Annotated in this window: 103 protein-coding genes and 1 tRNA gene (2 of these 104 cut by a window edge); 43 read left to right on the top strand and 61 right to left on the bottom strand. The window is 59.4% G+C overall.

The genetic code is table 11. The features are described 5' to 3' along the window. From ACR0MO_RS04790 to ACR0MO_RS04770, 5 genes are all read right to left on the bottom strand, one after another. Positions 1–2,320, bottom strand: partial view of a formate dehydrogenase subunit alpha gene (locus tag ACR0MO_RS04790; RefSeq protein ID WP_480889940.1) — the 5' portion only. The gene continues 575 nt to the left of window position 1, outside the view; only the first 2,320 of its 2,895 coding nucleotides appear in the window; it begins with the start codon at positions 2,318–2,320; its stop codon lies off the left edge, out of view. 132 nt (positions 2,321–2,452) lie between these two features. Beyond that, positions 2,453–2,641 (bottom strand): twin-arginine translocation signal domain-containing protein, encoded by a 189-nt coding sequence (locus tag ACR0MO_RS04785; RefSeq protein WP_480889938.1) that lies wholly within the window; start codon positions 2,639–2,641, stop codon positions 2,453–2,455. Between the two features lie 61 nt (positions 2,642–2,702). Further along, entirely contained in the window at positions 2,703–3,314 is a 612-nt protein-coding gene (locus ACR0MO_RS04780) for a TorD/DmsD family molecular chaperone (protein ID WP_480889935.1), read from the bottom strand. 3 nt (positions 3,315–3,317) lie between these two features. Continuing rightward, positions 3,318–3,887, bottom strand: a complete 570-nt coding sequence (locus ACR0MO_RS04775) for a DUF3306 domain-containing protein (RefSeq protein WP_170518063.1) — start codon at positions 3,885–3,887, stop codon at positions 3,318–3,320. Continuing rightward, on the bottom strand, positions 3,884–4,438 hold the full coding sequence (locus ACR0MO_RS04770) for a DUF3305 domain-containing protein (RefSeq protein ID WP_170451312.1): 555 nt from the start codon (positions 4,436–4,438) through the stop codon (positions 3,884–3,886). Before ACR0MO_RS04770 ends, ACR0MO_RS04775 begins: the two co-directional genes overlap by 4 nt. Before the next feature lie 263 nt (positions 4,439–4,701). Here ACR0MO_RS04770 and ACR0MO_RS04765 point away from each other — a divergent pair, with 263 nt between their 5' ends. Then, entirely contained in the window at positions 4,702–6,657 is a 1,956-nt protein-coding gene (locus ACR0MO_RS04765) for a 4Fe-4S binding protein (protein WP_170518065.1), read from the top strand. Here ACR0MO_RS04765 and ACR0MO_RS04760 read toward each other — a convergent pair. Continuing rightward, entirely contained in the window at positions 6,651–7,379 is a 729-nt protein-coding gene (locus ACR0MO_RS04760; protein WP_480889932.1) for a c-type cytochrome, read from the bottom strand. The two genes, ACR0MO_RS04765 and ACR0MO_RS04760, sit on opposite strands and share 7 nt — an antisense overlap. Positions 7,380–7,484: 105 nt before the next feature. Here ACR0MO_RS04760 and ACR0MO_RS04755 point away from each other — a divergent pair, with 105 nt between their 5' ends. From ACR0MO_RS04755 to ACR0MO_RS04745, 3 genes are read left to right on the top strand one after another with little or no spacing between them, the layout of a single operon-like run. Then, positions 7,485–8,546 (top strand): Mrp/NBP35 family ATP-binding protein, encoded by a 1,062-nt coding sequence (locus tag ACR0MO_RS04755; protein WP_170451309.1) that lies wholly within the window; start codon positions 7,485–7,487, stop codon positions 8,544–8,546. After that, positions 8,543–9,238 carry a biotin/lipoate--protein ligase family protein gene (locus tag ACR0MO_RS04750; RefSeq protein WP_170451307.1) on the top strand — a complete coding sequence of 232 codons (696 nt, stop codon included), beginning with the start codon at positions 8,543–8,545 and terminating at the stop codon, positions 9,236–9,238. The genes ACR0MO_RS04755 and ACR0MO_RS04750 overlap by 4 nt, the downstream gene beginning before the upstream one ends. After that, positions 9,238–9,717: a DUF6505 family protein gene (locus tag ACR0MO_RS04745; RefSeq protein ID WP_170451305.1), complete on the top strand. Its 480-nt coding sequence runs from the start codon at positions 9,238–9,240 to the stop codon at positions 9,715–9,717. Before ACR0MO_RS04750 ends, ACR0MO_RS04745 begins: the two co-directional genes overlap by 1 nt. On the opposite strand, the gene ACR0MO_RS04740 is transcribed toward ACR0MO_RS04745, so the two are convergent. The 8 genes from ACR0MO_RS04740 to acs all read right to left on the bottom strand — a co-directional run bounded on the left by ACR0MO_RS04740 (position 9,714) and on the right by acs (position 19,184). After that, entirely contained in the window at positions 9,714–10,214 is a 501-nt protein-coding gene (locus ACR0MO_RS04740) for a flavin reductase family protein (protein WP_170518068.1), read from the bottom strand. The two genes, ACR0MO_RS04745 and ACR0MO_RS04740, sit on opposite strands and share 4 nt — an antisense overlap. A gap of 88 nt (positions 10,215–10,302) precedes the next feature. Next, positions 10,303–11,715, bottom strand: a complete 1,413-nt coding sequence (locus tag ACR0MO_RS04735; protein WP_480889929.1) for a 3'-5' exonuclease — start codon at positions 11,713–11,715, stop codon at positions 10,303–10,305. Between the two features lie 2 nt (positions 11,716–11,717). Beyond that, entirely contained in the window at positions 11,718–12,236 is a 519-nt protein-coding gene (locus tag ACR0MO_RS04730) for a hypothetical protein (RefSeq protein ID WP_170451300.1), read from the bottom strand. A gap of 93 nt (positions 12,237–12,329) precedes the next feature. Then, positions 12,330–14,153 carry a putative nucleotidyltransferase substrate binding domain-containing protein gene (locus tag ACR0MO_RS04725; RefSeq protein ID WP_480889927.1) on the bottom strand — a complete coding sequence of 608 codons (1,824 nt, stop codon included), beginning with the start codon at positions 14,151–14,153 and terminating at the stop codon, positions 12,330–12,332. A 109-nt stretch (positions 14,154–14,262) separates the two neighbouring features. Next, the gene (locus ACR0MO_RS04720; RefSeq protein WP_170451296.1) at positions 14,263–16,047 is read right to left on the bottom strand and encodes a sodium:solute symporter family protein; all 1,785 of its coding nucleotides are present in this window, start codon (positions 16,045–16,047) and stop codon (positions 14,263–14,265) included. A gap of 15 nt (positions 16,048–16,062) precedes the next feature. After that, positions 16,063–16,347, bottom strand: a complete 285-nt coding sequence (locus ACR0MO_RS04715) for a DUF4212 domain-containing protein (protein ID WP_170451294.1) — start codon at positions 16,345–16,347, stop codon at positions 16,063–16,065. Between the two features lie 181 nt (positions 16,348–16,528). Further along, complete coding sequence (locus ACR0MO_RS04710) at positions 16,529–17,212, bottom strand: adenylate kinase (RefSeq protein ID WP_170451292.1); 684 nt, start codon at positions 17,210–17,212, stop codon at positions 16,529–16,531. A 7-nt stretch (positions 17,213–17,219) separates the two neighbouring features. Further along, positions 17,220–19,184, bottom strand: coding sequence for an acetate--CoA ligase (gene acs / locus ACR0MO_RS04705; RefSeq protein ID WP_170451290.1), 1,965 nt, complete (start codon positions 19,182–19,184; stop codon positions 17,220–17,222). 428 nt (positions 19,185–19,612) lie between these two features. Between acs and ACR0MO_RS04700 the strand changes: the two genes are divergently transcribed. Genes ACR0MO_RS04700 through ACR0MO_RS04690 form a run of 3 tightly spaced genes read left to right on the top strand, consistent with a single transcriptional unit; the run spans position 19,613 to position 22,726 of the window. Beyond that, complete coding sequence (locus tag ACR0MO_RS04700; RefSeq protein ID WP_480881218.1) at positions 19,613–20,629, top strand: C4-dicarboxylate TRAP transporter substrate-binding protein; 1,017 nt, start codon at positions 19,613–19,615, stop codon at positions 20,627–20,629. Between the two features lie 60 nt (positions 20,630–20,689). Continuing rightward, positions 20,690–21,319, top strand: coding sequence for a TRAP transporter small permease (locus ACR0MO_RS04695; RefSeq protein WP_170451284.1), 630 nt, complete (start codon positions 20,690–20,692; stop codon positions 21,317–21,319). Positions 21,320–21,322: 3 nt separating this feature from the next. After that, positions 21,323–22,726: a TRAP transporter large permease gene (locus ACR0MO_RS04690; protein WP_170451282.1), complete on the top strand. Its 1,404-nt coding sequence runs from the start codon at positions 21,323–21,325 to the stop codon at positions 22,724–22,726. Between the two features lie 261 nt (positions 22,727–22,987). Here the strand turns inward: ACR0MO_RS04690 and ACR0MO_RS04685 are convergent, their stop codons facing one another. Together ACR0MO_RS04685 and rocF are read right to left on the bottom strand one after the other, a co-directional pair. Next, positions 22,988–24,031 carry an ornithine cyclodeaminase gene (locus tag ACR0MO_RS04685; RefSeq protein WP_480625916.1) on the bottom strand — a complete coding sequence of 348 codons (1,044 nt, stop codon included), beginning with the start codon at positions 24,029–24,031 and terminating at the stop codon, positions 22,988–22,990. Then, positions 24,031–24,951: an arginase gene (rocF, locus tag ACR0MO_RS04680; RefSeq protein WP_170451277.1), complete on the bottom strand. Its 921-nt coding sequence runs from the start codon at positions 24,949–24,951 to the stop codon at positions 24,031–24,033. The genes ACR0MO_RS04685 and rocF overlap by 1 nt, the downstream gene beginning before the upstream one ends. An 86-nt stretch (positions 24,952–25,037) precedes the next feature. Here rocF and ACR0MO_RS04675 point away from each other — a divergent pair, with 86 nt between their 5' ends. Both ACR0MO_RS04675 and mprF read left to right on the top strand, forming a co-directional pair. Then, positions 25,038–25,466, top strand: coding sequence for an Lrp/AsnC family transcriptional regulator (locus tag ACR0MO_RS04675; protein WP_170451276.1), 429 nt, complete (start codon positions 25,038–25,040; stop codon positions 25,464–25,466). Between the two features lie 126 nt (positions 25,467–25,592). Beyond that, positions 25,593–28,202, top strand: a complete 2,610-nt coding sequence (gene mprF / locus ACR0MO_RS04670) for a bifunctional lysylphosphatidylglycerol flippase/synthetase MprF (protein WP_170451275.1) — start codon at positions 25,593–25,595, stop codon at positions 28,200–28,202. A 3-nt stretch (positions 28,203–28,205) separates the two neighbouring features. On the opposite strand, the gene ACR0MO_RS04665 is transcribed toward mprF, so the two are convergent. The 4 genes from ACR0MO_RS04665 to ACR0MO_RS04650 all read right to left on the bottom strand — a co-directional run bounded on the left by ACR0MO_RS04665 (position 28,206) and on the right by ACR0MO_RS04650 (position 32,158). Then, complete coding sequence (locus ACR0MO_RS04665) at positions 28,206–29,768, bottom strand: efflux transporter outer membrane subunit (RefSeq protein WP_170518096.1); 1,563 nt, start codon at positions 29,766–29,768, stop codon at positions 28,206–28,208. 11 nt (positions 29,769–29,779) lie between these two features. Then, entirely contained in the window at positions 29,780–30,925 is a 1,146-nt protein-coding gene (locus ACR0MO_RS04660; RefSeq protein WP_170451271.1) for an HlyD family secretion protein, read from the bottom strand. A gap of 21 nt (positions 30,926–30,946) precedes the next feature. Next, a complete protein-coding gene (locus ACR0MO_RS04655) occupies positions 30,947–31,303 on the bottom strand; it encodes a DUF3302 domain-containing protein (RefSeq protein ID WP_170518099.1) in 357 nt (118 codons plus the stop codon). Positions 31,304–31,396: 93 nt separating this feature from the next. Beyond that, positions 31,397–32,158 (bottom strand): DeoR/GlpR family DNA-binding transcription regulator, encoded by a 762-nt coding sequence (locus ACR0MO_RS04650; RefSeq protein ID WP_170518102.1) that lies wholly within the window; start codon positions 32,156–32,158, stop codon positions 31,397–31,399. Between the two features lie 178 nt (positions 32,159–32,336). On the opposite strand from ACR0MO_RS04650, the gene glpD reads away from it, so the two are divergent. Both glpD and ACR0MO_RS04640 read left to right on the top strand, forming a co-directional pair. Continuing rightward, positions 32,337–33,923 carry a glycerol-3-phosphate dehydrogenase gene (glpD, locus tag ACR0MO_RS04645; RefSeq protein ID WP_170621680.1) on the top strand — a complete coding sequence of 529 codons (1,587 nt, stop codon included), beginning with the start codon at positions 32,337–32,339 and terminating at the stop codon, positions 33,921–33,923. Between the two features lie 186 nt (positions 33,924–34,109). Next, positions 34,110–34,661 carry a DUF2087 domain-containing protein gene (locus ACR0MO_RS04640; protein WP_170451263.1) on the top strand — a complete coding sequence of 184 codons (552 nt, stop codon included), beginning with the start codon at positions 34,110–34,112 and terminating at the stop codon, positions 34,659–34,661. Positions 34,662–34,721: 60 nt separating this feature from the next. Here ACR0MO_RS04640 and ACR0MO_RS04635 read toward each other — a convergent pair whose 3' ends face one another. The 11 genes from ACR0MO_RS04635 to ACR0MO_RS04585 form a co-directional block, all read right to left on the bottom strand. Next, positions 34,722–37,859: an efflux RND transporter permease subunit gene (locus ACR0MO_RS04635; protein ID WP_480889922.1), complete on the bottom strand. Its 3,138-nt coding sequence runs from the start codon at positions 37,857–37,859 to the stop codon at positions 34,722–34,724. A 3-nt stretch (positions 37,860–37,862) separates the two neighbouring features. Then, entirely contained in the window at positions 37,863–39,041 is a 1,179-nt protein-coding gene (locus tag ACR0MO_RS04630) for an efflux RND transporter periplasmic adaptor subunit (RefSeq protein ID WP_170451259.1), read from the bottom strand. Between the two features lie 282 nt (positions 39,042–39,323). After that, entirely contained in the window at positions 39,324–41,042 is a 1,719-nt protein-coding gene (gene metG / locus ACR0MO_RS04625) for a methionine--tRNA ligase (protein ID WP_480889919.1), read from the bottom strand. A gap of 124 nt (positions 41,043–41,166) precedes the next feature. Beyond that, entirely contained in the window at positions 41,167–41,856 is a 690-nt protein-coding gene (locus ACR0MO_RS04620; RefSeq protein WP_480889916.1) for a sterol desaturase family protein, read from the bottom strand. Between the two features lie 226 nt (positions 41,857–42,082). Beyond that, positions 42,083–43,303: an MFS transporter gene (locus ACR0MO_RS04615; RefSeq protein ID WP_170451252.1), complete on the bottom strand. Its 1,221-nt coding sequence runs from the start codon at positions 43,301–43,303 to the stop codon at positions 42,083–42,085. 83 nt (positions 43,304–43,386) lie between these two features. Further along, on the bottom strand, positions 43,387–43,980 hold the full coding sequence (locus ACR0MO_RS04610; RefSeq protein ID WP_170621683.1) for a YceI family protein: 594 nt from the start codon (positions 43,978–43,980) through the stop codon (positions 43,387–43,389). Next, positions 43,977–45,191 carry an MFS transporter gene (locus tag ACR0MO_RS04605; RefSeq protein ID WP_170518127.1) on the bottom strand — a complete coding sequence of 405 codons (1,215 nt, stop codon included), beginning with the start codon at positions 45,189–45,191 and terminating at the stop codon, positions 43,977–43,979. The genes ACR0MO_RS04610 and ACR0MO_RS04605 overlap by 4 nt, the downstream gene beginning before the upstream one ends. Positions 45,192–45,253: 62 nt before the next feature. Further along, the gene (locus tag ACR0MO_RS04600; RefSeq protein WP_170621684.1) at positions 45,254–45,874 is read right to left on the bottom strand and encodes a hypothetical protein; all 621 of its coding nucleotides are present in this window, start codon (positions 45,872–45,874) and stop codon (positions 45,254–45,256) included. A 46-nt stretch (positions 45,875–45,920) separates the two neighbouring features. Then, positions 45,921–46,502 (bottom strand): TIGR02281 family clan AA aspartic protease, encoded by a 582-nt coding sequence (locus ACR0MO_RS04595; protein WP_170451244.1) that lies wholly within the window; start codon positions 46,500–46,502, stop codon positions 45,921–45,923. 42 nt (positions 46,503–46,544) lie between these two features. Further along, positions 46,545–47,165, bottom strand: coding sequence for a MarC family protein (locus ACR0MO_RS04590; protein WP_170451242.1), 621 nt, complete (start codon positions 47,163–47,165; stop codon positions 46,545–46,547). Further along, complete coding sequence (locus tag ACR0MO_RS04585; RefSeq protein WP_170451240.1) at positions 47,162–49,015, bottom strand: ABC-F family ATP-binding cassette domain-containing protein; 1,854 nt, start codon at positions 49,013–49,015, stop codon at positions 47,162–47,164. The genes ACR0MO_RS04590 and ACR0MO_RS04585 overlap by 4 nt, the downstream gene beginning before the upstream one ends. Positions 49,016–49,116: 101 nt before the next feature. Here ACR0MO_RS04585 and ACR0MO_RS04580 point away from each other — a divergent pair, with 101 nt between their 5' ends. Beyond that, positions 49,117–50,319 carry a multidrug effflux MFS transporter gene (locus ACR0MO_RS04580; protein WP_170621687.1) on the top strand — a complete coding sequence of 401 codons (1,203 nt, stop codon included), beginning with the start codon at positions 49,117–49,119 and terminating at the stop codon, positions 50,317–50,319. Positions 50,320–50,422: 103 nt separating this feature from the next. After that, entirely contained in the window at positions 50,423–50,845 is a 423-nt protein-coding gene (gene ndk / locus ACR0MO_RS04575; protein WP_170352964.1) for a nucleoside-diphosphate kinase, read from the top strand. A gap of 55 nt (positions 50,846–50,900) precedes the next feature. On the opposite strand, the gene ACR0MO_RS04570 is transcribed toward ndk, so the two are convergent. After that, a complete protein-coding gene (locus ACR0MO_RS04570) occupies positions 50,901–51,248 on the bottom strand; it encodes a TfoX/Sxy family protein (protein WP_170451236.1) in 348 nt (115 codons plus the stop codon). Positions 51,249–51,550: 302 nt separating this feature from the next. Here ACR0MO_RS04570 and ACR0MO_RS04565 point away from each other — a divergent pair, with 302 nt between their 5' ends. From ACR0MO_RS04565 to ACR0MO_RS04555, 3 genes are read left to right on the top strand one after another with little or no spacing between them, the layout of a single operon-like run. Next, positions 51,551–53,071, top strand: a complete 1,521-nt coding sequence (locus tag ACR0MO_RS04565) for a CHAD domain-containing protein (protein ID WP_480889912.1) — start codon at positions 51,551–51,553, stop codon at positions 53,069–53,071. A 3-nt stretch (positions 53,072–53,074) separates the two neighbouring features. Then, complete coding sequence (locus ACR0MO_RS04560; protein WP_480889909.1) at positions 53,075–53,830, top strand: ParA family protein; 756 nt, start codon at positions 53,075–53,077, stop codon at positions 53,828–53,830. Continuing rightward, entirely contained in the window at positions 53,827–54,294 is a 468-nt protein-coding gene (locus ACR0MO_RS04555; RefSeq protein WP_480889906.1) for a CYTH domain-containing protein, read from the top strand. The genes ACR0MO_RS04560 and ACR0MO_RS04555 overlap by 4 nt, the downstream gene beginning before the upstream one ends. On the opposite strand, the gene ACR0MO_RS04550 is transcribed toward ACR0MO_RS04555, so the two are convergent. The 5 genes from ACR0MO_RS04550 to ACR0MO_RS04530 all read right to left on the bottom strand — a co-directional run bounded on the left by ACR0MO_RS04550 (position 54,291) and on the right by ACR0MO_RS04530 (position 61,755). Continuing rightward, positions 54,291–55,661: an ATP-binding protein gene (locus ACR0MO_RS04550; RefSeq protein ID WP_480625927.1), complete on the bottom strand. Its 1,371-nt coding sequence runs from the start codon at positions 55,659–55,661 to the stop codon at positions 54,291–54,293. The genes ACR0MO_RS04555 and ACR0MO_RS04550 overlap by 4 nt on opposite strands. Then, entirely contained in the window at positions 55,654–56,334 is a 681-nt protein-coding gene (locus ACR0MO_RS04545) for a response regulator transcription factor (RefSeq protein WP_170451226.1), read from the bottom strand. Before ACR0MO_RS04545 ends, ACR0MO_RS04550 begins: the two co-directional genes overlap by 8 nt. Positions 56,335–56,529: 195 nt before the next feature. Beyond that, positions 56,530–57,966 carry a Do family serine endopeptidase gene (locus ACR0MO_RS04540; protein WP_480871614.1) on the bottom strand — a complete coding sequence of 479 codons (1,437 nt, stop codon included), beginning with the start codon at positions 57,964–57,966 and terminating at the stop codon, positions 56,530–56,532. A gap of 737 nt (positions 57,967–58,703) precedes the next feature. Further along, complete coding sequence (locus ACR0MO_RS04535; RefSeq protein ID WP_480889904.1) at positions 58,704–59,306, bottom strand: nucleotidyltransferase family protein; 603 nt, start codon at positions 59,304–59,306, stop codon at positions 58,704–58,706. A gap of 31 nt (positions 59,307–59,337) precedes the next feature. Continuing rightward, complete coding sequence (locus tag ACR0MO_RS04530) at positions 59,338–61,755, bottom strand: GcvT family protein (protein ID WP_480889902.1); 2,418 nt, start codon at positions 61,753–61,755, stop codon at positions 59,338–59,340. Between the two features lie 198 nt (positions 61,756–61,953). Between ACR0MO_RS04530 and ACR0MO_RS04525 the strand changes: the two genes are divergently transcribed. After that, positions 61,954–63,522, top strand: a complete 1,569-nt coding sequence (locus ACR0MO_RS04525) for an ABC transporter substrate-binding protein (RefSeq protein ID WP_480889900.1) — start codon at positions 61,954–61,956, stop codon at positions 63,520–63,522. 55 nt (positions 63,523–63,577) lie between these two features. Here ACR0MO_RS04525 and ACR0MO_RS04520 read toward each other — a convergent pair whose 3' ends face one another. The 4 genes from ACR0MO_RS04520 to ACR0MO_RS04505 form a co-directional block, all read right to left on the bottom strand. Further along, complete coding sequence (locus tag ACR0MO_RS04520; protein WP_170451217.1) at positions 63,578–64,885, bottom strand: HlyC/CorC family transporter; 1,308 nt, start codon at positions 64,883–64,885, stop codon at positions 63,578–63,580. Between the two features lie 63 nt (positions 64,886–64,948). Continuing rightward, positions 64,949–65,902 carry a site-specific tyrosine recombinase XerD gene (locus ACR0MO_RS04515; protein WP_170451215.1) on the bottom strand — a complete coding sequence of 318 codons (954 nt, stop codon included), beginning with the start codon at positions 65,900–65,902 and terminating at the stop codon, positions 64,949–64,951. 5 nt (positions 65,903–65,907) lie between these two features. Continuing rightward, positions 65,908–67,425: a hypothetical protein gene (locus ACR0MO_RS04510; protein WP_170451213.1), complete on the bottom strand. Its 1,518-nt coding sequence runs from the start codon at positions 67,423–67,425 to the stop codon at positions 65,908–65,910. Beyond that, complete coding sequence (locus ACR0MO_RS04505) at positions 67,415–67,564, bottom strand: hypothetical protein (RefSeq protein ID WP_170451211.1); 150 nt, start codon at positions 67,562–67,564, stop codon at positions 67,415–67,417. The genes ACR0MO_RS04510 and ACR0MO_RS04505 overlap by 11 nt, the downstream gene beginning before the upstream one ends. 79 nt (positions 67,565–67,643) lie before the next feature. Here ACR0MO_RS04505 and ACR0MO_RS04500 point away from each other — a divergent pair, with 79 nt between their 5' ends. After that, on the top strand, positions 67,644–68,231 hold the full coding sequence (locus tag ACR0MO_RS04500) for a shikimate kinase (protein ID WP_170451209.1): 588 nt from the start codon (positions 67,644–67,646) through the stop codon (positions 68,229–68,231). Beyond that, complete coding sequence (aroB, locus tag ACR0MO_RS04495; RefSeq protein WP_480889898.1) at positions 68,232–69,344, top strand: 3-dehydroquinate synthase; 1,113 nt, start codon at positions 68,232–68,234, stop codon at positions 69,342–69,344. Between the two features lie 106 nt (positions 69,345–69,450). Here the strand turns inward: aroB and ACR0MO_RS04490 are convergent, their stop codons facing one another. Next, a complete protein-coding gene (locus ACR0MO_RS04490; RefSeq protein WP_170630170.1) occupies positions 69,451–70,521 on the bottom strand; it encodes a site-2 protease family protein in 1,071 nt (356 codons plus the stop codon). Between the two features lie 18 nt (positions 70,522–70,539). After that, a complete protein-coding gene (ssb, locus tag ACR0MO_RS04485; protein WP_170734614.1) occupies positions 70,540–71,049 on the bottom strand; it encodes a single-stranded DNA-binding protein in 510 nt (169 codons plus the stop codon). A gap of 205 nt (positions 71,050–71,254) precedes the next feature. Here ssb and ACR0MO_RS04480 point away from each other — a divergent pair, with 205 nt between their 5' ends. From ACR0MO_RS04480 to ACR0MO_RS04470, 3 genes are all read left to right on the top strand, one after another. Further along, positions 71,255–71,833 (top strand): lytic transglycosylase domain-containing protein, encoded by a 579-nt coding sequence (locus tag ACR0MO_RS04480; RefSeq protein WP_170518173.1) that lies wholly within the window; start codon positions 71,255–71,257, stop codon positions 71,831–71,833. A 97-nt stretch (positions 71,834–71,930) separates the two neighbouring features. After that, the gene (locus tag ACR0MO_RS04475; protein ID WP_480889893.1) at positions 71,931–72,893 is read left to right on the top strand and encodes a helix-turn-helix transcriptional regulator; all 963 of its coding nucleotides are present in this window, start codon (positions 71,931–71,933) and stop codon (positions 72,891–72,893) included. A 126-nt stretch (positions 72,894–73,019) separates the two neighbouring features. Next, the gene (locus tag ACR0MO_RS04470) at positions 73,020–74,000 is read left to right on the top strand and encodes an MBL fold metallo-hydrolase (RefSeq protein ID WP_170451197.1); all 981 of its coding nucleotides are present in this window, start codon (positions 73,020–73,022) and stop codon (positions 73,998–74,000) included. A 125-nt stretch (positions 74,001–74,125) separates the two neighbouring features. On the opposite strand, the gene ACR0MO_RS04465 is transcribed toward ACR0MO_RS04470, so the two are convergent. The 5 genes from ACR0MO_RS04465 to miaA all read right to left on the bottom strand — a co-directional run bounded on the left by ACR0MO_RS04465 (position 74,126) and on the right by miaA (position 81,872). After that, positions 74,126–76,213, bottom strand: a complete 2,088-nt coding sequence (locus ACR0MO_RS04465) for an ABC transporter ATP-binding protein (RefSeq protein WP_170451195.1) — start codon at positions 76,211–76,213, stop codon at positions 74,126–74,128. Positions 76,214–76,304: 91 nt separating this feature from the next. After that, positions 76,305–77,768 (bottom strand): ABC transporter permease, encoded by a 1,464-nt coding sequence (locus ACR0MO_RS04460; RefSeq protein ID WP_480889891.1) that lies wholly within the window; start codon positions 77,766–77,768, stop codon positions 76,305–76,307. Positions 77,769–77,781: 13 nt separating this feature from the next. Beyond that, a complete protein-coding gene (locus ACR0MO_RS04455) occupies positions 77,782–78,828 on the bottom strand; it encodes an ABC transporter permease (protein ID WP_170451191.1) in 1,047 nt (348 codons plus the stop codon). A gap of 121 nt (positions 78,829–78,949) precedes the next feature. Continuing rightward, complete coding sequence (locus ACR0MO_RS04450) at positions 78,950–80,620, bottom strand: ABC transporter substrate-binding protein (protein ID WP_170451189.1); 1,671 nt, start codon at positions 80,618–80,620, stop codon at positions 78,950–78,952. 358 nt (positions 80,621–80,978) lie between these two features. Beyond that, complete coding sequence (gene miaA / locus ACR0MO_RS04445; RefSeq protein WP_170451187.1) at positions 80,979–81,872, bottom strand: tRNA (adenosine(37)-N6)-dimethylallyltransferase MiaA; 894 nt, start codon at positions 81,870–81,872, stop codon at positions 80,979–80,981. A 101-nt stretch (positions 81,873–81,973) separates the two neighbouring features. On the opposite strand from miaA, the gene pyrH reads away from it, so the two are divergent. From pyrH to ACR0MO_RS04380, 13 genes are all read left to right on the top strand, one after another. Beyond that, positions 81,974–82,711 (top strand): UMP kinase, encoded by a 738-nt coding sequence (pyrH, locus tag ACR0MO_RS04440; protein WP_480582223.1) that lies wholly within the window; start codon positions 81,974–81,976, stop codon positions 82,709–82,711. Between the two features lie 39 nt (positions 82,712–82,750). Beyond that, the gene (locus ACR0MO_RS04435; protein WP_480625935.1) at positions 82,751–83,977 is read left to right on the top strand and encodes an aminotransferase class V-fold PLP-dependent enzyme; all 1,227 of its coding nucleotides are present in this window, start codon (positions 82,751–82,753) and stop codon (positions 83,975–83,977) included. A 48-nt stretch (positions 83,978–84,025) separates the two neighbouring features. Beyond that, entirely contained in the window at positions 84,026–85,450 is a 1,425-nt protein-coding gene (locus ACR0MO_RS04430; RefSeq protein WP_480889888.1) for a cryptochrome/photolyase family protein, read from the top strand. A gap of 69 nt (positions 85,451–85,519) precedes the next feature. After that, positions 85,520–86,728 carry an SAM-dependent methyltransferase gene (locus ACR0MO_RS04425; RefSeq protein WP_170451178.1) on the top strand — a complete coding sequence of 403 codons (1,209 nt, stop codon included), beginning with the start codon at positions 85,520–85,522 and terminating at the stop codon, positions 86,726–86,728. A 16-nt stretch (positions 86,729–86,744) separates the two neighbouring features. After that, positions 86,745–87,185 carry a TrgA family protein gene (locus ACR0MO_RS04420; RefSeq protein ID WP_170451176.1) on the top strand — a complete coding sequence of 147 codons (441 nt, stop codon included), beginning with the start codon at positions 86,745–86,747 and terminating at the stop codon, positions 87,183–87,185. Between the two features lie 32 nt (positions 87,186–87,217). Further along, positions 87,218–88,333: an NUDIX domain-containing protein gene (locus tag ACR0MO_RS04415; protein WP_480625937.1), complete on the top strand. Its 1,116-nt coding sequence runs from the start codon at positions 87,218–87,220 to the stop codon at positions 88,331–88,333. A 68-nt stretch (positions 88,334–88,401) separates the two neighbouring features. Further along, on the top strand, positions 88,402–89,436 hold the full coding sequence (locus tag ACR0MO_RS04410; protein ID WP_480625938.1) for a cysteine synthase A: 1,035 nt from the start codon (positions 88,402–88,404) through the stop codon (positions 89,434–89,436). After that, positions 89,436–91,871 carry a DUF3772 domain-containing protein gene (locus tag ACR0MO_RS04405; protein ID WP_480780513.1) on the top strand — a complete coding sequence of 812 codons (2,436 nt, stop codon included), beginning with the start codon at positions 89,436–89,438 and terminating at the stop codon, positions 91,869–91,871. Before ACR0MO_RS04410 ends, ACR0MO_RS04405 begins: the two co-directional genes overlap by 1 nt. A 113-nt stretch (positions 91,872–91,984) precedes the next feature. Next, positions 91,985–92,074, top strand: a tRNA-Ser gene (locus ACR0MO_RS04400). 253 nt (positions 92,075–92,327) lie between these two features. Next, positions 92,328–92,918, top strand: coding sequence for a YrbL family protein (locus tag ACR0MO_RS04395; RefSeq protein ID WP_170621712.1), 591 nt, complete (start codon positions 92,328–92,330; stop codon positions 92,916–92,918). 114 nt (positions 92,919–93,032) lie between these two features. Further along, on the top strand, positions 93,033–93,899 hold the full coding sequence (locus ACR0MO_RS04390) for an urea carboxylase-associated family protein (RefSeq protein WP_480889885.1): 867 nt from the start codon (positions 93,033–93,035) through the stop codon (positions 93,897–93,899). Positions 93,900–94,044: 145 nt separating this feature from the next. Then, positions 94,045–94,413 (top strand): group I truncated hemoglobin, encoded by a 369-nt coding sequence (locus ACR0MO_RS04385; protein ID WP_170451166.1) that lies wholly within the window; start codon positions 94,045–94,047, stop codon positions 94,411–94,413. After that, positions 94,410–95,468 (top strand): adenylate/guanylate cyclase domain-containing protein, encoded by a 1,059-nt coding sequence (locus ACR0MO_RS04380; protein ID WP_480889882.1) that lies wholly within the window; start codon positions 94,410–94,412, stop codon positions 95,466–95,468. The genes ACR0MO_RS04385 and ACR0MO_RS04380 overlap by 4 nt, the downstream gene beginning before the upstream one ends. A 6-nt stretch (positions 95,469–95,474) precedes the next feature. Here the strand turns inward: ACR0MO_RS04380 and ACR0MO_RS04375 are convergent, their stop codons facing one another. The 9 genes from ACR0MO_RS04375 to guaA all read right to left on the bottom strand — a co-directional run bounded on the left by ACR0MO_RS04375 (position 95,475) and on the right by guaA (position 104,863). After that, a complete protein-coding gene (locus tag ACR0MO_RS04375; RefSeq protein WP_170451162.1) occupies positions 95,475–96,089 on the bottom strand; it encodes a TetR/AcrR family transcriptional regulator in 615 nt (204 codons plus the stop codon). Between the two features lie 85 nt (positions 96,090–96,174). After that, entirely contained in the window at positions 96,175–97,044 is an 870-nt protein-coding gene (gene ppk2 / locus ACR0MO_RS04370; protein ID WP_480889880.1) for a polyphosphate kinase 2, read from the bottom strand. A 49-nt stretch (positions 97,045–97,093) separates the two neighbouring features. Further along, positions 97,094–98,047 carry an alpha/beta fold hydrolase gene (locus ACR0MO_RS04365; RefSeq protein ID WP_480625942.1) on the bottom strand — a complete coding sequence of 318 codons (954 nt, stop codon included), beginning with the start codon at positions 98,045–98,047 and terminating at the stop codon, positions 97,094–97,096. Next, a complete protein-coding gene (gene metA, locus ACR0MO_RS04360) occupies positions 98,037–98,954 on the bottom strand; it encodes a homoserine O-acetyltransferase MetA (RefSeq protein WP_480889877.1) in 918 nt (305 codons plus the stop codon). Before metA ends, ACR0MO_RS04365 begins: the two co-directional genes overlap by 11 nt. Positions 98,955–98,992: 38 nt before the next feature. Beyond that, positions 98,993–99,865 (bottom strand): ATPase, encoded by an 873-nt coding sequence (locus ACR0MO_RS04355; RefSeq protein ID WP_480889875.1) that lies wholly within the window; start codon positions 99,863–99,865, stop codon positions 98,993–98,995. Positions 99,866–99,915: 50 nt separating this feature from the next. Beyond that, positions 99,916–100,812, bottom strand: coding sequence for a DMT family transporter (locus ACR0MO_RS04350; protein WP_480889872.1), 897 nt, complete (start codon positions 100,810–100,812; stop codon positions 99,916–99,918). 102 nt (positions 100,813–100,914) lie between these two features. Further along, positions 100,915–102,045, bottom strand: coding sequence for an OmpP1/FadL family transporter (locus tag ACR0MO_RS04345; protein WP_480581426.1), 1,131 nt, complete (start codon positions 102,043–102,045; stop codon positions 100,915–100,917). 133 nt (positions 102,046–102,178) lie between these two features. Next, complete coding sequence (locus ACR0MO_RS04340; protein WP_170519742.1) at positions 102,179–103,039, bottom strand: DMT family transporter; 861 nt, start codon at positions 103,037–103,039, stop codon at positions 102,179–102,181. A gap of 264 nt (positions 103,040–103,303) precedes the next feature. Then, positions 103,304–104,863, bottom strand: coding sequence for a glutamine-hydrolyzing GMP synthase (gene guaA, locus ACR0MO_RS04335; protein ID WP_480581423.1), 1,560 nt, complete (start codon positions 104,861–104,863; stop codon positions 103,304–103,306). Between the two features lie 157 nt (positions 104,864–105,020). Here guaA and ACR0MO_RS04330 point away from each other — a divergent pair, with 157 nt between their 5' ends. Both ACR0MO_RS04330 and ACR0MO_RS04325 read left to right on the top strand, forming a co-directional pair. Further along, the gene (locus ACR0MO_RS04330; RefSeq protein WP_170518227.1) at positions 105,021–105,716 is read left to right on the top strand and encodes an MgtC/SapB family protein; all 696 of its coding nucleotides are present in this window, start codon (positions 105,021–105,023) and stop codon (positions 105,714–105,716) included. Positions 105,717–105,849: 133 nt separating this feature from the next. Beyond that, positions 105,850–107,394, top strand: coding sequence for a trimethylamine methyltransferase family protein (locus tag ACR0MO_RS04325; protein ID WP_480889869.1), 1,545 nt, complete (start codon positions 105,850–105,852; stop codon positions 107,392–107,394). Here the strand turns inward: ACR0MO_RS04325 and ACR0MO_RS04320 are convergent, their stop codons facing one another. Continuing rightward, the gene (locus ACR0MO_RS04320; protein ID WP_170518233.1) at positions 107,395–107,694 is read right to left on the bottom strand and encodes a DUF6477 family protein; all 300 of its coding nucleotides are present in this window, start codon (positions 107,692–107,694) and stop codon (positions 107,395–107,397) included. A gap of 240 nt (positions 107,695–107,934) precedes the next feature. Between ACR0MO_RS04320 and ACR0MO_RS04315 the strand changes: the two genes are divergently transcribed. Further along, positions 107,935–109,005, top strand: coding sequence for a DUF6456 domain-containing protein (locus ACR0MO_RS04315; RefSeq protein WP_480890879.1), 1,071 nt, complete (start codon positions 107,935–107,937; stop codon positions 109,003–109,005). Between the two features lie 50 nt (positions 109,006–109,055). Beyond that, positions 109,056–109,979: a LysR substrate-binding domain-containing protein gene (locus ACR0MO_RS04310; protein WP_480871596.1), complete on the top strand. Its 924-nt coding sequence runs from the start codon at positions 109,056–109,058 to the stop codon at positions 109,977–109,979. 48 nt (positions 109,980–110,027) lie between these two features. Here the strand turns inward: ACR0MO_RS04310 and ACR0MO_RS04305 are convergent, their stop codons facing one another. Next, a complete protein-coding gene (locus ACR0MO_RS04305) occupies positions 110,028–110,576 on the bottom strand; it encodes a redoxin family protein (RefSeq protein WP_480581420.1) in 549 nt (182 codons plus the stop codon). A gap of 261 nt (positions 110,577–110,837) precedes the next feature. Between ACR0MO_RS04305 and lipA the strand changes: the two genes are divergently transcribed. Both lipA and ACR0MO_RS04295 read left to right on the top strand, forming a co-directional pair. Continuing rightward, positions 110,838–111,788: a lipoyl synthase gene (gene lipA / locus ACR0MO_RS04300; protein WP_170518239.1), complete on the top strand. Its 951-nt coding sequence runs from the start codon at positions 110,838–110,840 to the stop codon at positions 111,786–111,788. Further along, entirely contained in the window at positions 111,785–112,927 is a 1,143-nt protein-coding gene (locus ACR0MO_RS04295; protein WP_480889866.1) for an amidohydrolase, read from the top strand. Before lipA ends, ACR0MO_RS04295 begins: the two co-directional genes overlap by 4 nt. A 9-nt stretch (positions 112,928–112,936) precedes the next feature. Here ACR0MO_RS04295 and hpt read toward each other — a convergent pair whose 3' ends face one another. Continuing rightward, a complete protein-coding gene (hpt, locus tag ACR0MO_RS04290) occupies positions 112,937–113,482 on the bottom strand; it encodes a hypoxanthine phosphoribosyltransferase (RefSeq protein WP_170451130.1) in 546 nt (181 codons plus the stop codon). Between the two features lie 73 nt (positions 113,483–113,555). Between hpt and ACR0MO_RS04285 the strand changes: the two genes are divergently transcribed. Continuing rightward, positions 113,556–114,002: a type II toxin-antitoxin system RatA family toxin gene (locus tag ACR0MO_RS04285; RefSeq protein WP_170451128.1), complete on the top strand. Its 447-nt coding sequence runs from the start codon at positions 113,556–113,558 to the stop codon at positions 114,000–114,002. A gap of 38 nt (positions 114,003–114,040) precedes the next feature. After that, entirely contained in the window at positions 114,041–115,336 is a 1,296-nt protein-coding gene (locus ACR0MO_RS04280; protein ID WP_170451126.1) for an MmgE/PrpD family protein, read from the top strand. Here ACR0MO_RS04280 and pyrC read toward each other — a convergent pair. Then, positions 115,333–115,343 carry the 3' end of a dihydroorotase gene (gene pyrC / locus ACR0MO_RS04275; RefSeq protein WP_170451124.1) on the bottom strand. Its footprint extends 1,027 nt past the window's final position, so 11 of the gene's 1,038 nt are visible here — the last part of the coding sequence; its start codon lies beyond the right edge, outside the window; the stop codon is at positions 115,333–115,335. The genes ACR0MO_RS04280 and pyrC overlap by 4 nt on opposite strands.

The raw sequence follows: 115,343 nt of genomic DNA, 5'->3' as shown, positions 1-115,343 counted from the left end.
CGCGGGCTTTGGCGTTCCCGAAGGGCGCACAGCCATGCTCGATCGCAACCCGCTGGATGCCGCCGGACAGGTCGGTTTTCCAGTTGGTCTCTGGTCCCGCAACGGCGTCGATGGCTGCGCGTTCCTCAGCCGTCAGATCGCCGTCCCAGCCGAGGTCCATCAGCATCTGCATCGTGAATTCGGGATAACCATCCTGAATTTCCGATCCAACGCTATAGACCCCTTCGGCCAGCAGGTTGTCACCATCGCGTTCCACCCCGAAACGAGCGCGGAAAGTCAGGCCACCTTCGGCCACCGGCTTGGACATATCATAGAGGTTCGGTGTCCCCGTATGACCCATCTCGGCCGTGCCCCAGCAGGGCCATGGCAGTCCGTAATACTCGCCGTCGTTTGGTCCACCAATGGCTTGCAGCGTGGTTCTGTCGAACGTGTGCTGGTTGGCCATGTGGCTTTTCAGACGTTCCGGCGACTGACCAGTATAGCCGATGGTCCAGAGGCCCGCGTTGAACTCACGCGTGATGCTTTCAACGTTGGGGGTCTCGGCATCCTCCATCTCGATATTGCGGAACAGACGATCCGCCCAGCCGAACTTGTTGGCGAACTTGGCCATGATGACCTCGTCCGGCAGGCTTTCGAACAGCGGATCCACCACCTTGTCGCGCCACTGAAGCGAGCGGTTCGACGCGGTGACAGAACCACGGGTTTCGAACTGCGTACAGGCGGGCAGCAGGTAAACGCCATCGGTGCGGTCATGCAGCACGGCGGAAACGGTGGGATACGGGTCGATCACGACCAGCATGTCCAGCTTCTCCATCGCCGTTTTCATTTCCGTCATCCGGGTCTGCGAGTTGGGCGCGTGGCCCCAAAGAACCATGGCGCGGACGTTGTTGTCCTGATCCATGTTGGCCGGGTCTTCCAGAACACCGTCGATCCAACGAGAGACCGGGATGCCGCGCTCATTCATCAGCGGCTTGTCCTTGCCTTCCTTGTCCTTGATCGTGGCGAACTGACCTTTAAGCCAATCCAGATCCTCACCCCAGACGCGGCTCCAATGGCCCCATGCCCCTGCGGACAGGCCGTAATAGCCGGGCAGAGTGTGGGACAGAACACCAAGGTCCGTTGCGCCCTGCACGTTGTCATGGCCGCGGAAGATGTTGGTGCCACCACCCGAGGTGCCCATGTTGCCAAGCGCAAGCTGCAGCACGCAATAGGCGCGGGTGTTGTTGTTGCCGTTGGTGTGCTGGGTTCCACCCATACACCAGATCACGGTGCCGGGGCGGTTGTTAACCATGGTCCGGGCAACGCGTTTCAGCTGCGAGCCGGGAACGCCGGTCACACGCTCGGTCTCTTCCGGGTTCCAGTTGGCAACTTCGGTGCGGATCTGGTCCATACCCCAGACACGGGTACGGATGAACTCTTTGTCCTCCCAACCGTTATCGAAGATGTGCCACAGGATACCCCAGATCAGCGCAACGTCTGTGCCGGGACGGAACCGGACATATTCATCCGCATGCGCTGCCGTGCGCGTGAATCGCGGGTCGCAGACGATCAGCGGAGCGTTGTTCTGCTCTTTCGCGCGTAGAACGTGCAGCAGCGAGACGGGGTGCGCCTCGGCCGGGTTGCCGCCGATGATGAAGATGGCCCGGGAATTGTGGATGTCGTTATACGAATTGGTCATGGCGCCGTAGCCCCATGTGTTCGCAACACCCGCAACGGTGGTTGAGTGGCAGATACGGGCCTGATGGTCCACGTTGTTCGTGCCCCAATAGGCGGCGAACTTGCGGAACAGATAGGCCTGTTCGTTATTGTGCTTGGCCGAGCCCAGCCAGTACACGCTGTCCGGCCCGGATTCCTGACGGATGTTCATCATGCCGTCGCCGATCTCGTCGATCGCCTGTTCCCAGCTGATGCGCTTCCACTCGCCGCCTTCCTTTTTCATCGGATATTTCAGGCGGCGTTCGCCATGGGCGTGCTCGCGGACCGAGGCCCCCTTGGCGCAGTGTGCACCCAGATTGAACGGGCTGTCCCAGCCGGGTTCCTGACCGACCCAGACACCGTTCTGTACTTCGGCAACGACCGTACAGCCGACCGAACAGTGGGTGCATACGGATTTGATGTTTTCAACGGCTGTGTTGGCCGCTGTCTGGGCGCTGGCTGGCGTCACGGTTCCACCCGTGGCGCTGATCGCGGCAAGGCCGCCGATCGTCAGGCCCGAGCCACGCAGAAATGCGCGGCGATCGACGGTTTTCTCGCCGACCTGGGACAGGATACTTGTCCGCTGGGGGCGTCTCGCAACCCCGTTGGTCTTTTTCCTTAACATTGGTTTCCTCCCTTGCTGGCCATGTAAGCCATGGCTGGCTTGGTGCTGGTGATGCCGACGTCAGGGCCAATCGCAACCGTCAGTCGGATGGTGAAAACGTCCGATCCTAGAACCGGGTGCTTTCATCGTCGCTCAAAAGCGCGTGCTTTCGAAGTATGCGCGGGTGTGCGCGGTGTCCTGCATGCGGGTCTCGTCCGTTGGCAGCTCGGCTGCTTCGGCCTGACCGCTCAGGCTGGCGGCGGCGACGGCAGCGGGTGCTGCGGTTCCGGCCAGTTTGAGGAAGTTCCGGCGCGTGGTGCCTTCTTCCTTGATCTTGCTCATGGGCTCCTCCTGTCCCAGTTGCGATCTAGCGCCAAACGGGGCGCTGGCGAGTGACAGCGCATCACGCTGTCGTCATTCGGAAGGCCTCGCGTTCGATCTCCATGAACAACCGACCGGCTGTGCCGACCGAGGCATAGAGAACCGACGCTTCGGCGGCTTCCAAATCCGAATAGAAATGTGCGGCCCAGGGGCCGATATGTTTGTTCCAGAACGCTTTTTGGTCTTCCAGCGTGGCAGGCGCGCCAAAGCGGCCTACGATCATGCCCGCCATCATCTCCATCAGTGAGGCGATGTTGTCCTCGGGCTCGAACACATTCTGCGCCCGTGTGATCCCACGCGCGGCCATGTCGTTGCGAAGCTGCGCGAGGGGTTTTTCGTTCAGGAACCCGGTCAGGTAGAAACTTGCGTAAGGCAGCAATTCTCCACGACCCAGCCCAATGAACAGCGCGTTGAACTCACGCTCGGCGGCAGCGGGTTTGGTGACTTTTGCCACCCGCGCCATCGCCTGAATGGCCTGACCCAGATCGGTGTCGTCGCCGCTTAGGCCCGCCATCTGATCCAAAAGCAACTGATCGGGCGGGCCAGCCAGCAGCAGACCCAGAAAGTTGTAGAAATCCGCGCGAAGCCGATCTTCGGCTGAGATGTCTATGGTCTGCGCGTTATCTGCGGTCATGCGTTATCCTTCGAATTCAAATCTCATACGGCGCGGGGAAGGGGGCAGTTCAGCCTCTTCCGGCTCGTGGGCTGCGGCTACCGAAACGGGTTCAGGAGGGGCTTGATCCAAAGCCGGTTCCTGTTCGATCTCAGGTGGCTCAGCCAGGTCTTGGGGCGTTTCTTCCTCTGCCTCAGCAGCTAGTGCTTCAACATGCGCCAGCATGCCTTTGCCAACCTGATACGCTGTCTGGAGGTTCTCGATCACGCAGGCGGCGTCCGTGTAATCCTCGCCGTAATCGACCAGCCCATCCACATTGGCCAGCACCGGGTTCAGCCGCCACAACCGACGTAGCGCCCGACGACGCAGCCGGTCCGGCACCGCCTTGGCCATGAAGCCCGAGACATCGTCGCCCGCCTGCAACTGATCCGGGTCGGGCAGGTTGAACTCGGCCAAAATTTCTGCGTCGGCCTTTTCTTCCAGTTCGGTGTGCTGTGCTGCGATAGCCTGTTCTTCCGCCGCAATCACTTCGGCCTTGGCTTCGGCCTGAACGGCAGCTTTGCGGCGGGACCAGAAATCGCGGGCTTGGGTCATTGCACAACCCTCCGCGGGGCGCGGTAGACGTCCGAGTCCTGCCGGATCCGCGCATCGCCCTTGCCGTCCTCAATCAGATCGGTCCGTTTCTTGTCGCGACGGCGTTTGACGAAAACCTCATCGCGGTGGTGCTCAAGGGTAAAGTCCCGCATCCAGGCAATCAGGCCATCGGTCATCGGGATTTTTTCGACGATCTCTTCGCCGGTATCGGCGTAATCCTGACCTTCGAAGGGCGAGGCGGTGATCAGCACCGCATCCATCGGGCGTTTCCCGTCCAAAGCATCGCGCAGAACCAGATAGATCGAAGGCTGACCGTCAGACAGGTTGACCATGTAAGCCTCGGTCTCATCTGCCCACAAGGTCAGGGGCAGGGTGGCGGCGTGATATTCGACCGCTTCGCCTTCGCGCCGCAACTCCAGCCAATCGGCCGGGCCCGCTCCGGGCAGCGCCGCAACAGCGCGCCAGTTCCACTTGGCCCAGCGGGTCACACCAGGTGTTTTGCGCACAACGACGCCAACAGGCATTTCGATACGGCTTGCGGCCTTGGCCACTGGCTCCTCCCCGTAAGGCTCTCCCCTGCCTTACCTAGCGTCTACTATGGTACACATAGCGCTATCATGCCAAGTCTCAATCATGTGAAAACGGGCGTGATCACCTAGAATTTAACATGTGAAATTCCGACCGATTCAGTCGGAAAACAAGGGGATTTCCGATTTATCCAACAACTTGCCGCTGCTTGGGCGCGGGGGCTGGATTGCCAGCGGCAGGATACCATCTAATGTAGACAAGTAAGGAAGCTGTCCGGGGGAGGGACATGGCCACCAAACTCATCCTATGTGACTGCGAAGGGTCACAGCCCGTTGACGCCGACCGGATAGGCTCAGCCTGCGAAGTCGAGTGTTCCAGAACCCACACAGCCCTGTGCACCCGCGAGCTTGGCGTGGTGGCCGAGTTCATGAAAGGCGATAATCCGGTTCTGATCGCCTGCGGGCAAGAGCAGGAGGTGTTCCGCGATCTGGCCGAGGACCTCGACGTCGATTTGCCCGCCTTCGTCGATTTGAGGGACCGCGCCGGTTGGTCGGATCAGGCCCGGGACGCTGCGCCCAAGATGGCCGCGTTGGCCGCCGAGGCGTTGGTGCCCTTGCCAATCACACCCAGCGTGGATGTGATCAGCGAAGGGACGTGCTGCATCATTGGCCCCGCCGAGGCTGCGTTTGAATTGGCGGAACGTCTGTCCGGTACCTTGGCGGTCACGGTTATGACGTCCGGGGACAGTGTTCCCTTCAGCCGCGCTTTTGATGTGGTGCGCGGGCAGGTGCGTTCGGTAACAGGTGCCTTGGGGGGATTCTCGCTGCAGATCGATCAGGTTCAGCAGGTCGAACCGGGTGGGCGCGGGGCCTTCACATGGTCAACTCCCCGCGATGGTGCGAAATCCGCATGCGATATCCTGATTGACCTGACCGGCGGCACGGCCTTGGTTCAGGCCCCGACCAAGCGCGAAGGGTATCTGCGCGCTGACCCGCGCGATCCGGTGGCGGTTGCCCGTCTGGCCTTTGACGCCGCGCAGTTGGTGGGGACCTTCGAAAAGCCGCTATATGTCCGGTTGGAGGAAACTCTGTGTGCTCATTCCCGCGCCGAACAGGTTGCGTGCACCAATTGCCTCGACATCTGCCCGACTGGCGCAATCACCCCGGCGGGTGAGCATGTTGCGATTGACCCGATGATCTGCGCGGGTTGCGGGGCTTGCGCCGCCCTGTGCCCCTCGACCGCGATTACCTATGAGGACCCGCCCGTGTCGGCGATCCTGTCCCGGATGCATGTTCTGGCCCGCACTTACCGCCGGGCCGGAGGTGCAGCGCCGCGCCTGCTGGTGCATGATATCCACGGGGCCGAGATGATCCGTATGGCCGCGCGCTTTGGCCGGGGTCTGCCCGCTAACGTGATCCCGATGGAGTTGAGCGTGATTTCAGGCTTTGGCCATGCAGAAATGCTGGCCGCCCTGGCCCATGGCTTTGCGCGGGTCGATATACTGCTTGCCCCCACAACCGAGCGGGACGCGCTGGACCAAGAGCTTGAACTGGCGAAAGCCATAGCCGGAGATGGCGCATTGGGACTAATTGATGAGGCTGACCCGGACACCGTGTCGGATCAGCTTTACGCGCAAGAGGTTCCGACACCGCTGGCCGATCCGGTTCTGCCCTTGGGCAACCGTCGGCAAATCACCCGGTTGGCTGCGCAGGCCCTGAACCCAGAAGCCGACGCGCCTTTGTCACTGCCGGAAGGTGCGCCATATGGGGCAGTTGCGGTGAACACCGACGCCTGCACCTTGTGTCTTAGCTGTGTGTCGCTTTGCCCATCGGGGGCATTGATCGACAACCCGGACAAACCGCAACTGAACTTCCAGCAGGACGCCTGCCTGCAATGCGGCCTTTGCCGGAATATCTGCCCGGAAGATGCAATTGCTTTGGTGCCGCAGCTTGACCTGAGCGATGCGGCCCTGTCCCAGCAGGTGTTGAACGAAGAAGAGCCGTTTGCCTGCGTGGAATGCGGCGCGTTGTTCGGGGTGAAATCAACGGTCGAGCGCATCATGGAGAAACTTTCAGGCACGCATCCGATGTTTGCCTCGTCCGAGCAGGCGCGGATGATCCAGATGTGTGACAATTGCCGGGTGAATGCGCAGTTCAAGATCCAGGACAATCCGTTCCAGTCCAATCCGAAACCTCGGGTGGTCACTACGGACGACTATTTCTCAAAACGGAAGGATCATTGATGCTGCAGCGGCGCGCCCAGATCCGCCGCATCGATGACCGAGACAAAGGCAAGGATGGCCTCAAGATCGTCCAGCGTCATTTCAACCGGATGAATGGGCGAGGGGCGCGACGGATCGAACGGCGGCGTCAATCCATCGATCTGCGTGAAAGCCGGGTGCGGGTTCAGCGCAAAGAAGGCCTGAAACCGTTCGGACCAGTCGGGCAGGGTGCGCAACACCGCAAAAGACGGGGTCGAGCCCAGACCGTTCATCCGGTTCTGAGGGCCGATCACATGGCACCTGCCGCAATGGGTCATCGACAGTTCCTCGCCCAATGCCGTGTCACCATCGGTGGTCGGGGTGTCGTCGGTAGTGACGACTTCGAAACTGGCGCTGAACGGCGCGCCTTGATCCGGTGCAAAACTCTCGACCGTGCGCTTGCCAATGTCCGACAGCAGCCAGTCACGGAACCGGGACTGGCGCGGGTCGTCCTGAATGCCCAGATGATAGATCACCGTATCGCGGGCAAAGACAGGATCGCCGCTGGGTTCAGCCGACAGCGTCATAACACCGTCTTCTGCGGCAATAACGCGTATCCCGGTCTTGAGTGAAAAGCGCGGAAGAATATGTTGCAAAAGGCCCGTGTCTGAAACCTCGGGCGGGGCGGCAAGGCCGATGGCCTCTTGCGACCCGGAAGGGGTGGCGGTGAGCGTCAGGCTGAGGCACAACAGGACAAAGCGCATGGCCAAACCTAACGGCCAATTGGCAAATGCGTCAAATGAACGAAGAAAGACGGAGACACATGCAATGAAAAGCAACCATGCGATGCAGGGTAAGGGGATGAAGGCATGAGTGTCCGTGACGCGGTTCTTGCAAACCTGAAAAAGATCACCGACCCGGTGTCCGGTCAGGATATCGTCAGCGCCGGTGTCGTGCGCGCGCTGAATGTCGAAGGTGATACCGTGCGGTTTGTGCTCGAGATCGATCCCAAGCAGGCCGAACGCATGGAACCCGTGCGCGCCGCTGCCGAACAGGCCGCGCAGATGGTGGACGGTGTCGCCAAGGTCTCGGCCATGTTGACCGCGCATTCCGACAAGGCCCCGCCGGATCTGAAGCCCAAGCCCAAACCCTCGCAAACCGGGCCGCAGGCGGTTCCGGGTGTGGATCGGATCATCGCAATTGCCTCGGGCAAGGGTGGGGTGGGTAAGTCCACCGTCTCGGCCAACCTCGCCTGTGCCTTGGCGGCTGAGGGTCGGCGCGTGGGTCTGTTGGATGCGGATGTCTACGGCCCATCGCAGCCCCGGATGCTGGGTGTCTCGGGTCGGCCCGCCAGCCCGGATGGCAAGACGATCCTGCCGCTGCGCAACCACGGCGTCACCATGATGTCGATGGGTCTGATGACCAACGAAGGGCAGGCGGTTGTCTGGCGCGGACCCATGCTGATGGGCGCGCTGCAACAGATGATGAGCCAGGTGCAATGGGGTGCGCTGGATGTGCTGATCGTCGATCTGCCACCCGGCACTGGCGACGTGCAACTGACGCTGAGCCAGAAGTTCCAGGTGGACGGCGCCATTGTCGTCTCGACCCCGCAAGATGTGGCCCTGATCGACGCCCGCAAGGGGATCGACATGTTCAATCAGCTCAAAACGCCCATCGTCGGTATGATCGAGAACATGTCGACCCATATCTGTTCCAATTGCGGGCATGAGGAACATATCTTTGGCCATGGTGGTGTCACCGCAGAGGCCGAGGCGCTGGGCGTCCCGCTGCTGGGTGAAATTCCGCTGCATCTGGACATCCGTCTGGCCGCTGACGGAGGTGCGCCCATCGTCGTCACCAAACCCGACAGCCCGCAGGCCGAAGCGTTCCGGAAGATCGCCCGCGACATGATTGCCAAGGGTAACGCATGACCGAACCGGTCTTCCCTCCGCTGCTGACGGGCCATCCTGCGCAGGGCGGGGAAGACCCGTTTGAGAAGGCGCAGGCCATGGCGGCACTGGGCTGTGATGCGGGGTCGGTGGTCTACAACATTCAGGCCGACCGCCTGCGCGTGGCCATCGTCTTCGCGCCTGAGGTGCCATTGCAGGATGCCATGGCGATGCTGCCGCTGTGCGCTGTGGGGTTCCAGAATGCGCTGGGCGCGCTGGCTCCGCCCGAAGTGGCCGTGCATCTTGGTTGGGACGGGCTGATCTGCGTGAATGGCGCGAAATGCGGACAGTTCCACGTCGCAGCCTCGACCACCGACCCGGATCAGATGCCCGACTGGCTGGTGATCGGATGGGAACTGGCGCTGCTGCAAACCAGCGATGCACCGGGGAACACCCCGGACATCACCGCGCTGTATGACGAAGGCTGCGCCGACGTATCTGCGACCCAACTGGTGGAAAGCTGGTCACGGCATATGCTGACATGGCTCAACCGCTGGCAAGAGGACGGCAACGCGCCGTTGCACGGCGAATGGCTGGGCCTTCTGCGTGGCGTCGGGGAACCGCTGGCCCATCGGGGCGTCTTTCTGGGCACGGATGAGCGGTTCGGTATGCTGATCCGGGACGGCGAAGACACCCACTTGCGCCCGCTGACAGAATTATTGGAGACGACCTGATGAAACTCGCCCGCGCGATCCATTTCGATGAAAGCGACATGAATGTGTTTCATTCCCCAGCGCGGACCGGCGAATGGTGCATCTCGGGCGGGTTCGAATTCTCGAACTGGGGGCAGGGCGATTTGGAAGGGAAATCCCGGCAGGCCTTCGCCAATGGCTGGTTGGGGTTAGAGACCTTCGGGCGCGTGACATTTGTTGCGGTGACCCAGATCGAAGCGGCGGAAAAAGATCAGATCATCCAAAACCTGGCCGAACATTTCGTGCAGCTCTACGGTGCGCCTTCGGTTGAGGATGCGCTGGGTGTGGCGCAGGCAGAAATCGAGCATATGTCGGAACTGTGCGATGAGCACGCGCCGAACATCCTGCTGACCGTCGCGCGCGAGCTGACCGAAAGCGGTGTGCACGAGGCATTCCGCGTGATCACGCCGCAAGAAACCCAGCTAGAGGCGCTGGCGGTTCATGGGTCGCTAGACGATTAAACGTTGTCGACAAAGCCGCCGAACTGACCGCGCTTGAAGATCAGGCCCTTGCCGGTGCGGTACATCACTTGTTCCACCTGACCGACAAGGATCAGATGATCCCCGGCCTCGTGTTTGGCATGAAGCTGGCAGTCGAACCGGGCCAGACACTCGGCCAGTTGTGGGCGACCGGCTGCATCCGGTTCCCATTTGGCATGAGAGAAATCGGTGCCGTCGCGCGCGAATTTCAGCGCGGCGTCCTGCTGTTCTTGTGCCATGACGTGGATTGCATAGTGCTGGCACCCGTTGAAGGCGTTGAAACGGTATGAATCCTTGGCAAGACACCATAGCACCAAAGGCGGATCCAGCGAGACAGAGGCAAAAGAGTTCACGGTGATCGCCCGCGGGCCGTTTTCCGTGTGCGTTGTTACGACCGTGACACCCGTTCCGAAGCAGCCCAATGCCTCGCGAAAGGCGGTGCTTTGTTCGGGGCTGGGGGTGAATGTGTTTTCGGTCATTGCACGCTCTTGGTTCCGGCGCGCCTGAGGTGCCACGCGCCATCTGGTTTGTCCATCAAAAGCTTAATGTCGCGCGCATATTTCCCGATCAGTTGAGGTCTTCCAGAAGACGCCCATGTTTGCGTGTCTCGGCAATAACCGCGCCAAACGTGGTCATCTGCCTTGCCTGCAACATCGGCAGCATCCTGACCAAGGCCTCGGCCGTTGCGACGGCGTCCCCAAGGGCGGTGTGGCGCAGCGCCTCGGGGATGGTGACGTCCAGCCGGTCACACACAGCGTCCAGCGTATGCGTTTCGCTGGCCCCAAACAGGACCGCCGACAGCAGAACCGTGTCCAGAATGGGGTGATCCCATTCGACATCCATGCGTTTCGCATGACGGCGCAAAAAGGCCATGTCGAACGGCGCGTTATGCGCCACGATCACGGCGTCGCGGGCGAATTGATGAAACACCCGTCCGGCCTGCGCGATATCCGGCGCGCCCTGAACCATGTGGTCGCTGACCTTGTGCACTTTGGTCGAGGCTGCGGGGATCGGGATGCCCGGATCGACCAGCATGTCCAACTGCTCACCCTCGACGATGCGCCCTTTGATGACACGCACTGCGCCGATCTGAACGATTTCATCCTTGTGCGGCAAAAGGCCGGTGGTTTCGGTATCAAAGACGACGAAGCACAAATCCGACAGGGCGCGCTGCTCGAACGCTTCCTCTGCAGCCGTGGTCAGCAGGTCGAAGTCATAAACCAGGGGGCGGGCGGCCTCAGGCGCAATCCGCGCGGCGCTGTCGTCGAAGATCAGCATATAGCCCGGCGCATCGCCCAAAGGCTTCATACGAGCCTGATAGCTTTGATTGCCGTCAATGCTGATCAGGGTGCATTCGACATCCATGCCGGTCTTGGTCAATCGGGCATAAGCTTTTTCCAGCGGCTCGGGATTGAGGTATTCGAACAGGGACGCGTTGAGGCGTGGGTGTGCGATCTGCGCCAAAACCTCTGCCGCCTGCGCGTCATAAAGAACGATCTTGTGCGATGGGCTGGACAGCAGCATGGCCACCGGGATTTCGGTCAACAACGCGGTCAGGCGTTGCTTTTCCGCGGCCAGATTGGCGGTTTCGGCGGCGACTGCCTCGGCGATATTCAGGGTTTTGTCGGATAGCTGATCCGCCAAGCCCGCAGCGGCAGGGGCCAGATCACCCAGATATTTCGCCGCATCAACATCCATATCGGTGCTGACCCCGGCATGCGCGCGGGCCCGTAATTCAGCCGAGAGGCGCTCAATGGGCTTGGCGACGTTGTCGTCGAACAACAGCCAAACCCCCGCGATAAGCGCCAGCAACCCAAACCCGATCAACAGGCCCGAGAAGACAAAGGCATCCAACAATTCCGGCATGTCTGCGCGGGCATAGCTGACCCACAGCGCAACGGTGCTGACGACCACCCCGCCAGCGGCAAGAAGGCAGAAGAACAGAAAAATCCGGATCCGAAGGCTGAGGCGGGTCAGCATGGTTACACTCCGCAGGTTGCCTCGATAATCGGGTCGCCGGTCTCGGCTGTGATCCAGTCGGCGTTCAGCAACTGACCGTCATCGCCAAATTCGGCCCCATCCGCCAGGCTCGCACGGCGATATTCGGCGCAGTTCACGGCGACGGGCAGTTTGGAGACCGGTGACCAGCGGCCAAAGAAATACAGATCGACCAGACGCTGATCTGGCACCTGATCGTTGGTCTTCACGGAGACCGTATCAATCGCGGCGAACCGGTCCACGAAGGGCACCGCATAGGTCCAGGGACGATAAAACGCGCGGCTTTCGACCTCTTGGATCACCGCCAGACTGTCGGGCAGAGTGTCCCGGGTGCGATCATACCAGGAATACTCGCTGGCGATCGTCATCCCGATCATCCCCAAACCTGCCGCGACCGGAGTGGCCCAACGCGGCAACAGACCGCCCGTCAGTTTGTTCAGCACCATCACGATCCCGGCGAATGCAAAACCCGCGAATATTGTGCCGATCAATTCCAGAAACATGCGGTTCCTCCAGTTTTCGGGCGCGACACGCCCCTTCTTCTCGTTCCAAATACGGTCGCCGAAGGCGATCCCTTGTGCGACACAGGCGCAGGTTTAGCCTAGCATCCCCTTGCCGTGACCCACAGCCGATTGCATCGTCTTGATGACAACAAACGCGTCCCGCAAATGGCTGCGCTCAAAATCCGACAGGTCCGAGGGCGGCAGGTAATTATCCGGTTCCCGTCCAGCTTTCACAATCCGGACCTGATGTTCCAGCCGGGTTTCTGCGATCAGGTCATAGGCATCCAATAGGTCCCGCGCCCCAGACGGGCTGAGAACACCTGCCGCCTCGGCAGCTTTAAGGCGCGCGCGGGTGTTTGCCTCGGTCAATTGCCCTTGCAAGGTGTAAATCCGGGCCAGATCGACCACGGGCACGACGCCGTTATGCTTCAGATCCAATGTGTTGCGATGCTCGCCTGACCGGATCGTGGCAAACCCGCGCAGCAAGCCCAGCGGCGGAGTATGTTTGAGCGAGTTCGAGATCATATGCGCCACAAAGATCGAGTTCGAACTGGCCGCTTTCAGCGTGTTGGCGTGCAAATCGGCAAACAGCTCGAACGCGCCGCCGATGGGGCGCAGGTCAAACATGACCGAGGCCAGCATCTGCGCCTCGGGGTTGGGTTTGGCAATCCAGCCGCTGAAATACTCGCGCCAGACCCGCACAGGCTGGCACCAGCACGGATTGGTCGCCATCATGTCGCCGGGGCAATAGAAATATCCGCACACGTCCAGCCCGTCCGAGACGAACTGCGCAAGTGATTGAAAATATGGCATATCGGCGTCGGAGGCGCTGTCATCCAACATCAGGCAATTGTCCTGATCGGACACGCCTGTCTGTTCCTGCCGCCCTTGTGAACCGCAGGCCAGCCACAGATAAGGAACAGGCGGTGGGCCCAGTTTTTCCTCGGCCAGCGCCAACAGCCGTCTTGTGGCTGTGTCGGCAATATCGGTGATCAGCCGGGTCACGATCTCGTGCCGGTTACCCCCGGCCACAAGCTGCACCAGAAGCTGCGGGATCTCTGCCGTGACCTTGGCCATGTCCTCGGCGCTGTTGGCATTGGCGATGCGGCGCACCAGCTCCGCCGAACTGACGGCCTGATAGTGGGTCAGGTCGGTTTGCGTTACGATCCCGACCAGACGCCCCCCTTCGCAAATCGGGATATGGCCGATCCCACGCTCCATCATCACATGCAGCACATCCGATCCGATGTCCGAAGGCGAAAGCGTCGTGGGGTTCGGCGTCATGATCTGCGAGACCGGGGTATCCGCCGACATCGCGTCCGCCACGTATTTGCCCGAGATATCCCGCAGCGTGGCAATTCCCACCAAGCCATCGGCATCCGTCACGCAGAGGGATGAAATGCGCTTGTCACGCATGATGCGCGCTGCGTCTTGCACCGGCGTCGCAGGGGGGCAGGTGGCCGGGTTATGCGCCATCAGCGTGTCGATGGCACTGGTTGCCAGACTTTGCGGACCGGCCCGGTCGCCGCGTGACCGGTCAAAGAATTTCGATACGATTTCGTGCCCGTCGATCAGCTCGCGCACCAGATCAGGCGGCAGAACGATCAGCACAGATGGCGAATGCGCCCGCGCTTTGGTGGCTGCCTTGCCGTCCTTCAGCAGCCCGCGTTCGCCAAAGGAATTACGCAGCCCAAGTTGCGAAACCACAGCGCCGTTTTCATCGGATATTTCGACCTGACCTTCGTAGATCAGAAATACGCCGGGCAGGGTATGGCCCAGATCATAGACTTCAGAGTCCTCGTCGACCTCCCACACTTCGATCTGCTGGGCGATATCCGCCAGCACCGAGTCGGGAAGCGCGTCATAGGGGTGTACGGATTTCAGAAACCGGGTGATCTGGTCGTGGGACAGGGGCATCAGATACCTCCGGATGGTCTGAGTAAAAATCCCGCCCGGTGGAATGCCGGGCGGGAACAGTAAGTCGAAAGACGCGGCACATAGAGGTTATCCATGCACCGCATCATGCTCATTTATTCTGAGCTGCGCCAGCACCACGGGGAATGCGAACGCTTTCGACCAGATCTTTGATCTCCTGCGGAGTCTCTTTGGTCATACCGGCAACGACGTAGGCAACGCCGAAGTTGATCATTGCACCAATGGCGCCGAACGAGGTCGACTTGATCGGACCCAGCAGCGGGTCAGCATCGGTGAACGAGTTGGTGCCCGGAATGAACAGCCAGCCCTTGTGCAGGAAGATGTAGACCAGGGTCACAACCAGACCAGCCATCATGCCAGCAACCGCGCCGGTGTTGTTGATGCGGGTCGAGAAGATCCCCATCATCAGCGCCGGGAAGATCGAGGCTGCCGCCAGACCAAAGGCCAAGGCCACGGTTTGCGCCGCAAAGCCCGGTGGGTTCAGACCCAGCCATGTTGCGACCACGATAGCCACGGCCATTGCGATCCGCGCCGCCAGAAGTTCACCCTTTTCAGAGATCGACGGGTTGATCGCACCTTTGACAAGGTCGTGGGACACCGCCGACGAGATCGCCAGCAACAGACCCGCAGCCGTGGACAGGGCAGCAGCCAGACCACCGGCAGCAACCAGACCCACAACCCAACCTGGCAGGTTGGCAATCTCCGGGTTCGCCAGAACCAGGATGTCGCGGTTGAACTTGGTCAGCTCGTTCCCAACCCAGCCTTTTTCTTCAGCGAGTGCCTGCATATCTGCATTGGCATCGTTGTAGTACTGGATCTTGCCGTCGCCGTTTTTGTCTTCCCAATCCAGCAGACCGGTTTTCTGCCATGTGGCCATCCAGTCATAGCGAGGATCGTTGTCGATTTCCTCGACCGACACGGCTCCGCCTTCGATGCCGCCATTGGGCCACATCATGTCACTGATGTTCAGACGCGCCATGGCACCAACCGCAGGGGCAGTCAGATACAGCAGAGCGATGAAGACCAGCGTCCAGCCAGCGGACCAACGTGCGTCAGACACTTTCGGCACGGTGAAGAAGCGCATGATCACGTGCGGCAGACCGGCGGTACCGATCATCAGCGACAGCGTGAACAGCACCATGTTCAGCGTGTTCGAATGGTGGGCCGTGTACTCGTTAAAGCCCAGCTCGGTCACGATCGCGTCCAGCTTGGTCAGCAGCGGCTCACCGCTTGCGGTATCGCCAAATAGACCCAGCGCCGGGATCGGTGTGCCTGTCAGCTGCAGCGAGATGAAGATGGCCGGGATGGTGTAGGCGGTGATCAGCACGCAGTACTGAGCGACCTGAGTGTAGGTCACGCCCTTCATCCCACCAAACACCGCGTAGGCAAACACAACTGCGGCACCGATCAGCAGGCCGGTGGTGTTGTCAACCTCGAGGAAGCGGCCAAAGGCCACGCCCACGCCGGTCATCTGACCGATCACGTAGGTCACCGACGCAACGATCAGACAGACAACCGCAACGACACGTGCGGTCTGGCTGTAGAAGCGGTCGCCGATGAATTCCGAGACGGTGTATTTGCCGAACTTACGCAGGTAGGGCGCAAGCAGCAGAGCCAGCAGCACGTAGCCGCCGGTCCAACCCATCAGGAAGGTCGAGTTGTCATAGCCGGTAAAGGCAATCAGGCCCGCCATCGAGATGAACGAGGCCGCAGACATCCAGTCTGCCGCTGTTGCCATACCGTTGGTGACCGGGTGAACGCCGCGACCGGCGGCGTAGAATTCCGATGTGGAACCCGCGCGGGCCCAGATCGCGATGCCGATGTATAGCGCAAAGGATGCGCCAACAAACAGCAGGTTGATGGTAAACTGATCCATTGTCCCCGCTCTCCCTTACTCTTCATCCACGCCGTATTCGGCGTCCAGCTTGTTCATGCGCCAGGCGTAGTTGAAGATCAGCACCAGAAAGACCAGGATCGAACCCTGCTGGGCGAACCAAAAGCCCAGATCGGTGCCGCCAACAGAAATGCCGGACAGCAGCGGACGCAGCAGAATGCCGAATCCAAACGACACCAGCGCCCAGATCGCGAGGCTGATGTAGATGAGGCGCAGGTTGGCCTGCCAATAGCCCTTATCGGCTTCGGCAGTCTGCGCGGAGTTTGTAGATTGATCCGCCATTGCGGGTTCCTCCTTCGCTTCCTCGTTGGGCGGCCCGTTGCCCAACTCCTCCAGTGCTGCGGGCCGCTTCTCGATGTTTCCAAACGCCCCGTGACGTCCGGCATAACTTCTCTGTTCCGCCAGGGCGGTTCATTGAAGTATTCTGTTGTAGGATCAAAGCCTTGCGGCCTTTCTCCTCCCCTTACTTCATCGCGTCGCTGACGATCACCTCCAGGTCGCGCGCGATGTCCTCAATCTGGCCCATGGCGTTTGTGCGTTTCAGCACGCCTTGGGTTTCGTAGTAGCTGATCAGCGGTGCGGTCTGCGCGTGATAGGCGGTCAGGCGCGAAGCCACCGTTTCCGCGTTGTCATCCGCGCGACGCTTGAACTCGGTGCCGCCGCAATTGTCGCAGGTGCCTTCAACGGCGGGCTGTTTGAACCGGTCGTGATAGCCTTCGCCACAGCCTGCGCAGGTGTAGCGGCCCGAAATGCGGATCACCATTTCGGCGTCTTCAACCTCAAGGCTGATTGCGGCGCTGATCTTCTGGTCGTTTTCCGCCAGCAAGGCATCCAGCGCCTCGGCCTGAACAGTTGTACGAGGGAAGCCGTCAAGGATGACACCCTTGGCGCAATCGGGTTCCGCCATACGGTCGCGCAGGATGGCGATGACGATCTCGTCACTGACCAGATCGCCAGCCTCCATTACTGCTTTTGCCGCATTACCTGCCTCGGTGCCTGCGGCCACAGCGGCGCGCAAAAGATCGCCCGTGCTGAGTTGAACGAGGCCGAATTTGTCCTCAAGCATCCGGGCTTGCGTACCCTTCCCGGCGCCCGGAGGCCCGAGAAGGATCAGAACAGCGGGGGATATGGTCGTGGCAGCGTCCATCACATCCTCACTTATTCGCACGGTTTTCGATCAGGTCTTCGACAACCGAAGGATCGGCGAGTGTCGACGTATCGCCCAGGCTGTCAAAGTCGTTCTCGGCAATCTTGCGCAGGATACGGCGCATGATTTTGCCTGAACGGGTCTTGGGCAGGCCCGGGGCCCACTGGATTACATCGGGCGAGGCAATCGGGCCGATCTCGGTCCGAACCCATGTGCGCAACTCTTTCAGCAGATCATCCGAAGGTTCGCGATCATTCATCAAAGTGACATAACAATAGATGCCTTGTCCTTTGATTTCATGGGGATAGCCCACAACGGCGGCCTCGGCCACAGCGGCATGCGCGACCAGAGCGCTTTCCACCTCGGCCGTGCCCATGCGGTGACCGGATACGTTGATCACGTCATCCACACGGCCGGTGATCCAGTAGTCGCCATCTTCGTCGCGACGGCAGCCGTCACCAGTGAAGTAATAGCCTTTGTAGTCCGAGAAATAGGTCTTCTCGAACCGCTCATGATCACCCCAGACGGTGCGCATCTGACCGGGCCAACTGTCTTTGATGCACAGAACGCCTTCGACGCCGTTGCCTTCGATCTCGACGCCGGATTGGGGGTCCAGAACCACGGGCTGAATGCCAAAGAACGGCTTCATCGCCGAACCGGGCTTCATCGCATGTGCGCCGGGCAGGGGGGTCATCAGGTGACCGCCGGTTTCGGTCTGCCACCATGTATCCACGATGGGGCATTTGCCCTTGCCGACAACGTCGTTGTACCAGTTCCAGGCTTCGGGGTTGATCGGCTCACCCACGGTACCCAGTGTGCGTAGATCGCTCAGGTCGCATTTCTCGACAAACTCGTTGCCCTGACCCATCAGGGCGCGGATTGCAGTCGGCGCGGTGTAGAACTGGTTGACCTTGTGCTTTTCGCAAACCTGCCAGAAGCGGCTGGCATCCGGATAGGTCGGCACACCTTCGAACATCAGTGTGGTCGCACCATTGGCCAGCGGGCCGTAGACGATATAGCTGTGGCCGGTCACCCAGCCGACATCCGCCGTACACCAATACACGTCGCCTTCGTGATAATCGAACGTGATCTCATGCGTCATGGCAGCGTAAACCAGATAGCCGCCGGTGGTGTGCACAACGCCTTTCGGTTGGCCGGTCGAGCCGGATGTATAGAGAATGAACAGAGGATCCTCGGCGCTCATCTCGGCGGGCGCGCAATAGTCGTCTGCCTCTAAGGCCATCTCATTGTAATCATAGTCGCGGCCATCGATCCAGGTGGTCTGACCACCGGTGCGTTTGACGACAAGACATTTCACCGTGTCTTTGCAATGCAGCAACGCCGCATCCGCGTTCGATTTCAGTGGCGTCTTGCGCCCGCCACGCGGTGCTTCGTCGGCGGTGATGACAACCTTGGCATCGCAGCCGTTGATCCGCGCCGCCAGCGCGTCCGGCGAGAAACCGGCGAACACGATGGAATGGATCGCACCAATGCGTGCGCAGGCCAGCATGGTATAGGCCGCCTCGGGGATCATCGGCAGGTAGATCACCACGCGATCGCCTTTGCGCACACCCAGTGATTCCAGAGTATTCGCCATCCGGCAGGTGCGGCGGTGCAACTCGGCATAGGTGATGTGCTGGGCAGGGTCGTTTGGATCATCCGGTTCCCAGATGATCGCTGTCTGATCTCCACGCGTCTCCAGATGACGGTCCAGACAATTGGCCGAGACGTTTAGCGTACCATCGGCATACCAGTTGATCTTGACCGAGCCAAAGCTGTAATCGACGTCTTTGACCTGAGAGAAAGGCTTGATCCAGTCAACGCGCTTGCCCTGTTCGGCCCAAAACGCGTCAGGGTCGCTGATCGAAGCTGCATACATCGCGTCATATTTCGCGGCATCGACATGCGCACGTGCGACGGTTTCTGCGGATGGCGGATAAGTCTTGGCATCTGCCTGGGCAGCGGTGGTCATTTTTGAGGCTCCTCCCTCTGGACTGGATTTCACTGGGTCATTTCTTTCCCCAAGATCGGGCAAAGTCGATCCCATTCCTCCCCGATCGCAGTATGGCCGGGTTCAGAAAATAATGAAATAAATTGCCGTAATCCTTGAATTTGTTTGTCAAAAAATTTCTTTCCGTTGAGTAAATTTGTAAACAAAATCTAAACTTTTGGTTAAATATTTTTAAAAAACAAAAGCTAAGTTGTAATGATGCCAACGGCGCTGGCTCGCCCTTAGGCTTCCATGTTGGGTGGGTGGATCCGCTGGATGCACCGATCAAGCGCCTCTCGAAGTGTCCGGCAAAACTTTGCCAATCTCTGTGCAGGGTTGGCATCGGCGAATGTTGGCGCTAGCTTTTTTCCAAGCGCCTCGGGAGGAGGTGCACATAAGGGAGAGATCACATGAAAAAGATGTTGAGCGGTGCTGCCGCCGCCGCAATAAGCATTGCCTTTGTCGCCGAGGCATCAGCGACCGAATGGAATGCCTCGGTCTGGGGCAAGCGCCGCGCCTTTACCGAACATGTCGAAAAACTGGCCGAGCTGGTGAATGAAAAGACCGGCGGGGATTTTACCATCAATGTCAGCTATGGCGGGTTGTCCAAGCCGCGTGAGAATCTGGACGGGATCGAGATCGGTGCCTTCGAGATGGCGCAGTTCTGCGCAGGTTATCACCGCGACAAAAACCGGGCGATCACTGTGCTGGAACTGCCATTCCTTGGCGTGAACAACCTGGCGGAAGAGGTTGCCGTCAGCCACGCGGTCTATGACCATCCCGCCGTGCAGGATGAGATGGCGCAGTGGAACGCGCGCCTGCTCATGACCTCGCCCATGCCGCAATACAATCTGGTCGGCACCGGCGACCCACGCGATCAACTGACCGAGTTCGAAGGCATGCGCGTCCGTGCAACCGGTGGTCTTGGGCAGGCGTTTGAAGCGGTTGGAGGGGTCCCGACCTCGGTTCCGGCCACCGAAGCCTTCAACGCGATGGAATCCGGCGTGGTCGACACAGTGGCCTTTGCCCAGCACGCGCATCTGTCCTTTGGCACGATCAATGAGGCTGATTGGTGGACGGCAAACCTGAACCCCGGCACGGTGAACTGCCCGGTTGTTGTCAATATCGACGCGTATGAAGCCTTGTCACCGGAACACCGCGAAGCGCTCGACAGCTCGATTGACGAAGCCATTGATCACTATCTGGCCAATTACGGCGGCTTGCTGGAACAGTGGGACAGCGTTCTGGAAGAAAAGGGCGTGACCAAGGTGATGATCGATGATGCAGTCATCGAAGAGTTCCGCACCAAGGCCGCCGATCCGATCCGTGAACAGTGGATTGCCGACATGTCCGCGCAAGGTCTTCCCGCGCAAGAGCTTTATGATCTGGTTCAGTCCACGTTGCAGCAACAGCGCGGCGGCAACTGATCGTATCTCCGGGCGCTCGGTCAGGGTGCCCGGACATCCCTGACATAAAGGATCACCGGAATGGCAGGTACAGCCACGGTGCTGGAAGACGGCAGCCGCCTCAGCCAGCTGGATCAGCGTCTGCTGACGCTCGAGCGTTTTCTGGCGCTGATCAGCGGTCTTGCCGTGTTTGGCCTGATGGTTCTGGCCGTTGTTTCGGTCAGCGGACGCAACGCAATCAACGCGCCTTTGCCCGGCTATGTGGACTGGATCGAGCAGGCGATGCCCCTGATCGCCTTTCTGGGTATCTCCTACGTCCAGCGGGATGGCGGGCATATCCGGATGGATATTGTCATCTCGCGACTGCACGGGCGTGCGTTGTGGCTGTTCGAAATGATCTCGGTCATCCTGATCCTTGCCCTGATGCTGGCCCTTGTCTGGGGCAGTTGGTCCCATTTCGACCGGTCCTTCGATTTTGGTGCACCGTTATGGAGCCGCGACAGTTCCATCGACATCGGAATACCTCTGTGGCCTGCTAAACTGCTGGCACCGGTGGCGTTCTCGGTGCTGTGTCTGCGGCTGGTCTTGCAGGTCTGGGGATACGGGCGCGCTTTTGTACTGGGGCTGGATGCGCCGGTGGCCGTACCCCTGATCCAGGACGCCGCAGCACAGGCCGCAGCTGAGGCCGATCAGTTCGAAGGGCAGGACTAGCGCATGGACACGATCGAGATCGGCCTTTGGGTCACAGGTGGCCTGCTGGTTCTGGTTGTAACCGGTATGCGAGTGGCCTTTGCGGCGGGTCTGGCCGGGTTGTTCGGCCTGATCTGGATCTTCTGGGCCAAGTTCGGTTACGACCCCGACCGGTTCGGCAAGGCCGTCACCGTTGCCGTCAAAACGGCGGGGCAGGTGCCGCATTCCAAGGTGGCGGCCCATACACTCAGCCTGATCCCGACCTTCATCCTGATCGGATATCTGGCCTACTACGCCGGTCTGACCCGAGCGTTGTTCGAAGCGGCCAAACGCTGGATTGCCTGGGTGCCCGGCGGGTTGGCCGTCTCGACCATCTTCGCCACCGCAGGATTTGCCGCCGTGTCCGGCGCGTCAGTCGCCACCTCTGCCGTGTTCGCCCGCATCGCCATCCCCGAGATGTTGAGCGTCGGCTACAACAAACGCTTCGCCGCTGGTGTTGTGGCCGCTGGGGGCACATTGGCCTCTCTCATCCCGCCATCAGCGATCCTTGTGATCTACGCAATCATCGTCGAGCAGGACGTCGGAAAACTGCTTCTGGCCGGGTTCATACCGGGCGCATTTTCAGCCCTTGTCTACGGGCTACTGATCGTTGGGATCGCGGTTGTGTTCAAATCCGTTGGCCCCCCCGTCACCGGCTTCAGTTGGAAGCAACGTTTCGCTGCTCTGCCGGGCGCAATCCCCATCGTTGCCGTCATCCTGATCATCATCTGCTTTGTCTACAACCCGTTCGGAGACAAAGCCTGGGGTACCCCAACCGAAGGCGGCGCAATTGGCGCTTTCATCGTGTTCTGCTTCGCCCTGTTTCATGGCATGCGCTGGCCCGAGTTCAAATCCGCCCTGCTGGAAACGGCCAAACTGACGGCCATGATCTTTTCGATCATCTGGGGCGTTTTGATCTATGTGCGCTTTCTTGGCTTCGCCGACCTGCCGGGCGCGTTCTCGGACTGGATTACCTCTTTGGAAATGTCCCCGATGCTGATCCTGATCTGCATCCTTCTGGCCTATGCCGTGCTGGGCATGTTCATGGACGCAATCGGCATGCTGTTGCTGACCCTTCCGGTGGTTTATCCGGCGGTCATGGCCCTGAACGGCGGTGAAACCGTCAGCGCGGCCGAGAGCGCCTTTGGCATGTCTGGCCCCATGTGCGCCATCTGGTTCGGAATACTGGTGGTTAAAATGGCCGAGTTCTGTTTGATCACGCCCCCAATCGGATTGAACTGTTTCGTCGTCGCAGGCGTGCGGCCGGATCTGAGTGTTCAGGATGTCTTCAAAGGCGTCACACCTTTCTTCATCGCAGATGCTGCGACGATTGCCTTGCTTGTGGCGTTCCCGGGGATCGTTCTATACCTGCCGTCTTTGGCCGGGTAGAGCCATGCGAGGCTCTGCCTCGCGCTCCGAGGTATTTTTAGCCAGATGAAGCAGGGATCCACTCTCTGACCGACAGGCCAGAGAGCTTCACCTGGCGCGGTCATCGGCGCCTCCGCCTGTACCGCAGAACTCTTTTCGACCAGAATGGTTAAGGATCCGTTTCTTCATCTGGCTATAAATATCCCGGGGGAGTCGCCCGCAGGGTGGCGGGGGCAGAGCCCCCTTTGCCGGCCATGGCTCAAGCAGTGATCGGTTGGGCTATCATCCCGCCCGCATCAACATCCCAAACAGGTCGCGCGGGTCGTCGGGGTCAGCGAGCATATCCAGCGGTTCGTAGAAATCGGTCCCCTCGACCACGCTTTTGATCACGCGCAGGGCCGAGAAATCCTCAATTGCGAAACCCACGCTGTCGAACAGGGTGATTTGCCTGTCATCGGTGCGACCTTCGATCTGGCCGGTCATGACCTGCCAGATCTCGGTGACGGGGTAATCAGGGTCAAGCGCCTGAATCTCACCCTCGATCCGCGTCTGCTCGGGGTATTCCACAAATATGTCCGAGCGCAGCAGGATATCGCGGTGCAGTTCGGTTTTGCCGGGGCAATCGCCGCCGATTGCGTTGATGTGAACACCGGGTCCGACCATGTTGTCGGTCAGGATGGTGGCGTATTTCTTGTCGGCCGTGCAGGTGGTGATGATCTGAGCACTCTCGATCGCTTCCTCGGCCGTTTTACAAGCCACCACGTTCAAGCCCTTTCCCTGAAGATTTGCCGCGCATTTGACGGTCGCGTTGGCATCGATGTCATAAAGGCGAACGGTTTCGATCCCACACATTGCTTTGAACGCAAGGCATTGGAATTCGGACTGCGCGCCATTGCCGATCATAGCCATGGTGGTCGCGCCCTTGGGCGCAAGATATTGACCCACCAGGGCGGAAGTGGCCGCAGTCCGCAGCGCCGTCAGAATGGTCATTTCCGTCAACAGCGTCGGGTAGCCGGTGTAAACATCTGCCAGCAGACCAAATGCGGTGACAGTCTGCAGCCCCTCAGACGTGTTCTTCGGGTGGCCGTTGACGTATTTGAACCCGTAAGCCTCACCATCCGAGGTTGGCATCAGCTCGATCACCCCATGTGGGGAATGCGCTGGGATGCGCGGGGTTTTGTCAAAGCTTTCCCACCGTTTGAAATCGGCTTCGATCTGAGTGGCGATTTTGGCGATCATCGCTTCGACGCCGATGTGGTGGACCAGCCTCATCATGTTGTCGACGGATACGAACGGGACCAGGGCCTTGTCGGAAGGTGCAGTCATCAGAAGCTCCGTGTGGGGCGGTCAAAGATCCGGCGTCCCATCAGCGACGCAGTCAGATCCACCATCAGTCGTGCGGTGCGCCCGCGTTCGTCCAGAAACGGGTTCAGTTCCACCAGATCGAGCGAGCTGACCAATCCGCTTTCATGCAGCAGTTCCATGGCCAGATGCGCCTCACGTTCAGTTGCGCCGCCGGGCACGGTGGTTCCGACCGCTGGCGCAATGGCCGGATCGAGGAAATCCACATCCAGCGACACGTGCAGCAGGCCGTTTTCGGCCCGAACCCGATCCAGAAATGCCATCAGAGGTGCTTTGATCCCGTGTTCGTCGATACTGCGCATGTCGGCCAGCATGGCCTGGTCCTGCTCGAGAACCGCGCGTTCGGCGGGATCGACAGAACGCAAGCCGATCATGCCGACCCGATTTGTAGGCACTGTGGCGGGCAGGGGCGGAAACGCCTCGAACCCCGGCTGGCCAGTGAAATAGGCGACCGGCGTGCCGTGCAGGTTTCCGCTGCCGGTGCTGGTCGGCGTATGAAAATCGCTGTGGGCGTCGAGCCACAGGACAAATAGCGGGCGGTCGATCTGTTGTGCATATGCTGCCATTCCGGCAACGGTGCCCATCGACAAGGCGTGATCCCCGCCCAAAAAGACCGGTGTTCCTTCGGGCGCGGCCTTCTGCGTTGCGCGGCTGAGCGCGCTTGTCCAACCCACGCATTCGGGCAGCGAAAACAGGTGTTCATGTTCCGGCATCTGCACCGCGTCAGGGGCCACATCGCCCCAATCGGTGACAGTATGCCCCAACTCGGCCAGCGCGGTTTCCAACCCGGCAACACGATAGGCATCGGGGCCCATTCGGCACCCCTGACGCCGTTTGCCGGCATCCAGGGGTGCACCGATCAATATGATGTTCTTGATATCCATGTGTCCATTTAACCGTTCGATATATCTTGCTGGAAGACGGCAAATTGTTCAAAATGAACTTAAGAAATCCGAAACGGAAACAAGTTATGGACGAACTGGACAATCGATTGATCAGCGCGCTGCACCGGGATGCGCGGGCGTCCCTGTCTGAACTGGCTGAGACGCTGGGGGTGACCCGCACAACCGTGCGCAGCAGGATGCAGCGGTTGAAACAGTCGGGTGAGATTGTCGGCTTTACGGTTCTGACTCGCCGCGATGTGGCGCAAAGCCCGGTGCGTGGGTTGATGATGTTGGAAATCGAAGGGCGCGGGACCGAGCGTACGATGGCCCGTATCGGTGCAATGCAGCAGGTACGGGCCGTGCATTCCACCAACGGCAGCTGGGATCTGATTGCCGAGATCGGAACCGAAACGCTGGTCGAATTGGACGAGGTGATTTTTCAGATCCGCAGGATGGAGGGGATCACCCGATCCGAGACGAACCTGCTGCTGTCTACTCGCAAGGGTCGGTTCTGACAGGGCATAGCGCTTTGACCCGGAAGGAATTTGTGACAGAGTTTCTTTGCGTGTCGCCCCAAAGGGGCGCGTCAGACCAAGGGGCTGGCGTCGCACACGGTTAAGAAAACGGCAGGGACGCGCAGCATGACAGCACAGGACCACAGCGACGAGTCCAAGGCGATGCAATGGGCTGAAAAGCTGACCGGGATGCTAGAAAAACCCTGGGTGCGTATCGCCATTCCGGTTCTGGTCACAGCGATCGCTTTGACGGTTCTGCACGAGCTGTCATCACATGTGAAATGGGCGGATGTGCAATCCGACATCGCCGCGACGCCCTGGACTTTGCTGCTGGTCGCCCTGTTCTGGGCCGGAGTAAGCTATTTTTCCTTGTCCTTGTATGACGTCTTTGCGGTGCAAAGCGTAGGCGGTGGCAAGGTACCCTTGCCGATTGCGGGCTTGGCGGGGGCCAGCGGTTATGCGGTCTCCAACTGCTTGGGGTTTTCCTACATCACCGGCACAGCGATCCGGTACCGGATCTACGCCTCGCTGGGCCTCGACCTTGGGCGTGTGGCCGGGGTGATCGCCACGTCCTGGGTTGCGTTCTGGATGGGGTTGGTTCTGATCCTTGGGGTATTGCTAACGCTGCATCCCGATGGGATCTCCAAAGTCCTGCCGATCAGCGAAACGGTCGAGACGATCATTGGCCTGTGTTTGCTGACCGGGTTGGTCGCAGTGTTCTTCTGGTTGGCAAGTGGAGGGCGCCGGTTCTCGTTCGCAGGGTTTGAGTTCAACCTGCCGGGTGGCAAGCTGGCCAGCTTGCTGACGCTGGCGGCCTTGGGCGACCTTCTGGGTGCGTCGATGGTTTTGTACGTGCTCATGCCCGACGATCTGGGCGTCGGATTTCCCTATTTCTTCACGATCTACGTGGCCGCCATTGCGGTCGGTATCCTCAGCCACGCGCCCGGAGGGATCGGCGTGTTCGAAGCCACCTTGATCGCGGGGCTGGGGGCCTCGGGTCGGTCGGACGTGATCGCTGCGTTGCTGTTGTATCGGGTTGTTTACACCTTTGTTCCTTTTGCAATTGCCAGCTTGTCCATCGCAGTCGCCTCGGCCCTGACACAGCGCCACCGGATTGGCGGGGCAGCGGTTTGGGTGTACCGGGCCATCCGCCCGATTGTGCCGATGGTCGCAGCGGGTGTGACCGCAACCGCAGGTATCATCCTGTTGGTTTCGGGCGCGTTGCCGTCGAATTCCCAAAACCTGAGTGTCTTGCGTGACGTGCTGCCCTTGTCCTTTGTCGAGGCGTCGCATCTGGCGGGCAGCGCGGTGGGGGTTTTGCTGCTGCTGGTTTCGCGGGGTCTGTTCCGCAAACTCTACCGGGCGTGGGTCGTGGCGATGTTGCTGATGGTGGCGGGCTTTGCCGCCTCACTCGCCAAGGGGTTGGACACGCATGAAGCCATTGGCCTGTTGGTCACGATTGCCGTGTTGGCGCTGTTCCGAGGTGCGTTTTACCGGGTCAGCGGGGCGTCGATCTTCCGGCTGAACATCCCCTGGCTGATCAGCGTGGTCGTATTGCTGGCGGTGATCTTCTGGATCGGTCTTTTTGCCTATTCCCATGTTGAATACCAGAATGCGCTGTGGTGGGAATTCGCGTGGAACGGCGACGCCTCACGCTTCCTGCGATCCAGCCTTGTGGTGGCGGTAATCGTGGGCATCGTGGCCGTGACCTCGTTGTTCGGGCGCGAGATACCGGCACCGGTCCGCACCGAAATCCCCGAGGTCGTCGAGCGGCTGGTGATGGAGAGTGAGGACACCGAATCCCAAATCTCCCTGACCGGAGACAAGCAATTCCTGATCGCTCCGGATCAGACAGCATTCATTGCCTATGCCGACACCGGCAACGCCATCATTTCCAAGGGCGAGCCGGTAGGGGATGAAAAGGCCGGGCAACAATTGGTCTGGCAGTTGCGAGAGATGGCGGATCGTGAAGGCAAGCTGTGTGCGTTTTACAGCGTTTCGACCAAGTATCTGCCGACTTTTCTGGATCTGGGCCTGTCGATCCTGAAAATCGGTGAGGTCGCGCGCGTGCCGCTGCAAGATTTCTCGCTGGATGGAAAATCCCGCAAACGGTTCCGGCAGGCCAAGAACCGGGCCGAGCGGGAAGGGTATGTGTTCGAGATCATTCCGAAAGAAAACCTCGCGCCGATATTGCCGGAGCTGCGGAAAATCTCGGATGACTGGCTGGCGCAGAAAGCAGGGGCTGAAAAAGGCTTTGCCCTGGGCGGATTCGACGACGACTACCTGTCCTATTTCGATCATGCGGTGCTGCGAAATGGTGAGACCGGGCAGATCATGGCCTTTGCCAACCTGTTTCAAGGCGGCAACAAGTCGGAACTGTCACTGGATCTGATGCGGTATGAACCCGACAGCCCCAGTTTTGTCATGGATGCGCTGTTTGCTGAGATGATGGTCTGGGGATCCGAGCAGGGGTTTCACTGGTTCTCGCTGGGCGCGGCCCCGTTTTCAGGCATTGAAAACCGCCAGTTGGCCTCGCTCTGGAACCGGATCGGCGGGTTTGTCTATGAACATGGCGAGCAGTTCTACCACTTCGAAGGGCTGCGCGCGTTCAAACAGAAGTTCGACCCGGAATGGAGCCCGAACTATCTGGCCAGCCCCGGCGGACTGGCCGCGCCGCGCATTTTGTATGAGGTGAATATCCTGATTTCAGGCGGGCTGCGCGGGCTGACAAAGTAACGCCTAGTTTAGACTCGCCCCGGTGGGGTCCTGTTGCAATAGGTCGCCCCAATCGGTGCGATACGCCATCTCGGCCAGAACCGATTCCGGCAGGAACTCCTGGTTCTGACGAATTTGCCATCCGCCACCGAGGCCTTTGTAAACGGCGACCAAATTGCTTGAGACCTGTTGCCGTGCCTCGATCAGATTGGCCTGAGACCGCAAGAGCGCGGTTTGCGTATTCAGAACCCGCGAATAGTCAGCGATCCCATCACGATATTGGCTGACGGCAATATCCGCGGCCTTGCGCGAGGCATCGACGCTTTGCTGGTACAGCCCGACCTGCTTGCGGGCCTGCGCATAGGCGACCATGGCGCTTTCGACCTCGGAATAGGCGGTCAGGACGGTATTCTGGTAATTGGCGATCAGCGCCTGATAGGCGGCGTCCTGCGCGCGGACGTTGTTCTTGATGCGCCCATAGTTCAGCACGTTCCAGACCACGCCCGCGCTGGCCAGACCCGTCGTGCTGTTCGAGCTGAACAGATCGCGCCCGCCCGAGGCCTGCAAGCCGATCGAGCCGGACAACACGAACTGTGGATACAGGTCCGCCATCGCGATACCCACCTGCGCCGATTGCGTGGCGGCCGCCAGTTCCGCCGCGCGCACATCCGGACGGCGACGCAGTAATTCTGCCGGAACACCCACGGCGACATTGGACCGGGCCGAAGGGATGCGCCCGGAGTTTCCCAAAAGGCTGGTCATTCGCGAGGGCGTTGCGCCAAGCAAGACCGCCAACGCATTCTTGGTCTGTTGCAGGTCGCTTTCCAACTCGGGCACCAAGGCTTTGGTGTTGTTCAACAGTGCGGTGGATTCCTGAACGTCCAGTTCAGTGGTGACGCCGTTGTTGAAACGTAGCTGGGTCAGGTCCAGCGACTCTTGCTGAAGGGTGATGTTTTCACGGGCAACGGCCAAGGATTCCTGCAAGGCACGGATATTGACATACAGTGCCGCCACATCCCCTGTCAGCGTCACCAGCGCGTCGTCATAGTTGGCCACCTGCAGGGCCAGATTGGATCGCGCGGCCTGAACGCCACGCCGCTGTGCGCCCCAGACGTCCAGCTCCCATTGCGCATCAAAGCCCACTTGCGAGGTCGAAAACTCGGTATCCAGCGGGATGATGCGGTTGATATCCGAGATCGGTCCAAGGTTATCGCTGATCTGTCGCCGTTCCAGAGATCCACCAATAGCCTGCGACTGAGGGTAAAGCTCGCCAAAGGCGATTCCCAATTGCGCGCGGGCTTGTAATACACGGGCTCCGGCAACCTGCAGCGTTAAGTTCTGGGCATAAGCCTCGACCACCAGTTTGTTGAGGGTCGGGTCATTGAACGTCTCCCACCATTTCACCACCGGCGCGCTGCGCGAGGTCAGGCCGCTTGGCCCTGTGCTGGGGCTGTTGACCTCGATCCACTCTTTCACGACCGGAGAGTTCGGGCGCACAAAATCCGGGCCAACCGGCGTGCAGGCGGTCAGCATTGCCGCACACAGGGCCGTTCCCATCAGGTATCGAAAGGGTTTGGCCCGTGTCATGCTCTGCGTCCTCAAATGTCCAGCGGTCGGATGAAATTGGCGAAAGAGTACAGGCGGATATTGATGCGCCTCAGAAACTCAAAGCTTTTGCCCTGACCGGTATAGATGGCTACGGCAGCGTGACCGCCGGCGGGAAGAATATGGTCTTCGGGCAGATCGACCGTAATCTGAACCGCGATCCGACCGGGCAGTTTCGGCAACTCAAAGCCGGGCAGGCGGCCCGAGGGTAGATACTGACCCTGTCGCGTCGCCCACCAGATTGCCTCGACCTTGCCGGGTAGGATTTCGCCGGGATATAGATCAAGTGCCACTTCAACCTCTTGTCCGACCTCGACGAATTTCAGGTTTTGTTGGCGGAACGTCGCCAGAAGATAGGGGTTGTCCTCGGTCACGAAGCTGGCGATTGCGCCCAGTCGAATGTCACCGACCACAAGACCCGGGCGGGCCTGTTGCGAGACGATCATGCCGTTTTCAGGGGCATAGATCGTTGTATTGTCTAAGAAATACTCGGCCTCGGCCAATTGCGCCTGTGCTTGTAAGATGCCGGTATTAACCCCGTCGATCTGGGATTCCTGCGCGAGAATGGATTTTTGCAGATTGGCTTCGGCTTGTTTCACCGCCGCCTGATCCTCGGTCACTTGTTCGTTCCAGCGATCCAGCTCATCCTGTCGTGCACCCCCGGCGGGAACGAGGTTCTCGTATCGGGCCTGCTGGGTGAAGGCATAATCCAGTTGCGCAATGGCCCGCTCAACCGCTTCGGTCGAGGCGATGACATCCTGTTCCAGAATTTTCGCGTTCTGCTGCGCGGCCACCAACTGCGCCTGCGCATTGTCCACCGCCAGCGAAAACACCGTGTCGTCGAAGCGATAGAGCGGATCGCCCTTGGTGACGGGTGTGTTCGGTTCCACCAGAACTTCGGTCAGGATTGTCGGTTGTGTCAGCTTGGGTACGATCTGAATTGTGGACCGTACGACGTGACTGTCGACCGAGAAAGGCTGGAAAAAGCGCAGCGCGACCAAAAAGATCAGCAACAGATGCGCACCGACCCAGAAGGATACAATCCCCCAGGCGATGTTGAACTTCAGCCACTCCATCTTGAAGAAGATGAACCAGACGAAAATGATGTAGAAAAGCGTGATGCCCAGGGCGACGAACATGTGCGGATGTTTCCTTTGGCCTTAGCTTTTCTGCGTCTCGTCCGACGCGGCCTGATATTCTTCTTTGACGGTCCCGCCTAAGCGTTCAATGTCTTTGCGGATGGCTTCTTTTTCTTCATCGGGGCCGCGACGCATATCAACCGTGATACCGTCGTGAAATGCCCACATGAAGGCATGGACCCATGGCACAACCGCCAGAAACCCCATCCATCCCATGATCTTGACGGCTTCGGCGTGCGGATGGTTGCGTTTGATCGCGATGCGACCGGGCAGACCCATGATGAACAGAAACAGGGCCATCACAGCGGCCAGCAGCAGGATCAATGCAACGAAGGTCAGGTAATCGTAGTAGCCCAAAGGCTGTCCCAGAAGTCCCATGCTCGCGCCTCCTTTCTGGACGGTTGCCCCATCCTCAGGTGTAGGGGGGCGATCGTCAATCCATTTATGGTGGAAGGCGGTCGCAATCCCGGGTCACGGGCACAGGCGAACGTTTGTGTCCCAGGCGGTGCATTTTTCCGACAGATCCGCAGGCAGTGGCTGATCGGTGTACACCGTGTCGATTGCGGCCAGTGAGGCGATCCGCGCCGGGGCCGAGCGTTGGAACTTTGAATGATCAGCCACCAGAAACGTGCGCCGCGCCTGTGCGATGATGGTTTGGCTGACATGCACTTCCTGAAAGTCGAAATCCAGCAAGTCGCCCTCGGTATCCAACGCCGAGCATCCGATTACCGCATAGTCGAATTTGAACTGTCGGATCGTGTTGACGGTCTGGTTGCCGATCAGACCACCGTCCGAGCGCCGCAACACGCCGCCAGCCACAACAATCTCGCAGCCCGGGTTTTCGACCAGTATGTTTGCAACATTCATATTGTTGGTCACCACCATCAGGGTCTTGTGGTTCAGCAATTGCCGCGCGACGGCTTCGGTCGAGGTGCCGATATTCAGAAAGATCGAGGCACCTTCGGGAATTTCCTGTGCGCAGGCCTGCGCCATCAGGGTCTTGGCATCCGCGTTCAGGGTGCGGCGATCCTCATACCCGATATTGGACACGCCGGAACGCAGAACCGCACCACCATGCACCCTGTCGAGTTTGCCGGCATCGGCCAGCTCGGTCAGGTCGCGCCGGATGGTTTGGACGGTGACCCCGAACCGCTCTGCCAGCCCCTCTACCGTGACGCGGCCTTCGGTGCTTGCGATCTCAAGAATGTCGGCTTGGCGGAAGGAAAGGGACATAGCAGTTCCAAATAGTCAGAGTTCTTTCGTTTTTGTTCTTTCTGGCCGAATTGGCAAGTTGCAATGCGTGAAATTCAAATCAGTGTTGCAAAGCGAAAATAAACGAACATAAAGCTTGATAATACGAATACCCTTCTGATTAATGCGCGCAGATGGGTTTGATTGGGAATCAAAAGCTATGACATCGACGGACGATCAGATCACCGACCTGTTCATCATCGGCGGCGGGATCAACGGATGCGGCATCGCGCGGGATGCGGCAGGGCGGGGAATGTCTGTCACTTTGGCTGAAATGAACGATCTGGCGTCGGCTACGTCTTCCGCCTCGACCAAGCTGTTTCATGGCGGTCTGCGGTATCTTGAGTATTTCGAAATCCGCCTGGTGCGCGAGGCGCTGATCGAACGTGAGACGCTGCTGCTTGCTATGCCCCACATCAGTTGGCCGATGCGTTTTGTGCTGCCCTATCACAAGGATATGCGGTTCGATTCTGAGACGCCGACATCAAAGCTGCTCAGCACCGTGATGCCATGGATGCGCGGGCGACGACCGGCCTGGCTGATCCGGTTGGGCCTGTTCCTGTATGACAACCTTGGTGGGCGCAAAATCCTTCCGGGGACCAGCTCTTTGAACCTGCGCAGCGCGCCCGAAGGTGTTCCGTTGCAGGACAGGTTCGAAACGGCTTATGAGTATTCCGACTGCTGGATCGAAGACGCCCGGCTGGTGGTTCTGAACGCCCGCGACGCCGAGGCGCGCGGGGCTCGGATCATGGTGCGGACCGAAGTGATTTCGGCCCACCGGGTCGACGATCTGTGGGAGGTTACGGTCAGGGATCGCGACAGCGATGAAACGCGTGTGATCCGTGCCAAAATGCTGATCAATGCCGGTGGGCCGTGGGTTGGGGACATCATCCAATCCAAAATCCACGTGAATTCGCGCGAAGGCGTGCGGCTGGTGCGGGGCAGCCATATCGTGACACGCAGGCTGTTCGATCACGACAAGTGTTATTTCTTTCAAGGTGAGGACGGTCGCATCATCTTTGCCATTCCCTACGAGCAGGATTTCACCCTGATCGGAACAACGGATCAAGACCACGCGGAACCGTCCGAACATCCCGTCTGCACCGACGCCGAGAAGGACTATTTGTGCGCCTTTGCCTCGAAATATTTCGCGCAGCCCGTGACGCGGGACGACATCGTCTGGACCTATTCCGGCGTCCGCCCGTTGTATGATGACGGTGCCAGCAGCGCGACAGCGGCGACGCGGGATTATACGCTGAAGGTGAACGCAAATGGCGGGGCACCTGTGCTGAACGTGTTTGGCGGCAAGATCACCACCTATCGCCGTCTGGCTGAAAGCGCGCTTGAGAAAGTGGCAGAGCATTTCCCGGATTTGTCGGGACCATGGACAGCAGGAGTGGCCTTGCCGGGCGGGGACTTCCCAGTTGATGGGGTGCAGGCGCTTACCGACGCGCTGCGCGCAGACTATCCATTCCTTAATGCCGCTTGGGCCGCGCGCCTGATCCGCGCCTATGGCACCGACGCGGCGGTGATGCTGGGCGACGCAAAGGAAGCCTCTGATCTGGGCGAGGATTTCGGCGCGACCCTGACCGCGCGCGAGGTCGCATGGCTGATGGACAAGGAATACGCCCGGTTGGCCGAGGATGTGGTCTGGCGGCGCAACAAGCTGGGGCTGCGTCTGAATGCCGATCAGATCGCGCGGATTGATCAGTGGATGGGGCAGCGCGCGCAGGCGCAGGTCGCCTGACCCTTGGATGGGCCGACAGATCGTGTTAGCCATCGGGAACGGTCGGCAGACACCGAGGCGTCGCTGCTCTGACATCAGAGAGCTAAACCTGCCATTCAGTTTGAGACGGCATCGCAAACCAAAAGGGGCGTTGTTTCGTCAAGTCAGCGACCGACGAGCGTGCGAAACGCCCGATATGGATGCATGATGACCAAAACACCTGTCCCTTTACACGTGGATGACCTGACCGGATTTGCCCGCAGCTTAAGCCGCCAATTGGGTGAGGGCAGCCCGTCCCATCTGACCCTGATGAACATGCTGTCCCGCGCTGCGGGGTACCAGAACCTGCAACATATGCGGACTGCGAGTGCTGCGAAACGGCGTATCGAGGCCCGGCCCGACCTTGTGCCCGTTGATATGCGTCTGGTCGAGCGGGCTCTGTTTCAATTCGATGCACATGGCCGCTTGCGCCAGTGGCCGTCCCGACGCGCGGTGCAAACCCTTGCGTTGTGGGCCTTGTGGGCCAGCCTTCCCGCAGGCATCAGTCTGAGCGAGAAAGAAATCAACAACATGCTGGGGCGCGAGCATCTGTTCCACGATCCGGCCACCTTGCGGCGCACGATGATTGGCTGCGGAATGCTGACCCGGCAAAGCGATTGCAGCGATTATCGACGTGTCGAACAGGCCCCACCGGCAGAGGCGCAAACCGTCATTAGCGCCGTCACCGCCCGGCGACGCGGTCGGACAGTTGCTGCGTGATATTCTGAACTAAAAAGCCCCGTGACCTGCACGGGGCTTTTTTCTGCATCATTGACTGGGTCAGGTTGCTTCGCCCGTTGGGTCCGGTTCTTTTTTGCTGCCCTTCAGCCATTCGCGCAGGCTTTGCATCAGGGCGTAGAGCACCGGCACCAGGATCACGCCGACAAGCGTTGCGGCCAGCATTCCGCCAAATACGGCCACACCAATGGCTTTCTGACTTGCCGCACCCGCGCCGTTTGCCGCCAGCAGGGGAACAACTCCAAGCAGGAAGGACAAAGCCGTCATCATCACCGCGCGGAAACGCTGATAGGCGGCTTCGGCTGCGGCATCCTTGATCGACAAACCGTTGGCGCGTTGTTCCATCGCGAATTCAACAATCAGAATCCCGTTTTTCGAGGCCAACCCGACCAGCATGATCATCCCGATCTGCGTATACAGGTTGATGTCGCTGCCCACGATGGCCACCGCCGCCACCGCCCCGAACAGGGCGACAACCACCGATAGCAGGATCGAGACAGGCATCGACCAGCTTTCGTACTGACCGACAAGGAACAGGTAGCCAAAAAGGATCGCCAGCCCCAGGATCACGATTACAAGACTGCCCGAAGCCAACTGCTGCTGCGCCGTTCCGGTCCATTCGAACGCATAGCCGGGGGGCAGGGCGGTCGCCGATTCCTCGGTCATTACATTGATGGCATCACCGGTGGACAGGCCCGGCGCAGGCACCGCAGTCACAGTGGCCGAGCGGAACAGGTTATGCCGCTTCAACAAAACCGGGCCCAGCACGTTTTCGACATCGATGAGCGTGCCCAGCGGAACCATCTCACCCTGTTGCGAGCGGACGTAGAGGTTCGAGATATCCTCGACATTGTCCCTGTATGTCCCGTCCGCCTGTATCATCACGCGGTAGACGCGGCCAAACAAGTTGAAATCGTTCACATAGTACGATCCCAACTGCGCCTGCATGGTCTGAAAGATCTCGGCAACCGAGACTTGCAGGGTTTTGGCTTTCTCGCGGTCCAGATCGACAAACAGCTGTGGCACGTTTGCGCGGAAGGTCGTGTAGGATTGTCCGATCTCGGGGCGTTGGTTCGCCGCATAAACAAAGGACCCCACGGCCGAAGCCAGATCCTGCGGTGTACCGCCGCCGGTCTGCTGCACCTCCATCTCGACCCCAGCGGACATGCCCAGGCCCTGAATGGGCGGTGGGTTGAAGGCCACGATCGAGGCCGCGGATTCGCCATTGGCGATGGCGAGCACCTTGGCCAAAATGGCATTGGCGCTCACATCATCGTCCTGACGGTCATCCCAATTGGTCAGGTTCACGAAGATCGCCGCGCCGTTTGTGGTTGTACCGTTCAGCAGCGAGAAGCCGTTGACCAGCACGGTACTGGCGACACCCGGGATTTCGCGGATCTTGTCGTCCACGCGGGCCGAGACCGTTTCGGTCCGTTCCAAAGTGGCCGCGTCGGGCAGTTGGATGTCCACGAACAGATAGCCGTTGTCCTCAAGCGGGATAAAGCCGCTGGAGGTGTTGGACATGATCGTCCCCGTTCCCATCCCAAGCGCCACAATGACACCCAGCGCGACGACGGGCAGGATCAACAGCTTGCGCACAATCGCGACATAGCCGCTGCGCACCGTTCCGATGAACCCTTCAAACAGGGCCAGAAGCCCCTTGGGCGGGCCGGAACGGGCACGCAGAACCAGGCCACACAGAGCGGGCGACAAGGTCAACGCGTTGATCGATGAGATCACAACAGCGGTCGAGATCGTCACCGCAAACTGCGAATACAGCCGTCCGGAGATGCCGGGCATGAAGGTCACGGGCACAAACACGGCCAACAGAACCAGCGTTGTCGCGATCACGGGACCGGTGATCTGGCCCATCGCCTTGCGGGTCGCCTCGGCAGGGGGCAGCCCTTCATCCGCGATGATCCGTTCGACGTTTTCCACCACCACGATGGCGTCATCAACCACGATCCCGATAGCCAGAACCAGAGCGAACAGCGAGATCGTGTTCAGCGACATGCCAAAGGCCAGCAGGAAGGCAAACGTTCCTATCAAGGATACCGGAATTGCCACCGCCGGGATGATGGTCGCTCGCCAATTCCCCAGGAATATGAACACGACCGAGATCACCAGAATGAAGGTCAGGATCAGGGTCGAAACCACATCGTTCAGCGACGCCTCGACAAAGTCGGTGGTATTGAACGGCACTTCATATTCCACATCCGTCGGGAAAGAGCGGGACAAGCGTTCCAACTCGGCCTGTACCCGTTCAGACACCGCAAGCGCGTTGGCGCCGGGGGCCTGATAGATGCCGATCACTGTGGCAGGAACCGCCTGAAAGTAGCCCGAGGCTGAATAGAACTGCGCCCCAAGCTCCACTCGTGCAATGTCGCGCACACGCACGATGGACCCGGCATCGCCGGTGCGGATAACAATTTCGCCAAACTCGGCGGCTGAGGTCAGGCGTCCTTTGGTTTTGATCGTGTATTGGAATGTCTGGCCTTCAGGCACGGGCGGAGACCCGATCGAGCCTGCCGAGACTTCGATATTCTGTTCGCGGATCGCATTGATTACATCTCCGGGGGTGATCGACAGGGCGGCCATCTTGTCCGGGTCCATCCAGATCCGCATGGCGTATTCCAGATTGGTCAGAACATCCGCCTTGCCCACACCCTGAACCCGCGCCAGCGCGTCTTTCAGGTTGATCGAGGCATAGTTGGACAGAAACACACTGTCATAGGTCCCGTTGGGCGAGGTCAGCGTCACCAGCAACAGCATGTTGGTCGATGCCTTTTGAGTGACCACGCCCGAGGATGTCACCTCGGACGGCAGGGATGACATGGCCTGTGCCACCCGGTTCTGCACGTTGACCGAGGCAATGTCCGGATCCGTGCCCACTTCGAAGGTAATATTCAGCGAATACGAGCCGTTATCGGACGAGGTTGACGTCATGTAGATCATGTCGTCCACACCGTTCACCTGCGCCTCAATCGGGGCGGCGACGGTGTTTTCCACGGTCTCGGCGTTTGCGCCGGTATAGGTGGTCGTCACGCTGACCACGGGCGGTGTGATGTCCGGGAACTGGGCGACCGGCAGAACCATATAGCCGATGCCGCCCATGATCGTCAGGACAAGCGAAATGACAAGCGCCAGCTTGGGCCGGCTGATGAACAGGGCTGAGAACATCCGTTATTCTCCCGGCTGCTCAGAGGCCACGACCGCATCCACGGCCACGCCAGGACGCACCCTTTGCAGGCCCTCGACGATCACGCTCTCGCCTTCGCGAAGCCCATCGGTGACGATGATGGCGGTGTCCACCGTGTCACCGGTCGTGATATAGCGCTGTTCGACCATCTGCTGGTCATTGACGACCAGAACAAACTCGCCCCGCTGATCCCGTTGCAGCGCGGCCTGAGGGACAAGCACCTGCAAGGTCGGCTCCAGCGCTTCGATCTGGACGTTAAGGAATGCGCCGTCGATGATCAGCCGATCCGCGTTTTCAAACTCGGCCCGCACGGTAATCGCGCCGGTCAGAGGGTCGATGCGGTTGTCGACAAACACGATTTCGCCGGTTTCACCCAATTCCGTCCCGTTGGGCAGGGTGACGTGCACATTGGGGCTCTTCTGACTTTCTGCCAGAGTGCTGGCATTCTCGCCAAACTGTTGAAGAACCGAAGTAAATTGTTTTTCGTTCAGCGAGAAGTTCACGTAGATCGGCGCTTCGCTGACCAGGTTGACCAGCGGAGGGTTCGACGGGCCAACAACGTCACCTACACTTGTGGCAACGCGCCCGATGCGGCCCGAAAACGGCGCCTGAATCTGCGTGTAGCTCAGGTCAAGCTGGGCTTGCTGGATGGCTGCGTTTGCGGCTTTGACTTCGGCTTCGGCAACCAGTTCGTTGGCGCGCGCAATGTCGCGTTCGGATTCCGGGGTTGCATCACGGCGGAACAACTCTTCTTTCCGGGCCAGATCGACCTTTGCCAGTTCCAGATTTGCCTCGGCGCGGTCCAGATCGGCCTTGCGCGCCTCAAGTGTGGCCTCATAGAGGTCGGGCTCGATGGTAAACAGAAGATCGTCTTTCTGGACCAGTGCGCCGTCCTCGACGTTCTGAGACTCAAGAAACCCGTTGACCCGCGCGACGATGTCCACCTTGTCTATGGCTTCCGCCCGACCGATGAAAACGGCTTCATCCGTGATCTCTTGGGTATAGGCCGCAGCGATGGAAACCTTTGGTGGCGGCGCGTCGCTTTGATCTTGCGCCGCAGCCCCATGCGCCACCCCAAGGCAGGTCAGTAAGGCAAGATGCCGCCCCAGCATTTTGGCTGACCCGAAGATGGGAAAACCGATATTCGTCAAATCAAGGGACATGGCGCGTGCCTCACAGTAGATATGAAATAGCTGCCCGGACCCCAAAGGCCCCGGCGCGAGTCGATAGAATTCCTCGACAGGATGGACGTTTTGAGACTTTATCTCAAGCTTCTTGAATACGACTGGTGCGGCCTTGGGCGCAGAAATTTCTTCGTGCTTCGGCTAACTTAGGACCCCAAGGGTTTGGCACCCCGGTAAGACAGCATGCGTCACGCGATGTATCGGCATAAAAAACGGGGGCCGAAGCGGCCCCCGTGTCGTATCTGTCACGATGGTCTGAATTCAGTCACGGGTGCCGGCAAAACGGGTTTGCCAGTCTTCGCGCTGTTCATCGGTGATTTTGGCGAACAGGACATCGGGAACGGTGAACTCATGACCGGCGGGCAGGGCGGACAGCGCCGCTGCCACATCCTCGGGCCAGCCGGTGTCCAGCGTGTTCATCGCGCTCAGCATCCGGGCCGAGGTGTCGGGGATGAACGGCGCGCTCAGCACCGCATAGAGCCGGATCAGGTTCAGGCCCAGACGTACCTGCGCGGCGGCTTGTTCGGGGTCTTCCTTAAAGGTCGACCAAGGGGCTGCGGCCTGCAGGTATTCGTTGCCCGCCACCCAGATGGCCCGCAATTCCTGCGCCGATTTGCGCACATCCATCGCCTCCATGTGGCCCTCATAGGCGCGGACACGTTTGGTCAGTTCTTCGATCAGCGTGTTCTCACGTTCGCCATAGGTGCCGCCTTCGGGCACAGCCTCGCCGAATTTCGAACGGCAGAACTTGGTGATACGGCTGACAAAGTTACCCAGCACATCCGCCAGATCCTTGTTCACCGATTGCTGGAAGTTCTCCCACGTGAACTCGCTGTCGCTGCTTTCGGGCGCATGGCTCAGCAGCCACCAGCGCCAGTAATCGGCGGGCAGAATCTCCAGTGCCTGATCCATGAACACACCGCGCCCCTGCGAGGTCGAGAACTGGCCGCCGTCATAGTTCAAGTAGTTGAAGGATTTCAGGTGATCGACAATCTTCCACGGCTCGCCCGAGCCCAGAATGGTGGCCGGGAAGCTGAGCGTATGGAACGGCACGTTGTCCTTGCCCATGAACTGCACATAACGCACGTCATCCGCGCCCTTGTCGGTGCGCCACCAGCGTTCCCAATCCGCATCCGTCTTGCCGTTCGCATCTGCCCATTCCTTGGCGCAGGCGATGTATTCGATGGGCGCGTCGAACCAGACATAGAAGACCTTGCCTTCCATCCCCGGCCAGTCCTGGTCGCCTTTCTTGACCGGCACACCCCAATCCAGATCGCGGGTGATGCCACGGTCCTGCAGGCCGTCGCCATCGTGCAGCCACTTCTTGGCAATGGATGTGGTCAGGATCGGCCAATCGGTCTTGGAGTCGATCCACGCGTCCAGTTGGTCCTTCATCGCGGATTGACGCAGATACAGGTGCTTGGTCTCGCGCACTTCCAGATCGGTCGATCCGCTGATTGCGCTGCGCGGCTCGATCAGGTCGGTCGGGTCCAGCTGCTTTGTGCAGTTCTCGCATTGATCCCCCCGCGCGCGGTCATAGCCGCAATTGGGGCAGGTGCCCTCGATGTAGCGGTCGGGTAGAAAGCGTTTGTCGGCGTTGGAATAGACCTGTTTCTCGCTGACCTCGCGGATCAGCCCGGCCTCGTCCAGCTTGCCCGCGAAATGTTGCGTCAGCACCTTGTTCTGCGCACTGGACGAGCGGCCAAAGTGGTCAAAGCTGAGCCCGAACCGCTTGGCGATATCGGCCTGCACGCCATACATCTCGGCGCAGTATTCCGCGACCGGTTTGCCCGCCTTGGCGGCCGCCAGCTCGGCCGGGGTGCCGTGTTCGTCGGTGGCGCACAGGAACATGACCTCATTCCCGCGGCCACGCTGATAACGTGCGTAAAGATCAGCAGGCAATTGCGAGCCGATCAGATTGCCGAGGTGCTTGATCCCGTTGATATAGGGGATCGCCGAGGTGATGAGAATCCGAGCCATTTTGCGTGTCCACGTAACTGTCTGCGCGCTCGTCTACAGTAAGTCACTGGCCAGCAAAAGCCCGGCTTTCGGGCAGAAGCGATTTTAACGTCTGTGTTGCCGACCCTAATGCGACCTCAGGGGTTCAGCCGCCGTTTGTTTCAGGGCGTTCCCAATACAAGGTCCCCAATGCGATATCGAAGACCGGAAAGATGATGTTGAAATTCGCCTCCTGCATCCGTTCGCGTTTGTGATGCAGGGCGTGAAGATGCCTGAGACGCCACCAGCCGGGTACGGATTGGAACATCGCCTCAGCCCGGCTGCCGGGCGGGACGTGATAGCTGAAGTGACACACCTCATAAAGCAGATATCCGGCGATGGTCGAAGCGGCAAACAACGCGCCGACATTTGGATTGAATATCCATCCCAGAACAAGGCCACCGGGCAGCGCAATGCCCATCGTGAACAGAAAGATCAGATAGAGCGGGAACAGAACCACACGCCAGTCAAATGGGCTTTCATATCCCATGTCGGTGTCCAGAAAAAAGGAATGATGATCCCCGGTGTGGCGCTGGTAGAACAGTTTGAGCACCCTGGTCTTTTCGTGACCAAGCCAGCGGTGCGAGGCATATTCGGCAAAGTTCACAAACAAAAGCGTCGCCGGGATCACCAGCAACTGTGACGCGGTCACGTCCGTGACGAAGGTCAGGCTGTAGCAGATGACGAAAAGGCCAGCGATGGCCACCGACAGCATATGGAAATACCCGCTGTACATTTTGCTTATGCCAGCGCGGTATTTCGCCCTGAAGGCCTGCATGGCTGCTCTGGTCATCATTGTCGTCTTCCTCCCGAGTATTCGGGGTCAGACTATATGCTTTTCCGGAATAAGCGCCTGCGACCCGACGTTAACTTGGACAGATTGAAGGTCAGTTTTTTTCAGGACTCGCGCAGGTTCCGCCTTGGGACGGTCGTTCAGGCATGATCCGCTCGCGGGGTTTTGGGTATAACACTCATGTTTCGCACCGTTGGGGGCAGATGCGATCAATGCTGGTCCTGCTTCTTTATCCTTCCCGGGACCGTTTCAGCAATCGGCCAATGGTGAAGGAGGTGCGCGGTGCATAGACGTAATTTGTTCGCTCTTCGGGCGTGGGGCGCGACCGCATTCGGGCCAGGCCAAATCCGATCAGGAAGATGTGACCCAGCGCAACAAAGGCAAACAGCGCCCCGGGACCGAATTGCTGGATCAGCGTTGATGAGATGTAGGGCGATGCAATGGCCCCCAGCGCATACCAGAACATCAGCGCCGCCGACAGCTCGACCCGCTGTTCGGTTGTGGCAAAGTCGTTTGCGTGGGCGGATGAAACCGAAAAGATCGGGAAGGTGGTAAAGCCGAAGAAACCAGCCGCCAGCATGACACCCACAGTTCCGGTGCCGCTGGCCGCCATGGTGACCCCGCAGCTTAGGACCGCGACGGCGGACAGCCAGATCAGAACCCAGCGCCGGTCATATTTATCCGCAAGCCAGCCCATCGGATATTGCGCCAATGCCCCGCCCAACACGAATGAGGCCAGGAAGAACGCGATCTGGTCCACGCCCAGTCCGACCTCCTGCCCATAGACAGGACCAACCATTCGAAACGATGCGGAACTCAGCGCGGCAACGATCACGCCCGCAACGGCAAGGGGCGAGCTGCGCCAGGCCAGTTTTGGCCGCAACCGAGGCGCATCAGGTGTCTGAGGTTGACTGGCCCGCGTCAGTGTCAGCGGCAACAACGCGGCGCAGCACAGAATGGCCAGCAGGTTATACGACACGTAAGAGGCAGGTGGCAGAACCGCGATGATCAACTGCGCGGTCAGCGAGGCACCCATGTCGACAATGCGGTACGTGCCCATCGCGCGCCCACGCGTTTCATTGTTGACTTTTGCGTTCAGCCAGGCCTCGATCACTGTATAGCACCCGGCGACACAGGTGCCCGATGCGATCCGCAGCGCGGCCCAGATATAGGGGTTTTCGGTCAGTGTGTGCCCGATCAGCCCCATCGCACCCAAGGCGGTGCAGACCGCGAAGGCGCGGGAATGGCCCACAGTCCCCATCAAACGCGGGGCCCACCAGCAGCCGACAAAGAACCCGATGAAATGTGCCGATCCCAGCAGACCGATCTGCTCGGTCGTGAACTCAAGCGTGATGCCCGAGATGGCGTCCAATGGCCCGACGCCGCCTGTCGACAGTTGCAACAGAATGACGGAAAGAAACAGGGCGGCGAAGGAAATGATCGTGCGCATAATGGGGTTACACTGACGCTCTGACAGGCAGATGCGCGCGCCTATTCGACGCGAGGGGGTCGTTTTTTGACCTTTGGCCGATTTCAGGCGCGTGAGATTTCGGCGTGGATGTCCAGCCCGACGTTTTCTGCCACCAGATCGGGATAGCCCGAGGCGCCAAAATCATGCCGGTTCAGCGCACCCGTCAGGCCGATGGACAATTGGTCCAGATCGTCCGGGGCTGTTCCGGGGCGACGATAAAGGCTCGCATCCAGGGTCACCGGACGGGTGACGCCCCGCACCGTCAGATCGCCGGTAATCCGCGCCCCGTCCGAGATGCGGCCCGACGGGCCAAGCTGAACGTCGGTCGAGACAAAGCGAATGGTCGGATGGCTTTTTGCGTTCAGCACGGTCTGCCCCAGCATCGGCATCCGGGCAAACGGCAGCCGTGTGCGCGCCTTGCTAACATCCAGCACCACGTCGACCCGGCTGTTCTGCAATCGGCGCGTATCGATCTGAACATTCGCCGACCGGATCGGCATCGACCCGGTCTGGGAAACGCCCGACAGATCGAAACTGAAACCGACGCGGGTGTCCCGAGCCGACAGAACATAGGGTTGCAAAGCGGCTTGCGCCGTCCGGGTCAGGGGCAGGGCAGCCAACCCGGCAAGGACACAGCGGCGGGTCAGGGTGGTCATGCCATGACCCCCTCTCGTCTGGGGCGGGAACGTTTGAGCAGCATCAGCACGATGGCGATGTTCAGCCCGTTCCACAGAATGCCGTTCACGAAGGCCAGTTGATAGTTTCCGGTCACGTCGTAAATCCATCCCGACATCCAGCCGCCAAGGGCCATGCCTAGAATGGTCATCATCATGACAAAGCCGACACGCGCCCCGGCCTCTTGCGGGGGCATGTATTCACGCACGACCAGCGCGTAGCTGGGAACGATGCCGCCCTGTGCCAGACCGAACAGCATGCTGATGACATAAAGCGAGACCATCCCGTCATAAGGCAGGAACAGAAACAACGCGATACATTGCAGGACCGAGCCGATCAGCAGGGTCATGACACCACCCAACCGGTCCGCCAGCAAGCCCGAGATAATCCGGCTGACAACACCACCCAGCAGCATCAGCGACAACATCTCGGCCCCCACGGCAGGCCCGTATCCCAGTCCGACGCAATACGAGACGATATGGACCTGCGGCATGGACATGGCCACACAACAGCCGATACCGGCAAGGCCCAGAATATATTGCAGCGCGCGGGGTGAGACGCCAACGCTGCGGGCGTTGATCTGCGCGGTCGCGGCGGCGGTGCTGTGCGCCTCGACCGGGACCTGACGGCGCAGCAGCAGCGACAGGGGAATGACGACCAGCAGGGTCAGGGCGGCCAGGGTCAGGTAGACCTGTTGCCAGCCATCGCGGGCCAGAATGTCGGACAGCAGCGTGGGCCAGATCGCCCCGGACAGGTAATTGCCGCTGGCCACCAGCGCCACGGCAATTCCGCGTCGCTTCATGAACCAATGCGAAATATCGGCGATCAGGGGGCCAAACCCAATCGATGTGCCCAGACCCAGCAGCAGATGCGCAGCCGACAGCAGCAGGATATTCGGGGCCCAAGTCGCCAGCAGATAGCTGACCGCACTCAGCATTGCAGCCCCGATCAGCGCTATGGTCACGCCCAGACGGTCAACCATTTGCCCCAACCACATATTTCCCAGGGCAAAGCCGATCATGGACAGAACATAAGGCAACGAGGCTTCGGCCCGCCCTGCACCGAATTCGGCCTCGATCGCGGGCATCACCACGATCACCGCCCACATGCCCACATTCGCCACCGTTGCGATGGCGAGCGTGATCAGAAGGCGCAGCCACGAGTAGCGGCTATCGTGGATCGGGTGAGTCATGCGGTGACGCTAGGGTGCAGTCCGGGGTTTGACCAGTCACATCTTGCGTGATCGATGCGGTCTCAGGTCAGAACATCCTCGGTTTCGACTCGTTTCAGGTGCAAACCGGCGCGGGCGGCGGTCATGGTGGCCTGCCATGTGACCGGCGGCAGCGCGCGGGCGCGGCGGCGGGTCAGGGTCCAGCGGCGGGCCTCTCCCTTATGATTGGCGGCCATGTGCCAGCGCGTCTCGACCCCTTGCGCGCCACCATCGCCGGGGGTTAGCAGCAGACCCAGCGGCGCGCGCGCCATCGCGCCGCCCTGTTCGGCAGCCAGATGCATCCGCCGGATCGGGGTCAGCCCCGGCGCGCGGGGCAGATCGCCGACGATCAGCGGAATGGCCCCGCTGCGCAGCGCCTCTTCCAGACACCACAGCAGATCTTCGGCGCGGGTGGGGTGGACAAAGATGAACCGGGCGGGATCGGCAAAGGGCATCATCCCGTCGGGGTGTAACTGGCCGGGCTCCCACGCGGGGGAAATCCACAAGACCGGCCCCTGCATCTGACCGGCCAGCCACATGGCAAAACTGCGCCGGGCCGGACCGCAGACTTCGTGCACGCGGCCCAGTTGCAGGGCGATTTCCTCATGAAGTTTGACCCCCGGCGCGGCGCGCGCGGATTTTTGACCAAGAAGCTGAGCAGACATGATATGTTCGTATCATGTTCTTATTTTGTTCTCAAGTGGGGTGCGTTTAGCGCGACAGGATCAGGCGACCATCGGTGAACTGGATGTTCGAAAACCGATGCAGGTAATCCATGCCCAGCAGCGACTGATGCAGTTCACCTTCATTGATCCAGGCCGAGACATTGCGGTCCGTGATCGGCCCCAGTTCCAGGCTATCCAGCCGCACGGGCGCGGTCCGGACCTCGCCGTTCGCGGTAATCGCGCGCCCGAAATAGTTCAGCTGATCCGGGTCAATGCCCACACGTTCCGCATCCTGCGCGCTGAGGACGATCTGGCTGGCCCCGGTATCCACAAGGAAGACAATAGGCTCGCCGTTCACCGTGACCGGCAGGTAATAATGCCCGTCCTGCGCGCGCGGAACCTCGATGGTGTCGCCGGTGACGGCCATTTGCGGAGCAGGGCCGACCGAGGACCGGATATCCTCCCACAAGCCAATGACCGCGATGACGCCCACAAAGATGAACACCCAGGCCATCACCTGTTGCAGGGTCTTGTTCAGGGATTGGCGGTTCTGGGCGACAAACCACAGCAATATGGCCGCGGCCAACACGACCAGATACACCAAACGCCCGATATCGTCGCCATTCATGCTGCTGCCCTTATCCTTGGTTCTGACCCTCTATATGGGGATTTAGGACGCAAAACCAAAGGCCTTGAGGCCATCCAGAATGAACTGCACCGACAGGGCGGCCAGCAGCATACCCAACAACCGGGTCAACACGTTCAGACCGGTTTTGCCCAGAATGCGGGCGATCAGACCGCCCGACAAGAAGAACAACAGAACCACCGCCATGACGGCCAGCATTACGGCCACTGCCGCAGCAATTCCCTGAATGCCCGGATGCTGCCCGGACAGCAGAATAATGGTCGCAATCGATCCCGGCCCGGCGACCAGAGGGATGGCGAGCGGAAAGACGGACGGATCGTTGTGTTCCTCTTCCTCGGCCCGATCCTCGCGCCGTTTGGTGCGGCGTTCGAACAGCATGTCCAGCGCGGTCAGGAACAGCAGTGCGCCGCCGGCGACCTTGAACGCCTCCATCGAAATGCCAACGAAACCCAGTACGGCCTCACCAAAGGCGGCAAAGGCAATCAGGATGCCCGAAGCCACAACGCAGGTGCGATAGGCCGTTCGCCGCCGGGTGCGCGCGTCCATATCCTGCGTCATCGCGACAAAGATGGGCGCGGTGCCAAACGGGTCGATCACCACGAACAAGGTGGTGAAGGCGGTGATGAAGAAGGCGGCGTCAGTCATGCGGCGCTCTCGGCCTGTTCCAGTTTTTCAGCCGCAGCAACCCAAAGCGCCTCGGCCTTTTGCATGGCTTCGGTGACTTCGGCGAATTTACGGTTCCAGGTTTCCAGATCGTTGATCTTGTCATCCTCGTACAAGGCCGGGTCCGCCAGCTTGGCCGACAGCTTGTCATGCATGTCCGTCAGTTTCTCGATCCGGTCCTCGCATTTGCGCAGATCGGCGCGCAGGGCCAGCATCGCCTCACGCGAGGGGCGCTTGGGCTTGGCGGTTTGCGGCTTCGCCTTCACGGGTTTGTCGCGGGCCAGCAGCAAGGAACGATAGGCCTCCAGATCGCCATCGAACGGCTTGACCGTCCCGTCCGAGACCAGCCATAGCCGGTCCGCCACCAGCGATAGCAGGTGCATGTCATGGCTGACCAGCACAACCGCGCCGGAATAGGCGGTCAGCGCCTCGACCAGCGCCTCGCGGCTTTCGATGTCCAGATGGTTGGTCGGCTCGTCCAGGATCAGCATATGCGGCGCGTCGATGGTGGCCAGCAGCAGCGACAGCCGCGCCTTTTGACCGCCCGACAGACGCCCCACCTTGGTCTCAGCCTGATCCGCGTTCAGGCCGAACCCGGCCAGACGCGAGCGCCACTTGCCCGGCGCCTCATCCGGGCGCAGGCGGCGCAAGTGGTCCAGCGGCGTCTCGTCCACATAGAGCTCATCCACCTGATGCTGCGCGAAATAGCCGATGCGCAGCTTGTTGGAGCGGCTCATCTTGCCCACCATCAGGGGCAGGCGGTCGGACAGCAGCTTGGACAGGGTCGATTTACCCTGACCGTTCTTGCCCAGCAGCGCGATGCGGTCGTCCTGATCGATGCGCAGGTTCAGACGGCGCAGCACTTCGGTCTCGCCATAGCCCGTGACGCCGCCTTCGAGATTGATGATGGGTGGCGACAGTTCCTCGGGTTCCGGGAAAGAGAACGCGCGCAACGCGGCCTCTTGCGGGGTTGAGACCAGTTGGATGCGTTCGATCATCTTCAGGCGCGATTGGGCCTGCACGGCTTTGGACGCCTTGGCGCGAAACCGGTCCACGAAACTTTGCAGATGCGCGATGCGGGCCTTGGCCTTGGCGTTTTCCGATTCCGCCTGCGCCAGCCGCTCGGCCCGGCGTTCGGCGAATTTGTCGTATGGCACCGCGTAGTAGGTGAGCTTTCGATCCTCCAGATGCAGGATCGAGCCCACCGCGCGGTTTAGCAGCCCGCGGTCGTGGCTGATGATGATGACCGTATGCGGATATTTCGCCAGATAGCTTTCCAGCCATAAGGCGCCTTCGAGGTCCAGATAGTTGGTCGGTTCGTCCAGCAGCAGCAGATCAGGCTGAGAAAACAGCACCGCCGCCAACGCCACGCGCATCCGCCAGCCGCCCGAGAAATCGGAACAGGGTTTCAGCTGGTCGTCGTCATCGAACCCCAGACCCTTGAGGATCGAGGCCGCGCGCGCCTCGGCCGACCACGCATCAATATCGGCCAAACGGGTCTGGATCTCCGCGATCCGTGCGGGGTCGGTGGCGCTGTCGGCCTCGGCCATCAGCGCGCTACGTTCGGTATCGGCGGCCAGAACCGTGTTGATCAGCGACACATCGGACGAGGGCACCTCTTGCGCCACCCCACCAATCCGCGCCCGTTTCGGGACCGAGATATTGCCGGACTCCAGCGCCAGTTCCCCCCGGATCAGTCGAAACAGGGTGGTCTTGCCGGTGCCATTGCGGCCCACAAGCCCGACTTTGTGCCCGTCGGGAATGGTTGCACTGGCCCCGTCGAACAGGGGGCGGCCTTCAACGGCATAGGTGATGTCTTCGATCCGTAGCATGAGGCCGCTCTTAGCAGAGCCGTGATGCCGCCGCCAGCGGCTTGGCATGTTCAACCGCCGGGCAATGTGTTAGCGCGTTCTGCAAGCACCGGAGACACCTTATGCGCGCGGCCCAATCGCACCCGACACTGATCACGCTGGTTCTGCTGACCGCGCTGTCGGTGCTGTCGCTGAATATGTTCCTGCCGTCACTGGCCCATATTGGTGAGGATTTGCAGGCTGACTATGGATTGGTCAATCTGGCGGTCGCGGGCTATCTGGCTCTGTCCGCTGTTCTGCAACTGATCATGGGGCCCTTGTCCGACCGGTTCGGGCGGCGGCCCGTTCTGCTGCTCAGCATGGTGATTTTTGTTGCGGCATCTGTCGGTTGCGCCTTGGCCGAGTCGATCTGGGTCTTTCTTGGCTTTCGCATGTTGCAGGGCGCAATCATCGCGGGGCAGGTGCTGTCGCGCGCTGCTGTGCGCGATATGTACGAGCCCAACGAAGCCGCCAGCAAACTGGGTTACATCTCGATGGCGATGGCCCTTGCGCCAATGCTGGGCCCGATGCTGGGCGGCGTGCTTGAAATGCTGTTCGGCTGGCGCGCGGGTTTTGTCCTTTATGCCATGTTGGGCGTGGCCATGTTGGTGCTGGTCTGGGCCGATATGGGCGAGACCAACACAAACGCCAACGCAACTTTCGCCGCGCAGATGCGGCTTTATCCGCAGCTGTTCGGCTCTCGCCGGTTCTGGGGCTATTCGTTCTGCGCGGCATTTTCGATCGGGGGCTTTTATGCCTTCATCACTGGCGCGCCTTTGGTCGCGGGCGCGTGGTTCGATCTCAACCCGGCTTTGTTAGGGGTAGGGATCGGGATTATCACGCTGGGGTTCATGGCTGGCAGCTTTCTGACCGGACGCCTCGCCGCCCACACAAAACTAAGCACGATGATCCTTGTTGGACGGGCAATCGCCTCGCTTGGTCCGCTGATCGGCTTGCTGACATTCCTTGGCGGGTTCGGCACGGTCTGGACGTTTTTTGGGTCCGCAGTCTTCGTGGGCTTTGGCAACGGTCTGACTGTCGCCAATGCAACGGCCGGGTTGATGTCGGTCAGGCCGCAGCTTGCGGGCAGCGCCGCCGGATTGTCCGGCGCGATCACCGTTCTGTTGGGCGCTATTCTCACCTCAGCCACCGGCGCACTGGTCAGTGCCCAGAACGCGCCCTTTGTCGTGTTGGGCATGATGTGCGCCAGCAGCTTTGCGGGGCTTTTGTCCATCCTCTATGTGCGTTGGATCGATCTGCACGACCCGCTTCCCGACACGATCTGAATGTCAGGCAATCATTGTCCTTTTCTTACGCCCGATACCATGCTACGCGGCGCGCGATGGATTTCGGCGCGAGTGTCGCGCCCTATGTTAAGGAGAGGCCGACATGGCACTGGAACGCACATTCTCGATCATCAAACCCGATGCAACCCGCCGCAACCTGACTGGCAAGATCAACGCCAAATTCGAAGACGCGGGCCTGCGCATCGTTGCGCAAAAGCGCATCCACATGACCAAGGAACAGGCTGGCAAGTTCTACGAAGTCCACGCCGAGCGTCCGTTCTATGACGAACTGTGCGAATTCATGTCGTCGGCTCCGGTCGTTGTTCAGGTTCTGGAAGGCGAAGGCGCCATTGCCAAGAACCGCGAAGTCATGGGCGCAACCAACCCCGCTGACGCGGCCGCCGGCACCATCCGCGCCGAGTTCGCTGAATCGGTCGGTGAAAACTCGGTCCACGGTTCGGACGCACCGGAAACCGCAGCAGTCGAGATTGCCTATTTCTTCTCGGGCATCGAACTGGTCGGCTAAGCTACGGCTTATATCGGATTTTGAGGCCGCTCCGTTTTGGGGCGGTCTTTTTCGTTCAGACCTGTTTCAGATCCTTGGCGGCAACACGCACGCCAATCGCATCCAGATCCGAGATCATCTGGTTTTCCGGAGCGGCTTTGGTGCTGGCCTTGATGGCGTCAAACCGCTGACGCAGCTGCTTTTTCTCTTCACCCTTGCAGTCGTTCCAAGGGCGGCCCTGCAGGCCCATCACCAGCACATAATACCCGATGAAATGCGCTTTGGTTCCGGCCTGTAGCAGCCGGGAATACGCCTCATCCGGCCCCAACTCGCGCAGTTCCTGCGCTGAATGGATGCCCGCGCGGGCGCAGGCTTGCTCGAAGGCGGGACCCAGATTGCGGATGGATGAGACGGGATCAGACATGCCCTTGGTTTAACCAGCCGTTGCAGGGCTGTCACCCGCGCATTTCGTCGGGTCGCGCCCGGTTTTACTTGCAACGAATGCAGAGTCTTGCATTCATAACGTCATGCCATCGCAGAAAATTGGATGGTTAGAACCAAAGGCTTCGGCCAAACTGTGGAGAATAGCGAAAAACACCCCACATTGGCTTGAGGGAAAGCCCCTTGGATTGCTGAAAAAAGTTCGATTGTAGAAAGCATCGGCATTCAGAAGGTCACGGAGATTCTGGTCAATGACGACCTTGAAGCAGAACGAAAGAGCAGTTCATGAATTCTGAGTCCGAGGCGCTTTTCTTTGTTCTTGGCGCGTTTGATCAGGCTGCGTTTGCGTCGGCCCTGACTGATATGTCGGTGAGAGTCACCAGGTCGTACGCTGGTAAGCCGTTTATTCTGCTGGATTGCCATGATCAGTCGATCCGCGCCTCTGGTCGGATATTGTTGGAAACGGAAGGGGCGTTGCACCTGTTGCAGAAGGACGGTGCGCGCCGGATCCAAAAAGGCAAGGGCCGGGGCCGGTTTGTGCAGGATCTGCCAACAGGTCCTGTGCGTGAGGCTTTGAGCGGCTTTCCCAAACTACGCGCCTTGATGGAAATCGCCACGGGAGAAAGGCAGGAAAGCGACGTGGCCCTGCTGGACGATCTGCAAAAGACGCAAGTGCGCGGCAGTGTGGTGTCGTTGTCTACGGAACATGGTCGGGCGACAATCCTGTGCCTTCGGCGATTGCGTGGATACGACAAAGCCTTTGACAAAGCCTGCGCTGCGGTCCGTGCAATGGTTGGGGCAAGCCCGGACATTGAATCACTGGCGGATGCGGTATCGGCGACCGACGCGCGTTATCGTGCCAAGCCCGAGATCGCATTGGGGACCGACGAACCCTCGATTCAAGTCGCGGCTGATATTATCAAGACTTATCTAAAGGTTGCGCAGCAAAATGAAAGTGGCCTGATCGCGGATATTGATACCGAGTTTCTGCATGACTACCGCGTGTCGCTGCGTCGAATTCGCTCGGTCATCAGCCTGTTCAAAGGGGTGTTTTCTGAGGCGCAGACCGCCGAATTCAAAAAGACCTTCTCGGAGCTGATGGCGCCGACAGGGCGGATGCGGGATCTGGACGTCTATCTTCTGGAAAAGGATATGTATTTCAACCTGGTGCCAAGCACGCTTCATGCTGGTCTGGACGCCATGTTTGCGCAATTCCAGAAGGAACGCGCCCAAGAACTGTCGCGCATCACGCGCCGATTGCGCAGCAAGACTTACCAAAGCCAGATGTCTGACCTCAGGGCGCTGTTTGACGGGACGGATAACGTAAAACCGGGACCGAATGCGCAGCGCGGGGCGTATGATTATGCCTGCGCGCTGATCTGGAAACGCTATCGCAAGGTCTGCAAGATCGCGCGCAGCATCACGCCCGAAACTCCGGATGAATCAGTGCATGGCCTTCGGATCGACTGCAAGAAACTCCGATACCTGATGGAGTTCTTTGCGCCCCTGTTCGACGCAAAGGATTTCAAATCGATCCTCAAGCCCCTGAAAAAGCTTCAGGATAACCTTGGACTGTTCAACGATTTCTCGGTCCAGCAAGAGGCTCTGCTGGCTTTTACGTCTCAGCAATCAAACGCCCAAGGCCGTGTGGATGCTCAGGTCGGTTTGGCTGTTGGCGGGCTGATCGCCGTACTGGATCAACGTCAGCGGGCCGAGCGTGACCGGGTGATCGCCAATTTCCAGCAATTCGATGCCCCCGAAACACGCCATCTGTTCCGCAGCCTGTTTCACCAGCCCAAGGAGTGAGGAATGAAGATCATTGCCTGTTACAGCAACAAAGGCGGTGTCGGGAAAACCGCAACCTCGGTCAATCTGGCCCATGCCTATGCCGCGGCGGGCAAGCTGGTGCTGCTGTGCGATCTTGATCCACAAGGCGCCTCGGGGTTTTACTTTCGGGTCAAGCCTTCGAAAAAGCTCACGGATGCGCGGTTTTTTGAGGATGTGAAGCGCTTTACCAACGCCATCCGGGCCAGCGATTTCGACGGTCTGGATATTCTTCCCGCAAACCTGACCTTCCGCGATTTTGACGTGTTTCTGTCTCGGATGCGGAACAAGCGCTCGCGCCTGAAAAAGGCTCTGATGGCGGCGGGCAGTGACTATGACGTCATCATCCTCGATTGCCCGCCGAATTTTTCGACCCTGTCCGAGAATATCTTTAAGGCCGCCGATGAGATTGTCGTGCCGGTCATCCCAACCACCCTGTCTGAGCGTACGTTCGATCAGTTGGTGGGGTTCTTTGACGAACACAAACTGCCGAAGAAAAAGCTGAAGGCATTCTTTTCGATGGTGCAGCAGCGCAAAACCCTGCATCAGCAGACGATGGAGACGATGCGCAAGGCTTATCGGAAGCGGTTCATGCAAAGTTGCATTCCTTTTGCCTCGGATATCGAGAAGATGGGCCAATATCGCGCGCCGGTGGTCACCTACGCCCCGCGCCGCGTGGCGGGGGCGGCCTACAATGCGCTGTATGAGGAATTGGAAAACGGGGTGGTTTCGACCAAATGAGCAAGGAAATCGAGCGTAAGTTTCTGGTCAACAGTCTGCCGGACCTGAGCGGCGCGCAGAAAGCGGTTGTCCGGCAGGGTTATCTGACGGCCCCTGACGATTCGACCGAGCTGCGGTTGCGGCAGAAGAATGACCGGTACTTCCTGACCCTCAAGGGCGGCGGAGGGCTGGTTCGGGTTGAGCGTGAGGCCGAAATCTCGGCCGATCAATTCGAAACCTTCTGGCCTGAGACCGAAGGGCGGCGGGTCGAAAAAGAACGGTTCACCGGCGCGTTGCCAGATGGGCGGGTGTTCGAGCTGGATATCTTCCAAGGCAATTTGGCGCCGCTGCAACTTGTCGAGGTTGAGTTCTCGTCAGAAGACGAGGCGCACAGTTTTGCGCCGCCCGCTTGGTTCGGCGCGGATGTGACCGAGGATAAGCGCTACAAAAACAAGAACATGGCCATCGACGGCGCGCCTGACTAAACCCGGCGCGCCAGATTCAGGGTGGTTTCAAGGCCCGGTTCGCAATTCCGGGCCGCGAACTGACCGCCATGCATGTGTGAGATCGCCGCGACCAGCGCCAACCCCAACCCCGCATTGCGTTCCGTACGGGCAGGGTCAAGCGTCACAAATGGCAGTTGCAGGCGATGCAGGTCCTCTGGCGGGACGCCCGGTCCCTGATCACGCACACTCAGGTGGGCCGTGTCACCATCCTCACCGATCGAGATTGTGATGGCGGTGTTTTCGGGCGCATAGCGCATAGCGTTTTCCAGCAGGTTCGACAGCGCCTGAGACAGAAGGGGCCGGTGGCCCTGTATCGGGGCGGCCTGTCCCTGAACCTTTAGCCGGATGTTCTGATCAGCGGCGACAGGTTCGTAGAGTTCAACAACGTCGCGGGCGAGTTGCTGCAAATCCACCTGTTCGAACTGTTCACGGCCCAGCCCGGCCTCGGCGCGTGAGATTTCCGTCAACTGCCCCAAAACCCGCAAAACGTGGTCGATCTCTCCGGTGGCGCGGGCAATATCAACCTCACGATCCAAGTCGCTTTTGTCGGGATCTGAAAGCGCCTCGACCCGTTGTTTCAGGCGCGACAGGGGCGAGCGCAGGTCATGGGCTATCGAGTTGGACGTGGTGCGCAGGTTGCTGATCAGTTCTTCGATCCGATCCAGCATGTTGTTCAGTGTTCCGGCCACCTGATCGAACTCATCGCCAGTGCCGCGCAACGGCATCCTGCGGGACAGATCGCCCGAGACGATGTTCTCGGCAGTGCTGGCGATGTCGGACAGGCGGGAAAAAACCAGCCGGGTGAACAACCAGCCGGTCAGCACGCTCAGCGCCAATGCGATGCCAAGGGCCAGCGCTACGGATCGCAGCAGAACCCGGTCGAATTGTTGCCGCGCGACGGCGTCGCGGCCGACGATTAGGCGCTCCCTGCCGGGCAGGCGGATCGACGCGGCCGAGACGGGGACGAGTTGATCGTCATCGGCGCGGCGCAGTTCCAGTTCAACCCAGCCACTGCCTGCCGTGATATGTTCGGGCCATTGCTTGAGGTTTCCGACCAGCTTGTTGCCGAACCGATCCGTCAGAAGATACAGCGCATCGCGTTCCGAGGCGCTGGGAAGGCGGCGTTCGATGGCTGTGATCAGCCCGATCAGGCCCCGGCGTTCATATTCATCAGCCAACCCCGTGAGTTCTGCTGACACGACCGAGCGGGTTTCGGATTCAATACTGCGATTGGCGGTAACATAGACCAGCGCCAGCACCGTCGCCGTCAAAAGCGTGCTGAGAACCATGCTGGCCAGAACCAGCCGTGTGCGAGAATTGTTCAGGGAAAGCCGCAGGTTATCCATCAGACATCATGTAACCCGCACCCCGGACCGTTTCAATCAGCGGCGCGTCGCCGCCTTCGTCCAACTGGCGGCGGAGTTTTGAGATATGGACGTCCACGACATTGGTGTTCGGGTCGAAGTGATAATCCCAAACGCCTTCCAGCAGCATGGTGCGCGATACGACGCGATTTTTGCGGCGCAGGAAGAATTCGAGGATCTGGAACTCGCGCGGGGTCAGCGTGATCTCATGCCCGTCGCGCGTGACTTTGCGGGTCAGCAGATCCATCTCAAGATCCTTGCAGGTCAGGGTAGGCGTTTCCTCGGATTCCTGCGGGCGACGTAAAAGCGCTTCGATCCTTGCGTGCAGTTCCTGAAAGGAAAACGGCTTGACCAGATAATCATCCGCGCCCGAGCGCAGACCTTTCACGCGCTCATCCACCGCGCTCATGGCGGTCAGCATCAGAACGGGGGTTTTCAACCCTGCAGCGCGCATGGATTTGATCAGGGACAACCCGTCCAAGCCCGGCAGCATCCGATCCAGAACAATGGCGTCAAAGCCGCCATCCGTGGCATGATACAGCCCTTCGCGGCCATCGGCGGCAACCTCGACCACATAGCCTTCCTCGCTGAAACCTTTAGCGATGAAGTCCCGTGTGTCTTCGTCATCTTCGACGATCAGCAGGCGTCGGCTCATGATCGGGGTTCCTTTCTATCGGGATTTAAACACAATTTTCAGATAAAGCACATGGTTTGAGAATGGTTCGTATCTGAGGGATCGAGCCGGGTGCGGCCTCGCGCACCCGGCAAGCCCGGCGGATTGCGGACAAATCAATTCCGCCAGGAAGCGCACGTCATATATCCCCATCATGTGACGCGCGCGGGTCTTCGGTCAGGCGATTTCAACCGCGACAAAGATCTGGTTGCCGCTGCGATTGATCAGCACCAGCGCCGGGTCGGTCTTTTCGCTGTCCAGCGCAGCTTTCAGTGCATCCGGCGTCAGCGTGTCCTGGCCACCCAGTTTGACGATGACATCACCGCGCTGCAGACCGGCCTTGGCGGCAGGGCTGTCAGGTTTCAGGTCCGTCACAACCACGCCGTCAACGCCTTCGGCCACACCCATCTCGGCGCGGGCGGCCTCGGTCAGCGGCGCAACGGTGACACCCAGTTGGGTACCAGTGGCTTCCGCATCAACGGGGCCGTCCACTTGGGCCTGGGCCGACTGGTGCTGGCCAATCGTCAATTGCAGGTCCTGTCGGGTGCCGTCGCGCAGCACGGTCAGGGTGCTTTCGGTGCCAACTTTGGTGGTGCCAACCAGAAGGGGCAGGTCGCTGCTGTTATCCACGGTCTCGTCATTGAAACTCAGGATCACATCGCCCTGTTGCAGAACACCGTCCGCCGGGCTACCGGCCACGACGTCCGAAACCAAAGCACCGGTCGAGCTGTCGATACCAAGCGCCGCTGCCAGTTCCGGGCTTACATTCTGGATCGACACGCCCAGCCAACCTCGGCTGACCTGACCGTCATCGCGCAGATCGGCTGCGATATGTTCCACGATGTTCGATGTCACCGCAAAGCCAAGGCCGACCGAGCCGCCGCTGGGCGAATAGATGGCCGAGTTTACACCGACCACTTCGCCTTCCATGTTGAACAGCGGACCGCCCGAGTTGCCTTTGTTGATGGCCGCATCGGTCTGAATGAACTCGGCATAAGGCCCTTGCGAGATGTTGCGGCCCTTGGCCGAGACGATCCCGGTGGTAACGGTCGAGCTCAGGCCGAACGGGTTGCCGATGGCCACCACGTCCTCGCCCACGCGGATCACGTCGCTGTCGCCCATTTCGACCGCTTGCAGGGTTTCGCCTGCGTCGATCTTCAGAACGGCAATATCGGTCAGCGGGTCGGTGCCGATCACTTCGGCGTCAAACGTGCGGTCATCGTTCAGGCGCACAGTGACCGATGAGGCGTTGTCGACCACGTGGTGGTTGGTCACGATAAACCCGGCCTCATCCAGAACAAACCCCGATCCCAGACCCTGTGCCGGGCCGCGTTGTGGCATTTGGAAACCTTCGGGGCCACCGAAGCGTTTGAAGAACTCGCCAAAGGGATGGCCTTCGAAGTCAAACTCCTGACCTTGCGCCGGGCTTGTGGCGATGTCCTGCTCGGCGATGATGGTCACCACCGACGGGGATACGGTTTCGACCAGATCGGCCAGTGCCTCATCCGCCATCGAGGGCAGAGCGGTTGTCGCCAGCAATGCAGCGCCCAGTGCGCTGACGCCGATCCAACTGGAATTTCGCGGCAAAAGAAGCGAGGATTTACGGATGCTCATTTGTGTCTCCTGTTCATATCGCGCGATTGCTGTCGCGCGTTAACAGGCAGATAGAACGCCAGTCTTTGGCTTACGTGGCGAGAGGGTTAAGAAATCTTAATTTTGCCACAAACCGCCTGTTCGGTGTGCCGCGATGTGGGTCAGAGATTCGGGCGAAGGCCTTGAGCGAATCGGAGGATTGTTGCCGAAACGTGTGTCAAACACTCAAAAGTGTTGAATTTCGTTTCCCTTGTGGACAATCGGGTGGCCTGAAATATCAAAAAGAGAGTGATCTTCCTTTAGTTGTGGACCGGTTCCAAAAACTGTGAGCCGACCGGTTTAACAACACGAGATTGTTATCAGATAGCGCATTACGCATGTGCATAACGGCCTTATTTGTGAATTCCTAAAAATCTAAGCACACTTGGAAGTTGTGCAAGCGAAAGCAGAATGTTGCTTAAAAGCCATTCGTTTGCTGCTGAACTGGGCAGTTTTGTCCAATTTTACGTTGTTTCGACGGATCGGATCGGGGAATATGAACCTGCCCAAGTGAGGGGGAACCGAAGGCACTAGGGGGTGCCAACGGTGATCTCGGTCTTAAGTAGCGCTAGCGGCATGTTAACGAGGGGGTCTTGTTTAGGTTTAGCGGCGGAAAACCCAGTCAGCCTGTTTGGCGAGATTGGTCGCGCTTTTGAGATCGAAGAAAAGTGGTAGTCCTGTTTGGGTACGCGGCCCGGTCGTCATCGACCGGGCCGTGATCATTTTGGGGGCTGGTTTTGGTGCCATGCGGCCCAGTCCTCGGGCGTGTCCAGATCCAGCAATGCATGTGAACCCGGCAAGGCAACTGTGAAAACCCGGTCCTTGTTTGTGCGCACGACGGATTGCGCGCCTTCGTCTCCGGTCAATTGGGCCAGCGCCGCAAACAGGCTTTGGTCGAACACCACGGGATGACCCGGCTTGCCGCTTTGTGTGGCACCGCGCCAGATCAGGAAGTCGGGGTTGTTGTTGTGTGCTGCCAGAACCTCCGCCAGATCGTTCGATGTCAGGTCGGGCAAATCGGCCAGCATCACCATGACGGCCGTTGCGTCCGGGCCTATATGCGCCAACGCACCGCGCAAGCTGGCATTCATTCCTTCCGCAGCGTCCGGAATCGGCACCCGACGAACATCAAGACCGTCCAGCGCCTGATACCGGGGATGAGGCCTTTGGGGCAGGGCGACCGTCACAGGCCCCACAGCCAGCGCAGTTTGGGCGGATCGCCTGAGCAGCGGAACACCGTCCACCTGTTGCAACAGCTTGTCCGCACCGCCCATCCGCGACGATTGCCCGGCGGCCAGCAGGATGATGGGAATCTTCGTCATTCCGCCAACATGCCGTCCGGGCGGCACCAAGTCATCCCCTCATCCGGGCACCATCCGCATCAAACAATGGGGTCGAGATCACGCGGGCCTTGCGCATCTGGCCCAGGATTTCGATTTCGACCTCCAGCCCGTCGCTTACACGGTCTGTTGGAAGAAAGCCCATGGCGACGGACTTCTGCGCATAATGCGAAAACCCACCAGAGGTGCAGAAACCGACGACGGACCCGTCCAGCCAGATCGGCTCGTAAGCATTCACATCGGCATCTTCGGCGTCGACCTCAAAAGCGACCAGCTTACGGGCGGTGCCATAGGCACGCTCCGCCTCGGCAGCGGCGCGGCCGATGAAGTCCGCGTTCTTGGAAAATGAGATAAAGCGGTCCAGCCCCGTTTCGGCGGCGGTGTAATCGGGCGAGAACTCTCGCATCCACGAGCCAAAGAACTTGTCCAGCCGCAGGGACATCATGGCACGCATACCAAAAGGCGCCATTCCATACGGTTGCCCGGCCTGCCACAAGGTCCACCAGAGCTGCCTTTGGGCCATCGGATCACAGTAGATCTCATACCCCAGATCGCCGGTATAACTGACCCGCTGGACGATGCAGTCGGTCATGCCGATTGTCATCGGGCAAACGTCGAGGAACCTCAGGTTTGTCACATCCTGACGTGTGCAGGCCGCCAGTACTTCGGTGGCCCTTGGCCCTGCAATCTGGAAGCCGTTCAGACGATCGCTGATGTTTTCAACCGTCACGCCCTCGGCCAAATTCTGTTGGAACCAGCGCATGTGATAAGCCTGACTGCCATATGAGGCCGTCAGGCGGAACTCGGTCTCGCTCAGGCAGGAAACGGTGAAATCGCCGATCAGCTTGCCTTCGAGCGACAGCATTGGCGTCAAAGACACGCGCCCCGGCTGCGGAATGCGTCCGGCCATGATCCGGTCCAGCCACGCACGGGCGCTGGGGCCGGTGACGCGGTATTTGCCGAAATTGTGGACCTCGTTGATGCCGACGCTATCGCGGACGGCGCGCACCTCGCGGCCCGTGGCGTCGAACGCGTCTGAACGTCGGAAGGACGGCGTTTCGTAGTCCGGCTCATCCCCTTGGGCGAAGTAATTCGGCACCTCAAGCCCGTATTGCTGTCCCCACACCGCGCCCAGATCGCTGAAGATGTCATACATCGGGGTCGTGCGGTTGGGGCGGGCGGCGGGCAGTTCCTCGTTCGGGTAGGCGACGCTGAAGCGTTTCTGATAGTTCTCGATCACCTTCGGGCGGGTATAGCCGGGGCTGATCCAATCGCCAAACCGGGCCACATCCATGGCAAAGACGTCGCGTTCTGGCTCACCCTCGATCATCCATTGCGCCAGCGTCAGTCCGACACCTCCGCCCTGAGAGAATCCGGCCATCACGCCGCAAGCCGACCAATAGTTGCGCATCCCCGGCACCGGCCCGACCAGAGGGTTCCCGTCCGGCGCAAAGGTGAACGGCCCGTGGATCACCGATTTCACGCCAGCCTCGGCCAGAACGGGGAAGCGTTTATAGGCGAACTCGATACTGTCGGTGATCTTGTCATAGTCATCCGGCAGCAGCTCGTGCCCGAACTCCCATGGCGTTCCGTCCACGGCCCACGGCTTGCACGGCTGTTCGTAGAACCCGATGCACAGGCCACGCCCTTCCTGCCGCAGATAGCTTTCACCGGCGGGGTCCATCACATGCGGATGCTCGCCGCCCGCGTCGATGATTGCCTCGATCTGCGGGATCGAATCCGTCACCAGATACTGATGCTCCATCGGGTGCAGCGGGAAATAGACCCCTGCCATCCCGCCGACCTCACGTGCCCAGAGGCCGCCTGCGTTGACCACATGCTCGGCATGGATCGTGCCCTTGTCGGTGACTACATCCCATGTGCCGTCGGCGCGCTGGTTGGTTTCGCGCACCATGCAATGGGTCTCGATCGTGGCTCCGCCCATCCGCGCCGCTTTGGCATAGGCGTGGGTCGTGCCCGAGGGGTCCAGATGCCCGTCCAGCGGATCGTAAAGCGCACCGATGATGCCGTCGGTGTTGGTGATCGGGGCGATCTTCTTGATCTCGTCCGGGCCGACAATCTCGGTCTCTAGCCCCATGAAGCGGTGCTTGGCCCGTTCGGCCAGCAGCATGTCAAAGCGGTCCTGATTGTCGGCCAGCGTCACACCGCCAACATGGTGCAGCCCGCAGGACATGCCGGTGATCTCTTCCAACTCTTTATACAACCGGATCGTATAGCCTTGCAGCGCCGCCATGTTGGTGTCGCCGTTCAGCGTATGAAACCCGCCCGCCGCGTGCCAGGTCGAACCGCTGGTCAGTTCCGAGCGTTCCAGCAACATCACATCCGACCATCCAAGCTTGGTCAGGTGATACAGCACGGAACACCCGACAACGCCGCCGCCTATCACCGCCACACGGGTTTGAAGTTTCATGAACGCCTCCGATTTGCTTGGTTTCCACTGTGATCTGCGCGCGCGCAGATGCAACGCCAAATGCGACAAGAATTGTCGCTGGACGAAATCCTCAATTCCGGTCAAAGACAGACAAAAGCGGTCACAAGGCTGTTACAGAATCAAGCTAACTGCCGCGCCGACTGGATCCCTCCTGAAACACTCAACAAGGAAAATGAGATGAGCAAGTTTGACCTCAAACCGCTGTCGCTGAGCCGCCGTGAATTCATGGCAAAAGCAGGCGCACTGGGCCTGAGCGCCGCTGCGGCTAACCTGATCTGGGCCGAGGCCGGTCTGGCGGATACCCCCAAGAAGGGCGGCCACTTCGTGTTGGGCCTGAAGGGCGGCGAAAGCACCAACACGCTGGACCCGGCGCTGTCGGCTTCGCATGTGACCGCCAAGGCGCTGCGGGCCTTTGGCAACACGTTGACCGTTGTCTCGGCTGATGGTGGGCTTGAGCCCAGCATCGCTGAAAGCTGGGAGGCGTCTGAAGACGCCAAAGACTGGACCTTCCGCATTCGCAAAGGGGTCGAGTTCCACAACGGCAAGACCCTGACACCCGAAGACGTGCAACTGACCCTTGCGCGCCATTCAAACGAAGAGTCGCAGTCCGGTGCGCTGGGGATCATGCGCGGGATCGAGGATATTCGCGTCGATGGCGACAATGTCGTGATCAGCCTGACCACCCCCAACGCGGACCTTCCTTACCTGATGTCCGACTATCACCTGATCATGCAGCCGGGCGGTGGCATGGACAACCCGGCCGAGGGGATCTCGACCGGTGCCTACAAGGTGGTCGCGGATGAGCCCGGTATTCGCTACGCGTTCGAGAAATTCGCGAACCATTGGGACGACAGTGTCGGCCATTTCGACAGCCACGAGATTCTGGTTCTGAACGACGACACCGCCCGCTCGGCCGCGTTGCAGGCCGGTCAGGTCCACGCGATCAACATCGTGCCGCCGCGCACCGCGAAACTGTTCGGTCGCGCGCCGGGTGTGACCATCAACGCAACCTCGGGCCGAGGGCATTACATCTTTGTCATGCATTGCGACACCGCGCCGTTCGACAACAAAGACCTGCGTCTGGCGCTGAAATACGCGATCAACCGCGAGGAGCTGGTCGACAAGGTGCTGCGTGGCTACGGCTCGGTTGGCAATGACATTCCGATCAACGAAGCCTATCCGCTGTTCGACGGCACGATGGAGCAACGCCAGTTCGATTTGGCCAAGGCTGCCGAGCATTACAAGGCGTCGGGCCATGATGGCTCTCCCATCGTACTGCATGTCTCGGACGGTGCCTTTGCCGGTGCGATCGATGCGGCGCAGCTGTTCCAGCTGTCGGCGCAAGAGGCCGGTATTCCGCTGGAAATCCAGCGTGAGCCTGCAGATGGTTACTGGTCGGAAGTGTGGAACAAAAAGCCGTTCTGTGCCTCGTATTGGGGCGGGCGTCCTGTGCAGGATCAGATGTGGTCGGTTGGCTACCTGTCGACTGCCGACTGGAACGACACCCGTTTCAAGAACGAAGAATTCGACGCGCTGCTGCTGAAAGCCCGTGCCGAACTGGATGAGACCAAGCGCAAAGAAATCTACGGTCAGATGGCCCGGATCGTTTGGGAAGAAGGCGGTCTGATCAACCCGATGTTCAACCAGTTCATCGACGGCTATTCGGACAAGGTGACCGGCTGGGCCGCGCATGCCAATGGCGACCTGATGGACGGTTATGTCGCAAGCCGGACCTGGTTTGCATAACCCCTTAAACAGAACCGGCGCCCTGTGATCGGGCGCCGGTTTTTCTTTCGGCTGGTTACAGCGGGCGGATTTTCAGGCCCGTTACCCGGTTGCCCTCACGGGCCGTGACCTCGAACCGGAAGCCGTGGAACGAGAAGACCTGACCCACAACCGGGATCATCTGCGCCTCGTGAATGACAAGCCCGGCCAGTGTGTTGGCCTCTTCGTCCGGCAGGGACCAATCCAACGCGCGGTTCACGTCGCGGATCGTCATCGCCCCTTCGACCAGATACTGGCCATCATCGGTTCGGGTGACCGGAACCTCTTCTTCAAGGTCGAACTCATCGGCAATCTCGCCGACGATCTCTTCCAGAATATCCTCAAGCGTGATCAGACCACGCAGCGAGCCGTATTCGTCCACAACCAGCGCAAAATGGCTGTGCATGCGCAGGAACTCTCGCATCTGGTCGTCCAGAGTGGTCGTTTCCGGCACGAAATACGGGTCATTGGCGACCCTTGAGATGTCGAACGCTTTCAGACGGTCCGTGTCACCTTCGGCCCCGCCGACCTGCGCGTACATGGCGCGGAACAGGTCCTTGGCGTGGACCACCCCGACGATATTCTCGGGCTCATCCCGAAAGACGGGCAGGCGGGTATGGGGGCTTTCCAGACATTGCTTCAGGATCGCCTCGGGTGCTGCATCTGCATCGATCATCTCGATGTTCGAACGGTGGAGCATGATTTCTTCCACCACCCGGTCGCCCAGATCCAGCGCGCCCAGAATGCGGTCGCGGTCTTCCTTTTCGACGACACCTTCGGAGTGACCCAGTTGCAAAGCACCAGCGATTTCCTCGCGCACGGCAAGGATGTTGCTGTCGGGGTCGATCTGCACCCCGAACAGGCGCAGAACAGCCCGCACCAAAAGCCGAACCGCAGCCACGATGGGGGAAAACACCGTGACCACCACGCTGATGATCGGGGCAACGGCTGCGGCCGCTTTTTCCGAGTTTGTGATGGCGTAGGTTTTCGGCAAGACCTCAGCGAAGATCAGAACCAGCAGGGTCATGACCAGCGTCGCCAGCGCCACGCCGCTTTCCCCAAACAGGCGCGTGAACAGGGCCGTGGCCAGCGAAGCCGCCAGAATGTTCACAAGGTTGTTGCCCAGCAGGACCGATCCGATCAGACGCTCATTATCGTCGGTGATTTCCAGCGCCTTCTTGGCCCCGCGCGAGCCCTTGTCAGCCTGCGCGCGCAACTTACCGCGCGATGACGCTGTAAGTGCCGTTTCAGAGCCGGAGAAAAAGCCAGACAGGAAAAGCAAAAGCAGGATAGCGCCTGAGGTTAACCAGAATGCGCCGTCGATCAGAGAGGATGTGGGTTCCATCGGTCCTTGGTTGTTCGTGTTTCTGCATCCGTTATGGGGATGCTGCCCCTATGGATCAAGGGTTTAGCCCTTGTCGCCGGGGTCTTTCGCCAGCGGGTGATGCTCTAACACCAGTTCCGCAAGTCTTTCGTCCAGAACATGGGTGTAGATCTCGGTCGTGGCAACATCGGCATGGCCCAGCAGCGTCTGGATCGAGCGCAGATCGGCCCCGTTGGCCAGCAGATGGGTGGCAAAGGCGTGGCGCAGAGTGTGGGGCGTGACCTTTTCGGGCGATACACCGCCCTGAACCGCCAGTTCCTTGACCAGCAGGAAGAACCGGTGCCGCGTCAGATGGCCGGATTTACCACGTGACGGGAACAGGAACCTGGATCGCTGCCCGCCTTTTTCGACCGTCTTGTCTTCGGCTTCGTCCCGCATTCTCAGCCATTCCGAAAGCGCCTCGCGGGCCGGGGGCGACAACGGCACCATGCGTTCCTTGCCGCCTTTGCCCAGCACCAGCAACATGCGCGGATCACCCCGCGCCGATGACACAGGCAGCGAGACCAGCTCGGTCACGCGCATGCCGGTGGCATAGAGCAACTCCATCAAACAGGAATTGCGCACGCGGTCGGCTTCGGTGCGCCCGGTATTGCGGGCGGCTTCCAGCAGCCGGTCGACCTCGGGCACGTCCAGCGTTTTGGGCAGTTTCTTGGTTCGTCCGGGGCCTTTGATCTGAATGGCGGGATTGACCTCGCGCCAGCCTTCCTCGAATGCGAACCGATACAATTGCTTGATCGCCGAAAGCCGCCGCGCCCGAGTGGATTTCGACAACCCCTGTGCATCGCAATCGATGAGATACCCTTCAATCTGGTCGCGATCAGCCTGTTCGAAGGTGATGTTGCGATGTTCCAGCCACGACGCGAAATCCTTCAGGTCTCGCCCATAGGCCAGCAGAGTGTTGGTAGCGGCCCCCAACTCGGCCGCTTGCGCCTGCAAAAAGGTCGAGATCCACAATTCTTGCGAGGCTGGTCCACCCATGACCGTCACCCCTGCAGGATCAGATGGTTCAGCGCCGCGCGTCTGGCGGTGTCTTCCAGTCCCACGCGCCGAAAGGCCGCAATGGCCGCTGTCAGATCGACCAGATTGCCGCGTGCACCATGGGTGAACAGTTGCATGGCCTCCAGAATGGCCTCTCCCAACTGGCCCTGTTCCAGCAGGGCGTCGATATCCGATGGAACAGGCGCGGCCCATTCGAACCCCTGCGCCACCGCATCAGCCAGCGGCGAGGGCGATACGGCGCGACCGGGGTCCCCTTGCGCAAGGGCCACGAGGAACTGAGCCTCGGTTGATTTGTCCGGTGTTGTCAGCGCTGCCCGCTCGTATTGCTCGGACAACATCAGAATACGCCAGCGCAGGTTGTCCGTGGCCGGAACGGGCAGGGTCACGTCGGCCAGCCGGTCGGCGAACAGCTCGGCAAATGGCACCTCGAGCCCGACACTGCGCATCTGATCCCATGCGCGGGGCAGGGTCTTTCCGATCGCTTCGGCATTGCCGCTATCCAACGCGCTTTCGAACTGCTGGATGGCCGCGACCCGATCCCAAACCGCGCCGGATGCAGCTGGGTCCCGCTCGGTATAAAGCCCGAGCAACTGGTTGGGCGTCAGGGCCCCGATACGCGTCAGACGCTCGGCGGCCTCGATCTGGGCTTTCCACCCGGCCACATCGCGCAGGTCTGCATTGGCAAAGGCGCGGGGCAGCGGGGCAGATGGCAATCGTTCCCCGATCGCTTCGAACAGGCGGAAGCTGAGCGGCGTTGGGTCTTCGGGCTGCGGCAGATACGCTGCGTCTTCGTAAAGTTCGGGGCTCAGGAAACGGTCCAGCACGTCCAACTCATCCTGCGGCAGGATTTTCAGCGCATGCGCGGCCTCCAGCGTCAGCGCAGCCGAAGGCCAATCGCCCCGCCGGGCCTTGCAGAAAATCTGTGCCGCATAATCACGCGACAGATGAGGTTGCGCGATCAGGGCAGTACAACTGCGGTCTTCGTCCCCGGTCAGTAGAGTAGCATCGAACCAGCGTTGAAACCGAGCCTGCGAATCCGTGGGACCAGCCAGTTGCACCAGCGATTGCGCCGGATCAGCGGCCCCCAATTGCATCAGCCGATCAAGGCGCGCCAGTAGCAAAACCTCTTCGGCGCCGGAACCTGCGGGCGCGCGGGCTTCGGACAGCAGCAGGGTGAACAGCAACCGCTGCATGGCCGGGTTATGTTTGACTGGCACCCGCGCGATCAGTTCGGACAGACGTTCCGGGTCGCTGCCCTGCCATAGATCAACCGGCAAGCCGGTGACAGTGGATGACACCAGACCCAGCGGCTGCGACAGCGCCTCAAGCGGTGTGACCTCGACCTGAGGCTGCACCCCGTTCTGGGTGACAGGCGGCTCCAGCAGGACGGTTCCGGGCAGGTTTTCCGGCGGCTCGGTCAGCCATTCGATAGCCGACAGCGGCTCTTGCGCCTGCGCGGCCCCGGCCAGCAGCAATGCCACCGCAATGTGCTTAGTCGACATCCAGAGTGACCGGTTCACGGATTTCAGTTTGCGGGGCCGAGAAATCCGCCCCGAAATAGGGGCCGATATAGGCATAGGCCACCAGCCCGATGAAACTCAGGCAAATTAAGTAAATCAGGAACTTGATCAGACGACCCATGGCGCCACGCTGCCTCAATTTTTGATTTTGGCCAAGTTATAACTGGCATTTTTTCCAAGATCACGTCATTCACGGTGAAATGAGCGAAATTAAGCATAACACGCATCCGGCGGATACGGGATCACGATATGATCTGCACAAAACCGTGGTTCTTGTCGGCATGATGGGGGCAGGGAAGACGGCTGTGGGCCGTGCCCTGGCCGCGCGGCTGGGTGTTCCGTTTCTCGACAGCGATGCCGAGATCGAATCGGCGGCCAACATGACCATCCCCGAGATCTTCGAACGGGATGGTGAGCCGTTTTTTCGCCAGAAGGAAACGCAGGTTATTGGCCGTCTGCTGGATGAGGAACGCGGCATCCTGTCCACCGGCGGCGGCGCGTTCATGGCAGAGGGCAACCGCGTGATGATAAGCGAGCGGGGGGCCTCGGTCTGGTTGCGGGCCGATCTGAACGTGCTGTGGAACCGGGTGCGCCATAAGGATACCCGCCCGCTGCTGCGCACTTCCGACCCGTATGCGACGCTCAAGGCCCTGTACGAGGATCGCGTGCCGGTCTATGCCGAGGCTGATCTGATTGCCGAGTCGGATGGTGAGACCTCGATCGACAATATGGTGGACCGCGTGGTCGAGGCCCTGTTGGCCCGCCCGGATGTTTTGGAACGGAAGTAAATGCATCAAACCGTACATGTGGAGCTGGGCGAACGCTCGTATGATGTCGAGATTGGCCCCGATCTGCTGGCGCAATCCGGTGCGCGGATTGCCCCGTTGCTGCACCGTCCGAAGGTTGCGGTTCTGACCGATGAAAACGTAGCGGCACTGCATCTGGACGCGCTGCGTGACGGTCTGGCCGCTGCCGGGATCGAGATGTCGGCGCTGGCCCTTCCGGCAGGTGAGGCGACCAAAAGCTGGCCGCATTTCGAACGTGCGGTGGAATGGCTGTTGGCCGAAAAGGTCGAACGGCGCGATGTGGTCGTTGCCTTGGGCGGTGGCGTGATCGGCGATCTGGCTGGCTTTGCCGCTGCCGTGCTGCGGCGCGGGGTGCGGTTTGTGCAGATCCCGACCTCGCTGCTGGCGCAGGTCGACAGTTCGGTGGGTGGCAAGACCGGGATCAACGCACCGCAAGGCAAGAACCTGATTGGCGCGTTCCATCAACCCTCGCTGGTGCTGGCCGATACCTCGGTTCTGGGCACCATGACGCAGCGAGATTTCCTGTCCGGTTACGGCGAAGTGGTCAAATACGGCCTGCTGGGCGACGCGGAGTTCTTTGAATGGCTGGAGGCCAACGGCCCCGACGTTTCATCCGGTGATATGGCCGCACGGGTGCGGGCTGTCACCCGGTCTGTTCAGATGAAGGCCGACATTGTCGCGCGGGATGAGACCGAACAGGGCGACCGCGCCCTGCTGAACCTCGGCCATACCTTCTGTCACGCGCTGGAGGCCGCGACGGGCTATTCCGACCGCCTGCTGCACGGCGAAGGCGTCGCCATCGGCTGTGCGCTGGCGTTCGAGCTATCGTCCCGTCTGGGTCTGTGTTCTCAGGAGGACCCAAGCCGCGTGCGGGCGCATCTGAAGGCCATGGGGATGAAAACCGATCTGGACGACATTCCCGGAGAGCTTCCGGGTGCCGAGATTCTGGTCGATCTGATGGCGCAGGATAAAAAGGTCATTGACGGTCAGTTACGCTTTATTCTGGCGCGCGGGATCGGTCAGGCCTTTGTCACATCGGATGTGCCGCGCGATGCGGTGATGTCGGTGCTGCAGGACGCGTTGGCCAAGGCCTGATCCCAGCGCGTGCGATCTTTAACCTGAAGCATCATGCGACAGGAATGGCCCGAGAGCGCTTTAGGCGTGGCAGGGCATTCGTGTCTCGGGTTCCAGGCCGCGCGCTCTAGCGCCCCCGGATCACCATCAATTCGCCGATGTTTTCCCGCGTGATATAGCCGATCATACGACCCGTGCGGCTGGTGACAGCAATCGCCGGGGCACCCTTGTGCAGCCCTTTCAGAACCGCCTCAAGGCCCGTAGTCAGTCCAACCTGAGGGATGTCGCCCTCCATGATCGAGGTCGCAGGGTCCGACCGGGGATGATCCCCCGCCAGCGCGGCAAACAAACGATCCCGCGTGACAAATCCAAGCAAGGCGCCATCGGTATCCAAGACGGGGAACTCGTGCTGCGTTGTGTGAATGACGGCTTGGGCGGCGGTGTTCAAACTGTCCTGCGGCGACAGCGCATGAAACTCGGTGATCATCGCATCCCGCGCCAGCACACGGCGCGCGACGGATCGCAGAGCGACGTCCTGATTTTCGGCATTGGCTGCGATGAAGACAAACACAGCAATCAGAACAAGGATCGGATTGCCCGAGCTCAGGCCCCAGAATCCAAGCCCAATGGCAACGATCTGCCCGCTGAATGCGGCAATGCGGGTGGCCTGAACCCGGTCCATCCTGAGGCACAGCAGGGCGCGGACAACACGCCCCCCGTCCATGGGGAAGGCCGGGATCATGTTGAAGGCCGCCAGCAGCAGATTGACATAGGCCAACCGTTGCAAGATCCCGAAACTGGCCGAGTCCAGATCAGTGACTGAACCGGGCGATATGCCCGCGCCCAGCAGAACCAACACCAACCAAATGACGATATTCACCGCAGGCCCGGCCAGCGCCACCCAGACCTCTTGCATCGGTTTTTCGGGCATCCGTTCCAGACGGGCCAGACCGCCGATGGGCAACAGCGTTATATCGGGGGTTTTGATGCCAAAGCGCCGGGCCATCAGGGCATGACCGAACTCATGCGCCACAACGCAGGCAAACAGGGCCAGCACAAACAGCAGATTGTCGATGACCGCAGGCCAGCCACCGTTGGAGTAGGCGGCAAAGCCGACCCAGGCCAACAAAAGGAAGAAGGTGACATGGACCCTCAGTTCGGACCCGAGGAACCGGCCGAGGGCGAAGGACCATGTCATGTGTTTACTCCGTTTCGCTTAGAACGGAATCTCGTCGTCGTCGATTCCGCCGGATGCAGTGGCAGGGGCGCTGGATTGGCCACCATAGGGGTCGCCATAGCCGCCACCGGCCTGACCGCCGCCATAGCCGCCCGACTGTCCTCCGCCATAACCGCCACCGCCGCCGCCTTCACCGCCGCGGCTGTCCAGCAGTGTCAGTTCACCGCGATAGGGGCGCAGCACCACTTCGGTCGAATAGCGATCCTGCCCCGATTGATCCTGCCATTTGCGCGTTTCCAACTGGCCTTCGATATAGACCTTGCTGCCCTTGCGCAGATACTGCTCGGCAATGCGGGCCAGCGGTTCCGAGAAGATGGCAACCGAGTGCCATTCCGTCCGTTCCCGGCGTTCACCGGTGTTGCGGTCTTTCCAGTTCTCGGAGGTGGCGATGCGCAGGTTGCACACTTTGCCGCCGTTCTGAAATGACCGAACCTCGGGATCGCGGCCAAGATTGCCGACCAGAATGACCTTGTTGACTGAACCCGCCATGTATTTCCCCGTTCTGTATTGATCTGAGTGCGCCGAATCTGGCGCCGGATGTCTTTGCGACCCTATATCGCCTGCGTCTTGGTTAAAACATGATTGATCACGACAACGTTCGGCAAGAATTCTTGCGTCTGTCTTTACCAAGCTTTCATTTTTGACTGGAATACCTATACTCCGACTGATTTTTGAGCGAGCGGGATAGGCTTTCATGCGTTCTGTGTGTGTTGGGTTAACGGTTCTAGGCGTTGTGCTGCTGTCTGGATCTGTGCAGGCGGACACGTTGTCCACGAAAAGCCGGATGGACATTTTTCTAAAGCAGTCCAAGGTTTTGGATAACCGCGCAGCGACGCAATATCGCGGGTCCGAGCGCCTTAAGCCAAAGACCGAGCGGGTCAAGGTGAACAAGCGCTATACCGGCAGCTACCGGGGCGAATACCTGAGCCTCGCGCGCGATGCGGCCCGGTTGCACAACATCCCCGAAGATCTGTTCCTGCGGCTGGTGCAGCAGGAAAGCGGCTGGAACCCGCATGCCAAATCTCACAAGGGGGCGTTGGGGCTGGCGCAGCTGATGCCTCAGACCGCCAAGTTGCTGGGCGTGAACCCGCATGATCCCAAGCAGAACCTTGAAGGCGGCGCGCGCTATCTGTCCTGGCAATATCGCAAGTTCAAATCCTGGCCCTTGGCGCTGGCGGCGTATAACGCTGGCCCGAAAGCGGTTGAAAAGCACGGCGGAATCCCACCTTACAAGGAAACTCAGAACTACGTGAAGGTAATCTGGGGCGGCTGATCGGGTGATGCTGCAAGGCGGCATGATCTGATCCTTGATCCGGCACTGACCGCTGACCTAACCTGTAGGCGATCTTTCAGGACCCGAACAGGTGCCGATGTTGCAAGACCGACCGGAAATCCCCGCTGAAACAAAGGCCAATTGGCAAAGGTTGGTGGACCTTGTTGCCAAGCTTGCCGATGTGCCTGCCAGCCTGATCATGAAAACGGATGCGCCGGATCATACGGTCCTGATCACCTCGGACCACCCTCAGAATCCGTATCCCGTGGGGATGAACTTTCAGTTGAATCCCAAGCTTTATTGTCAGGGCGTGTTGCAACAGGACAGCGAGTTGGTGGTCGAGGACGCCACCTGTGATCCCGTCTGGAGCGGTAATGACGACATGGAACACGGCATGTCCTTTTACATCGGATTGCCGCTGAAATGGCCGGACGGGGCGGTGTTCGGAACCATCTGCATTCTGGACCGGCACCGCAATCGTCGCGCGCTGTTGTTTCGCGAAGGGCTGGCACAATTCGCGCGTATGGTCGAATCCGATCTCGCTTTGATTCAAGAGGTTTATCTGCGTCGCGCGCTGGAAGAAAAGCTGAATCAAACATTGGCGCAACTGGAAAGCCGGGTGCAGGCTCGCACCCGTGAATTGCAAGAAACAAACACCGCCCTGCGCGTTCTGCTGACCAGCGTCGATGATGACCGCAAAGACCATGACCAGGATATTGTCGAGCGGGTGCGCCTGATGGTCTTGCCCTATCTGGACAAGCTGCGCGGACATCTGCCCGAGGGCGGCGCGGCCCATGCTTATCTGGATCTGGCCGAAAACAACCTTAGGGATATGACCTCGATGCTGTCGGACAAACTGTCCGATGCGTTCTCGATCATGACACCGACCGAGATCGAAATTGCGCAGTTGGTGATGTCCGGGAAAACGACGAAAGACATTGCGCGGGCCTTGTCGCGTGAGACGTCGACCATCGATTTTCATCGCAACAACATTCGCCGGAAACTGGGCTTGGACGGGCGCGATCAGAATCTGCGCAGTCATCTGCTTTCTATTTCCTGAACATCGAATATGGGGAATGCCCCCATATTCCCCCCAGATTTTTCTGATCTGAGCCTGTTGTTCCCCCGTTGTTACCCTTCCGATCAGGTGCGCCGCACGCGCGCCTGACCAACAAGGAGGTACAAGATGGATCGCAAAGATCTGAAGCCCACAATCCTGAACGGACAGAAAGACAGATTGGCCAAGGGCCTGTCGCGCCGGTCTTTCTTTATGGCGGCAGGCGCGGCCGGAGTCGGGGCATCGCTGCTGAACGGAAAACCGGCCCAGGCGCAATCGCAAGCCTGGCTTCAGCCGGGCAACAATAACCACGTTATCGACCTGCAAGGCTCGACCGGTCAGGCCAGTACAGGCACGGTCGGGATCGACTATTACGGGCATTGCGCGATCAAGATCACCTCGCCCAACGGTGCGACCGTGCTGTTCGACCCGTGGCGCGATGATCCGTCGGGTGCGTGGGGCCTGTGGTTCCGAAACGAGTTCCCTCAGATCCCTGTGGACATAACCCTGTCGACCCACGCCCATTTTGACCATGACGCGATCGAGCGCCCAAGCTCGACCATGGTTTTGGACAGGATGGTCGGCCATTTCGAATTTGCCGATGTCAAAATCACCGGCTTTGCAGACAAACACGCCTGTGTGGCACCGGGTTGGTACGAATGGACCAATGCGCTGGCCGAGTTTGGCGTGGAAGCCTGTCCGCCCAACAACGTGGGTCACATGGATATGGTGGTCTATCTGGTCGAAACCGGCGGCATCCGCACGCTGATCTGGGGCGACAACCGCCACAACCCGCCGCAGGAATTCTGGGATGCAATCGGGCAGGTGGATGTGCTGACCCTTCCGGTTGACGGATCTGAGCATATCCTCAGCTACCAGCAGGGCAATGACATCGTCTCAAAGCTGAAGCCGAAGGTTGTCATTCCGACCCACTATCTGAACGAGGTCACGTCTTACACGCTGACCACGCTGCAATCGGCAGATGACTGGGTGAAAGCCCAGCCCAGCTACAAAATGCTCGACAGCGCGAGCCTGACGCTTGAGGCCGGAGAGATTGGCGGCATGACTCAGGAATTCATGCATTTCGGCAACAACGTGATGACCGGTTGATACAAGGACCGGCAAAACCACCACTCGCAAATCAAGTGCGCCGGTAATCTGACGGTTTTCCCGCCTCAGGGCGCAAAAGAAAGGGCCGGTCCTTGAACCGGCCCTTTTTTCCAGTGTTGCAGGGTTTATTCCGCTGCGATTTTGATCACCGGTTCCATACGGGCCAGAACCTCGTCGGCCAGATGGCACTTCACCTGATGCCCATCAGCCAGTGTCTTGACCGGTGGCACATCCGACTCGCATCGCCCGTCCGGAACTTCGGACTTCCAGCGGCAGCGGGTCTGGAACGGGCAACCCGGCGGCGGGTTCATGGCCGAGGGGATATCGCCCTCCAGAACAATATGCTCTTTCTCGATCGAAGTATCCGCAATCGGAACCGCGCTCAGCAAGGCCTCGGTATAGGGGTGATAGGGCGGCGAGAAGACCTGATCGGTTGTCCCCAACTCGACCACATGGCCCAGATACATTACCATCACCCGGTCGCTGAGGTATCGGACAATCGACAGATCGTGGCTGATGAACAGCAAGGTGGTCTTGTGTTCGCGCTGAATCTCCATCAGCAGATCGGTCACTGCGGCCTGTACTGACACGTCCAGCGCAGATACGGGTTCATCCGCAACCACGATCCGTGCATCGCCTGCAAAGGCGCGTGCGATACCGACGCGTTGCTTTTGGCCGCCCGACAATTGCCGTGGCATTCGGTCGGCGAAGGCACGCGGCAGTTTCACCAGATCCAGCAGTTCCAGCATCCGTTGCTTTCGCTCGGCCTCGGAATTGCCGACACCGAAGATTTCCAGCGCCCGGATGATCTGTCGCCCAACCGTCATCGACGGGTTCAGCGTGTCAAACGGGTTCTGGAACACCATCTGAACCTCGCCCACGGTCTTGGCATCGCGCTCCTCAATAGGCACCGCTTCGATATTGCGGTTGTCCAGAAGGATCTGACCGTCCGTTGCCGTCTCAAGCCCCATCAACACCTTGGCAAAGGTGGACTTGCCGCATCCGGATTCACCCACAATGGCGAGGGTCTCGGATTCATGCGCCTCAAAGCTCAGCGTCTCATTGGCTTTCACAACTTTGGTTTCACCGCCCCCGAACAGGGCGTTGGCCGCCACCTCATAGTATTTCTTGAGGTTGTCCATTTTCAGGACCGTGCGCCCGATCTCGGCCTTTTCTTTCTGTTCGCCGACGGTAATGGGCGCATTCCAGTCAATTTCCTTGAACTTCAGACAGCGCGTGTGGTGGCGATCATTGCCCGGCACAGCCTCCATCAGAATATTCTGCGCGTCACAGCGACCCTCTTCGAAATAGTCGCAGCGCGGGCCAAAGTTACAGCCCGGCGGGCGTTCATGTGGCAGGGGGAAGTTCCCCGGAATGGCCACAAGCGGGCGTGCGTTCTTGTCCGCGCCGGGCAGGGGGATCGAGCGGAACAGCGCCTGCGTATAGGGGTGCTGCATCTCGTCGAACACATCCTTGATCGAGCCACGCTCGACCGCCTCGCCCGAATACATCACGCACAACCGGTCGCAGGTTTCCAGAACCAGCCCCAGGTTGTGCGAAATGAACAGCATCGAGGTGCCGTATTTCTTGCCCAGATCTTTGACCAGTTCCACCACGGCGGCCTCGACCGTCACGTCCAGCGCGGTGGTCGGCTCGTCCAGGATCAGCAGCGCAGGCTTCGACATCAGCGCCATCGCGATCACGATCCGCTGTTGCTGACCGCCCGACAACTGATGCGGGAAGGAATTCAGCATCCGCTCGGGGTCGGGCAGGCGTACGTCGGTGACAACCTCCAGCGCGCGGGCATAGGCCTCTTCGGCACCGACGCCCTCGTGGATCATCGGCACTTCCATCAGTTGCTTGCCGATCTTCATCGCGGGGTTCAGCGATGCCATCGGCTCCTGATAAATCATCGCGATTTCATTGCCGCGAATGTCGCGCAATTCATCCGAGGTCATCTCGGACAGGTCGCGCCCTTTGAACTTGATCGTGCCGCCGACAATCCGGCCGTTCTTGCCAAGATCTTGCATTACGCCAAGGGCCACGGTGGACTTACCGCACCCGGATTCACCAACCAGCCCCACAGCCTCACCGGGCTGTACGCTGACCGAGAAATCCATCACGGCAGGAATTTCACGCAGACGGGTAAAGAACGAAATCGAAAGCTTGTCGATCTCCAGAATTGGACCGTCATAATCCGCCAGTTTATTCATCTTGTATCTCCTCGCGAGAGTCCGGGGATCCCCTTCATCTGGCTAAAAATATCCCGGAGGTCTGGGGGCAGCGCCCCCAGAACAGATCACATCAGTCCTTCAGACTTTCTTCGCGCAAACCATCTGCCAGCAGGTTCAACCCAAGAACCAGCGACAACAACGCCAGCGCGGGCGGCAGGGCCGGGTGCAGATAGATCGACAGAAGCTTACGCCCCTCGTTGATCGTCGACCCCCAATCCGGGCTTTCCGGCGGCAGGCCCAGCCCGAAGAAACCCAAGGTCCCCAGCAGGATGGTGGTGTAGCCAATGCGCAGACAGAAATCGACGATCAGCGGGCCGCGCGCGTTGGGCAGGATTTCCCACAGCATGATGTACCACGGGCCTTCACCACGGGTCTGCGCCGCCGCCACATAATCGCGTGTCTTGATGTCCAGCGCCAGACCGCGCACGATGCGGAACACCGTGGGTGAGTTGACGAAGACCACCGAGACGAACACCACCAGAATCCCGCCCGGAATATCGAACAGGTCCAGATAGGTCGGCAGACCCCAGATGCGATAGGCATCAGTATCGATGATGTAGCCGCCGGATGAGATCAGCGACAGATACAGCCAGATCGTCACCCCCAACACCCCGATCAGCAACGGTGTGCGGAAATTGGGACGCGTGTAGTAGCGCGAGTTCAGCAATACACCCAGGAACAGGATCGGGAACACGAACAGCACGGCAGCCATGTAGTTCGGAACCCCGGTCGCCACGATCTCGGGCGTGACCAGCAGGTAGAATAGCAGGATCACGGGGAAGGCCAGGATCAGGTTGGCCAGGAACGAGATGAACGTGTCCAGACGACCACCGTAATATCCTGCGGGCAGACCCAGCGTAATGCCGACCATGAAGGCAAACATGGTCGCCAGTGGCGCGATCTGAACCACGATCCACGCGCCCTTGACCATACGGCTAAAGACATCGCGGGCAAGGTTGTCGCCGCCCAGCAGATACCAGGAATACGCGCCTTCTTCCGACCCCGGCAGGGGAGTTCCCGGCACCTTGTTCTTCATGCCCGAGAGCTGCGCCAGCGGGTCATGGGTGATGATCAGATCAAGCGCTCCGAAGATCCCGGTGAACACCCAGAACATGACCAGCCCAAAGCCGATCATGCCGATGGGGCTGTCGAACAGCTTGCCGTAAAGACCCAGCTTGCGTTTGAACGCGATCGACATTGCATAAAGCAGGATCAGTGACAGCCAAACCGGCAGGAACTGTTGCGATATCGCGCCGATGATACCGGCGCCGGTGCCCATCACGATCCCGAGGACGATATAGGCTACGGCAATCCCGACACTTGCAAGAAAGCTGTAGCGAAGCGCGCCCTGGATCATGTTGCGCAGCCCCGAGCTTGAGGTCAGCGTGCCATCCGGGTTCACGGTCATCTGGTCTTCGGGCAGCACGATGCTGGCCAGCATCCAGACAATGATCGACAGGAACATCAGCCCCAGTGCAAGCACCAGAAGCGGGTTGAGGAAGGCGATAGAGCCGGTCCAGGTAAGTGGTTCCATGATCTATCCCTCCTTATGCGATGCGGATGCGCGGGTTGAGGTAGACATAGCCGATATCCGAGATCAGCTGCGTCACCAGCACCACAAAGACCGACACGACCGAGATCGCCAGCAACAGCTGAATGTCGTTGTTGCCCGCCGCCTGTACCAGCGCCCAGCCAAAACCCTTGTAGTTGAACAGGGTCTCGACGATCACAACGCCGTTCAGCAGCCATGGGAACTGCAACATGATGACGGTAAAGGGCGCGATCAGCGCGTTGCGCAGCGCGTGTTTCATGACGATGTTCGGGAATGAGACACCTTTCAGGCGCGCGGTTCGGATGTATTGCGCCGTCATCACCTCGGTCATCGAGGCGCGGGTCATTCGGGCGATATAGCCCATCCCGTACAGAGCAATGGTCAGAACCGGCAGGAAGAAGTTCTCAAACGTCGGGTTCTCCATCGCCTGTGTTGCCGTCCCCTTGAACCATTTCAATCCAACAGCAGAGGAGGTGAAGATCGCGATGAAGATAACGCCCGAGACGTATTCCGGCGTTGCCGTCGTGGTAATGGCAAAGGTGGACAACGTGCGATCCGTGGCCGAGCCTTCTTTCATCCCAGCGAGAATGCCAAGGATCAGCGCCGAAGGGACCATCAGCAGCATGACCCAGAACATCAGCCGTCCAGTCAGCGCCAGACGGGTTCCTACAACCGCCGAGACCTCGTCTTTGAAGACCGTCGAATAACCCCAGTATCCCTGCAGGATGCCGCAGAAATTGGGCGCTTCTTCCGCAGGTTGACCGGGCAGAATGCAGCGGCCTTGAACGGTGCCGTCCTCATTGGTGTGCCGGTACGAGGGTAACACGCCCAGCCATTCGCCGTATTTTATCGGCGTCGCCTGAAGATAGCCGTTCTTTTCCAGGAAACTCTCGACCTGTTCATCCGACATGCGGAAGTTGCCTTGCGTCTTCGCAAGCTTTTCAAGGTTCGGGTAGAGGTTGGTCAGAAAGAAAACCAGGAACGTCAGGCATAATGCTGTCAATAGCATGATGCCGACGCGCCTTAGAATGAATAGTCCCATGTTAGCCCCTGTTGGTAGGCTGGCGTGAATGTCGTCTGGCTTCACGCTTAGCTGTTTTTATGGTCGCCGCATTCAGGACGAAAAGGCCGCGCCAGCGCGGCGCGGCCTTGGGTTTTTCGGCTTAGGACAGAATGCCGAATTTGTAGATCTGCGGCAGGTCCGCGATGTGCTTTTCAACACCCACCATGTTTTCACGATGGTGACGCATCGCCGTGCGCCAGTAGGGTTGGATCACAACGCCTTCTTCGATCATAATCGCCTGCAGCTTGCCCATCACTTCGCGACGGCGGTCTACATCGGCAATCGAGTTGGCCTCGGCAAGCAGCGCGTCAAACTCCTCGTTCGCGAAACCGGATTCGTTCCATGCCACGCCTGACTTATAGGCCAGCGCCAGGATTTGAGTTCCCAGCGGACGATGGTTCCAGTTGGTCGACGAATAGGCGTATTTGGTCCAGTCGTTCCAGAAGGTCGAGCCAGGCAACACGGTGTGCTTCGCCTTGATCCCGGCGTCATTCAGCTGAGCAACAACAGCTGCGGTTGTGTTCCGGCGCCAGTCATCGTCGATGGACTGAACTTCATGCTCGAAGTCGCCCATGCCGGCCTCGTCCATAAGGGCTTTGGCCTTTGCAGGATCATAGGGAATACGAGTGACCGCTGAATCATGTTCCGGGTGCATCGGACCGACATGGCAGTTGTCCGCAGCGATGCCGTAGCCGGACATACCAAGCTCCAGACACACTTCGTTGTCCACGGCCATCGCCAGCGCCTGACGCACGCGTTTGTCGCCGTAGATCTTGTTGCCATCGGCGTCTTCGGCCAGTTGGTTCGGACGAATGACGATGGTAAAGCCCGACGGGATTTCCGAGCGGGTCAGGCCGATGCCGTCAAAGATGTCGACAAATTCACCGACCGATTCCCAGTTCATGTCGATTTCTTCGGCTTCGTATGCAGCCAGGAAGGCGGCAGGGTCGGTGCCGTAGTCGATGAACTCGATCCGGTCGATATAGCCGCCTTTTCCGGCTTCATAACCCCACCAGTCGAAGCCTTCGTTGCGCACCAGAACGCCTTTGACGCCGACTTCGTGGCTTTCGGGCAGCATAAAGCCGGTTCCGATCGGGTTGCCCAACATGTTGTCGGGGTCGTGGCTGCTGTGAACAATGGCCGCCGGATAGTCAGCCATGCCCGGAATGATGGTGATGTCCGGCGCGTTGCACTTCAGCTTTACGGTGTGCGTGTCAACCACGGTGATCGCACCGTCGGCTGCTTTCTGGGTGCTTTCGTCAACCAGGGACGCCATCCGCGACGCCATCGAGTTGCCCTCGACCGACGAGTCGCACCAGCCGGTGATATTGCGGGCAACATCTTCGGCTGTGAAATCGTCGCCGTTGTTCCACTTAACACCCTTGCGAACGTTCAGAGTGTATTCGGTGGCGTCGTCATTGGCCTCCCAGCTTTCCAGCAGCATGGGCTTGAACGAGCCGTCATTGTTATATTCGACCAGATATTCCAGCCAGCCTGCGGTGAAGGTGGCAATCTGTGTCCAGTCGAAGGTGCGCGGGTCTTTCAGCGCGCGCACTTCCATCTGATAGCGGATGGTGCCGCCACGCGGCGGTTCCTGTGCGGCTGCCGGTGCTTGCAAGCCGATCAGGCCATAAGCCGTGGGCACTGCAACGCCCAGCGCGGTGGCGCGGGCCATAAACTCGCGTCGGCTGAGTTTACCGTCGCGGCATTCCTGGGCGTGCATCTCTGCTGCCCAATGAACCGATGCTCCGGTTGGTGTTCGATCTGACATTTACTCTATCTCCCTGAGTAACAGTTTTTTTGATTTTATGAACGAGCTTACCCGGCGCAGTTCGCGCCGACGGGTAAATCTACGGGATTTGTTCTTTGGATTCTCTGCATCCCCATGGGCGTATTCGGCACCAGAATTTGGAACGCGTCAATGTTCGAAATCGTCATTCGAGGCACAAAAACGACATTGGCCGGTCTTGTGTTCGGGATGTTTTCGGTAACAGGTTGCGCCTGTCTGTCACGAAATTCGCAGTTTTTCCGCCTATTTTTAGGGGATTGCGCATCGATTCCTTGCGTAACGCGGACAAGGATTAAGTTTTCTTCAGGGAAGGGGCCCGCGTCGTAATCTTACCATCTTGTTACTTGGAGAAATCCACATTTGCCCAGCGTTTCATGCGTGCGCGAAACCACGTGCGCTGACGTTTTGCGAACTGGCGCGTCGAAATCGTGGCTCGTTCGCGTGCCTCGTCCAGTGTCATTTCACCGTCCAGATAAGACATCAGCTCGGGCACGCCGATGGCCTTGAAGGCGGGCAGTGACGGATCGTAGCGGTCGCTCATGGCTGCAACCTCGTCCAAGGCACCTGTCCTCACCATCTGATCAAATCGGCGTGAGATCCGATCCAGCAGCCACGCTTTGTCCACATCAAAGACGATCGGAACGCAGTCCTCCAGCTTCAATGCAGGCGGTGGCGTATCCGATTGCCAGGATTGAAGGCTGCGACCCGTCGCGGTCTGAACCTCCCACGCGCGCTGAACGCGGGCGCGATTGTTTATGTCCAATCGGCTCAGCGTTTGACTGTCCACGCCATCGATCAGATCCGGCAGGGACATCTGATCCGCGATCTGCCGAACTTCGGTGGGGGTGGCGGGGATCTCGGCCATCCCTTCGGTCAGGGCGGTGAAATACAACCCGGTGCCGCCGACGATGATCGTGCGTTCCCCAGCGGTCAGCAGAGGCACAGCCTCACGCAGCCAGTGGCCGGTTGAATAGCTATGATCATAGGCGACATGGCCATACAGCTTGTGCGGTGCACGCGCCTCGTCCTGCGGCGACGGTCTGGCCGAGATCACCTGCCAGCAGTCGTAAACCTGACTGGCATCGGCGTTAACGATGACCCCACCAAAGGTTTCGGCGATCTGCAAAGCCAGGTCCGATTTGCCGGATGCGGTCGGGCCTGCGATCAGCACGGGCTTGCCATCCTCGATAGGCGGCAACCGGTCCCAAATTCGTGTTGCGGGTCGGTCCGCCATCAGGGTCGCTTTCTTCCTAAGCATCCGCATTGAACCTGCGGAACTTTTGCTTCATTTTGCGCCGCAAATAAACCCGTGCCAGCCCGGAGCGCAATATGAGCCTGACCCCATCACCCGAAACAACGAAACCCAAGTATAACCGCGTCATGCTGAAAATCTCTGGCGAGGCGCTGATGGGGGATCAGGGATTCGGTCTGCACCCGCCAACCGTGCAGCGGATAGCGCAAGAGGTGAAATCGGTTCACGATCTGGGGGTCGAGATTTGCATGGTGATCGGCGGGGGCAACATCTTTCGCGGCCTCAGCGGATCGGCACAGGGGATGGAGCGGACCACCGCTGACTATATGGGAATGCTGGCCACCGTGATGAACGCGCTGGGGATGCAGTCGGCACTGGAAGAGATTGGGGTGTTCACCCGCGTGATCTCGGCCATTCGCATGGATGAAGTGTGCGAGCCCTATATCCGCCGCCGTGCGGTGCGACATCTGGAGAAAAAGCGGGTCTGCATCTTTGCCGCCGGTACCGGCAACCCGTATTTCACAACCGATACCGCCGCGACCCTGCGCGCCAACGAAATGGCCTGTCAGGCGATCTTCATGGGCAAGAACGGCGTTGATGGCGTGTATGACAAGGACCCGAAAGAGCACGCCGATGCGGTACGCTACGACACCGTCTCTTATGATGATGTGCTGGCCAAGCGGCTGCGGGTCATGGACGCCTCGGCCATTGCGCTGGCGCGGGACAACAACCTGCCGCTGATTGTGTTCGGCCTTGATGAGCCCGGAGGCTTCCGCGGCATTCTGGCGGGCGAGGGAACCTATACCAAGGTTCAGGGCTGACGCGGCGCTTTTGAAAGCAATTGGGGAAGGGGACCGGCCATGACGTCTTTGGATATCGATTTCGTTCGGGCTCAGTTCCCGGCCTTTTCCGAGCCCAGCTTGAAAGGGCAGGCTTTTTTCGAAAATGCGGGCGGGTCTTATACGTGCAAGCCGGTGATTGACCGGCTGACGCGGTTCTACGCCCAGCGCAAGGTGCAGCCTTATGCGCCGTTTGAGGCAAGCCAGCTTGCAGGGGCTGAAATGGACGAAGCCCGCGCGCGGCTGGCGGCCATTTTGGGCGTCGACACCGATGAGCTGAGCTTTGGACCCTCGACCACCCAAAACACTTATGTTCTGGCGCAAGCGGTACGGCAATGGATAAAGCCGGGTGAGGCGATTGTCGTAACCAACCAGGATCACGAGGCAAATTCCGGTCCGTGGCGACGCCTAGCAGATGCGGGGATCGAAATCCGGGAATGGCAGATCGACCCCCAGACCGGAGCGTTAAACCCGCAAGACCTTGAGAATCTGCTGGACGAGAAAACCCGCCTTGTCTGCTTTCCGCATTGCTCGAACGTGGTGGGTGAGATCAATCCGGTGACGGAAATTACAGCCATTGCTCATGCCGCCGGGGCGTTTGTCTGCGTTGACGGCGTGTCTTATGCGCCGCACGGGTTGCCGAATGTCGGGGATCTGGGGCCGGATATCTATTTGTTCTCGGCCTACAAGACCTACGGCCCGCATCAGGGCTGCATGGTCATTCGGCGAACGCTTGGGGAACTGCTGCCGAACCAGGCGCATTACTTCAACGGGGACGTTCTGTATAAGCGCTTTACCCCCGCTGGTCCCGACCACGCGCAGATCGCGGCAAGTGCGGGGATGGCAGATTACATCGAACTGCTGTGCCAGCACCACGGCGGACCAGACACAGGTGCGGCCGCACAGGGGGCTTTTGTCCATGATCTGATGCGCGCCCATGAAGAGGCGTTGCTGCAACCGGTTCTGGATGCGGTCAAATCGCGCAATGCCGTGCGCCTGATCGGACCTTCTGATGCGGCGCATCGTGCACCGACGGTCGCTTTGGCCTTGGGAAAACCGGCCGAGCCTGTGGCAGCCGAGTTGGCCAAATATGGCATCATGGCGGGTGGCAGTGATTTCTACGCGGTGCGACCGTTACAAGCCATGGGCGTTGATCCGGCGCAGGGCGTATTGCGGGTCAGCTTCACGCACTACACCTCGCAACAGGAAATTGATCAATTGTTGGAGGCGCTTGATCGCGTTTTGTGATCCACTCAAAGCCCTGTTTCGTATCACGAAGAAAACACCAGGGCGGTCATGTCATCTATACAGTCCCCAATCATTATCTGGTTCCGACGGGATTTGCGCCTGTCGGACCATCCGGCCTTGTCTGCCGCCGCGCAAACCGGTCGGCCTGTCATTCCGGTATTCATTCTTGATCCACTGACCGAGACACTTGGCGCTGCACCCAAATGGCGTCTGGGTTTGGGGCTTGACGCCTTCGCGCAATCGCTGGGTCAGGCTGGCAGCCAATTGATCCTACGGCGCGGCTTTGCGTTGGATCAGTTGCAGAAACTGGTGTCCGAGACCGGCGCGACCGAGGTCTACTGGTCTCGGGCCTATGATCCAGAGTCGATTGCGCGGGATATCAAAGTCAAAGCGGCCCTGATCGACCATGGCGTTCAAACCAGGTCCTTTGCAGGCCACCTGCTGTTCGAACCCTGGACCGTTGCCACGAAAACCGGGCAGCCGTTCCGCGTGTTCACTCCGATGTGGCGCGCAGTGCAGGGGCGAGAGGTGCCCGAGCCATTTCCCAATGTAACCAACCTGACCGCGCCCACCCATTGGCCTGTGTCAGAAACGCTGGTTGACTGGAGTATGGGAAAATCGATGAACCGGGGCGCTCGGGTCGTTCGCCCGCATGTTCGACCCGGTGAGAACGCGGCCTATGACCAACTGAACGCCTTTTTGGATCGCGTTTCACGCTATTCCGAAGACCGGGACCGACTGGATGTCGATGGCACCTCGAACCTCTCGGAATATTTGTCCTTGGGCGAGATCGGCCCTCGGGCGGCGTGGCACCGTGTGCAACAGGCCGCGTTGATGGGAACGACCGGGACCGACAGTTTCCTGCGGCAGTTGGTCTGGCGCGAGTTCGCCTATCACCTGATGTATCACACGCCGCACCTGCTGACCGGCAACTGGCGACCCGAATGGGATGCCTTCCCATGGAATACCGACCCGGACCACCCCGAGGTGTTGGCCTGGAAACAGGCCAGAACTGGCATATCTGTAGTCGATGCGGGCCTGCGCGAGATGTATGTGACCGGCCGGATGCACAATCGTGCCCGGATGATCGTCGCAAGCTACCTGACCAAGCACCTGATGACCCATTGGAAAGTCGGGATGAATTGGTTTGAGGACTGCCTGATCGACTGGGACCCGGCCTCAAACGCGATGGGCTGGCAATGGGTGGCGGGTTCAGGTCCGGATGCGGCCCCGTTTTTTCGCATCTTCAACCCGCAAACGCAGCAAGAGAAGTTCGACCCTAGGAACCATTATCTGCAGCGTTGGATCGCCGAAAGGCACGCAAACCCAAGCGCCACCGCCTTGGCCTATTTCGACGCGATCCCGAGGTCCTGGGGAATGAACCCGTCCACGCCATACCCGCCACCGGTCGTGGATTTGGCTGACGGGCGCAAGCGCGCTCTGTCTGCGTATGAAAGCCGAAAAACCCAGTAAGGAACTGAAAACTTGCCAGAAACAAAAAGCCGTCCTAGCCTGAACCAAACACCGCAGAGGGGAGAGCGGATGATCCTGACGTCGACCGAGGGGCAGACAGACCTGCCCAGATATTTCGCGCAAGTCTTCAAGATGCTGGGCAAGATGGAGTCCGGGCGGCTGGATATCACTTTGCCGGATGGTCGCGTGTTTCGATCAGAAGGCTCCAAACCCGGCCCGATTGCAGCGGTCGAAATCCACGACCCGGATGTTTTTGCACGTCTTATCCGGGAAGGAGAGCTTGGGTTCTCGGACGCCTATCTGGAAGGACATTGGAGCACGCCCGACCTGCGATCCTTTATGGATCTTGTCCATCTCGGTTCGGAAACGGTTTATGACGGGTTCACCGGCAAGTTCCTGGTGCAGGCCTATGAACGGCTGCGGTTCTGGCTGCATCGCAACAATCGGAAACAGGCCAAGAAGAACATCTCGTACCACTACGATCTGGGCAATGACTTCTATGGCCTGTGGCTTGACGACACGATGACCTATTCCAGCGCACTGTTCGAGACCGGACAGGAGAGCCTGGAAAAGGCGCAGACGGCCAAATACGCCAGCCTCATTGACGAAATGGGCGTCAAACCCGGCGATCATGTGCTTGAGATCGGATGCGGCTGGGGCGGCTTTGCCGAATATGCCGCGAAAGAGCGTGGTTTGCGCGTCACCGGCCTGACCATTAGTCAGGAACAGTTGAACTTTGCGCGACAACGTATGGAAAAAGCTGGACTTTCCGATATGGTCGAGCTGAAGCTTCAGGATTATCGAGACGAGCGCGGATTGTACGACGGCATCGCCTCGATCGAGATGTTCGAGGCTGTAGGACAAAAGTACTGGCCTGTCTATTTCGAGACGGTGCGCGAACGTCTGAAGCCCGGCGCTCAGGCCACGTTGCAGATCATAACCGTGGGCGATCACCGCTGGGATTTTTACAAGAACGGCGTTGATTTCATTCAGAAATACATCTTTCCGGGCGGCATGTTGCCATCGCCCACGATCCTGCGCCAACAGATCGATCTGGCGGGGCTTGATCTGGTGCGTTCGAAAGAGTTTGGCAAAAGCTACGACCTGACGCTGCGCCGCTGGTATGACACGTTCAACGCCAAGTGGGATCAGATCGCTGACATGGGGTTTGATGAGCGTTTCCGCCGCATGTGGAATTATTATTTGACCGCATGTGGCGCGGCCTTTGACACGGGCAATTGCGATGTGACACAGATCACCATAGCAAAGCCCAGTTAAGGAACGGAATTCGTAAATGCCCACAGCCGCGCGATTAGTTGCCGCCCTTTGTCTTGCGGTGGTGGCCTTTCTGGTCTCCAGCATGGTTATCAACAACGGGGAAGAGGGTAAGGATTACGGCTATTTTACCGTGGTGAACCTTGTAATCGCTGTCGCATGTGGCTGGAAAATCATGGGCAAACGGGCAGGGCGCGGCTGGACTGCCGGGATCAACAACGGGCTGACCGGCGTGGCCTCGCTGGTGTTCTGGGCGCTGTTTGTGCAGGGCTGTTACGAGATGTTTCGCCTTGCCATGCGCAACCGCTATGACGGCCCGTTCGAGGCGCTCAAGGCGATCTTCGTGATCGGTGTCGACTATGGGCGGTTGCTGCTGGTTCCGGAAATCCTGATCACTCTGGCCGTCGGGTCGGTTCTGGCCGGTCTGGCCACGGAAATCGCCAGCCGACGCTGGCGCTGATACCCTCAACCTGACAGGAAAGCTGTTCACCCGTGTCTGATTTGTTCTTTTACGGCACCCTGCGCTACGTTCCACTGCTGGAACGCGTGCTGGGTCGGTCCGCTGGGGATGTGTCGCTGACCCCTGCCAGTCTGCCGGATCATGCAGTTCATGCGGTGGTAGGAGAGGACTTTCCGATGATCCAGCCAATGCCGGGGGCTGAGGCCGACGGCCTTTTGGCCCGCGACCTGACCAAGCAGGATCTGGCACGACTGGCCTATTACGAAGGCGGGTTTGACTATGATTTGCAGCCCTTGGCCGTAGCCTTACCCGATGGCAGCACGACGACCGCTCAGGTGTTTTTCCCGGCCCCCGGTGCCTGGGTGCCTGCGGGTCTTTGGTCGCTGGAGCGGTGGGCCGAGAAACTGGGCGAGGTCACCGCGCTGGCCGCCGAAGAGGAGATGGCCTATTTCGGCAAGGTTGATGCCAAAAAGATGACCCGCAGCATCCCGGCAATACAGACTCGCGCCCAGGCCAAGTTGTTTGCCCGGCAGCGCCGCTCGGGTGATCCGCGCGATACGGCAACGGATGTTGTCGTCCACAGTCATACACGCGCCTATGTCGATTACTTCGGCATAGAGGAAATCCAGCTACAGCACCGCCAGCACGACGGTTCGATGGGTCCTGTTCTGAACCGCAACAGCCTGATGCAGGGCAGCGCGGTTGTGGTTCTGCCCTATGACCCGGTGCAGGACACCGTGATGCTGGTCGAGCAGTTCCGCCCCCCGATCTTCCTGATCGAAGACCCCGAGCCCTGGATGTGGGAGCCGGTGGCGGGCATGATCGACGCTGGCGAAACACCGGAACAGGCGGCCCATCGCGAGGCGTTGGAGGAGGCTCAGGTCACGCTCGATGCGCTAGAGTTTGCGGGTGGGGCCTATTCCTCAAGCGGGTCTTCGACCGAGTATGTCTATCTGTATGTCGGTCTTGGAGCTTTGACCGAAACGACCGACGCAGGCGGATTGGACAGCGAAGGCGAGGATATTCGCACCCGAATTCTGCCGTATTCGGAATTCATCAGTCTTGTGGACAGCCATGCCTTCAAGGATTTGCCCTTGCTGTCGCTGGCCCATTGGCTGGCCCGTCACCGGGACCGTTTGCGCCAGTGACTATCGCGCTTGTGGTTGCGGCGGCTCGGCTGTAAATCTTCCCTGATACCAAACGACAAGAGGGCGCCATGCGCATTGCACGAGACCTTGCCGACGCAGTCGGGAAAACACCGCTGATCCGGCTGAAGCGCATCAGTGAAGAGACCGGATGCGAAATCCTCGGCAAGGCCGAGTTCATGAACCCGGGACAGTCGGTCAAGGACCGCGCGGCGCTTTATATCATCCGCGATGCGGTCGCGCGGGGTCAGTTGAAACCCGGTGGCACCATTGTCGAAGGCACGGCGGGCAATACCGGGATCGGCTTGGCGCTGGTTGGTGCCTCAATGGGCTTCAAGACGGTGATCGTGATTCCGGAAACCCAGTCGGAAGAAAAGAAAGACATGCTGCGCCTTGCCGGCGCGCAACTGGTTCAGGTTCCGGCGGCGCCGTATCGCAACCCAAACAACTTTGTGCATTACTCGCGCCGTCTGGCCGAGGAACTGGCGCAAACCGAACCCAATGGCGCGATCTGGGCCAACCAGTTCGACAATATCGCCAACCGTCAGGCCCATGTGGAAACCACCGGCCCCGAGATTTGGGAACAGACCGATGGAAAGGTGGACGGTTTTGTCTGTGCCGTAGGTTCAGGCGGAACGCTGGCCGGTGTGGCCGACGCTTTGCAGCCCAAAGGTGTGAAGATCGGCCTGGTCGATCCGATGGGGGCAGGGCTTTACTCCTACTACACCACCGGTGAGATCGCGATGGAGGGCAGCTCGATCGCCGAAGGCATCGGACAGGTGCGCATCACCAAGAACCTGGAAGGCTTCACGCCGGACTTTTCGTACCAGATGACCGACAATGAGGCGCTGCCCCTGATCTTCGATCTGCTGCGCGAGGAAGGTCTGGTTATGGGCGGTTCAACCGCGATCAACATGGCGGGCGCGGTGCGTCTGGCCAAGGATCTGGGCCCCGGCCATACTATCGTGACCATCCTGTGCGACTATGGCACGCGCTATCAGTCCAAGCTGTTCAACCCGGAATTCCTGCGTGAAAAAGAACTGCCGGTACCGGATTGGATGACCGAAGCACCCCGCAGCATTCCGGGCGTGTTCGAGGACGTATGATGCTGCAGCAGGTCCGCCTGTGCCTTGTTCTGGTTGCCCTGTGTCTGTTCGGGTTTGTCGGCGCGGCCACCGCGCAACTGACCGACCGGCAGAGCGAATACTATCAGGGCTGGATCAAGACGGCGGACCGGGCCGAAACGGTGATCGAGGCCAACAGGGCCTCGAATGCTGCGTTAGAAAATCTACGTTCTGAAATAAACAATTACCGCGAGGACTTTAATCAGGCGCGCGGGGCAAACACTGACCGCATTCAGACATTGGAAGGCCAGATCAAGGCGCTGGGTCCCAAGCCGGAAGGTGATGCCGAAGAACCAGAACAACTGGCGATGTTGCGCGCGCATCTGGACGAACAACTCAACAGCCTGCGCGTCCCCCGGATCATCTCGGAAGAGGCCTATAGCAGGGCCAACGGGTTGATCAGCGAGATTGACCGGATCATCCGGGACCGCCAGAAAAAAGAGCTGTTGCAGCGTGGCCCGTCTCCGATCAACCCGATCTATTTGCGGCCGGCCTGGGCGGATGTGACCGAAGCCACCCGCAGCCTGTTCAACGAGACCGCCAAGAACCTGCGTACAGATTCCGTCCGCGAACAAATCCGCGAGCGCGGCCTGGGCATTTTTCTGTTGATGGTTGCCTCGGCGGTTTTGCTGATCTTTGGGCGCTACTGGTCGGAAAGAGGCGGGGACTACCTGCGTAAATTGGGTGGTGGGGGCACCGGGGTCTGGACCTTTGTCGTCTCGCTGTTCCGCATTGCTCTGCCCTGGTTGGGTGTCTGGGCCGCCGTTCAGGCGATCACGCTGACCGGGGTGCTGGGCTTGCGCGGCACGTTTCTGTTGCAAAGCGTTCCGTATTGGGCGGCGATCATTTTCTTCTACGATTGGATCGGTCGGCAGATCTATCTGATCGGAGAGGCGCAGAATTTCCGCCGCCTGTCGGCAAATAAAATCAAGGAATTGCGGGTCTATCTGGATCTGCTGGCCATCATGCTGATTTTGCACGAACTGGCCATTCTGTTCGATCAGATCGAGAATATCTCGGACGCGACGCGGGCTGTTGTCAGCTTCCCGGTTGTCGTCATGACCGCGTTGCTTCTGCTGCGGGTGCGCCATATCCGGACCAATGACGTTCAACAGGACGAGGTCGACCCAAACGCGTCAACCCGGGGCGCAAGCCTGAGCCAACTGATCGAGCTGCTGCGCCGTGTTCTGTTCCTGCTTGGCATCGCGACGCCAGTTCTGGCGATGTTCGGCTATACGAATGCAGCCGAGGCCATTGTTTTTCCGGCGGTCAAGACGCTGATCCTGATTGCGGCGCTGGTGATCGCGCAGCGCTTCCTGACAACGGTTTATGGTTGGATAACGGGGCAGGGCGACGCCGCGCGCGACTCATTATTTTCGGTTCTGCTGGGGTTTGCGCTTGCGATCCTGTCGGTGCCCGTTCTGGCCATCTACTGGGGCGCGCGCGAGACTGATCTGATCGAGGTCTGGACGCGCATTCTTCTGGGCTTCGACATCGGTGGAGTCACGATTTCACCCAGCAATTTCCTGACCTTCGTGGCCGTATTTGCCATCGGCTATACGGTGACGCGGCTGGTTCAAAGCGGGTTGCGCAACTCTTTGTTGCCCAAAACAAAAATTGATCCCGGCGGCCAGAACGCGATTGTGGCCGGGTCCGGCTATGTCGGGATCACCATCGCTGCGCTGATCGCGATTATGGTGGCCGGGTTCGATCTGTCCTCGCTTGCGATTGTGGCCGGGGCGCTGTCTGTCGGGATTGGTTTTGGCCTGCAGACCATTGTGTCGAATTTCGTCTCGGGCATTATCCTACTGGTCGAGCGTCCGATCTCGAAGGGGGATTGGATCGATGTGAACGGTATGATGGGCTACGTGCGCGATATCTCGGTCCGGTCCACGACGATTGAGACCTTCGACCGAACAGATGTGATCGTTCCGAACTCGGACCTGATTAGCGGCGTGGTTACGAACTATACGCGGGGCAATACCATCGGGCGGGTGATCGTACCCGTAGGCGTGGCCTATGGCACTGACACGCAGCAAGTCGAAACGATTCTGGGTGAGATCGCAAACGCCCATCCGATGGTTCTGGCGAACCCTGCGCCCAGCGTGGTGTTCCAGGGCTTTGGCGCGGATTCGCTGGATTTCGAAATCCGGGCCATCCTGCGCGACGTGAACTGGGTGCTGTCGGTGAAATCCGACATGAACCACGAAATCAACCGCCGCTTCGCCGAGGCCGGGATCGAGATCCCGTTTGCGCAGCGTGATCTGTGGCTGCGCAACCCCGAAGTTCTGCACCCGGCGCCCCAAGGCCCGTCCGAGCCGCCTGAGAACGAACCCGAGGCCCCGAAAAAGGCGACGTCTGCCCCAATCCAAATGACCGAGGCGGATCTGGACCCTGACGCCGGGGATGAGCTTTGATCCGTCCATAGAAGGCATCGGATATCGACGTTACGGATTTGTTTGAAACCGTTCACTTTCCCTGAATTCGGCCCTTGCAAATCCACCGGCATTGGTCCAAATATCGCCGTCACGGAGAGGTGGCCGAGTGGTCGAAGGCGCACGCCTGGAAAGTGTGTAGGCGGGAAACCGTCTCCAGGGTTCGAATCCCTGTCTCTCCGCCACAGGACTTTCGCGAGAAAGGCCAACCATCTTCTGATCAAAGCGCTGAGCGGCAGTCGTTCCCAAGGAACGATGAGAGCTTGTGAGGTTCGTACAAAGTTCCTTCGTTTCCGCCACTTTCACCCAACTCACCGTCCAATTTCCAAGCTGTGAGCGCCGGTGCGCCAACTGCTTGCATTGTAACGAATTGATGACGGGATTATATTCGCCTCAAGCGGACAATTCTGCATATCGGCAGACAGGACAAAAAACAAAATGATTGAGCTGGACGGTAATGCGCCGCTGCGCAAAAGCCAGAATTACGAGATATTCCAACATCCTGAACTGGAAAACGCCTTGTTGAAGGTTCGGGTTGATGAGCCAAAGCGCAACCATCTCATTCCGCGCTATGCCGAATGGCGGTACGGAAATCTGCGTCAGTGGGCGCGTGAGGCGAATGAATACCTGGCGGCCCTGAATCGTGGGTGTCCCGAGATTGAGCGTCTGGCGCGGTTCATGGGCTATGCGCCGACCTCTCGGGGACCGGCCATTGTGGTTGAAAAAATGACCGGGCCGGACGGAGATCTCGCGCCCTCGCTGCACGCTGAAATGGTGGCGGCAAAGGATAAACCCGAGGTTCAGCAAAAGCTGAAGGCCGAACTACTGGAGCTTTTGGACGATCTGGAGCGCGGTCGTATCATCGTGGGCGACCTGTGGGCCGCAAACATCGTCCGCGCGCAGGAACGCGGCGGTCGGCTTGTTGTGATCGATGGGCTGGGTGAGCGGGTTCTTTTCCCGTTGACCGTGTTCAGCGATTGGGCCTTTCGGCAATCAATCGCCCGGCGGCGCGCGCGTATGGCGCGCTGACGCGTGTCGGAAAGGGGTGCGCATTTGTGATTCCGGGCCTTGGCGGTTCGGCCTGATTTGCTCTATCCCTTACAGAGTTCGTCAATTTGATTGTCTTTCGCCAAGAGGTGCGCCGTGAAACTTGAAATCCCGAACTCCACGCCACCTGCAGATGCGTCTCAGCGCAAGGCCATTGAACCCGTCATCTGCTATCCGCCAGACACGCTGGACCCGCCGGACCTGACCGGGCTGCGTGCCCTGCGCAACGCAGCCGTCAAATCCGCCGACGTCACTGCGGCCCCGCGGGATGCGGCGTGTATCGACGTCCTCGCAGGCGCGTTTTTTCGAATTGTGTCGGTGCAGGGGTCTCAGGTCGGCGATCTGAACCTGTGGAACAAGCACGATCTGACCGAGCGGTTCTATTCCGGAAAAACCCGCGCGTTGCATGGCACGCATCTGTCGACCGGAGACCGGATGTGGTCGAGTTTCCCTGCCATGCGCCCGATGGCGACCATCATTGACGACACTCTGGACTGGTATGGATTCGATGAGTTCGGCGGCTCGGTCCACGATGTTATCGGGACGCGCTGTGACCCGTATACCGGTCGTCTGTTGTCTGGTGATGACTACCACTATTGCTGCCATTCCAATTTGACACGCGCCTTGTCCCGGCATTGCAGTCTGCCGCTGCACGAGGCCGAGATGCACGTGCATGACGTGTTGAACGTTTTCATGTGCACCGGATTCACGCGGGACACCGGTCAGTATTTCATGAAGGCCAGCCCGGTGCGTCCGGGAGATTACCTTGAGTTTTACGCCGAGATTGATCTGATCGTTGGTCTGTCGGCCTGCCCGGGCGGGGATTGTTCGTCCGAGCATTCCTCGGACACCGCCGCTTGCTACCCGTTGTTGATCGAGGTCTACGACCCCGGTGAAACAGCCCGTGCTGCGCATGAACCACCGGCCGTTTCGACCTATAGCCGCACACATGGAACGGATTGAGTTTGGATATTTCGCGGCGCTTTCCGGGTTCAAAAAACAGCCCCACAACAGGCGAATAGACCCTTAAGTCTGATAAACGTTAACAAAAATCGGAATTTGTTATAGTCTTGTGGCGTTATTCAATTGGTAACGCCCGGGTATTGGTGTGACACAGACGCTTTATGAGAAATACGGTGGTTTCAAAACGATCAGCCGGGTGGTGATGTCCTTCTACGAAATGGCATTGGATTCCGACGAGATCGGCGACTATTTCGAAGATATCGATATGCCGCGCCTGATCGACCATCAAACCAAATTCGTTTCCTCTCTGATCGGGGGGCCTGCTGCATTCAGTGACGACAGGATCGAGGCGGTTCATCGCCATCTCAACATCAGCCATGAGGATTTCGACGCCATGGCCGTGTTGTTCGGCGAGGCGCTGGAAATGCACGGTATGTCAGAGCCCGACATCAAGACAGCCCTTGGCGCGATTGAAGGAAAACGGTCGATCATCGTCGCCCGGGACGCTGCATGAGCATCCATGCCATCAACGAGCAATTGTTACGCGCTATTGGCGTCGGCGTGGCCGTGGTGCGGGCCGAGGATCTGGAGTTTGTCTTTCACAATGGCTCTTTCGCCGAATGGTTCGGCAAGCCAGAGGAGGGTCAAACGCTGCTGGATCTGGTGCCCGATCTTGATCTGAGAGAGTTGGATGACGTCAAACAATCTGGCCTGCGCTACTCGGTCGAGTTGCAGATCAAGCCCAGACGCCGGACCTTGATCTTTGCGGTCACAGTGTCATTGGCCAATGGCCTGTCCGAGCAGGTTCTGATCATCGAATGCCAGAACATCACGCGCATTCGCGAACTTGAAAGCATGATCGACAGCTACTCGACCATGGTGGAGCGCAACACCCGAGAGTTGGAGCGCGAAAAGGAACGGGTCGAACGTCTGCTGCTGAACGTGATGCCGCGCGCGGTGTACGAAGAGTTCAAGACCTTTGGCGTTGTGACCCCGCAATTGTACGATCAGGTCTCGGTCGTGATGCTGGATTTTGTCGGCTTCACCGACTTTGCCGCGAAAACCGATCCGACAGTGACGCTGAGCGAGTTGAACGACATCTTCACAGCCTTTGACCGGATCGTAGAACAGTTTGGATGCGAGAGGATCAAGACGATCGGTGACGCCTATCTGGCCGTTTCGGGCATGCCCGATGCGACGCCGGATCATGAAACCGCCGTGGCCCATTGTGCCGTGCGGTTTCTGCGCTATCTGGAACGCCGAAACGAAAGCCACCCCCATAAATGGCAGGCGCGTGTCGGGTTGGGCATGGGGGCTGCGGTCGGGTCGGTCGTGGGTATTCAGAAATACGTCTACGACGTCTTTGGCCCCGCGGTGAACACCGCCGCGCGTCTGCAAGTCTTTGCAAACCCGATGAATATCGTCGCGCCGGAGGAAATGAAATACGCCCTGATCGACGAATTTCAGGTCTCGGATATCGGTCTTGTCGACATCAAAGGCATGGGACAGATGAACCTGATCAATGTCACCTCGGGCCTGAGCGTGCCGCAAAACAGTCAGCGGGTCTGAACCACATCAGTCGTCCTGCGGCACCAACCCCAATCCACGCAGATAGATACCGATACCACTTTCCAGCAGGTCCTCGGGCGGGAAGGGCGACGTTGCGCCCGTGTTGCGGGCGTAGAGTTCGACAACCCCATGGCTCATCGCCCAGATATGTGCGCTGAACATCGAGGCAGGCGGGCGCTTTTCCGGTGGAATATGTTGCGACAGATCGGCTGCGGCCTTTTCCAACACGTTCTTGGCACGATTGGCCGCCAGAGACAGCTCGGGCGTGCGGTTCAGAGACACGCCGCTTTCGAACATCGCGATATAGTGGCCGGGATGTTTGCGGGCAAAAGCCAGATAGGCGCGGCCCGTCGCCTCGAACGCGGCAAGGGCCGAGGGCTGGCCTTTGTCATAGGCGTACTGCATCAGGTCGGCAAACATCTCGAAGCCTTGCTTGGCAGCTTCTGCAATCAGATCTTCACGCCCGTGGTAGTGCCGATAAACAGCCGCTGGCGTGACCCCGGCCGTCTTCGCCGCCTCGGACAGAGTGAACCCCGTTGGGCCTTTTTCCTCGATCAGGGACAACGCAGCCTCAATCAGGGCTTGTTTCAGGTTTCCATGGTGGTAACCGCGTTTCGTCATCCTGGCCTCAGGTCAGTTTTCATTCCTTGGGAAGCAAAGACATAGTCCACCTGTGTCTGAGCGTCCATCACTTGGTGCTGCGTGCCTACGAGTCCCAAATCTCTGGCCCGCCGCAGATTTTTGGGTCAATTTTACCCACCGCGCCCTTGTCTTTTTCATCATAGTCCAGCGCGCCAAGAACCGTCTGAATCGCTGCGATGCGGGCGCGTTTCTTGTCGTCTGATCGGACGATGGTCCAGGGGCAATGCTCGGTATGGGATCGGGTCAAAGTCTCCGAGATCGACTGAGTGTATTCGTCCCATTTGTTCAATCCCGCCACATCAATGGGGCTGAGTTTCCATTGCTTCAGCGGGTCGGTTTCTCGCGCGAGGAACCGGTTCAGCTGTTCGGCGCGCCCGACATTCAGCCAGAACTTGAACAGGTGGATGCCGTCATTCACCAGCCCGGTTTCTAGCGGCAGAACCTGACGAAAGAAACGTTCGCGTTGTTCAGGCTCGCAAAAGCCAAAAACGTTTTCAACCACGCCGCGATTGTACCAACTGCGGTCGAAGAACACGATTTCCCCAGCCGTAGGCAGATGCTGGATATAACGCTGGAAATACCACTGGCTGCGTTCGGCGTCGGACGGTTTGGCCAGCGCCACATTGCGTGCGCCGCGCGGGTTCAGGTTTTCGCGAAAGCGTTTGATCGTGCCGCCTTTGCCCGCCGCGTCGCGGCCTTCGAAGATGATTGCAACCCGCTGACCGGTCTCTTTGACCCAGGATTGCATCTTGACCAGTTCGATCTGCAACGCCCCGATCTGCGCCTCATACTCCTTGGACTTCATCTTTTCCGCATAGGGGTAGGTCGGGTTCAGGATGTCGCCCTTCTTTGCCTTTTTGATCAGGTCGCGCACATCCTTCGGCGCGCCTTTGCGGAAGTAGTTATCGATGGAGCCTTTTTCGGACCGGGCCATGCATCACCTCGCAATAAAATCCATTTCTTACTATGGATTAGGTGCCTGCCTAACGCAAACCCGCACGCTGCGCGGCCCGATCTATTGCGGCGGCCACTTCCTCGGCAGCCACGACCTGCGGCATGTGGCCGATGCCGGGCAGTTCGATCAGCTCTGCCCCCGGTATCTGTTCGATCAGGCGGTGCGAGTGCCACTCAAGCCCCACGGTGTCGTCGGCGGTGCCGTGCAGGATTTCCGTCGGCACCGAAATCTCGGCATAGCGGGGTTGCAACGTGGCGACTTCGTCCAGCAGGTTGGCGCGTTGTTTGGCATTGGCGTGCATCGAGGCCCGGCGCATCGTCAGTTCCGGCCCGAAATGCGCGGCATATCCTTCGGGGGCCGTCTGCGGGGCGAAGACCTTGTCCATCGCCTGTTCGACATACCAACCCGGCACGTAAGAGGTGATCAGGGGCAGTGCGAGCGTGTTCCCGACCGGGGTCGAGGCGAGGCGGTTGAACCCATCAAGCGGCGTCTCCCACGGGATGGCGGCGGGGGCGATCAGAACAAGGGCCGAGATATTGTCGGGCCGCGTTACGGCCCAGGCAAGCGAGACGGATCCGCCATAGCTTTGGCCAGCGACGATGGGTTTATCAGCCCCTAGCTGAGCGGCAGCCTTCTGCAGGATGTCAGCCTGTTCGGTGATGGTTTCTCCGTCAGGATTGAAACTGGCGGAATAGCCCAGCCCCGGACGATCAAACACGATGACACGGTAGGTCTGGGCAAGGATTGGCGCCAACGCAAAGGTCATGTCGCGCGTGTTTCCGCTGGACCCGTGGATCAGTACCACATCGGGGCCTTCGCCCATCACGACAGCGTGGACTGCGATCCCATCGACATCTAAAATCTGACCTTCCGGTGGAAAGGCAGCCTCGGCCCGTGTTTCGATCTGGGCGCTGCGCCACGCGGTGAATGCGGCAAAGCCAAGAACGAGTACGGCGAATGATATCAGAAGCTTAACGGCCAATTTCGTCCATGTCGAAAGGTGTGGTCTGGTAAATCTCGTTGATCCAGTTGCCGTACAAAAGATGCGCGTGGCTGCGCCAGCGGTTTTTCGGCGTCCGGGTCGGGTCGTCATCGGGGTAGTAGTTCATCGGCACGTTTATCGGCGTGCCATTGGCCACGTCCCGATCATATTCCTGCTTCAACGTATCGCTGTCATACTCAAAATGGTTGAAGATATAGAGCGCACGATGCCCCGGATCCTCGACCAGACAGGGGCCCACATCGTCGCTGCCCAGCAGGGTGTTCAGCCCCGGTGCGCCGTCAATCTCGGCCTGTTTCATTTCGGTCCAGCGGCTGACCGGAATGACGCAATCATCCGAGAAGCCGCGCAGGAACGGAGACGCCGCGTTCAGGTTCCGGTGTCGGAAACAGCCAAACGCTTTGGCATCCAGCATGTGCTTTTTGACGCCGTGGAAATGGTTGATCATCGCCATCCCGCCCCAACAGACGCCGAAGGTGGAATGCACGTTGGTCTGGGTCCACTCGAAAACTTCGCTGATCTCGTCCCAATAGGTAACGTCCGGAAATTCCAGATGTTCAATCGGAGCGCCGGTGATGATCAGGCCATCGAACTTCTGGTCCTTGACCTCCTGAAAGGGGCGATAGAACTCGGCCATATGTTCGGCTGCGGTGTTCTTAGTCCGATGCTCGGTCATGCGGATCAGGGACAGATCGATTTGCAGCGGCGTTGCACCGATCAGACGTGCGAACTGATTTTCCGTCTGAATCTTCTTGGGCATCAGATTCAGCAACCCGATCTTCAGGGGGCGGATATCCTGACGCATTGCCTGATCCTCGGCCATGACCATGACGCCTTCCTTGGTCAGGACGTCAAAGGCGGGCAGGTCTGAGGGGATCTTGATCGGCATCGGTTCAGGCTTTTTTGGGTTTTTACAGAAGCTTGTAGTTAGGCGTTCTTGGGTTGGGTCTCAAGGGCGCGTTCGATCAACACATCGAAATCGGCCGCGTCGCGCACCTTGCCTATCTCATCGGCGGTGATGGTGATGCCCCAGTTTTTGGCCATGGCCGCATATCTGGGCTGACGATGGGCCAGCGCCTGCGCATAGGTCCAGCGGATGAAGGCATTCGGATCGACCTCGGCCTCGGCGCAGCCGTGCTGGTCCAGATAGTCGGTCCACACGCGGGTCAGGAATTCGGCCTGATAGGACATCGGTTTCGGAGCTTTGTCGAAGCGGCGGACAAGTTCTGCCGTGTGATCCTCGTCCCCTTTCAGCCAGATCATCAGCGTGTGCTTGGACAGTTCGGTCATCACCTGATCAGACGGATCATTCGGATCGACCCATTCGCAGATCGACCCGCCGGTGTCGCAGATGAAATGCGGGTAATGATACAGACGCTGCGCCCTGTCGATGAAATACTCGGTATCCAGCAAGGCATGAATCTCGGCCAGTCGGAACTGTTCCTGACGGCGGTGGTATTCGGGCATCTCAAGCCCGCCTTTGGCTGGATCGCCGGGCTTGCCCAGATAGGCGGCGACAGGTGTCAGGTTCTCGAATGAGATGTTTGAGCCGATATAGATCGAATCCGACAAAAGCAGGTCGCGCAGAAACGGCACCTTCATCGCCTCGGCCTTGGCATTGTCGGTGATGTATTCGCCCATGTAGCGCGTGCCGATCCTGTAATCGATCGAGTAATGGAACCAATCGCCCGAATCCCGCAGGATGTTCGACACATAGGTTTTGCCCAGGCCCGACATGCCGAAAAACAGCACTTTCTTCCGCGCAGCGCTGCGCCAATCCTTTGCCGAGCCGTAGATCATGTTCCGCTGTCCCTTAGTTTTGCCTTTGCTAGAACGGGCAGGGGACCGCGTCAATCGCGCTTGCCCGAGCGGTTCAGGATTACCAGCCCAAAGGCAAGGATTGCAAAACCGACATAGGCATTGGGCGGCAGCGCTTCGTCCCTTAGCCCCGCGCCAAGGACAATGGCGACGGGCGGGATGACCAAAGTGACCAGCATCAGGTTGCCGCTGCCAGCCATTGCCAGCACCCGGTAATACAGAAGATAGGCCCCCGCCGTTGCAATGATGGCATAGTATCCAATGGCCGCCCATGTTGCCGGCGGAAGGCGCAGGGTTGGCACGCCATCAACCATCAGCGTGATCGGTAGGATCAAGAGTGTCGCGCCGGTCAGCATACCCGCCGCTGCGACGACAGGGGACATGCCCGACAGGTGTTTTCGGCCCCACACGCTGGCGAAGGCATAAGACACCGTGCCCGCCAAAACAGCGAGCTGAGCCAGGCTTTGCAGGTTGAAACCTGCAAAGTTGCCAAGGCCGATGGCGACCGAAACGCCCGCAAACCCAAGAACGACCCCGGTCAGGCGCAATTTCGTCAGCCGTTCATCCGCGAAGACTAAGGCCGCAACCAGCACGCCAAAGATCGCCGTTGCCGCATTCAAAATAGCCACAAGCCCGGTGTCGATGTGCAACTGTCCCCACGCCATCAGCGAGAAGGGGATGACGTTGTTCAGAAGACCCATGATCAGGAAGGCCAGCCAGACCCGCGGGTCCCGGGGCAGCTCAAGGCGTTTGATCCAAACGACCAGCCACAGCGCGGCCATGGCCCAGAACGTGCGGTGCAGGACCGAAGTCATCACCGGGATCGTATCCAGCGCAATGCGAATCGACACAAAGGACGCGCCCCAGATCAGGCCAAGAAGCAACAGTTCGGCCCAGGCGCGGGATGAGAGATGTTTCTGAGGTTCCATAGGGCCAACCTGTCACCACGCGAACGCCGAAGCGACCCGAAACATGCGACAAAAAAGACCCCGCCGAATGGGCGGGGCCTTGTGTTTGCGTGATCGGTCAGATCAGTCCAAAGCGTAGGTGATCTGGAAACCAACACTCCAGGCGCTGTTGCCTGAGAAGTCGGCGCGCGCGTTGGGGCCTGCGCCGTCCACGGTCGCATCGCCGATGTCGGTATAGCGGATGCCTCCCGAGATTTTGGCTTTTTCCAACGAATATGTTCCACCGACACCGATGCTCCAGAAACCGTCGGTCGGACCAAGGTTCGATACTGGTTCACCCTCGTCGGTTTCATAGCCAAGTGTTACCGCACCAGAGAATTCGTCGGAAAACTGATAACCAAGACCGAGCGAATAGGTATAGGTGGCGTTGTCGTAGTCGACAAGTGGGTTAAATGGATAATTCGGCGGCGAAAAGTTGAGCTGAGGCCAGTCAACCCAACGAATAGATCCGAAAAGCAGGGTCTTCGGGGCGACGCCAGTCTGAAAATCCAGATTGACCGATTGCGGTGTTTCGATCTCGGTTCCTGAGTTGAGTGTACCGGTGGAATCAAGTGCCTCGGTTTGCGAGAGGTTATGGCTGATCTTTGAGTTATAAGTCAGTGCGACACGAGCAGCAATTTCCGGTTTTTCCCAAGCGACTCCGACAACATATCCGAACGAAATGTCCGCGTCCGTATTGACTTCATACCCGGCTACAAGTGGTACGCTAACCGATGCCTTTACGCGCTGCGCGCGTACGCCACCCAGTGCGCTGAACCCGTTGTCAAATTTGTAACGCAAAAGCGCGGTCACAGCATCTGTGTCTGCGGTTGCATTCAGAGTATCCTGGCGTCCAGCAGGGTTTGGGTTGATCGACAGCGGGTAATCATCGGCATATTCAATGTCCGCGCCGAAAGGTTGATCATACATGATCGCAAAGTCCAACTGTTCAGTCAGAGCAGTCTTGTACCCCAGGTGCGGTGTAAAAAAGTCATTTGCAACGTTGCCCGAATCGACAGGTTGACCAGCATTTGGCCCGATTAACGCAGGCATTGTTCCCGATACACTTGGGTTGGTGTACCCAAGGCGAAACTGAACTACCGATCCCTCCTCAAAGATCAGGTTGATGCCTTGCCCGCTTCGATCCAGGCCACCTGCATGACCAGCTGTCGCCCCAAAGCAAAGCGCACATGTCGTCAGTAGCGCTTTTTTCATTTTGAACCTCCCTTTACAGTCCCTCGCAGGTGCTTTCGGCTACGCGTTGAGTGTGAGTTGCGTACCAACCTGCAAAAATGTGCCCGATACTTTCTTTCCGGTTAGTTTAAGGTCAAGTCGTGACCGTGCGTTACTAGTTACGACTAGAGTCGCGGACTGTTGCCAAACTGTTACGATTCTCGGACCACACGTTCAGGAAAATCCCCGAGAAGATCACGGCGGCCCCCAGCATTGTCCAATGATCGATGGGCTCGTTGTAAAGAAGCATTCCGACCACGGCGATTGTGGGGAGACGCGCGAAGTCAAAGGGGATGACCACAGTGGCCGGAGCGATGGCTAACGCGTTGGTAATACAGAAATGTGCCAGCAATCCGGCCAGCCCGACCAACAGCAAGTAGGGCGCTGTTTGCAGGGTGGGAAGGGCGATCTGACCGTCCAGACCCGCTGCTGCGGCCCCCAAAACGGCCTGCATAACGGCCAGCCAGAACATGATGCATCCGATGCTTGCAAACCGCGTCAGCTTTTTGGTGGTTATCGTTGTAAACGCGAAGAAAATCGCCGAGGCGGCAGCCATCATCAGACCGGGGCTTAGTGGGGCGGTGCCGGGGCGCGTTACGATGAGGATCCCTGCAAAACCGATCAGGGCCGCAGTGACCTTGAGTGTTGTCAGACGCTCATTCAAAAACAACGGCGATAAAAGGATGACCCACAGCGGCTGTGTGAATTCCAGGGCGAAGACCTGTGCCAAAGGAATCACCCCGACTGCGTAGAACCACAGATTCTGTCCGGTGAAATGCAGCGCGTTTCGGATCGCATGAAGGCTCAGGCGTTCGGTGGTGACCTGATGCCACCCGCGAATTGCGCTTAGCACAGTCGCGACGACAATGATGCCCACGATGCTGCGATACATCATGATTTCGAACGTGTCGTGATGCAGGCTCAGTTCGCGCCCGGCGACAGCCATCGAGGAAAACGACAGGATCGCGCCGATCATCCAGAAACCGGCCTTGAAGACCTGGACCGATCCTTTCTCCACCCCGCACCCTCCACGCTTTGTTCCTGTGTCTTACAGGGCTTAAACGGATTCGGTCGGATCGGGCACCCTGAATCCGGTTTTGACGGATCAGCTCTGTATCGCGCAATGGGTCACGCCTGAGTTCAGCAGGGTCCTCAAAACCCTAGGTCGGCGCAGAAGCCGCGCCAGTAAACAAAAAAAGCCGGGATGGTGATCACCAATCCCGGCTTTTGCGATGCTTTATCATTCCCACTCGATCGTTCCGGGGGGCTTGGATGTGATGTCATAGGTGCAGCGGTTGATGCCCTTGACCTCGTTGATGATTCGCGTGGCGGTTTCGCCCAGGAATTCGTGGCTGAACGGATAGTAATCGGCGGTCATACCATCGACCGAGGTCACAGCGCGCAAGGCACAGGCATAGTCATAGGTGCGGCCGTCACCCATAACGCCAACCGTGCGCACGGGCAGAATGGCAACGAAGGCCTGCCAGATATCGTCGTAAAGGCCGTGTTTGCGGATCTGGTCGATGTAGATGGCATCGGCCTCGCGCAGGATCTCCAGCTTTTCGAGGGTGATCTCGCCCGGGCAGCGAATGGCCAGCCCCGGTCCGGGGAAGGGGTGGCGGCCGATGAAGCTGTCTGGCAGGCCCAGTTCGCGGCCCAATGCCCGGACTTCGTCCTTGAACAATTCGCGCAGAGGTTCGACCAGTTTCAGTCCCATCTTTTCCGGCAGGCCGCCAACATTGTGGTGCGACTTGATCGTCACCGAAGGCCCGCCCGAGAACGAGACGGATTCGATCACGTCGGGATACAGCGTTCCTTGCGCCAGGAACTCGGCCCCATTGATGGTGTCGGCGTGTTTCTGGAACACGTCGATGAATAGCTTGCCGATGATCTTGCGTTTGGTTTCCGGGTCGCTCTGACCGTCCAACTCGCCAAGGAACAGCTCGCTTTCATCTGCGTGGATCAGTTGAATATTATAGTTGTCGCGGAACATGCCCACGACCTCGGCGGCTTCGTTCTTACGCAGCAGGCCGTGATCGACAAAGACGCAGGTCAGTTGGTCGCCGATGGCCTCGTGGATCAGGATCGCCGCGACCGAGCTGTCGACGCCGCCGGACAGACCGCAGATGACCTTTTTGTCGCCAACCTGTTCGCGGATCTTGCGGATCATCTCTTCGCGATAGGCACCCATGGTCCAATCGCCCTTGAACCCGGCCAGCTTGACAAAGTTTTCGTACAGCTTCGCGCCTTTGGGCGTGTGATGCACCTCGGGATGGAATTGCACCGCATAGAAGTGGCGCGCGGGGTCTGCCGTGATTGCGTAGGGCGCGTTGGGCGAGGTGCCGTAAACCTCAAAACCCGGGGCGATTTCGCTGACATGGTCGCCGTGGCTCATCCAGACCTGTTCGTCGCCGTCAGCGAACCAGCCGTCCAGAATGTCTAGCTTGCTTTCTGGTGTAACAAAGGCACGACCGAACTCGGCAGTGCCATGGCCGCTTTCGACCTTGCCGCCAAGCTGGTGCATCATCACCTGCTGACCATAGCAAATGCCAAGGATCGGCACGCCGTAGTCGAAAATCTCTTGCGGGGCGCGGGGCGATCCCTCGCGCGTGACGCTGTCCGGGCCGCCTGAAAAGATCACGGCGCGCGGCGCCATCTGGCGCACCACATCCATCGTGACATTTTGGTAGGGGTGGATTTCGCAATAGACGTTCAGTTCACGCAGGCGACGGGCAATCAGCTGCGTCACCTGGCTGCCGAAGTCGATGATCAGAAGGCGGTCATGGGTGTCTTGGGTCATATCCGCGCCTTAGGCCAAGCGCACCTGTTTCGCAAGAGCAACCTCTGATTCTGAAAGGGGTTCAGCGATTCAAAAAAAGGAATTGTAAAAGTTTTGTAACGAAAATATGACAACTCGGCTGGATCGATGTATATACAAATAGAACAAGGGACCGAAATTGCCGATTTCCATCGAGATTGCCGCACTGAATCTGGCTTTGGCGCTGTTTTGCGGCGCGCTAATCGGGTCCGAGCGTCAGGTCCGCCAAAGAATGGCCGGGCTGCGGACAAATGCGCTGGTCGCGCTGAGTGCCGCTGCGTTTGTTGTATTCTCGGCGCTGTTTCCGGATGAGGTGAGCCCGACGCGCGTTGCGGCGCAGGTCGTTTCGGGAATCGGCTTTCTGGGGGCCGGTATCATTTTCCGGCACGGATTCACCATTCATGGCCTGAATACGGCTGCTACCCTGTGGTGCTCGGCTGCTGTCGGAATGATGGCGGGGGCAGGGGCCTGGGTGTTTGCCGTCATGATGACGGGTTTCGTGATTTTTGTGAATCTCGGGCTCAGGCCGTTGGTGAAATGGCTCAAGCGCACCACACGTGCCGGGGTGCCGCTGACGCAAGAGTTCAAGATCCTTCTTCAATGCTCGGAAGAAGCGCAGGCAGATGCGCGTGTCGCTGTTCTCAAGGCGTTGGCGCAAAACGATGTTCGAATCGTTGGCTTTGAAAAGGGCGATGCGGTGGAAGGCAAACGAACAATCGCTGTTCTGGTCTCGATGGAAGATCACCCCGAGGAACTGCAGCACAAGGTTGTCGCTCCTCTGATGCTTGAGCCGAGCATCGACAGCATTGAATGGGATACGGTGTCCGAAGCGTAACGCGACGGTGAAGATCTACGCCAACGTGAGGTCCAATGTCGCTTTTCCCCCCAGAGCGCCGTAAACCATATGCTCAATGACGCTCAATCCTGTAACTAAACGGTCAATCTAACCATTCAGACGGGATTTTCTCATGGCAGAGGCAAACACCCGGCGCAGGGCGAGAGGCGGCGGTGGCGCTGCCCGCCGGGCCGAGCGCACCGCGGTTCGCATCGAAACTGCAAAGTATATCGAACGCAATATTCCGAATTTCGAAGTTCTCAACGAAGAAGCGTTGGAGATCATCGAATACAACGCGGAAACCGTGCTGGAAGAGATCGGCGTCAACTTCGTCGACAACCCGGCGGCGCTGGAACGCTGGCGCGATGCGGGCGCGGATATCGATGGTGAGCGTGTGCGCATCCCGCGCGGTCTGGCGAGTGAGTTGATCAAGACCGCCCCCAGCCAATTCACACAACACGCCCGCGACCCCGAGAAATCGGTCGAAATTGGCGGCCGCAATCTGGTGCTTGCCCCGGTCTATGGCCCGCCATTCGTGCGTGACGCGCAGGGCGGTCGCCGTTATGCGACCATGGATGACTTCAACAAATTCGTGAAACTGGCCTATATGTCCAAGTGGCTGCACCACTCGGGCGGGACAGTGTGCGAACCGACCGATATTCCGGTGAACAAGCGTCACCTGGATATGCTCTTGGCGCATATGACCCTGTCGGACAAACCCTTTATGGGATCCGTGACCGACCCCAGCCGCGCGCAGGATTCGGTTGAGATGTGCGAGATCCTGTTCGGCAAAGAGTTCGTGCAGGAAAATACGGTGATGACCTCGTTGACCAACATCAACTCGCCGATGACCTTCGACGATGTGATGATGGGGTCCCTGGAGGTCTATGCGCGCAACAATCAGGCCTGCATCATCTCTCCGTTCATCGTGGGCGGCGCGATGGCTCCAGTGTCGGTTGCCGGGACGCTGACGCAGGTTCTGGCCGAGGTTCTGGCCGGTGTCGCCTATAGCCAGATCATTCGCCCCGGCGCGCCTGCGATCTTTGGCGCGATGGTGACCTCGATCGACATGAACTCGGGCGCGCCGACATTCGGAACGCCCGAAGCCTCGCACATTACCTACGGCGCGGGCCAGTTGGCGCGGCGTCTGAACCTGCCTTACCGTTCGGCCGGCTCGTTCTGCGGGTCGAAACTGCCGGACGCGCAAGCGGCGTATGAAACAGCCAACTCGTTGAACATGGGTCTGCTATCGGGTGTGAACTTCATGCTGCATGCCTGCGGCTGGCTTGAAGGCGGTCTGGTCGCTGATTTCGAGAAATTCGTCATGGATGCCGATCAACTGGGCATTCTGCACGGCTTGGCCAAAGGCGTGACCTATGACGAAAACGCGCTGGCCATGGACGCGATCCGCGAAGTCGGGCCGGGCGGTCACTATCTGGGTTGCGCGCATACGCAGGCCAATTTCAAGGACGCGTTCTGGAAAACCGAAATGCTGGACTACAAGCCGTTCGAGACCTGGCAGGAAGAAGGCGCCCGCGATACGCGCGCCCTGGCAACGGCGCGGGTCGAGCATCTGCTGGCAAACTATCAGCAGCCGCAGATGGACCCGGACAAAGCCGCCGCGCTTGAGGCTTATGTGGCGGAAAAGAAAGCCTCCATGCCGGACGCTTTCATCTGATCAAGTAGTGTACGAGGCGCGGCTGGCCTGATACAGCTGCGCCTCGCCCAACAGGGCAATCAGAAGATCCAGATGCCGGACCAGAGAATAGGCAGCATCTTCTTCTTTTCGTTGCTCATTTACCTCTCTCTCAAGCTCTAGCAACCGCATCAGGGCCGCGCCTGTGCCGGGCAGCGAACCATATCCCAGAATGCGTTGCAGGTGCCGGTCCCGATTGTAATCCTGCGCCCCGTGTTTGGCCGCCCGTGCCAGCAGTCGGGGGCGGCGAAGCGTTGTGATCATGGTCATCAGGTCCTGCATGTTCGTGTTCCCTTGTACGAGCTTTGACGGCCTGTTTGTCACACAACCTAAGCGGGTGTTGCCTTAGTTCGGCTCCCCCCGAACGATGGTTTCACGACTGTTTATCTTTTTGAATCAAATCTGGTTCCAGGCCGTTGGGGTTAACGAACGAGTAACGAAAGCACCTCTAGTTAGATTTGGTTAACTCAAATTCCGAGGGCGAAAAGTGGCAGTCTGTTTTGTCGACGAGGGCAAATGAATATGGAAAACAACGTGGCTTTCACCATCCCGGCATGGGTGCCTGAAGGGGCGCAAAGATACCTTGCTCATACCGAGACCGGCCGATCGATACGGGATATCGCGCGATCGGCAGGGTGCCATGCGTCGACCATTCTTCGGCAGATCAGACGCATTGAAATGCGCCGTGACGATCCGCTTGTGGATGCAGCCCTGCAATCGCTGGCCCAAACCCATTTTTCGAATTCCGAAAACCACCGTGCCTTGCCGGACGAGGGGGAAGAGGACGTTTTCGATCAGGAAGCCATGCGCGTTCTGCGCCGTTTGTGCGAAACCGGGTCGGTGCTTGCCGTGGCCGAAGATATGGACAAGGCAGTTGTCGTTCGGGATACGGGCGAGGCCGGTGCGACCCGAACCGCCGTGGTCGAATGCAGGATTGCACAGGCGCTGGCCTTGCAGGACTGGATCACCTGCGACAATCCCGGGCGGATTTCACGGTATAGGATATCGGCATCAGGTCGCACCGCGCTAAGCCGTCTTGTGGCCAAGGCCGAAAACAAAGCCCGCGCGCGCAATGAATTTGGTATGGCCGAGGCGCAAACACCGTTTCAGGCCAAAGCCGCCTCGGACCAAGGCGACCGGGCGCGGCGCATCCGCTATAGCGCTGCAGAAAGCCCGCTGATCGCGCTGGCGCGGCGTCGGGATCGGGACGGTAAACCCTTTCTGGACGAGACCCTTGTCAGTGCAGGAGAGCGCCTGCGCGAAGATTTTGAACTGGCGCAGATCGGCCCTCAGGTGGCGCAGAATTGGGACCGGTTTCTTACAAGCGGTGGCCGGGGCAGTTTCGGCAGCGAGTCGCATGGCGGACGCGGGTCCTCTGATGCGCGCGACCGGGTGGCGCGGGCCTTGTCTGATCTGGGTCCGGGTCTCAGCGATGTTGCCTTGCGGTGTTGCTGCTATCTGGAAGGGCTGGAATTGGCGGAAAAGCGTATGGGATGGTCGGCGCGGTCCGGTAAAATCGTCCTGCGCATCGCTTTGCAGCGCCTGAAACGACACTATGAAGATCAGGCTGAACGGGATCGGATGATCGGTTAGAAGTCATACATAACCCTTGCAGATCACTTGGGTGGTGATAAGCAGGGGTTATGAATTTCACACTCAGACAGCTGCAATATTTTCAGGCCGTGGCCGAGCAGCGCAACTTTGGGCGCGCGGCGCAGGTCTGTAACGTATCGCAGCCTGCTTTGTCCGTTCAGATCAAAGCGCTTGAGGAAACCATGGGCGGTGTGCTGTTCGAACGGCAGGCGCGCGATATACTTCTGACACCGCTTGGCCGGGATGTTCTGGACCGCGCGCGGCTGATCCTTGGTGCCGCAGACCGTTTGGATCAATTTGCGCGCGATCATTCAGGCGGGCATCGGTCGCTGTCGATCGGGATCATCCCGACCATTGCGCCGTATCTGCTGCCCGGCGTTCTGGCCGGGTTAAGGGCCGGCGATGTCTTGCTGCGGGTGCAGATCCGCGAGGCCAGAACCGAACACCTGCTGACCCTGCTGCGTACCGGAGAGATTGACGCCGCTGTTCTGGCCCTGCCTGTCGCGGGGTCGGAGTTCAGGGAGACGCCCCTGTTTCAGGATCAGTTCCTGTTGGCAGGCAGCGCCGCGCGGTTGGAAAAAGTATCCGCAACCCCGGACATGCTGCGCCCGCTGGACCTGCAATCTGCGCAATTGATGCTGTTGGAAGACGGTCATTGCCTGACGGATCAGGCGCTTGAGGTATGTGGTCAGGATCGGGGCAGCGGCCAGATCAACATGGGCGCATCCTCGCTGGCGACCCTGTCGCGCTTGGTGGCCGAAGGGTTTGGCCTGACCCTGATCCCGGAACTTGCCGCACGGGCCGAGGGTGAGGCGGTTCCCGGCCTGAAACTGCTCCGCTTTGGCGCGCCACAACCGGCCCGCACTGTGGGTCTGGTCCGCCGTGCGTCCAGCGGGGATGAAGACTGGTCTGACCGGCTGGCCGAGGTTATCCGCGAGGTCGGAGAATCCATCGTGTCCGCCACCCGAAACTGAAAAGGCCCGCCGAAGGGGCGGGCCAATCCGATAAAGACGGATCGTGCCTCAGGCCAGTTCAGGCTCAGCCACCTGTTGCAGGTGCTGCATCAGGTTTTCCGGCGAGGACACGCCATAGGGATCTTCAGGGCAGTTATCCATCAGGCCGGGCTCTTCGAACCATGCCTCGACCACGCCGTCATTGATGATCGCAGCATAGCGCCACGAGCGCATTCCAAAGCCCAGATTGTCCTTGTCGACCAGCATGCCCATCTTGCGGGTGAACTCGCCGGATCCGTCCGGGATGACCTTGACGTTTTTCAGGCCCTGATCCTGCGCCCATTTGTTCATGACAAAGCTGTCATTGACCGACATGCAGTAAATCTCGTCCACGCCCTTGGCGACGAAATCTGCGTGACCTTTTTCGAAACCGGGCAGTTGATAGGTCGAGCAGGTCGGCGTGAACGCGCCAGGAAGCGAGAACAGGATGACCCGCTTGCCCGCAAAGTAATCTGCGGTTGTCATGTCCTGCCAGCGATAGGGGTTGGGGCCTTCGACAGCCTCGTCGCGGACGCGGGTGTGGAAGGTAACCTGCGGCAGTTTGGTTCCGGTTTTCACGTTCAAGCTCCTGTGATTCACATGTGATCCGGGCGTGATTTAAAACAGGTCTAAACTGCCTTCAATCCAAGAAATGCTGCGGGCGCAAAGCGTCGCGTTTGGGTTTGTCTATTGAAATGTATGGCAAAGATGTAGTTTAAGGTTAAACTAAATTGCACTATTGGGATGGCTTGCATGGCGGCTATGCGTCGCTGGCGTAACACCTATGACTGCTTTATGTTATGAGAACAGAAAGTTGACCCAAAGTCAGGAAAACAGCCCGTGCGAGATCTGAAAATCCCCGAGCAACGTCACCCCGAAAAGGCGCATCGCCCGGACAATGCACAGCCCAAGAAACCGAAATGGATCCGGGTCAAGGCCCCCGGTGGGAAAGGCTATGCCGACACCCATAAGATAATGCGTGAAAACAATCTGGTCACCGTCTGCGAAGAGGCCGGGTGCCCGAATGTAGGCGAATGCTGGAGCCAGGGCCACGCCACCATGATGATCATGGGCGAGATCTGTACGCGCGGCTGCACCTTCTGCAACATCGCCACCGGGCGCCCCGATGCGCTGGACGTGTTCGAGCCCGGCCGCGTGGCACATGCGGTTGAAAAACTGGGTCTGAACCACGTGGTGATTACCTCGGTGGATCGCGATGACCTGACCGATGGCGGGGCCGAGCATTTTGCGCAGACCATCCGCGCGGTCCGTCATCGCTCGCCCAAAACGACGATTGAGATTCTGACGCCGGATTTCCTGAAATGCGCGCCCGAAGTGCTCGAAACCGTGGTCGAAGCGAAACCGGACGTGTTCAACCACAATCTTGAGACCGTACCGGGCCTTTATCCCGAGGTCCGCCCCGGCGCACGGTATTTCCACTCGCTGCGCCTGTTGCAGCGCGTGAAAGAACTGGACCCGTCGATCTTCACCAAATCCGGCATCATGGTGGGTCTGGGTGAAGATAAACAATCGGTCGGTCAGGTGATGGACGACATGCGCGCAGCCGATATCGATTTCCTGACCATCGGGCAGTATCTGCAACCGACGCCCAAGCACCACGCGGTAGATCGGTTTGTCACGCCTGAAGAGTTCGAGTCGTACGAAAAAGCGGCCTATGGCAAAGGGTTCCTGATGGTCTCGGCCACGCCGCTGACCCGGTCGTCCTATCACGCAGGCGATGATTTCGCCCGCCTGCGCGCCGCCCGGCAAGAGAAGCTGGGGCAGGCGTGACACCTGACACGCTGGCGCGGCTGATCCGGCTGCGCCACGACTTGCACAAACAGCCCGAACTGTCCGGAGCCGAGCACGAGACCGCCGCCCGGATTGCGGATGAGTTGCGCGGCATCGGCGCGGATAGCGTATTGACCGGGCTTGGTGGGCACGGCGTCGCCGCTGTGTTCGACGGCGGTCGGGACGGGCCATGCGTTGGTATTCGGTGTGAGCTGGATGGGTTGCCGATTCAGGAACTCTCGGATGTGCCTTACGTCTCGCAGAGACCGGGCCGGGGGCATCTGTGCGGGCATGACGGCCATATGTCGATGGTGTTGGGCGTGGCGCTGGCGTTGCAGGAACAGCGCCCCGAACGCGGTCGCGTTGTTCTGATCTTCCAGCCTGCCGAAGAAACCGGGCAGGGGGCCGAAGCCTTCCGGGTTGATCCGCAATTTGCTGAAATCGCGCCTGATTTCGTGTTTTCGCTGCATAATCTTCCGGGTTTGCAGCTTGGCGCGGTCGAGCTGTGTAAAGGCCCCGCCAATTGCGCGTCACGCGGGATGCGTATTGCGCTGACCGGCAAAACTTCGCACGCAGCGGCGCCTCAGGACGGCGTATCTCCGGCCGGCGCATTGGCGGCTTTGATCCCGGCTTTGACAGCGCTTGGTGGCGGTGGCGTGCTGAACGCGGATTACGCGCTGACCACGATCACCCATGCCAGCTTGGGAGAGCAAACATTCGGCGTCGCCCCCGGACAGGCCGAGCTTTGGGTAACGCTGCGAACGGTATCCGACGACCGGATGTCCAAACTGATTGCGGATGCCGAGACCCTGGTGCAGCAGGTCTCGCAGTCCGATGGGCTGGGTGCCACGATAACTTACGAAGACGTTTTCGACGCCTGCACCAATCATTCGGATGCGGTAGAGATTTTGGCCCAAGCCTGCGCCGCCCAAAACGTTGCGTGCAAACGGACCAACACACCGCAACGGTTTTCCGAGGATTTCGGCCAATTCAGCAAAGGCGCGAAGACCGCGATGTTCTGGCTTGGGGCCGGGCGCGATCATCCGCAGTTGCACAACTCGGATTACGATTTTCCCGATGTGTTGATCCCGATCGGAACCGGAATCTTTCTGAATGCGGTCCGTCAGGTTTTGGGTTAAGCCAGCCGCTTACGTGTCTTCGGTAAAGCGCACCTTGCCAATAAAGGGCAAATTGCGATTGCGCTGTGCGTAATCAATTCCGTAACCGACAACAAACTCATCCGGGATCTCAAACCCGATCCAGTCCGAGCGGAAATCAACCTCGCGTCGGCTGGGTTTGTCCAGCAGGGCGATGGATTTCAAACGCTTCGGATTGCGGCTGTGCAGCAGGTTGGTGACGTGGTTCAGCGTGTGACCGGTGTCGACAATATCCTCGACCACCAGCACGTCGCGCCCTTCAATTGCGCCGCGCAAGTCTTTGAGAATGCGCACTTCCCGGCTACTTTCCATCGAATCGCCGTAAGACGACGCCTCAAGAAAATCGACCTCGATGGGCAGGTCCAGCTCGCGCACCAGATCGGCGATGAAGACGAAACTGCCTCGCAACAGGCCCACCACAACCAGCTTGTCGGTATTGCCGAACTCCTCGGAAATCTTGCGGCAAAGCTCCTCAATCCGCGCCGCGATGGCCTTGGCCGAGATCATCTCATCTATCACATAAGCGCGGTCAGTCATCGCAGCCCCCTTGATCTTTGGCGCGCAACATACGACATGACGCGCCATTGTCACCTTTAAATGCCTGAATGCCATGCCCATCCACTCGGAAACCCGCCACCTGCCATACACCGCCCAGCAGATGTATGATCTGGTCGCGGATGTGGCGAAATACCCGCAGTTTCTGCCCTGGTGCGCAGCGGCCCGTATCCGCAAGACCTATGCGGCAGGCGAGGCCGAGGTGATGGAGGCCGATCTGGTCATCTCATTCAAAGTGTTTCGCGAACGGTTCGGCAGCCGGGTGACGCTGTTCGCGGATCAGAAGAAGATCGACACCGAATATCTGGACGGTCCGTTCAAATACATGAAATCCGACTGGCAGTTCGAAGACGCGCCGGACGGGGGCTGCAACGTGTCGTTCCATGTGGATTTCGAATTCAAGAACGCCATCCTGCAGGGCATCATTGGCGTGGTCTTCAACGAGGCCATGCAGCGCATCGTTCGCGCGTTTGAGGCTCGTGCCGCCGAGCTTTACAGCTAAGGCTTTACCAACGAACGGCGCACGTTAGACTGCGCCTCATGTCAGATTTCACATCAGCATTGGCGGCTTTTGCCGCGGGCCCGATCTCGACCACTGCGCAGGCACGGATTGTCACGTCGCTATCTGTTCTGGATTGGGTCGCCGTTGGCCGCGCCGGGGCGGATGAACCAGTATCCAATACCGTTCGGGATATGGTGCTAGAGGAGGGGGGCACCGCCCAGGCGCATATGTTCGGCGGGGCGCGCGCGCCCCTTCGCGCGGCGGCTCTGGTCAATGGTACGGTGTCCCATGCCTTGGATTATGACGACACCCATTTCGCCCATATCGGCCACCCTTCGGTCGCGGTTCTGCCTGCAGCGCTGGCGGTGTCGGAATGGGATGATCGTATTCTTGTGGACTTCCTCGAAGCGGCCCTGATAGGGATGGAGGTCTCGATCCGCATCGGCCTGTGGCTGGGGCGCGGCCACTATCAGGCCGGGTTTCACCAAACGGCAACGGCCGGGGCCTTTGGGGCGGCGGTGGCGGTGGGGCGTCTGTTACAGTTCGACGCCGATCAGATGCGTCAGGTGCTGGGCCTGACGGCGACCCGTTCGGCGGGTCTGAAGGCTCAGTTCGGCACGATGGGCAAGCCTTACAACGCGGGTTTGGCAGCCTCGAATGGGGTTGAGGCGGCGCTGCTGGTCAAGCGCGGATTTGAACCCAACGCGGACGCGCTGGAAGGGCCCTATGGCTTTGGCGCGACGCATCAGGGGGCTGCGGATGCTGCGGCCGCTCTGGATGGGTTGGGCGACGAATGGCTGTTCGAATCCGTCAGCCACAAGTTCCACGCCTGCTGCCATGGGTTGCACGCGGCGCTAGAGGCGGCGCTTTCTTTGGATATCGCCGAACCCGAAGTGGCCGAGATCAAGGTAATAACCCACCCGCGCTGGATGAGCGTGTGTAACCAGATATCTCCGACCACCGGATTGGGCGCGAAATTCTCGTATCGCACGGTGATTGCAATGCAGGCGTTGGGATATGACACCGCGTTACCGGGCAGCTACTCTGAGAAGGTCTGTGCCGACCCGCGCATCCGGTCGCTGCAAGATCGTATCACTGTCGAAGCGGATGACTCCCTTTCCGAAACTGAGGCTCGCCTGACCTTGCTGCGGCGCGACGGGGCGCGGCGCGAGGCAACCTATGACCTCATGACCCCAATGTCTCTGTCCGACCGGGAAGACCGGGTACGTGCCAAAGCCTCGAAACTGATCGGAGGGATTGAGGCGGACGCGATCTGGTCGATGCTGCGCACCGGTGGTCGCGCCCGCGATCTGGCTGCAAAACTGGCGGGTTAGTCCACGC

Source organism: Ruegeria sp. K5 (assembly GCF_056531805.1).
This window is presented reverse-complemented; position numbering and strand designations above follow the sequence as displayed.

Coding starts and splice junctions, on each gene's coding strand:
- ACR0MO_RS04635 (WP_480889922.1), bottom strand. CDS start 37,859: ATGTTCTCAGCCCTGTTCATCAGCCGGCCCAAGCTGGCGCTTGTCATT.
- ACR0MO_RS04505 (WP_170451211.1), bottom strand. CDS start 67,564: ATGGGTCGTCTGATCAAGTTCCTGATTTACTTAATTTGCCTGAGTTTC.
- ACR0MO_RS04730 (WP_170451300.1), bottom strand. CDS start 12,236: ATGTTTCTGGAATTGATCGGCACAATATTCGCGGGTTTTGCATTCGCC.
- ACR0MO_RS04355 (WP_480889875.1), bottom strand. CDS start 99,865: ATGATCTACGGCTCGGCAAAGGATTGGCGCAGCGCTGCGCGGAAGAAA.
- ACR0MO_RS04315 (WP_480890879.1), top strand. CDS start 107,935: ATGGAAAACAACGTGGCTTTCACCATCCCGGCATGGGTGCCTGAAGGG.
- ACR0MO_RS04515 (WP_170451215.1), bottom strand. CDS start 65,902: ATGGGTGGACCAGCCTCGCAAGAATTGTGGATCTCGACCTTTTTGCAG.
- ACR0MO_RS04780 (WP_480889935.1), bottom strand. CDS start 3,314: ATGACCGCAGATAACGCGCAGACCATAGACATCTCAGCCGAAGATCGG.
- metG (WP_480889919.1), bottom strand. CDS start 41,042: ATGGCTCGGATTCTCATCACCTCGGCGATCCCCTATATCAACGGGATC.
- ACR0MO_RS04630 (WP_170451259.1), bottom strand. CDS start 39,041: ATGTCCCTTGATTTGACGAATATCGGTTTTCCCATCTTCGGGTCAGCC.
- ACR0MO_RS04725 (WP_480889927.1), bottom strand. CDS start 14,153: ATGCCCCTGTCCCACGACCAGATCACCCGGTTTCTGAAATCCGTACAC.
- ACR0MO_RS04600 (WP_170621684.1), bottom strand. CDS start 45,874: ATGTCTGCTCAGCTTCTTGGTCAAAAATCCGCGCGCGCCGCGCCGGGG.
- ACR0MO_RS04285 (WP_170451128.1), top strand. CDS start 113,556: ATGCCCATCCACTCGGAAACCCGCCACCTGCCATACACCGCCCAGCAG.
- ACR0MO_RS04675 (WP_170451276.1), top strand. CDS start 25,038: ATGGACGAACTGGACAATCGATTGATCAGCGCGCTGCACCGGGATGCG.
- ACR0MO_RS04535 (WP_480889904.1), bottom strand. CDS start 59,306: ATGACGAAGATTCCCATCATCCTGCTGGCCGCCGGGCAATCGTCGCGG.
- ACR0MO_RS04430 (WP_480889888.1), top strand. CDS start 84,026: ATGTCATCTATACAGTCCCCAATCATTATCTGGTTCCGACGGGATTTG.
- ACR0MO_RS04685 (WP_480625916.1), bottom strand. CDS start 24,031: ATGACTGCACCTTCCGACAAGGCCCTGGTCCCGTTCGTATCCGTCGAC.
- metA (WP_480889877.1), bottom strand. CDS start 98,954: ATGCCGATCAAGATCCCCTCAGACCTGCCCGCCTTTGACGTCCTGACC.
- ACR0MO_RS04660 (WP_170451271.1), bottom strand. CDS start 30,925: ATGTTCGTCGCCCTGGGCATCACGCTTTTCTACATCATTTTCGTCTGG.
- ACR0MO_RS04525 (WP_480889900.1), top strand. CDS start 61,954: ATGAGCAAGTTTGACCTCAAACCGCTGTCGCTGAGCCGCCGTGAATTC.
- ACR0MO_RS04585 (WP_170451240.1), bottom strand. CDS start 49,015: ATGCTACGGATCGAAGACATCACCTATGCCGTTGAAGGCCGCCCCCTG.
- ACR0MO_RS04425 (WP_170451178.1), top strand. CDS start 85,520: ATGATCCTGACGTCGACCGAGGGGCAGACAGACCTGCCCAGATATTTC.
- ACR0MO_RS04620 (WP_480889916.1), bottom strand. CDS start 41,856: ATGATGACCAGAGCAGCCATGCAGGCCTTCAGGGCGAAATACCGCGCT.
- ACR0MO_RS04520 (WP_170451217.1), bottom strand. CDS start 64,885: ATGGAACCCACATCCTCTCTGATCGACGGCGCATTCTGGTTAACCTCA.
- ACR0MO_RS04610 (WP_170621683.1), bottom strand. CDS start 43,980: ATGACCACCCTGACCCGCCGCTGTGTCCTTGCCGGGTTGGCTGCCCTG.
- ACR0MO_RS04320 (WP_170518233.1), bottom strand. CDS start 107,694: ATGCAGGACCTGATGACCATGATCACAACGCTTCGCCGCCCCCGACTG.
- mprF (WP_170451275.1), top strand. CDS start 25,593: ATGACAGCACAGGACCACAGCGACGAGTCCAAGGCGATGCAATGGGCT.
- ACR0MO_RS04410 (WP_480625938.1), top strand. CDS start 88,402: ATGCGCATTGCACGAGACCTTGCCGACGCAGTCGGGAAAACACCGCTG.
- ACR0MO_RS04595 (WP_170451244.1), bottom strand. CDS start 46,502: ATGAATGGCGACGATATCGGGCGTTTGGTGTATCTGGTCGTGTTGGCC.
- ACR0MO_RS04455 (WP_170451191.1), bottom strand. CDS start 78,828: ATGGGACTATTCATTCTAAGGCGCGTCGGCATCATGCTATTGACAGCA.
- ACR0MO_RS04480 (WP_170518173.1), top strand. CDS start 71,255: ATGCGTTCTGTGTGTGTTGGGTTAACGGTTCTAGGCGTTGTGCTGCTG.
- ACR0MO_RS04565 (WP_480889912.1), top strand. CDS start 51,551: ATGAATTCTGAGTCCGAGGCGCTTTTCTTTGTTCTTGGCGCGTTTGAT.
- glpD (WP_170621680.1), top strand. CDS start 32,337: ATGACATCGACGGACGATCAGATCACCGACCTGTTCATCATCGGCGGC.
- ACR0MO_RS04460 (WP_480889891.1), bottom strand. CDS start 77,768: ATGGAACCACTTACCTGGACCGGCTCTATCGCCTTCCTCAACCCGCTT.
- ACR0MO_RS04345 (WP_480581426.1), bottom strand. CDS start 102,045: ATGAAAAAAGCGCTACTGACGACATGTGCGCTTTGCTTTGGGGCGACA.
- ACR0MO_RS04750 (WP_170451307.1), top strand. CDS start 8,543: ATGACCGAACCGGTCTTCCCTCCGCTGCTGACGGGCCATCCTGCGCAG.
- hpt (WP_170451130.1), bottom strand. CDS start 113,482: ATGACTGACCGCGCTTATGTGATAGATGAGATGATCTCGGCCAAGGCC.
- ACR0MO_RS04580 (WP_170621687.1), top strand. CDS start 49,117: ATGCGCGCGGCCCAATCGCACCCGACACTGATCACGCTGGTTCTGCTG.
- ACR0MO_RS04650 (WP_170518102.1), bottom strand. CDS start 32,158: ATGTCCCTTTCCTTCCGCCAAGCCGACATTCTTGAGATCGCAAGCACC.
- ACR0MO_RS04375 (WP_170451162.1), bottom strand. CDS start 96,089: ATGACGAAACGCGGTTACCACCATGGAAACCTGAAACAAGCCCTGATT.
- ACR0MO_RS04745 (WP_170451305.1), top strand. CDS start 9,238: ATGAAACTCGCCCGCGCGATCCATTTCGATGAAAGCGACATGAATGTG.
- ACR0MO_RS04395 (WP_170621712.1), top strand. CDS start 92,328: ATGATTGAGCTGGACGGTAATGCGCCGCTGCGCAAAAGCCAGAATTAC.
- ndk (WP_170352964.1), top strand. CDS start 50,423: ATGGCACTGGAACGCACATTCTCGATCATCAAACCCGATGCAACCCGC.
- ACR0MO_RS04420 (WP_170451176.1), top strand. CDS start 86,745: ATGCCCACAGCCGCGCGATTAGTTGCCGCCCTTTGTCTTGCGGTGGTG.
- ACR0MO_RS04470 (WP_170451197.1), top strand. CDS start 73,020: ATGGATCGCAAAGATCTGAAGCCCACAATCCTGAACGGACAGAAAGAC.
- ACR0MO_RS04530 (WP_480889902.1), bottom strand. CDS start 61,755: ATGAAACTTCAAACCCGTGTGGCGGTGATAGGCGGCGGCGTTGTCGGG.
- ACR0MO_RS04570 (WP_170451236.1), bottom strand. CDS start 51,248: ATGTCTGATCCCGTCTCATCCATCCGCAATCTGGGTCCCGCCTTCGAG.
- ACR0MO_RS04380 (WP_480889882.1), top strand. CDS start 94,410: ATGAGCATCCATGCCATCAACGAGCAATTGTTACGCGCTATTGGCGTC.
- ACR0MO_RS04510 (WP_170451213.1), bottom strand. CDS start 67,425: ATGTCGACTAAGCACATTGCGGTGGCATTGCTGCTGGCCGGGGCCGCG.
- ACR0MO_RS04490 (WP_170630170.1), bottom strand. CDS start 70,521: ATGACATGGTCCTTCGCCCTCGGCCGGTTCCTCGGGTCCGAACTGAGG.
- ACR0MO_RS04740 (WP_170518068.1), bottom strand. CDS start 10,214: ATGACCGAAAACACATTCACCCCCAGCCCCGAACAAAGCACCGCCTTT.
- ACR0MO_RS04475 (WP_480889893.1), top strand. CDS start 71,931: ATGTTGCAAGACCGACCGGAAATCCCCGCTGAAACAAAGGCCAATTGG.
- ACR0MO_RS04755 (WP_170451309.1), top strand. CDS start 7,485: ATGAGTGTCCGTGACGCGGTTCTTGCAAACCTGAAAAAGATCACCGAC.
- ACR0MO_RS04435 (WP_480625935.1), top strand. CDS start 82,751: ATGACGTCTTTGGATATCGATTTCGTTCGGGCTCAGTTCCCGGCCTTT.
- ACR0MO_RS04280 (WP_170451126.1), top strand. CDS start 114,041: ATGTCAGATTTCACATCAGCATTGGCGGCTTTTGCCGCGGGCCCGATC.
- ACR0MO_RS04605 (WP_170518127.1), bottom strand. CDS start 45,191: ATGACTCACCCGATCCACGATAGCCGCTACTCGTGGCTGCGCCTTCTG.
- ACR0MO_RS04775 (WP_170518063.1), bottom strand. CDS start 3,887: ATGACCCAAGCCCGCGATTTCTGGTCCCGCCGCAAAGCTGCCGTTCAG.
- aroB (WP_480889898.1), top strand. CDS start 68,232: ATGCATCAAACCGTACATGTGGAGCTGGGCGAACGCTCGTATGATGTC.
- ACR0MO_RS04450 (WP_170451189.1), bottom strand. CDS start 80,620: ATGTCAGATCGAACACCAACCGGAGCATCGGTTCATTGGGCAGCAGAG.
- ACR0MO_RS04760 (WP_480889932.1), bottom strand. CDS start 7,379: ATGCGCTTTGTCCTGTTGTGCCTCAGCCTGACGCTCACCGCCACCCCT.
- ACR0MO_RS04690 (WP_170451282.1), top strand. CDS start 21,323: ATGGACACGATCGAGATCGGCCTTTGGGTCACAGGTGGCCTGCTGGTT.
- ACR0MO_RS04665 (WP_170518096.1), bottom strand. CDS start 29,768: ATGACACGGGCCAAACCCTTTCGATACCTGATGGGAACGGCCCTGTGT.
- ACR0MO_RS04785 (WP_480889938.1), bottom strand. CDS start 2,641: ATGAGCAAGATCAAGGAAGAAGGCACCACGCGCCGGAACTTCCTCAAA.
- ACR0MO_RS04765 (WP_170518065.1), top strand. CDS start 4,702: ATGGCCACCAAACTCATCCTATGTGACTGCGAAGGGTCACAGCCCGTT.
- ACR0MO_RS04555 (WP_480889906.1), top strand. CDS start 53,827: ATGAGCAAGGAAATCGAGCGTAAGTTTCTGGTCAACAGTCTGCCGGAC.
- rocF (WP_170451277.1), bottom strand. CDS start 24,951: ATGGATATCAAGAACATCATATTGATCGGTGCACCCCTGGATGCCGGC.
- ACR0MO_RS04735 (WP_480889929.1), bottom strand. CDS start 11,715: ATGCTGACCCGCCTCAGCCTTCGGATCCGGATTTTTCTGTTCTTCTGC.
- ppk2 (WP_480889880.1), bottom strand. CDS start 97,044: ATGGCCCGGTCCGAAAAAGGCTCCATCGATAACTACTTCCGCAAAGGC.
- ACR0MO_RS04325 (WP_480889869.1), top strand. CDS start 105,850: ATGGCAGAGGCAAACACCCGGCGCAGGGCGAGAGGCGGCGGTGGCGCT.
- ACR0MO_RS04655 (WP_170518099.1), bottom strand. CDS start 31,303: ATGGGACTTCTGGGACAGCCTTTGGGCTACTACGATTACCTGACCTTC.
- miaA (WP_170451187.1), bottom strand. CDS start 81,872: ATGGCGGACCGACCCGCAACACGAATTTGGGACCGGTTGCCGCCTATC.
- ACR0MO_RS04310 (WP_480871596.1), top strand. CDS start 109,056: ATGAATTTCACACTCAGACAGCTGCAATATTTTCAGGCCGTGGCCGAG.
- ACR0MO_RS04695 (WP_170451284.1), top strand. CDS start 20,690: ATGGCAGGTACAGCCACGGTGCTGGAAGACGGCAGCCGCCTCAGCCAG.
- ACR0MO_RS04350 (WP_480889872.1), bottom strand. CDS start 100,812: ATGGAACCTCAGAAACATCTCTCATCCCGCGCCTGGGCCGAACTGTTG.
- ACR0MO_RS04720 (WP_170451296.1), bottom strand. CDS start 16,047: ATGGATCAGTTTACCATCAACCTGCTGTTTGTTGGCGCATCCTTTGCG.
- acs (WP_170451290.1), bottom strand. CDS start 19,184: ATGACCACCGCTGCCCAGGCAGATGCCAAGACTTATCCGCCATCCGCA.
- ACR0MO_RS04405 (WP_480780513.1), top strand. CDS start 89,436: ATGCTGCAGCAGGTCCGCCTGTGCCTTGTTCTGGTTGCCCTGTGTCTG.
- ACR0MO_RS04550 (WP_480625927.1), bottom strand. CDS start 55,661: ATGGATAACCTGCGGCTTTCCCTGAACAATTCTCGCACACGGCTGGTT.
- ACR0MO_RS04710 (WP_170451292.1), bottom strand. CDS start 17,212: ATGGACGCTGCCACGACCATATCCCCCGCTGTTCTGATCCTTCTCGGG.
- ACR0MO_RS04640 (WP_170451263.1), top strand. CDS start 34,110: ATGACCAAAACACCTGTCCCTTTACACGTGGATGACCTGACCGGATTT.
- ssb (WP_170734614.1), bottom strand. CDS start 71,049: ATGGCGGGTTCAGTCAACAAGGTCATTCTGGTCGGCAATCTTGGCCGC.
- ACR0MO_RS04560 (WP_480889909.1), top strand. CDS start 53,075: ATGAAGATCATTGCCTGTTACAGCAACAAAGGCGGTGTCGGGAAAACC.
- ACR0MO_RS04540 (WP_480871614.1), bottom strand. CDS start 57,966: ATGAGCATCCGTAAATCCTCGCTTCTTTTGCCGCGAAATTCCAGTTGG.
- ACR0MO_RS04545 (WP_170451226.1), bottom strand. CDS start 56,334: ATGAGCCGACGCCTGCTGATCGTCGAAGATGACGAAGACACACGGGAC.
- guaA (WP_480581423.1), bottom strand. CDS start 104,863: ATGACCCAAGACACCCATGACCGCCTTCTGATCATCGACTTCGGCAGC.
- ACR0MO_RS04715 (WP_170451294.1), bottom strand. CDS start 16,347: ATGGCGGATCAATCTACAAACTCCGCGCAGACTGCCGAAGCCGATAAG.
- ACR0MO_RS04615 (WP_170451252.1), bottom strand. CDS start 43,303: ATGCGCACGATCATTTCCTTCGCCGCCCTGTTTCTTTCCGTCATTCTG.
- ACR0MO_RS04590 (WP_170451242.1), bottom strand. CDS start 47,165: ATGACTGACGCCGCCTTCTTCATCACCGCCTTCACCACCTTGTTCGTG.
- ACR0MO_RS04340 (WP_170519742.1), bottom strand. CDS start 103,039: ATGATCGGCGCGATCCTGTCGTTTTCCTCGATGGCTGTCGCCGGGCGC.
- ACR0MO_RS04465 (WP_170451195.1), bottom strand. CDS start 76,213: ATGAATAAACTGGCGGATTATGACGGTCCAATTCTGGAGATCGACAAG.
- ACR0MO_RS04700 (WP_480881218.1), top strand. CDS start 19,613: ATGAAAAAGATGTTGAGCGGTGCTGCCGCCGCCGCAATAAGCATTGCC.
- ACR0MO_RS04500 (WP_170451209.1), top strand. CDS start 67,644: ATGAGCGAAATTAAGCATAACACGCATCCGGCGGATACGGGATCACGA.